Origin of the sequence: Janthinobacterium sp. 64 (genome assembly GCF_002813325.1) — a bacterium.
GTDB lineage: Bacteria > Pseudomonadota > Gammaproteobacteria > Burkholderiales > Burkholderiaceae_D > Janthinobacterium.
Map to the genome: position 1 here is coordinate 2,049,518 of NZ_PHUG01000001.1, position 115,343 is coordinate 2,164,860.

95 protein-coding genes, 1 tRNA gene and 1 pseudogene (1 of these 97 cut by a window edge) are annotated in these 115,343 nt (G+C 62.8%); 47 read left to right on the plus strand and 50 right to left on the minus strand.

Translation table 11 applies throughout. The features are described 5' to 3' along the window. Nucleotides 1-233 precede the first annotated feature (233 nt). From CLU91_RS09060 to CLU91_RS09105, 10 genes are all read right to left on the minus strand, one after another. Nucleotides 234-1,208, minus strand: a complete 975-nt coding sequence (locus tag CLU91_RS09060; RefSeq protein ID WP_100873887.1) for a LysR family transcriptional regulator — start codon at nt 1,206-1,208, stop codon at nt 234-236. A gap of 216 nt (nt 1,209-1,424) precedes the next feature. Beyond that, nucleotides 1,425-1,967: an NAD(P)H-dependent oxidoreductase gene (locus tag CLU91_RS09065; protein ID WP_100873888.1), complete on the minus strand. Its 543-nt coding sequence runs from the start codon at nt 1,965-1,967 to the stop codon at nt 1,425-1,427. Nucleotides 1,968-2,191: 224 nt separating this feature from the next. Further along, the gene (locus CLU91_RS09070; protein ID WP_100873889.1) at nt 2,192-2,533 is read right to left on the minus strand and encodes a winged helix-turn-helix transcriptional regulator; all 342 of its coding nucleotides are present in this window, start codon (nt 2,531-2,533) and stop codon (nt 2,192-2,194) included. A gap of 98 nt (nt 2,534-2,631) precedes the next feature. Next, nucleotides 2,632-3,933: a citrate synthase gene (gene gltA, locus CLU91_RS09075; RefSeq protein WP_035820759.1), complete on the minus strand. Its 1,302-nt coding sequence runs from the start codon at nt 3,931-3,933 to the stop codon at nt 2,632-2,634. Between the two features lie 121 nt (nt 3,934-4,054). Beyond that, nucleotides 4,055-4,336 carry an FAD assembly factor SdhE gene (locus tag CLU91_RS09080; RefSeq protein ID WP_034752073.1) on the minus strand — a complete coding sequence of 94 codons (282 nt, stop codon included), beginning with the start codon at nt 4,334-4,336 and terminating at the stop codon, nt 4,055-4,057. Between the two features lie 117 nt (nt 4,337-4,453). Further along, nucleotides 4,454-5,164: a succinate dehydrogenase iron-sulfur subunit gene (locus CLU91_RS09085; RefSeq protein ID WP_034752075.1), complete on the minus strand. Its 711-nt coding sequence runs from the start codon at nt 5,162-5,164 to the stop codon at nt 4,454-4,456. Nucleotides 5,165-5,173: 9 nt separating this feature from the next. Next, a complete protein-coding gene (gene sdhA, locus CLU91_RS09090; protein ID WP_100873890.1) occupies nt 5,174-6,955 on the minus strand; it encodes a succinate dehydrogenase flavoprotein subunit in 1,782 nt (593 codons plus the stop codon). 2 nt (nt 6,956-6,957) lie between these two features. After that, nucleotides 6,958-7,323, minus strand: coding sequence for a succinate dehydrogenase, hydrophobic membrane anchor protein (gene sdhD / locus CLU91_RS09095; RefSeq protein WP_034752078.1), 366 nt, complete (start codon nt 7,321-7,323; stop codon nt 6,958-6,960). Further along, nucleotides 7,323-7,745: a succinate dehydrogenase, cytochrome b556 subunit gene (gene sdhC / locus CLU91_RS09100; RefSeq protein ID WP_100873891.1), complete on the minus strand. Its 423-nt coding sequence runs from the start codon at nt 7,743-7,745 to the stop codon at nt 7,323-7,325. The genes sdhD and sdhC overlap by 1 nt, the downstream gene beginning before the upstream one ends. 305 nt (nt 7,746-8,050) lie before the next feature. Continuing rightward, entirely contained in the window at nt 8,051-8,932 is an 882-nt protein-coding gene (locus CLU91_RS09105; RefSeq protein WP_100873892.1) for a GntR family transcriptional regulator, read from the minus strand. Between the two features lie 304 nt (nt 8,933-9,236). Between CLU91_RS09105 and CLU91_RS09110 the strand changes: the two genes are divergently transcribed. The 5 genes from CLU91_RS09110 (at nt 9,237) to CLU91_RS09130 (ending at nt 16,187) form a co-directional block, all read left to right on the plus strand. Continuing rightward, complete coding sequence (locus tag CLU91_RS09110) at nt 9,237-10,226, plus strand: malate dehydrogenase (RefSeq protein ID WP_034789110.1); 990 nt, start codon at nt 9,237-9,239, stop codon at nt 10,224-10,226. 127 nt (nt 10,227-10,353) lie between these two features. After that, nucleotides 10,354-11,352, plus strand: a complete 999-nt coding sequence (locus CLU91_RS09115; RefSeq protein ID WP_100873893.1) for an HpcH/HpaI aldolase/citrate lyase family protein — start codon at nt 10,354-10,356, stop codon at nt 11,350-11,352. Between the two features lie 13 nt (nt 11,353-11,365). Beyond that, nucleotides 11,366-11,911 (plus strand): hypothetical protein, encoded by a 546-nt coding sequence (locus CLU91_RS09120; RefSeq protein ID WP_100873894.1) that lies wholly within the window; start codon nt 11,366-11,368, stop codon nt 11,909-11,911. An 88-nt stretch (nt 11,912-11,999) separates the two neighbouring features. Continuing rightward, nucleotides 12,000-14,720: an aconitate hydratase AcnA gene (gene acnA / locus CLU91_RS09125; RefSeq protein WP_100873895.1), complete on the plus strand. Its 2,721-nt coding sequence runs from the start codon at nt 12,000-12,002 to the stop codon at nt 14,718-14,720. A gap of 213 nt (nt 14,721-14,933) precedes the next feature. Continuing rightward, nucleotides 14,934-16,187, plus strand: a complete 1,254-nt coding sequence (locus CLU91_RS09130) for a DUF2863 family protein (RefSeq protein WP_100873896.1) — start codon at nt 14,934-14,936, stop codon at nt 16,185-16,187. A 165-nt stretch (nt 16,188-16,352) separates the two neighbouring features. On the opposite strand, the gene CLU91_RS09135 is transcribed toward CLU91_RS09130, so the two are convergent. Continuing rightward, nucleotides 16,353-16,817 (minus strand): CYTH domain-containing protein, encoded by a 465-nt coding sequence (locus CLU91_RS09135; protein ID WP_100876650.1) that lies wholly within the window; start codon nt 16,815-16,817, stop codon nt 16,353-16,355. A 12-nt stretch (nt 16,818-16,829) separates the two neighbouring features. Further along, nucleotides 16,830-17,951: a M14 family metallopeptidase gene (locus tag CLU91_RS09140; RefSeq protein ID WP_100873897.1), complete on the minus strand. Its 1,122-nt coding sequence runs from the start codon at nt 17,949-17,951 to the stop codon at nt 16,830-16,832. Nucleotides 17,952-18,252: 301 nt separating this feature from the next. Here CLU91_RS09140 and CLU91_RS09145 point away from each other — a divergent pair, with 301 nt between their 5' ends. Further along, nucleotides 18,253-18,915 (plus strand): TetR/AcrR family transcriptional regulator, encoded by a 663-nt coding sequence (locus CLU91_RS09145; RefSeq protein WP_100873898.1) that lies wholly within the window; start codon nt 18,253-18,255, stop codon nt 18,913-18,915. 98 nt (nt 18,916-19,013) lie between these two features. Then, a complete protein-coding gene (locus tag CLU91_RS09150; RefSeq protein WP_100873899.1) occupies nt 19,014-19,385 on the plus strand; it encodes a hypothetical protein in 372 nt (123 codons plus the stop codon). Between the two features lie 76 nt (nt 19,386-19,461). On the opposite strand, the gene CLU91_RS09155 is transcribed toward CLU91_RS09150, so the two are convergent. Further along, entirely contained in the window at nt 19,462-20,955 is a 1,494-nt protein-coding gene (locus CLU91_RS09155) for an acetyl-CoA hydrolase/transferase family protein (RefSeq protein WP_100876651.1), read from the minus strand. Between the two features lie 159 nt (nt 20,956-21,114). On the opposite strand from CLU91_RS09155, the gene CLU91_RS09160 reads away from it, so the two are divergent. Beyond that, a complete protein-coding gene (locus CLU91_RS09160) occupies nt 21,115-22,008 on the plus strand; it encodes a LysR substrate-binding domain-containing protein (RefSeq protein ID WP_100873900.1) in 894 nt (297 codons plus the stop codon). Nucleotides 22,009-22,059: 51 nt separating this feature from the next. Here CLU91_RS09160 and fucP read toward each other — a convergent pair whose 3' ends face one another. After that, the gene (gene fucP / locus CLU91_RS09165) at nt 22,060-23,361 is read right to left on the minus strand and encodes an L-fucose:H+ symporter permease (RefSeq protein ID WP_100873901.1); all 1,302 of its coding nucleotides are present in this window, start codon (nt 23,359-23,361) and stop codon (nt 22,060-22,062) included. A gap of 303 nt (nt 23,362-23,664) precedes the next feature. Here fucP and CLU91_RS09170 point away from each other — a divergent pair, with 303 nt between their 5' ends. After that, nucleotides 23,665-23,898 (plus strand): DUF3563 family protein, encoded by a 234-nt coding sequence (locus CLU91_RS09170; RefSeq protein ID WP_100873902.1) that lies wholly within the window; start codon nt 23,665-23,667, stop codon nt 23,896-23,898. Nucleotides 23,899-23,996: 98 nt separating this feature from the next. Then, the gene (locus tag CLU91_RS09175) at nt 23,997-24,524 is read left to right on the plus strand and encodes an NADPH-dependent FMN reductase (RefSeq protein ID WP_100876652.1); all 528 of its coding nucleotides are present in this window, start codon (nt 23,997-23,999) and stop codon (nt 24,522-24,524) included. Nucleotides 24,525-24,582: 58 nt separating this feature from the next. Here CLU91_RS09175 and CLU91_RS09180 read toward each other — a convergent pair whose 3' ends face one another. The 4 genes from CLU91_RS09180 to CLU91_RS09195 form a co-directional block, all read right to left on the minus strand. Further along, entirely contained in the window at nt 24,583-26,289 is a 1,707-nt protein-coding gene (locus tag CLU91_RS09180; RefSeq protein ID WP_100873903.1) for a lactate permease LctP family transporter, read from the minus strand. A gap of 93 nt (nt 26,290-26,382) precedes the next feature. After that, complete coding sequence (locus tag CLU91_RS09185) at nt 26,383-27,828, minus strand: LutB/LldF family L-lactate oxidation iron-sulfur protein (protein WP_100873904.1); 1,446 nt, start codon at nt 27,826-27,828, stop codon at nt 26,383-26,385. Next, the gene (locus CLU91_RS09190) at nt 27,825-28,541 is read right to left on the minus strand and encodes a LutC/YkgG family protein (RefSeq protein ID WP_100873905.1); all 717 of its coding nucleotides are present in this window, start codon (nt 28,539-28,541) and stop codon (nt 27,825-27,827) included. The genes CLU91_RS09185 and CLU91_RS09190 overlap by 4 nt, the downstream gene beginning before the upstream one ends. Continuing rightward, nucleotides 28,538-29,329 carry a (Fe-S)-binding protein gene (locus CLU91_RS09195; RefSeq protein ID WP_100873906.1) on the minus strand — a complete coding sequence of 264 codons (792 nt, stop codon included), beginning with the start codon at nt 29,327-29,329 and terminating at the stop codon, nt 28,538-28,540. The genes CLU91_RS09190 and CLU91_RS09195 overlap by 4 nt, the downstream gene beginning before the upstream one ends. Nucleotides 29,330-29,484: 155 nt before the next feature. Between CLU91_RS09195 and CLU91_RS09200 the strand changes: the two genes are divergently transcribed. The 6 genes from CLU91_RS09200 to CLU91_RS09225 all read left to right on the plus strand — a co-directional run bounded on the left by CLU91_RS09200 (nt 29,485) and on the right by CLU91_RS09225 (nt 35,749). Beyond that, on the plus strand, nt 29,485-30,183 hold the full coding sequence (locus CLU91_RS09200; RefSeq protein ID WP_232730685.1) for a FadR/GntR family transcriptional regulator: 699 nt from the start codon (nt 29,485-29,487) through the stop codon (nt 30,181-30,183). A gap of 112 nt (nt 30,184-30,295) precedes the next feature. Then, nucleotides 30,296-31,315: a GGDEF domain-containing protein gene (locus CLU91_RS09205; protein WP_157814657.1), complete on the plus strand. Its 1,020-nt coding sequence runs from the start codon at nt 30,296-30,298 to the stop codon at nt 31,313-31,315. A 125-nt stretch (nt 31,316-31,440) separates the two neighbouring features. After that, a complete protein-coding gene (locus CLU91_RS09210) occupies nt 31,441-31,863 on the plus strand; it encodes a hypothetical protein (protein WP_157814658.1) in 423 nt (140 codons plus the stop codon). A 237-nt stretch (nt 31,864-32,100) separates the two neighbouring features. Next, nucleotides 32,101-32,886, plus strand: coding sequence for a TorF family putative porin (locus CLU91_RS09215; protein WP_198521288.1), 786 nt, complete (start codon nt 32,101-32,103; stop codon nt 32,884-32,886). Between the two features lie 57 nt (nt 32,887-32,943). Continuing rightward, nucleotides 32,944-35,016, plus strand: a complete 2,073-nt coding sequence (locus tag CLU91_RS09220; RefSeq protein ID WP_100873910.1) for a methyl-accepting chemotaxis protein — start codon at nt 32,944-32,946, stop codon at nt 35,014-35,016. A gap of 160 nt (nt 35,017-35,176) precedes the next feature. Beyond that, entirely contained in the window at nt 35,177-35,749 is a 573-nt protein-coding gene (locus CLU91_RS09225; RefSeq protein ID WP_157814659.1) for a hypothetical protein, read from the plus strand. Here CLU91_RS09225 and CLU91_RS09230 read toward each other — a convergent pair. Further along, on the minus strand, nt 35,742-41,609 hold the full coding sequence (locus CLU91_RS09230; RefSeq protein ID WP_232730686.1) for a putative Ig domain-containing protein: 5,868 nt from the start codon (nt 41,607-41,609) through the stop codon (nt 35,742-35,744). The genes CLU91_RS09225 and CLU91_RS09230 overlap by 8 nt on opposite strands. Nucleotides 41,610-42,037: 428 nt before the next feature. Here CLU91_RS09230 and CLU91_RS28455 point away from each other — a divergent pair, with 428 nt between their 5' ends. Next, on the plus strand, nt 42,038-42,451 hold the full coding sequence (locus CLU91_RS28455; protein ID WP_232730687.1) for a tail fiber protein: 414 nt from the start codon (nt 42,038-42,040) through the stop codon (nt 42,449-42,451). A 198-nt stretch (nt 42,452-42,649) separates the two neighbouring features. Further along, a complete protein-coding gene (locus CLU91_RS28240; protein ID WP_198521289.1) occupies nt 42,650-42,952 on the plus strand; it encodes a hypothetical protein in 303 nt (100 codons plus the stop codon). 63 nt (nt 42,953-43,015) lie between these two features. Here the strand turns inward: CLU91_RS28240 and CLU91_RS09240 are convergent, their stop codons facing one another. From CLU91_RS09240 to uxaC, 9 genes are all read right to left on the minus strand, one after another. Next, the gene (locus tag CLU91_RS09240; protein ID WP_100873913.1) at nt 43,016-44,545 is read right to left on the minus strand and encodes a methyl-accepting chemotaxis protein; all 1,530 of its coding nucleotides are present in this window, start codon (nt 44,543-44,545) and stop codon (nt 43,016-43,018) included. A 103-nt stretch (nt 44,546-44,648) separates the two neighbouring features. Next, nucleotides 44,649-45,371 carry a GntR family transcriptional regulator gene (locus tag CLU91_RS09245; RefSeq protein ID WP_100873914.1) on the minus strand — a complete coding sequence of 241 codons (723 nt, stop codon included), beginning with the start codon at nt 45,369-45,371 and terminating at the stop codon, nt 44,649-44,651. Nucleotides 45,372-45,426: 55 nt separating this feature from the next. After that, the gene (locus CLU91_RS09250) at nt 45,427-46,362 is read right to left on the minus strand and encodes a sugar kinase (RefSeq protein ID WP_100873915.1); all 936 of its coding nucleotides are present in this window, start codon (nt 46,360-46,362) and stop codon (nt 45,427-45,429) included. Between the two features lie 102 nt (nt 46,363-46,464). Then, complete coding sequence (locus CLU91_RS09255; RefSeq protein WP_232730911.1) at nt 46,465-48,531, minus strand: glycoside hydrolase family 28 protein; 2,067 nt, start codon at nt 48,529-48,531, stop codon at nt 46,465-46,467. Between the two features lie 147 nt (nt 48,532-48,678). Further along, nucleotides 48,679-49,950, minus strand: coding sequence for a porin (locus tag CLU91_RS09260; protein ID WP_100873917.1), 1,272 nt, complete (start codon nt 49,948-49,950; stop codon nt 48,679-48,681). 116 nt (nt 49,951-50,066) lie between these two features. Beyond that, nucleotides 50,067-51,359: an MFS transporter gene (locus tag CLU91_RS09265; protein WP_100873918.1), complete on the minus strand. Its 1,293-nt coding sequence runs from the start codon at nt 51,357-51,359 to the stop codon at nt 50,067-50,069. A gap of 145 nt (nt 51,360-51,504) precedes the next feature. Continuing rightward, nucleotides 51,505-52,935, minus strand: a complete 1,431-nt coding sequence (locus tag CLU91_RS09270) for a tagaturonate reductase (RefSeq protein WP_100873919.1) — start codon at nt 52,933-52,935, stop codon at nt 51,505-51,507. Nucleotides 52,936-52,946: 11 nt separating this feature from the next. Further along, on the minus strand, nt 52,947-54,545 hold the full coding sequence (locus CLU91_RS09275; protein WP_100873920.1) for a UxaA family hydrolase: 1,599 nt from the start codon (nt 54,543-54,545) through the stop codon (nt 52,947-52,949). Nucleotides 54,546-54,572: 27 nt separating this feature from the next. Next, complete coding sequence (gene uxaC / locus CLU91_RS09280) at nt 54,573-55,967, minus strand: glucuronate isomerase (protein ID WP_100873921.1); 1,395 nt, start codon at nt 55,965-55,967, stop codon at nt 54,573-54,575. A gap of 546 nt (nt 55,968-56,513) precedes the next feature. On the opposite strand from uxaC, the gene CLU91_RS09285 reads away from it, so the two are divergent. Further along, complete coding sequence (locus tag CLU91_RS09285) at nt 56,514-57,218, plus strand: response regulator (protein ID WP_100873922.1); 705 nt, start codon at nt 56,514-56,516, stop codon at nt 57,216-57,218. 68 nt (nt 57,219-57,286) lie between these two features. Continuing rightward, nucleotides 57,287-58,405: a sensor histidine kinase gene (locus CLU91_RS09290; RefSeq protein ID WP_198521290.1), complete on the plus strand. Its 1,119-nt coding sequence runs from the start codon at nt 57,287-57,289 to the stop codon at nt 58,403-58,405. On the opposite strand, the gene CLU91_RS09295 is transcribed toward CLU91_RS09290, so the two are convergent. The 4 genes from CLU91_RS09295 to CLU91_RS09310 are packed head-to-tail and all read right to left on the minus strand — an operon-like array spanning nt 58,389 to nt 64,889. After that, the gene (locus tag CLU91_RS09295) at nt 58,389-61,433 is read right to left on the minus strand and encodes an efflux RND transporter permease subunit (protein ID WP_100873924.1); all 3,045 of its coding nucleotides are present in this window, start codon (nt 61,431-61,433) and stop codon (nt 58,389-58,391) included. The genes CLU91_RS09290 and CLU91_RS09295 overlap by 17 nt on opposite strands. After that, nucleotides 61,430-62,560 carry an efflux RND transporter periplasmic adaptor subunit gene (locus CLU91_RS09300; protein WP_157814661.1) on the minus strand — a complete coding sequence of 377 codons (1,131 nt, stop codon included), beginning with the start codon at nt 62,558-62,560 and terminating at the stop codon, nt 61,430-61,432. The genes CLU91_RS09295 and CLU91_RS09300 overlap by 4 nt, the downstream gene beginning before the upstream one ends. 21 nt (nt 62,561-62,581) lie before the next feature. After that, on the minus strand, nt 62,582-63,400 hold the full coding sequence (locus tag CLU91_RS09305; protein WP_157814662.1) for a MipA/OmpV family protein: 819 nt from the start codon (nt 63,398-63,400) through the stop codon (nt 62,582-62,584). A gap of 7 nt (nt 63,401-63,407) precedes the next feature. Then, nucleotides 63,408-64,889, minus strand: coding sequence for an efflux transporter outer membrane subunit (locus CLU91_RS09310; protein WP_100873927.1), 1,482 nt, complete (start codon nt 64,887-64,889; stop codon nt 63,408-63,410). Between the two features lie 427 nt (nt 64,890-65,316). Here CLU91_RS09310 and CLU91_RS28700 point away from each other — a divergent pair, with 427 nt between their 5' ends. Both CLU91_RS28700 and CLU91_RS09320 read left to right on the plus strand, forming a co-directional pair. Next, a complete protein-coding gene (locus CLU91_RS28700) occupies nt 65,317-66,927 on the plus strand; it encodes a methyl-accepting chemotaxis protein (protein WP_100873928.1) in 1,611 nt (536 codons plus the stop codon). Between the two features lie 44 nt (nt 66,928-66,971). Continuing rightward, on the plus strand, nt 66,972-67,733 hold the full coding sequence (locus tag CLU91_RS09320; protein ID WP_157814663.1) for a substrate-binding periplasmic protein: 762 nt from the start codon (nt 66,972-66,974) through the stop codon (nt 67,731-67,733). Nucleotides 67,734-67,752: 19 nt separating this feature from the next. Here CLU91_RS09320 and CLU91_RS09325 read toward each other — a convergent pair whose 3' ends face one another. Together CLU91_RS09325 and CLU91_RS28470 are read right to left on the minus strand one after the other, a co-directional pair. Continuing rightward, entirely contained in the window at nt 67,753-68,571 is an 819-nt protein-coding gene (locus tag CLU91_RS09325; RefSeq protein ID WP_100873930.1) for an AraC family transcriptional regulator, read from the minus strand. A gap of 492 nt (nt 68,572-69,063) precedes the next feature. Beyond that, a pseudogene (locus CLU91_RS28470) lies at nt 69,064-69,275 on the minus strand (IS3 family transposase); the annotation flags it as partial. Between the two features lie 36 nt (nt 69,276-69,311). Here CLU91_RS28470 and CLU91_RS09330 point away from each other — a divergent pair. After that, the gene (locus tag CLU91_RS09330; RefSeq protein ID WP_100873931.1) at nt 69,312-69,554 is read left to right on the plus strand and encodes a hypothetical protein; all 243 of its coding nucleotides are present in this window, start codon (nt 69,312-69,314) and stop codon (nt 69,552-69,554) included. Between the two features lie 5 nt (nt 69,555-69,559). Next, complete coding sequence (locus CLU91_RS09335) at nt 69,560-69,790, plus strand: AlpA family phage regulatory protein (RefSeq protein WP_157814664.1); 231 nt, start codon at nt 69,560-69,562, stop codon at nt 69,788-69,790. 89 nt (nt 69,791-69,879) lie between these two features. Here the strand turns inward: CLU91_RS09335 and CLU91_RS09340 are convergent. The 5 genes from CLU91_RS09340 to CLU91_RS09360 all read right to left on the minus strand — a co-directional run bounded on the left by CLU91_RS09340 (nt 69,880) and on the right by CLU91_RS09360 (nt 76,607). Beyond that, nucleotides 69,880-69,956: transfer RNA gene (locus CLU91_RS09340), tRNA-Pro, on the minus strand. 102 nt (nt 69,957-70,058) lie between these two features. After that, entirely contained in the window at nt 70,059-70,673 is a 615-nt protein-coding gene (locus CLU91_RS09345) for a TetR/AcrR family transcriptional regulator (RefSeq protein WP_034752166.1), read from the minus strand. Nucleotides 70,674-70,741: 68 nt separating this feature from the next. Next, a complete protein-coding gene (gene adeC / locus CLU91_RS09350; RefSeq protein ID WP_100873933.1) occupies nt 70,742-72,190 on the minus strand; it encodes an AdeC/AdeK/OprM family multidrug efflux complex outer membrane factor in 1,449 nt (482 codons plus the stop codon). A 1-nt stretch (nt 72,191) separates the two neighbouring features. After that, nucleotides 72,192-75,356, minus strand: a complete 3,165-nt coding sequence (locus CLU91_RS09355; protein ID WP_100873934.1) for an efflux RND transporter permease subunit — start codon at nt 75,354-75,356, stop codon at nt 72,192-72,194. Nucleotides 75,357-75,371: 15 nt separating this feature from the next. Beyond that, entirely contained in the window at nt 75,372-76,607 is a 1,236-nt protein-coding gene (locus CLU91_RS09360) for an efflux RND transporter periplasmic adaptor subunit (RefSeq protein ID WP_100873935.1), read from the minus strand. A gap of 423 nt (nt 76,608-77,030) precedes the next feature. Here CLU91_RS09360 and CLU91_RS09365 point away from each other — a divergent pair, with 423 nt between their 5' ends. Both CLU91_RS09365 and CLU91_RS09370 read left to right on the plus strand, forming a co-directional pair. Continuing rightward, entirely contained in the window at nt 77,031-78,536 is a 1,506-nt protein-coding gene (locus CLU91_RS09365) for an ATPase domain-containing protein (protein ID WP_100876654.1), read from the plus strand. Nucleotides 78,537-78,544: 8 nt separating this feature from the next. Further along, on the plus strand, nt 78,545-80,083 hold the full coding sequence (locus CLU91_RS09370) for a hybrid sensor histidine kinase/response regulator (RefSeq protein ID WP_100873936.1): 1,539 nt from the start codon (nt 78,545-78,547) through the stop codon (nt 80,081-80,083). Between the two features lie 3 nt (nt 80,084-80,086). On the opposite strand, the gene CLU91_RS09375 is transcribed toward CLU91_RS09370, so the two are convergent. Continuing rightward, a complete protein-coding gene (locus tag CLU91_RS09375) occupies nt 80,087-81,973 on the minus strand; it encodes an MFS transporter (protein WP_100873937.1) in 1,887 nt (628 codons plus the stop codon). Nucleotides 81,974-82,218: 245 nt separating this feature from the next. Between CLU91_RS09375 and CLU91_RS09380 the strand changes: the two genes are divergently transcribed. Together CLU91_RS09380 and CLU91_RS09385 are read left to right on the plus strand one after the other, a co-directional pair. Continuing rightward, entirely contained in the window at nt 82,219-85,413 is a 3,195-nt protein-coding gene (locus CLU91_RS09380; protein ID WP_100873938.1) for a DUF2339 domain-containing protein, read from the plus strand. Beyond that, entirely contained in the window at nt 85,410-86,876 is a 1,467-nt protein-coding gene (locus tag CLU91_RS09385; RefSeq protein WP_100873939.1) for a DUF3999 family protein, read from the plus strand. Before CLU91_RS09380 ends, CLU91_RS09385 begins: the two co-directional genes overlap by 4 nt. A gap of 37 nt (nt 86,877-86,913) precedes the next feature. Here the strand turns inward: CLU91_RS09385 and CLU91_RS09390 are convergent, their stop codons facing one another. Then, on the minus strand, nt 86,914-87,657 hold the full coding sequence (locus CLU91_RS09390; protein WP_198521291.1) for a helix-turn-helix domain-containing protein: 744 nt from the start codon (nt 87,655-87,657) through the stop codon (nt 86,914-86,916). Nucleotides 87,658-87,807: 150 nt separating this feature from the next. Between CLU91_RS09390 and CLU91_RS09395 the strand changes: the two genes are divergently transcribed. Genes CLU91_RS09395 through CLU91_RS09405 form a run of 3 tightly spaced genes read left to right on the plus strand, consistent with a single transcriptional unit; the run spans nt 87,808 to nt 89,451 of the window. Next, nucleotides 87,808-88,224 (plus strand): hypothetical protein, encoded by a 417-nt coding sequence (locus CLU91_RS09395; RefSeq protein WP_100873941.1) that lies wholly within the window; start codon nt 87,808-87,810, stop codon nt 88,222-88,224. Between the two features lie 26 nt (nt 88,225-88,250). Then, the gene (locus tag CLU91_RS09400; RefSeq protein WP_157814665.1) at nt 88,251-88,661 is read left to right on the plus strand and encodes a hypothetical protein; all 411 of its coding nucleotides are present in this window, start codon (nt 88,251-88,253) and stop codon (nt 88,659-88,661) included. A gap of 4 nt (nt 88,662-88,665) precedes the next feature. Further along, nucleotides 88,666-89,451: a DUF2145 domain-containing protein gene (locus CLU91_RS09405; protein WP_100873943.1), complete on the plus strand. Its 786-nt coding sequence runs from the start codon at nt 88,666-88,668 to the stop codon at nt 89,449-89,451. A gap of 48 nt (nt 89,452-89,499) precedes the next feature. Here the strand turns inward: CLU91_RS09405 and CLU91_RS09410 are convergent, their stop codons facing one another. From CLU91_RS09410 to CLU91_RS09430, 5 genes are all read right to left on the minus strand, one after another. Continuing rightward, a complete protein-coding gene (locus CLU91_RS09410; protein WP_100873944.1) occupies nt 89,500-90,573 on the minus strand; it encodes an ABC transporter ATP-binding protein in 1,074 nt (357 codons plus the stop codon). 20 nt (nt 90,574-90,593) lie between these two features. Further along, nucleotides 90,594-92,384, minus strand: coding sequence for an ABC transporter permease (locus CLU91_RS09415; protein ID WP_100873945.1), 1,791 nt, complete (start codon nt 92,382-92,384; stop codon nt 90,594-90,596). Nucleotides 92,385-92,462: 78 nt separating this feature from the next. Then, nucleotides 92,463-93,560, minus strand: a complete 1,098-nt coding sequence (locus CLU91_RS09420) for an ABC transporter substrate-binding protein (protein WP_100873946.1) — start codon at nt 93,558-93,560, stop codon at nt 92,463-92,465. 46 nt (nt 93,561-93,606) lie between these two features. Continuing rightward, entirely contained in the window at nt 93,607-94,593 is a 987-nt protein-coding gene (locus CLU91_RS09425) for a Bug family tripartite tricarboxylate transporter substrate binding protein (RefSeq protein ID WP_442906428.1), read from the minus strand. A gap of 3 nt (nt 94,594-94,596) precedes the next feature. Next, nucleotides 94,597-95,661 (minus strand): porin, encoded by a 1,065-nt coding sequence (locus CLU91_RS09430; RefSeq protein WP_100873947.1) that lies wholly within the window; start codon nt 95,659-95,661, stop codon nt 94,597-94,599. 201 nt (nt 95,662-95,862) lie between these two features. On the opposite strand from CLU91_RS09430, the gene CLU91_RS09435 reads away from it, so the two are divergent. From CLU91_RS09435 to CLU91_RS09445, 3 genes are read left to right on the plus strand one after another with little or no spacing between them, the layout of a single operon-like run. Next, nucleotides 95,863-96,585, plus strand: a complete 723-nt coding sequence (locus tag CLU91_RS09435; RefSeq protein WP_100876656.1) for a response regulator — start codon at nt 95,863-95,865, stop codon at nt 96,583-96,585. Beyond that, nucleotides 96,582-98,084, plus strand: coding sequence for a sensor histidine kinase (locus CLU91_RS09440; RefSeq protein ID WP_232730688.1), 1,503 nt, complete (start codon nt 96,582-96,584; stop codon nt 98,082-98,084). The genes CLU91_RS09435 and CLU91_RS09440 overlap by 4 nt, the downstream gene beginning before the upstream one ends. A gap of 36 nt (nt 98,085-98,120) precedes the next feature. Further along, a complete protein-coding gene (locus CLU91_RS09445) occupies nt 98,121-98,474 on the plus strand; it encodes a ribonuclease E inhibitor RraB (protein ID WP_100873948.1) in 354 nt (117 codons plus the stop codon). A gap of 164 nt (nt 98,475-98,638) precedes the next feature. On the opposite strand, the gene CLU91_RS09450 is transcribed toward CLU91_RS09445, so the two are convergent. Both CLU91_RS09450 and CLU91_RS09455 read right to left on the minus strand, forming a co-directional pair. After that, a complete protein-coding gene (locus CLU91_RS09450) occupies nt 98,639-99,961 on the minus strand; it encodes a homoserine dehydrogenase (RefSeq protein ID WP_100873949.1) in 1,323 nt (440 codons plus the stop codon). A gap of 73 nt (nt 99,962-100,034) precedes the next feature. Beyond that, a complete protein-coding gene (locus tag CLU91_RS09455) occupies nt 100,035-101,264 on the minus strand; it encodes a pyridoxal phosphate-dependent aminotransferase (RefSeq protein WP_100873950.1) in 1,230 nt (409 codons plus the stop codon). A 420-nt stretch (nt 101,265-101,684) separates the two neighbouring features. Between CLU91_RS09455 and CLU91_RS09460 the strand changes: the two genes are divergently transcribed. From CLU91_RS09460 to CLU91_RS09520, 13 genes are all read left to right on the plus strand, one after another. Beyond that, entirely contained in the window at nt 101,685-102,077 is a 393-nt protein-coding gene (locus CLU91_RS09460) for an Mth938-like domain-containing protein (protein WP_100873951.1), read from the plus strand. Beyond that, nucleotides 102,074-103,747 carry a glycosyltransferase family 39 protein gene (locus CLU91_RS09465; RefSeq protein WP_100873952.1) on the plus strand — a complete coding sequence of 558 codons (1,674 nt, stop codon included), beginning with the start codon at nt 102,074-102,076 and terminating at the stop codon, nt 103,745-103,747. The genes CLU91_RS09460 and CLU91_RS09465 overlap by 4 nt, the downstream gene beginning before the upstream one ends. A gap of 191 nt (nt 103,748-103,938) precedes the next feature. Further along, entirely contained in the window at nt 103,939-105,075 is a 1,137-nt protein-coding gene (locus tag CLU91_RS09470) for a DegT/DnrJ/EryC1/StrS family aminotransferase (RefSeq protein ID WP_100873953.1), read from the plus strand. Nucleotides 105,076-105,086: 11 nt separating this feature from the next. Then, nucleotides 105,087-106,082 (plus strand): glycosyltransferase, encoded by a 996-nt coding sequence (locus CLU91_RS09475; protein ID WP_100876658.1) that lies wholly within the window; start codon nt 105,087-105,089, stop codon nt 106,080-106,082. Further along, on the plus strand, nt 106,082-106,999 hold the full coding sequence (locus CLU91_RS09480) for a formyltransferase (protein WP_100873954.1): 918 nt from the start codon (nt 106,082-106,084) through the stop codon (nt 106,997-106,999). The genes CLU91_RS09475 and CLU91_RS09480 overlap by 1 nt, the downstream gene beginning before the upstream one ends. Nucleotides 107,000-107,020: 21 nt before the next feature. After that, the gene (locus tag CLU91_RS09485) at nt 107,021-108,073 is read left to right on the plus strand and encodes a bifunctional UDP-4-keto-pentose/UDP-xylose synthase (RefSeq protein WP_100873955.1); all 1,053 of its coding nucleotides are present in this window, start codon (nt 107,021-107,023) and stop codon (nt 108,071-108,073) included. Next, complete coding sequence (locus CLU91_RS09490; protein WP_100873956.1) at nt 108,073-109,032, plus strand: polysaccharide deacetylase family protein; 960 nt, start codon at nt 108,073-108,075, stop codon at nt 109,030-109,032. Before CLU91_RS09485 ends, CLU91_RS09490 begins: the two co-directional genes overlap by 1 nt. Nucleotides 109,033-109,108: 76 nt before the next feature. Further along, nucleotides 109,109-109,579, plus strand: coding sequence for a peroxiredoxin (locus CLU91_RS09495; RefSeq protein WP_198521292.1), 471 nt, complete (start codon nt 109,109-109,111; stop codon nt 109,577-109,579). 289 nt (nt 109,580-109,868) lie between these two features. After that, nucleotides 109,869-111,686 carry a PhoH family protein gene (locus tag CLU91_RS09500; protein WP_100873957.1) on the plus strand — a complete coding sequence of 606 codons (1,818 nt, stop codon included), beginning with the start codon at nt 109,869-109,871 and terminating at the stop codon, nt 111,684-111,686. 142 nt (nt 111,687-111,828) lie between these two features. After that, entirely contained in the window at nt 111,829-112,527 is a 699-nt protein-coding gene (locus CLU91_RS09505; RefSeq protein ID WP_100873958.1) for a site-2 protease family protein, read from the plus strand. A gap of 27 nt (nt 112,528-112,554) precedes the next feature. Further along, a complete protein-coding gene (gene yidD / locus CLU91_RS09510; protein ID WP_232730689.1) occupies nt 112,555-113,061 on the plus strand; it encodes a membrane protein insertion efficiency factor YidD in 507 nt (168 codons plus the stop codon). A gap of 226 nt (nt 113,062-113,287) precedes the next feature. Continuing rightward, on the plus strand, nt 113,288-114,229 hold the full coding sequence (locus CLU91_RS09515) for a bestrophin family protein (RefSeq protein ID WP_100873959.1): 942 nt from the start codon (nt 113,288-113,290) through the stop codon (nt 114,227-114,229). A gap of 81 nt (nt 114,230-114,310) precedes the next feature. Continuing rightward, on the plus strand, nt 114,311-114,511 hold the full coding sequence (locus CLU91_RS09520) for a heavy-metal-associated domain-containing protein (protein WP_100873960.1): 201 nt from the start codon (nt 114,311-114,313) through the stop codon (nt 114,509-114,511). Nucleotides 114,512-114,639: 128 nt separating this feature from the next. Here the strand turns inward: CLU91_RS09520 and cueR are convergent, their stop codons facing one another. Further along, the gene (gene cueR / locus CLU91_RS09525; protein WP_100873961.1) at nt 114,640-115,059 is read right to left on the minus strand and encodes a Cu(I)-responsive transcriptional regulator; all 420 of its coding nucleotides are present in this window, start codon (nt 115,057-115,059) and stop codon (nt 114,640-114,642) included. A gap of 2 nt (nt 115,060-115,061) precedes the next feature. Then, nucleotides 115,062-115,343, minus strand: partial view of a heavy metal translocating P-type ATPase gene (locus CLU91_RS09530; protein WP_100873962.1) — the end only. 2,124 nt of this gene lie beyond the right edge of the window; only the last 282 of its 2,406 coding nucleotides appear in the window; its start codon lies off the right edge, out of view; it ends in the stop codon at nt 115,062-115,064.

A 115,343-nucleotide genomic window follows, 5' to 3' on the forward strand; every position in this document is an offset into this window, starting at 1 on the left:
TTCGCGAGGAATTAGCGGGTTAATCTAACCTTCCGCGACACGGCCTGACCGGTTAGCGGATTGCACATCAAGTTGTGGGGAAGGGCTTTTTTATTGCGCCAGCATTCTGCATACCGTCATTTAGAATAGCACGCGGTATTGTAACGCAACAACGACTAGTTGAATTTATTTGGCAAGCAAATGTAAGCCGGGTGGCTGATTTTCCCGGGCTTGCCAGCCTGTTACTGTTGCGCTTACGGCACTTTCACACCCGCGCCGGCGTGCCGCTTGCGCCCGACTGGTCTGCCAGGTGACGGCGGCGCCGCGATGGCCGCCAGCCAAGCAGGATCGCCGGCAAACCAGTCCACCAGGAAGTCGAGCATGGTGCGCAGCAGCGGCGACATGTGCTGGCGCGAGGTATAGACGCCATAGATGCCCATGTCCTGCGGCTGGTACGCGGGCAGCAACTCCACCAGCTGCCCGCTGGCGATCAGCGGCGCGGCCGAAAAGCGCGGCTGCATGGCGATGCCCGCCCCCGCCACCGTCGCCACCAGCAGCACCAGCGATTCATTCGCCGACAGGCGGCCGCTGACGGGAACAGTGAGTGCTTCCCCGTCGTGCGTGAACTGCCACAGGCTCTTGCCGAAATACGTATAGGTCAGGCAGTTGTGCAGGGCCAGGTCTTGCGCCCGGCGCGGCGTACCGTGCGCCGCCAGATACGATGGTGCAGCGCACACCACCGAGACGCAACTGGCCAGCTGGCGCGCGATCAGGTTCGGCTCCAGCGCGTTCGTGATGCGGATCGCCAGGTCGATGCGCTGCTCCACCAGGTTGACGGCGCGGTTCTCCATCTGCAGGTCAACGGCGGCGCGCGGGTAGCGCCGCAGGTAAGCGGTCACTGCGCCAGCGAGCGCCGTCTGCGCCAGCGACTGCGAGCAGGTGATGCGCAGCAAGCCGTGCGGCGTATCGGCGCCTTCCGGCGCGGCGACGGCCATGGCGCCGGCCACTTCCAGCATCTGCCGGCAGCGCGCCAGGGTGGCGTCACCCGCATCCGTCAGGCTCAGCCGGCGCGTGGTGCGATGCAACAGGCGCGCCCCCGCCCACTCTTCCATCTCGGCCAGGTAGCGCGTCACCATGGCACGCGACATATCGAGCGCCTCGCTGGCAGCCACCATGCTGCCGCGCTCGGCGATGGCGACGAATACTTGTGCGGCGGTGATGCGGTCCATGCGCTACTCCCTTGATTCATCCGATTCATGCAACTAAATATGCAATCTACCCTATTTGCCGCGCCGGGTCGAAAGGATCCATGCAACGACAAATAATATGTTTGCATGCGCTACCCGGCCCTCCCGCACCCGGGCAACCGTTCCGATGCGGCGCAGTTAGCGCACACCATCGCCACGACCGGCCAGCGGCATTGAACTGCAGCTGGCCGCACTGCCCTACAGCGCGGCCAGAAAGCGCTCATACGCTTGCGCGCTGCGCGCCAGTCGCTCCGCATAGCCTGCTTCCTTCGGCCCGTCTTCCGTGCCATAGAAGGCAAAGAAGCGGCGGTTGTCGGCGCCGATGTACGCCAGCGTCACATCGAACGGCGCCAGCAACTGCGCCAGGGTGACTTTCCACTTGCCTGCCGGCGTGAAATCGTCCTCGCGGATGCCGGCCGTGACGGCCAGCGCCACTTTTCTCCCTTTGAAGGCATCGCCGCCCGTGCCATAGGCCCAGCCATACGCCAGCACGTCATCGAGCCACTGCTTCATCAAGGGCGGGCAGTTGAACCAGTACATGGGAAATTGCAGGACCACATTGGCGTGCGCCTCCACCAGCGCCTGTTCGCGCGCCACGTCGATGACGCCCTCAGGGTAAGCCTGATGCACGTCGTGGATGGTGTAGCGGTCAGGATACTGCGCCAGCTCCTGCAGCCAGCGCTTGTTGGCCACCGACGTGGCGATCGAGGGATGGAAGACGATAACGAGGGTTTTCAACATGCTGCTTTCCTGAAAATGGATGGATGCACCGGCCCCGCGCCCACAAAAAAGCAGGCAAGCCGGTACCCTGCCCCGTGGCGCGCAGCATGTGGCGGCGCGCCTGCAGAGGCAAAAGCAGCATAGTGATTGTGAGTAGTTTTTACAAGTACGCACATTGACTGCCCATACAGGAAGAAAAGTAAGTCACTTGGCCGTGCAAACCCCTTCGGGCAGGCGCATCCGGGTCAGGCTGGCTGGTGCCGTTCGCCCCACGCGCACAAGGTATGCAGCACGGGGATCAGCGAGGCGCCCTTGCCTGAGAGCGAATACTCCACCTTGGGCGGCACTTGCGGGTATTCCTTGCGGACGATCAGCGCATCGGCCTCCAGCTCCTTCAGCACGACGCTGAGGGTCTTGAAGGCGATCCCGCCGAGATGGCGCTTGAGCTCGTTATGCCGCAGCACGGTGTTTTCCGCCAGCGCATACAGGATCAGCATCTTGTATTTGCCGCCGATCAGCGACAAGGTGTAGCCAAATGCCGTATCGGCCAGGGCCACGCCGCCGGGGGCGCAGGTGTCTTCATTCATCGCGTTGTACTTCCTGTTGAACCAGGGTCCGAGCATAACAGCCCGGCATAAAAAAACGGGCCGAAGCCCGTTTTTTGTTTGCTCGATACCGCTCTGGATTAACGCTTGTCCAGTGGCAGTACTTCGCGCGTGGTCGAACCGACGAACAGCTGGCGCGGACGGCCGATTTTTTGCTCTGGGTCGGCGATCATTTCGTTCCACTGGGCGATCCAGCCGATCGTACGGGCCATAGCGAAGATACCGGTGAACAGCGACACAGGGATGCCCAGCGCCGATTGCACGATGCCCGAGTAGAAGTCGACGTTCGGGTACAGTTTGCGCGACACGAAGTACTCGTCGTTCAGTGCAATCTTTTCCAGTTCCATCGCCAGCTTGAACAGCGGGTCGTCTTGCAGACCCAGTTCTTGCAGCACTTCGTAGCAGGTTTCACGCATCAGCTTGGCGCGTGGATCGAAGTTCTTGTACACGCGGTGGCCAAAGCCCATCAGCTTGACGCCGGAGTTCTTGTCCTTGACTTGCTCGATAAAGGCAGGGATGTTCTCGACGGTGCCGATTTCTTTCAGCATGTTCAATGCCGCTTCGTTGGCGCCGCCGTGGGCAGGGCCCCACAGGCAGGCGATACCGGCAGCGATACAGGCGAACGGATTGGCGCCCGACGAACCGGCCAGACGGACGGTCGATGTCGATGCGTTTTGCTCGTGGTCCGCGTGCAGGATCAGGATGCGGTCCAGGGCGCGCACCAGCACGTCGTTGACCTTGTACTCTTCGCACGGGTTGGCGAACATCATGTGCATGAAGTTGGCGCTGTACGACAGGTCGTTGCGTGGGTACACGAACGGCTGGCCGACCGAGTACTTGTAGGTCATGGCGACCAGGGTTGGCATCTTGGCGATCAGGCGGATGGCCGACACTTCGCGGTGACGCGGGTCGTTGATGTCGAGCGAGTCATGGTAGAACGATGCCAGCGCGCCAACGGTGCCCACCAGGACGGACATCGGATGCGCGTCGCGGCGGAAGCCACGGAAGAAGAATTGCATCTGTTCGTGCACCATCGTGTGCTTGGTGACTGTGTCGACGAACTTGGCTTTCTGCGCCGCGTTCGGCAGTTCGCCGTTCAGCAGCAGGTAGCACGATTCCATGAAGTCGGCGTTGACGGCCAACTGTTCGATCGGGTAACCGCGGTACAGCAGCTCGCCCTTGTCGCCGTCGATGTAGGTAATCGACGAGTTGCAGGCGGCCGTCGACATAAAGCCTGGGTCGTAGGTGAACTTGCCGCTACCGGCGTACAGTTTGCGGATGTCGATGACGTCCGGGCCAACCGTGCCTTTGTAGATTGGAAATTCAAGCGATGGGCTGCCATCGGAGAACGACAGGGTAGCTTTTGTGTCAGAGATATTCATGGGCTCTTCCTTCTCGGGAGTGAGTCGAAATTAAAATCAAAAATTCTGGCTGCAATTCGCACCGCATTCGGCAGTGCTACAGCGCGCCACTCGCACCGTTTGCAATATATCGCCCAGGCGTCTAGGCAATGCGCAGTCGTTGCAGCAGTGCGCGCACATGCGGCAGATCGACTTCGCCTTCCGGCTCTTTACGGGCCAGTACCAGATCCATTAACGCATTGTCCGATAAATCCAGCAAACGCGTCAGCGCGTCAACTTCTTCATCGGTCAATTCGGTTTCATACGCATCGAGAAAACGGGTCAGGATAATGTCGTTTTCCAGCAGGCCACGGCGTGAACGCCAGCGCAGGCGGGCGCGGTTGGCCGGGTCGGCCTGATGCGAGGACAAAATTGATTCTGTCATTTGGTTTACCACTTTACGTGTGCCTTGCGGCACGGTGCTGCTTTGCAGGCGCCGCCTGCAGGCAAGAGAGGATACCCTCTTCCCGCAAACGGCGCCCGGCGGATGCGATCAGACGAATCAGATCGCGCGGCGGACCATCAATTCCTTGATCTTGCCGATCGCCTTGTTCGGGTTCAAGCCTTTCGGGCAGACGTCGACGCAGTTCATGATCGAATGGCAGCGGAACAGGCGGTACGGGTCTTCCAGGTTGTCCAGACGCGCGCCGGTGGCTTCGTCGCGCGAATCGGCGATGAAGCGGTAGGCTTGCAGCAGGCCGGCCGGGCCGACGAATTTGTCCGGATTCCACCAGAACGACGGGCACGACGTGGAGCAGCATGCGCACAGGATGCACTCGTACAGGCCATCGAGTTCTTCGCGCTGTTCCGGCGACTGCAGGCGTTCTTTTTCAGGCGGGATCGAATCGTTGATCAGGAACGGCTTGATCGAATCGTACTGCTTGAAAAATTGCGTCATGTCGACGATCAGGTCGCGGATGACCGGCAAACCTGGCAACGGACGCAGCACGATAGGCTCCGACAGTTCGTTCAGGTTGGTCGTGCATGCCAGGCCGTTCTTGCCGTTGATGTTCATCGCGTCCGAACCGCACACGCCTTCGCGGCACGAGCGGCGCAGGGCCAGCGAGTCATCGACGTCCGCCTTGATGCGCTGCAGTGCATCGAGCAGCATCTTGTCGGTGTCTTTCAGTTCGACCGTCAGGTCTTGCATGTACGGCTTGGCATCCTGGTCAGGATCGTAGCGGTAGATTTTGAATTTAAGAGTGCGTGCCATGGTATAGCCTTAGAAAGTACGTGGTTTCGGTTTGAAGGTATCAACCGTCAAAGGCTTGGTCACGACTGGCTTGTATTCCAGTCGGTTGCCTTCCGAATACCACAGCGTGTGCTTCATCCAGTTGTCGTCGTCGCGGGTCGGGTGGTCGTCCTGGGCATGGGCGCCGCGCGATTCCTTGCGCGCTGCTGCCGAGACGATGGTCGCTTTCGCCGTTTCGATCAGATTGTCCAGCTCCAGCGCTTCCACGCGGGCCGTGTTGAAGACCATCGATTTATCCTTGAAGGAGACGTGCTTGCGGCGCTCGTCGAGCTTCATGATTTCTTCGACGCCCTTGTTCAGCATCTCGTCGGTACGGAACACGCCGCAGTACTTCTGCATCGTTGCGCGGATGTCGTTCGCCACGCCCTGCACGGTTTCCGTGCCCGTCGAGTTTTCCAGGCGCGCCAGGCGGCCCATGGCAAATTCGGCGGCATCGGCTGGCAAAGGCTTGTTTTCCTTGGCTTTCAGGCCGCTGTTGACGATATGGTTACCAGCCGCGCGGCCGAAGACCACCAGGTCGAGCAGCGAGTTCGTGCCCAGGCGGTTGGCGCCGTGCACGGACACGCAGGCGCATTCGCCGATCGCGTACAGGCCGTTGACGACTTTCGCCGAATTATCCGGACCGGTCGGGGTGACGACCTGGCCGTGGATGTTCGTCGGGATGCCGCCCATCTGGTAGTGAATCGTCGGCACGACAGGAATCGGTTCCTTGGTCGCGTCGACGTTGGCGAATTTGTGGCCGATTTCCAGGATCGACGGCAGGCGCTTGGCGATGGTGTCGGCACCGATATGGCGCAGGTCCAGCATCACGTGGTCCTTGTTCGGACCGCAGCCGCGGCCTTCCTTGATTTCCTGGTCCATCGAACGCGAGACGAAGTCGCGCGGCGCCAGATCCTTCAGGGTCGGCGCATAGCGCTCCATGAAGCGTTCGCCTTCGCTATTGATCAGGATGCCGCCTTCGCCGCGCACGCCTTCGGTGATCAAGACGCCCGCGCCGGCCACGCCGGTCGGGTGGAACTGCCAGAATTCCATGTCTTGCAGCGGCAAGCCGGCGCGGGCCGCCATGCCCATGCCGTCGCCGGTGTTGATGAAGGCATTCGTCGATGCGGCGAAGATGCGGCCTGCGCCGCCCGTTGCCATGACCGTCGTTTTTGCTTCCAGGATCATGCATTCGCCGGTTTCCATTTCCAGCGCCACGACACCGATCACGTCGCCTTCGGCGTCACGGATCAGGTCAAGTGCCATCCACTCGACGAAGAAGTGCGTACGGGCGCGGACGTTGCGCTGGTACAGCGTGTGCAACAGGGCGTGGCCGGTACGGTCGGCTGCGGCGCAAGCGCGCTGCACCGGCTTTTCGCCGAAGTGGGCCGTGTGGCCGCCGAACGGACGCTGATAGATCGTACCGTCAGGGTTGCGGTCGAATGGCATGCCGAAGTGTTCCAGTTCGTACACGACTTTCGGTGCTTCGCGGCACATGAATTCGATGGCATCCTGGTCGCCCAGATAGTCGCCACCCTTGACGGTGTCGAACATGTGCCAGAACCAGTTGTCTTCGGCCATGTTGCCGAGCGACGCGCCGATACCGCCCTGCGCTGCCACGGTGTGCGAGCGGGTCGGGAAAACTTTCGACAAAACAGCGACGTTCAGACCGGCTTCAGCCAGTTGCAACGACGCGCGCATGCCGGAACCGCCGGCGCCAACGATGACCGCATCAAAGCGGCGGGTAGGGATTGCAGATTTATATGCTGCCACGATTACACACTCCAGAGTATCTGTACCGTCCAGCCGGCACAAGCGATCAACCACAGCATGGTGGCAATTTGCAGGGTCAGACGGAGGCCAGCGCTTTTCACGTAGTCCATCCAGATGTCGCGTACGCCGACCCATGCGTGGTAGAACAGGGCGACGAAAGTCACCAAGCTGAACAATTTAAACCACTGCTGTGCGAACAGACCAGCCCAGCCTTCATAGCTGAAGTTGCTGCCAGTCAAGAAAGAAATCAGCAGGATGGCCACATAAGCCACCATGACGATGGCGGTGACGCGTTGCGCCAGCCAGTCGCGCAAGCCGTAATGGGCACCGACGACGAGGCGTTTCGGTCCGATGTTATTGTCTGCCATTAAAATACTCCAAACAGTTTCAAAGCGACCAATGCCGTCAACACCACGCTCACGACCAGTACGGACGTCGCGGTCTTGCGTGCCGAATCTTTTTCGATGGCAACGTGCACATCCATGAACAAGTGGCGGATACCAGCGCAGAAGTGGTGCAGGAAGGCCCAGACCAGACCCAGGGTGATCAGCTTGACGAACCAGTGCGAGGCGATGCCCTGGAAGTAAGCGTAGGACATTTCGGAACGCAAGCTCAGTTCCAGCATGTACAGGATGCAGGGCAGCAGGGCGAACATGATGAAACCGCTGATGCGATGCAGGATCGAGACGATGGCGCCGACGGCCATGCGGTAGTTCGACAATTCGGTAACATGAATGTTACGGAATTCCGGCCGTTCTTTTTTTGGTACTTCTCTTACGGCTTCAGACATAACAAAACCTCCCCTTGATAACTAAATATTGAAGCGAAGCCGCGATTTTCGCCGATTTTCGCAACCCACACCAATATCTATTGTTGCATATAACCAAAATGGTTTTTTACTACAAAATATCGCGCTACTTTCCGTAGTTCACGTAATTTAATTACAGAATCGCCGGCAAAGCACGGCCCGCCGGAGCGGGCCATGCTTTAGCTGCGCTTTCTGCTGTCTCCGCTGCCCGCCTTGCGGCAGGCATCTTGCAAGCGATGCACTTCAGCCTTGCTGCTTTTCCGGGCACCCGCAGGCGCCCCGCCGCTTCAGCTGAGTTCATTCTGATAATGATGACGACTGGTCAGATACAGGCCGCGGCGCAGTTCGACCGGCTTGTCGCCGTAGGTAAACGACACGCGCTCGGAACTGAGCAAGGGCGTGCCGAGCTCGATATTTAACAATTGCGCGGCGCCCGCATCGGCGCACACGGCGCGGATCTGCTCGGACGCGCGTATCATGCGCGTGCCAAATTCCGTTTCGAACAGGCCGTACATGGGGCCCTTGTATTCCACCAGGCGCTCGGCCGTCAGCCCCTTGAAGATCAGGCCGGGCAGCCACAGCTCCTCGACGATGGTCGGCACGCCGTCGAAATACTGCACGCGCTTGATGAAGATGACGGCGTCGCCGGACTTCAGGTCCATCAGGCGCGCCACGTCGGCCGGTGCGCGCACGCGTTTGACTTCGATAAATTTACTTTCGGGATAATGCGGCACGCCCTCGTCCGGCACCAGGCGCAGGAAGCGGAAATGCGCGCGCGCCTCATGGTGCGTGGAAACGAAGGTGCCCTTGCCCTGGCGGCGCATGACGAGGTTCTCGGCGGCCAGCTCATCAATGGCCTTGCGCACCGTGCCCTGGCTGACCTTGAAGCGCCCTGCCAGCTCGACTTCGCTGGGAATCAGTTCGCCCGGCTTCCACTCGCCCGATTGCAGGCTCTGCGTAATGAGCGCCTTGATCTGCTGGTACAGGGGACTGAAGGTCGGCGAAGCGCTGGCGACGGGCATGGCCGGCGTAGTGGTATTGGCGCTGGCCACCACGGTGACGGGCGTGCTGGCCGCGGCGGCGGGCGTGGCCGGGGCGCCCGCGGTCGGACTGACCGCCCCGCTTGCAGCAGTGGCATTGTTGGTCAGATTGGACGAGGCGGAATTCATAGTCCGACATTTCAACACAAATCACTGCCCGCGTCCAGTAAAACACTCGCAGTTATCTGTCTTATATAAGACATAAGATATGATTGACAGATACAGATCAGAGGCCTAAACTGCCTTCGATAAAACTTGTGAGCCAGCGTTTTATGTTGTCGGCCAGCCACTCTGGCCTCGTGCAGCACAAGCGTGACGGCGGCGTACACCAGCAATTCGGTGGCGCGTGCCGGTTTTGGTATCATTATAGTTTTTCCGGATAAGCGTAAGCCCAGCTTCAAGCCCGTTTTCTTTCCCACTTTGGAGATTCATCATGGCTAAAACCCCAATGCGTGTTGCAGTGACCGGCGCCGCCGGCCAGATCGGCTACGCCCTGTTGTTCCGCATCGCCAATGGCGACATGCTCGGCAAAGACCAGCCTGTCATCTTGCAACTGCTTGAAATCCCGGACGAAAAAGCCCAGAAGGCGCTCAAGGGCGTGATGATGGAAATCGACGACTGCGCCTTCCCGCTGCTGACGGAAATGACCGCCCACTCCGATCCGCTGACCGCCTTCAAGGATGTCGACGTGGCCGTACTGGTTGGCGCGCGTCCACGCGGCCCAGGCATGGAACGCAAGGACCTGCTGGAAGCGAACGCGCAGATCTTCACGGTGCAAGGCAAGGCGCTCGACGCCGTCGCTTCGCGCAATGTCAAAGTGCTGGTGGTCGGCAACCCTGCCAACACCAACGCCTACATCGCCATGAAATCGGCACCATCGCTGCCGGCGAAAAACTTCACCGCCATGCTGCGCCTGGACCACAACCGCGCGCTGTCGCAAGTCGCTGCCAAGACCGGCACCGCCGTCAAGGATATCGAGAAGCTGACCGTCTGGGGCAACCACTCGCCAACGATGTACGCCGACTACCGTTTCGCCACCGTCAACGGCAAGGCTGTGAAAGACCTGATCAACGACCAGGAATGGAACGCCAACACTTTCCTGCCAACCGTCGGCAAGCGCGGCGCGGCCATCATCGAAGCGCGCGGCCTGTCGTCGGCAGCGTCGGCAGCGAACGCCGCCATCGATCACATCCATGACTGGATGCTGGGCACGGCTGGCAAGTGGACCACCATGGGCGTACCTTCCGATGGCTCGTATGGCATCCCTGAAGGCACCGTGTTCGGCTTCCCTGTCACCACCGACAACGGCGAGTACACCATCGTTCAAGGTCTGGAAATCGATGCATTCTCGCAAGAGCGCATCAACCTGACCCTGAAAGAACTGACCGAAGAGCGCGAAGGCGTGAAACACCTGCTGGCCTAAGTCCAGTTCTGGCGGCGCGGCGCAAACGTGCCGCCCGCCAAAGAAGGCCGCCCCGCGAGATTCGCGGCGCGGCCTGCGCGGCCCGACTGTTTATCAAGTAGTTTTTACCTGCAGAAATGCCTTAAGCATGCACCCTTCCGAGGTTTTATTCCAAGGCAAACGCCAGCCGCTGTTGCTCGCCGCTTGCGACCACTACGCCGGCTCTGAAAAGCTGATGCGTAAATCGATTGCTTTGCAACAAGAGCTTGGGCCCCTGTTCGACATCACGTTCGATTGCGAAGACGGCGCCAGCGCCGGCAATGAAGAGTCCCACGCCCACATGATTGCCGGCCTGCTGGCCAGCGACGAGAACCAGTTCAACCGCATCGGCGTGCGCGTGCACGACGTCGACAGCCCATTTTTCGCGCGCGACGTGGAAATCATCTGCGTCGCCGCAGCCCGCCTGGCCTACATCGCCGTGCCCAAGGTGGCAGGCGTGCAAGATGCCATGCTGGCCATCGACCTGATCAACCTGCACGCGCGCCGCGCCGGCCGCGACAACCTGCCCGTGCACATCCTGATCGAGACGCATGGCGCGCTGCGCGACGCCTACGCCATCGCCGCCCTGCCCCAGGTCGAATGCCTGTCCTTCGGCATCATGGATTTCGTTTCGGCCCATTACGGCGCCATTCCCGCCGCCGCCATGCGCACGCCGGGCCAGTTTACGCACCCGCTGGTGGTGCGCGCCAAGCTGGAAGTGGCGGCCGCCTGCCACGCGCACGGCAAGGTGCCGTCGCATAACGTGACGACGGACGTGCGCGATTCGGCCGTGGTGGCGAATGACGCCCAGCGCGCAACGGCCGAGTTCGGCTACACGCGCATGTGGAGCATCCACCCGGACCAGATCAAGCCCATCATCAAGGCCTTTACGCCGCGCCTGTCCGAAGTCAACGAAGCGAGCAACATCCTCAATGAGGCGCTGCGCGCCAACTGGGGACCGATTGCGCAAAATGGCCGCTTGCATGACCGCGCCAGCTACCGATATTATTGGACCGTTTTACAACGCGCCAAACTGGCGGGCCTCGGCCTGCCCGAGGCGGCCGCTGCATTACTCAACGCCCCCTCTTCCAGCACCACTGAAAACTGACAGGAATTACACGATGTCCCTCTCCAAATTAGCCATTGCCTGCAGCGTCGCGCTGGGCGCCATGACCCTCACGCTGGCGCCAGCCAGCTTCGCCGCCACGGCAGAGGCAAATCCGAAGGCAGTCAAAGCCAAGCCCAAGGCCAAGACCACCAAGGCCAAGGCAGCCGCCAAGGAAGCCCATCCGCTCGCCATGTCGGTCGCCGACAAGGAAGAAGCCGATGAACCGAACACCACAGGCGCGGCCTCCACCGATTTCAATTGTGAACTTGGTAATAAAATTACCATTTACACCAATGCGACTGACGACAAACACATCGCCCTGCGCTGGAAAAAGCGCCTGCACCGCCTGAGCCGCGTTGGCACCACCACCGGCGCCAACCGCTTCGAGAACCGCTTGTACGGCCTGGTCTGGATCGGCATCCCGGCCAAAGGCATGCTGCTCGATTCCAAGCAGGGCCGCCAGCTGGCCAATGAATGCAAGGATGCGGAGCAAGCCAAGCCGGCGGCAGTGGTGGAAGCGGCGCCATCGCTGGGCGTGCTGCCGGCCACCGGCGGCTGATGTGAGCAGCAAGGGCCTCTTCGGGGGCTCAGTCATGTTTTGTAATTTGAATCATCAATAAATAGACGATACCCAACAAGGAGAGGTCATGTCCCGCAACACTCTGAACACGCTCAAGGACTTTAATATTTCGGATAGCAAGAAGGGCAAGCTGTATTCCCTGCCTGCACTCGAAAAAAGCCTGGGCATCAATGTCTCCCGCCTGCCAGTGTCGATTCGCATCGTGCTCGAATCGGTATTGCGCAACTGCGACGGCAAAAAAGTCACCGAAGAACACGTCAAGCAATTGGCGAGCTGGGGCCCGACCGCCGAGCGCACCGACGAGATCCCGTTCGTAGTGGCGCGCGTCGTGCTGCAAGACTTCACCGGCGTGCCATTGCTGGCCGACCTGGCCGCCATGCGCAACGTGGCCGCCAAGATGGGCATCAACGCCAAGAAGATCGAGCCTTTGGTGCCGGTCGACCTGGTGGTCGACCACTCGGTGACCATCGATCACTACCGCGAAAAGAAAGCGCTGGACCTGAACATGAAACTGGAATTCTCGCGTAACAACGAGCGTTACCAGTTCATGAAATGGGGTATGCAGGCATTCGACACCTTCGGCGTCGTGCCACCAGGCTTCGGCATCGTCCACCAGGTCAACCTGGAATACCTGGCGCGCGGCGTGCACCACTCCGGCAAGAAAGCCGGCGACGTGTACTACCCTGACACCCTGGTCGGCACCGACTCGCACACCACCATGATCAACGGCATCGGCGTAGTCGGCTGGGGCGTGGGCGGCATCGAGGCGGAAGCGGGCATGCTGGGCCAACCAGTCTACTTCCTGACGCCTGACGTCATCGGCGTGAACCTGACCGGCGCGCTGCGCGAAGGCTGCACCGCCACCGATCTGGTGCTGACCATCACCGAATTGCTGCGCAAAGAGAAAGTCGTCGGCAAGTTCGTCGAATTCTTCGGCGAAGGCACCGAGTCCCTGACCCTGACGGACCGCGCGACGATCGCCAACATGGCACCGGAATACGGCGCGACCATGGGCTTCTTCCCGGTCGACGAAGCGACCATCGACTACTTCAAGGGCACCGGCCGCAGCAAGGCTGAAATCGCCGCGTTCGAAGGCTACTTCAAGGCGCAAAACCTGTTCGGCGTGCCAAAAGCGGGCGAGATCGACTACACCCGCGTGGTGGAGCTGGACCTGGCATCGGTCGCACCGTCGCTGGCCGGCCCGAAACGCCCGCAAGACCGTATCGAAATCGGCAATGTGAAAGCGAACTTCGCCGAACTGTTCGCCAAGCCAACGTCGGAAAACGGCTTCAACAAGAACCCGGCCGATCTGAACGCCGTGTACGAGACCACCAACAACGTGAAAGTGTCGAACGGCGACGTGCTGATCGCCGCGATCACTTCGTGCACCAACACCTCGAACCCGAGCGTGATGCTCGCTGCCGGCCTGCTGGCCAAGAAAGCCGTCGAAGCGGGCCTGAAAGTCGCGCCGCACATCAAGACTTCGCTGGCCCCTGGCTCGCGCGTCGTGACCGAGTACCTGACCGCTGCCGGCCTGCTGCCCTACCTGGAAAAACTGGGCTTCGGCGTGACCGCCTACGGCTGCACCACCTGTATCGGCAATGCGGGCGACCTGACGCCTGAGCTGAACGCCGCCATTGCCACGCACGACATCGTCGCGTCGGCCGTGCTGTCGGGTAACCGTAACTTCGAAGCGCGCATTCACCCGAACATCCGCTCGAACTTCCTCGCTTCGCCACCGCTGGTCGTCGCTTACGCGATCGCCGGCAACATGACGCGCGACCTGATGACGGAACCAGTCGGCAAGGGCAAGGGCGGCAAAGACGTCTACCTGGGCGACATCTGGCCGACCTCGGCTGAAGTGTCGGCCATGATGAAGTTCGCCATGAACGCCAAGGTGTTCAAGGACAACTACGCGGACGTCAAGGGCGCGCCAGGCAAGCTGTGGGAAAAAGTCACGACCGTGTCCGGTCAAGTCTACAACTGGCCGAAATCGACCTACATCGCGGAACCACCGTTCTTCGACAACTTCTCGATGACGCCAGCGGCAGTGGCCACCGGCATCGAAGGCGCGCGCGCACTGGGCGTGTTCGGCGATTCCATCACCACCGACCACATCTCGCCAGCCGGCTCGATCCAGGAAAACGGTCCTGCAGGCAAATGGCTGAAGGAAAACGGCGTCCTGAAAGCGGACTTCAACTCCTACGGCTCGCGTCGCGGCAACCATGAAATCATGATGCGCGGCACGTTCGCCAACGTGCGCATCAAGAACCGCATGATCCCTGCCAAGGCAGACGGTTCGGCGGTCGAAGGCGGCATCACGATCCACCAGCCTTCCGGCGAAGAAATGTCGATCTACGACGCAGCGATGAAATATGTTGCTGAAGGCACGCCAACCATGGTCTTCGGCGGCGAAGAGTACGGCACGGGCTCGTCGCGCGACTGGGCGGCAAAAGGTACGCAACTGCTGGGCGTGAAAGCCGTGATCACCCGTTCGTTCGAGCGCATCCACCGCTCGAACCTGGTGGGCATGGGCGTGCTGCCGCTGCAATTCATCGGCGACGACAGCGTGCAAACCCTGGGCATCACCGGCAATGAAACCTTCGACCTGAAAGGCCTCGAAGGCGAAATCAAGCCACAGCAACTGGCCACCCTGGTGATCCACCGCGCCGACGGCAGCAGCGTCGACGTGAAAGTGCTGCTGCGCATCGATACGCCGATCGAAGTCGATTACTACAAGCATGGCGGCATCCTGCCATTCGTGTTGCGTCAACTGCTGGCCGAGTAATCAGCCCAGCTGTGAGGTAAGATAAAGCGCCGGTTCCGACCGGCGCTTTTTTTTCATCCTGCTGCCCCGTTTTTACTTGAATTTTCGACTATTGGCATGATCTAAGAACAGCTTACGTATTGCGTGCGGCCGAATCCTCTACAATACGGTTATAAGGGTTTATCATTGTTTGACTGATCCATTTTTTTCACTTTCCGAGACTCTTATCCCGCTATGCGTCGTCCTTCCAAAGATTCATCCCATAAACTGACTGCCGACAGCCAGCGCCTGGTCACCTTTGCCCAGGCGATCGTACAGGCAGCCAGCCGTCTCGAAGAGCGGTCCTGGGAACACAGCCTGGATACGCAGCTCCAGAAATTACTCAAAACCGGCCACCAGGACACCATCGACAACACCCTGGGCAGCCTGTTCAAGGAAGACTTGAACGCCTACGACGTGCTGATGGACTGCGTTGAAGCCGTCAGCGAATCGACCGTCATCACGCATGAAGACGTGCGCTACGACGCCCTGCTCGTCGCCGTGCCCATCCTCGCGTGGACGCGCTTTTCCATCGCTTCCGGCCCGATGGCCGGCGATGCGCACGGCGTATTGTCCGCGCATTTCGCCGCCCACCTGCTGGCCGAAGGCACGAAGATGGCCATGGCGCCAACGCTCTACTCGATCGACCAGCTGCCGCGCAGCCACGTCGAGACGTACGTCAAGACGCAAAAGCTGGCACTGGCCGCACTGAAAGGCACGGCCGTCAAGCCGTCAGGCAAAGAGGCGGAAACGGCGCCCTTCCTGGCCGACACGCGCTACCTGCTGGTGGCCGTGGTAGCCCCAAGCGGCGCGCCGCTGTTCCGCTGGCAGACGCCGGCCAGCCAGCTCGACTTCATCGCCGAGCGCAGCGCCGCCCTGGACCAATGGCGCACGCAGGCGACGCCAACGTTCGCCCGCCTGCTGCCCGGCTGCGGCCTGGAACTGCTGCTGCCGGAAGCATACTACGTGGCCTGCCGCGAAGCGGACAAGCTGATACGCCCCGTCTCCGTGCGCGCCGCCGTACACTACCTGACGCACACCTTGGCCGTCGAGCCGTCGGAACTGCGCGCCGTCATCGCCGGCTTCGGCGAGGAAGCGGCCGATGGCCAGGTGGACGAGTACCGCATCGCCTTCACCCTGCGCCAGGCGCCGGACGTCATCTACGGCATCGTCTGGCCTTTGTACGGCCAGGAAGACGAGGATGGCACGCCGATCGAAGGCCTGATCCAGGTCGGCATCGCCGCGCTGGACAAGCAAAAGACGCCCGTCGATGAAATCATCGAGCACCTGAACGCGGCCGGCGTGACGCAGATCAAGCGCCACGCGGAACGCTTTGTCGGAGAGTATTGCGACGACTGCGGCGCACCCCTGTTTGCCGACCCGGTCGGCGAGCTGGCGCATGCGGAAATGCCGGAAGATACGCCGCAAGGTACGGAACACTTCCATTAATGCAGGCTTGTCGGATTACGCGCTGCGCGCTAATCCGACCTACGCTGCTGTCATAAGCCGTAGGTCGGATTAGCCGGCACGGCGTAATCCGACAACAGCGTTGGCGCATAAAAAAGGCGGAACCGAGGTTCCGCCTTTTTCATTGCAACGTCATTTACAACACCATCACCACTGTGAAAACGGGTGGCGGATCAAATTCGCGTTGTAGTAGCGCGCATCGCCCGACACTTCCGCGCCTATCCACTCGGGCTTCTCGAAGGCCTGGTCTTCCGAGGCCAGTTCGATCTCGGCCACCACCAGGCCCGCATTGGCGCCGAGGAACTCGTCGACTTCCCACACCATGCCCGCGTGTTCGATGCGGTGGCGAACCTTTTCGATCAGCGGCTGCTCGCACAGGCCGTCGAGCAATTCGACGGCGTCGGCCAGCGGAATCGGATACTCCCACTCGCCGCGCGTCGCGCCCACGTTCGCGCCCTTGATGGTCAGCATCGCCTGTTCGCCCTCGATGCGCACGCGCACCACGCGCTCGCGCGCGGACGACAGATAGCCCTGACGCAGCAGCACCGCCTGGCCCAGGCCGCGCCAGGCATCGCCGGCCAGCAGGAATTTACGCTCGATCTCGACGCCCATGATCAACGCCGTTCAATCGAGCGACAGCAGGATGGGCTGCAGCATGGCCGCGCCCAGAGCCGCGCTGCGCGCGCCATTCCAGCCCACGCTTGGGTCCGGCAAGTCGGCGTTTTCCTTGAACGGCATTTCCAGCGTCAGCGCCAGGCAGCCGAAGTGATGGCCGATGTATTTCGACGCCAGGGTCAGCATGTCCGACTTGTACTTGCTGGCCGCATAGCCGAACTTGTCCTGGAAGTCGGGGCTGGCCTGCTTGTAGCGCTCGATGAAGGCTTTCTGGTGCGCCGCTTGCGCCGGCGTGAAGTTTTCCAGCATTTCATTGCCGGCCACGAAGTTGTACGGCAACGCTTCATCGCCGTGGATGTCGAAGAACATGTCGACGCCCGTTTCGTGGATCTTGTTTTTCACGCACAGCACTTCCGGACTCGATTCCAGCGATGGCGTCATCCATTCGCGGTTCAGGTTGGCGCCAGCCGCATTCGTGCGCAGGTTGCCGCGGATGGAACCGTCCGGATTCATGTTCGGCACGATGTGGAACACGGCACGCTGCAACAGTTTGCGCGCGATCGGGTTGGCGTCGTCGAGCAGCGAGTCGATCAAGCCTTCGACAAACCATTCGGCCATCGATTCGCCCGGATGCTGGCGCGCGATGACCCAGATTTTCTTTTCCGCTTGCGGGTTGCCGATGGTGACCATGTTCATGTCGCGGCCATCGACCGTGCTGCCCAGGTCGGACACGCGCGCCAGCGGATGCTCGGCCACTTCGCCCAGCAGGCGCAGATGGCGCTCCCACGAATACGGCTCGAAGTAGGCGTAGTACACGCTGTCGAGTTCAGGCGTATGCGAGATCGTCATGACCTGGCCATCGAATGCGGTCGGCACGCGGAACCAGTTTTCGCTGTCGTAGCTGGCCACGGCCTGGTAGTCTTCATAGCCGGCCGGATAGGTGGCCTGGCCTGCGTTCAGGATGCGCAGCGTGCATGCCTGGTCCCGCGCGCCCTGCAGGCGGAAGTGGAACCACTGGTGGATGTCGGCGTGGCTATCCTTGCGCAAGTTCAGGTCGATGGCGCCGGCACTGGCGGCGTTTACCACCTCGATGGCGCCCGAGTCGAAATTCTGGCTGATTTTAATGGTCATGTAATGATCCCGTCCAATTGTAAGAGTTCCGGCGTCGCCTCGTGGGCCGGCGCCGTCGCGCTAAAAACGCAGTGTAAGCTATCCCGCTATTTTCCGCCCTTTGGCCCCGTTCGCAAAGCCTGGGCGGGCGATTTATGCACCAATCCGGGGCATCGATGGCAAAGCGCCGGGCAAAAGGGTGAAAAATCGGTCCACTGTCGCATCGACCGGACAAAAAACTGAATTGTAACAATGCCAGACACATTGGCAGCCCATCGCCATCCTATAATTCTTGCTTTCATTGAGTCGCCAGGAAAGAGTCGTGGACAAGAAGTTGACCAATATTCAGGAAAGAAAGCTGCGCGAGGCCCAGGCGCGGCGCGAGCACATCATCGACGTCGTCAAAGATCTCATCAAGAAGGGCGGCGCGCGCGCCGTCTCCATCCGCAAAGTGGCCGAGGCGGCCGGCTTTTCCACTACCGTCGTGTACGCCCTGTTTCGCGACAAGGCCACCCTGATCGCCCAGGCCATGGACAAGGATCTGCTGGAACTGGTGCGCGCCATGCGCACGGCCTGCGCCACCAGCACTGCCCCATGGGAACGCATCAGCCTGGTCGGCCGCGCCTACATCGAGTACGGTTTCCAGCATCCCGATGAGTATTCGCTGATCTTCATGGAGCTGCGGCCGCACGCGCAAGTCGACGCCGTCGACGTGGAACATGGCAATATCGAGCAAGACCCGTATGCTTATGCCTTGCACCTGTTCGGCGAACTGGCACAGGCGGGCCATGTGCGCCAGGACGAAGCGGCGCTGCACACGATGACGCAAATCTTCTGGCAAGCACTGCACGGCCTCGTGTCGCTGCGCATCGTCATGGATGCGGGCGATCCATGGACGCCGCACCCGGAAATGAACACGCACATCGACGACTTGCTCGCCGTCGTCACGACAGGCATCGGCCTGCGCTTTGCGCCGCCCTCCTGACGTTTGATCCAGCGCAAACTGCACCCGTCAAAAAAGCGGACAGTGGGGTGAAGCCACCTGCGCTGATGCAGCGCGGCTGGCACGCAAAGGAGTGCGACATGAACGAAGCCTATGCCACGGACCGGCTTGACAAACAGCAAAGCGCGAACAATGCTGTACGCATGGAAGCGCGCCTGACAAAACTGGAAACGGACCGGGAACATGACCGGCAATGGTTCAAGACGCTGGAACAGCGTCTAGGCGACGGCCTCGATAAAGTACGCACGGAATTACACAACGAATCGCAGCTGCTGCGTGCCGACCTGACGCAATTTCGCGGCGACTTGCGCGGCGACTGCCATGCCCTGCGCACGGAACTGGGCGACATCCGCAAGCACATGCACACCCATTTCCTGTGGTTCATGGGCATACAGGCCACCACCACGTTTGCCTTGCTGGGCCTGGGCGCCAAGGCGCTGCATATGTATTGAATAGTGGTATTGAATAGTGAAAAAGGCAGGCGCGGTATTGCACCGCCCTGCCCTGTCTTGCTGTTGGCGCAGCTTGCTACGCTGCCAGCATGCTCTGCGTCTCCTGGTAGCGTGTATGCCACGACAGCGCCTGTTCCAGGATGTGCGGCGTATGGCCGCCGCGCTGGCATGCCGCGTCGTAATATGCGCGCAATTGATCGCGGTAATCGGGGTGCGTGCAGCGCTCGATGATCAGCGGCGCCCGTTCGCGCGGCGCCAGGCCGCGCAAGTCTGCATAGCCCCACTCCGTCACCAGCACGTCGACGTCATGTTCCGTATGGTCCACATGCGACACCATCGGCACGACGCTGGAAATGCGCCCGCCCTTGGCCGCCGATTTCGACACGAACATCGACACTTGCCCATTGCGCGCGAAGTCGCCCGAGCCGCCGATGCCGTTCATCATGTGCGTGCCGCACACATGCGTGGAATTGACGTTGCCGTAGATATCGAATTCCAGCGCCGTGTTCAGGGCGATGATGCCCAGGCGGCGTACGATTTCCGGGTGGTTGCTGATCTCTTGCGGGCGCAGCACGATCTTCGAGCGGTAATGGTCGATATTGTCCATCAGCTTTTGATGCACGGCGGCCGACAGGGTGATCGACGAGGCCGAGGCAAACGCCAGCTGGCCCGAGTCGAGCAGCTCGATGGCGCTGTCCTGCAGCACTTCCGAATACATCGTCATGTTGCTAAAAGGCGAACCGATCAGGCCATGCAGCACGGCGTTGGCGATGGTGCCAATGCCCGCCTGCAGGGGCAGCAATTCCGGGCCCATGCGCCCGGCCGCCACTTCGCCTTCGAGGAAGGCGATCACGTGGCCGGCAATCGCCTGCGTTTCCGCGTCGGGCGGCAAGGCGTTCGACGGGCTGTCGGGACTGTCCGTGATGACGATGGCGGCGATGCGGGCCGGATCGATGGCAATGGCCGTGCTGCCCAGGCGCTGGTCGACGCGCGTGAGGGGTATCGGTTCGCGGCCCGGCAAGGCCTGGGGCACGTAGATGTCGTGCAAGCCTTCCAGCGCCAGCGGCGTGGACAGGTTGATCTCGATGATGACTTGCGTGGCTTGCTGGGCAAAGGCAGCGGAATTACCCACCGACATGGTCGGGATGATGGCGCCCGCCGCCGTGATGGCCGTCGCTTCGATGACGGCGATGTCGACGGCGGCCAGGTTACCCGAACGCAACTGCTCGGCCGTTTCCGACAGATGCTGGTCGATAAACATGACTTCGCCCTTGTTGATCTTGCCGCGCAAGACCGGGTCGACCTGGAACGGCATGCGGCGCGCCAGTACGCCCGCCTCGGCCATCAGGCCGTCGCTGCCATTGCCCAGCGAAGCGCCCGTGATCAGGGTCAGGCTCAAGGGATCTTGCAGGGCACGCTCGGCCAGCGCGCGCGGCAAGGCCTTGGCGTCGCCGGCACGGGTAAAACCGCTCATGCCGACACGCATGCCGTTGTGGAACAATTTGGCTGCCTCATCGGCGCTCATGATTTTGCCGAGCAAGCCTGGGTGGCGGATACGGTCCTCGTACATCGTGATGCTCCTGATATTCTTCATATTCTCAAACTGGATGGCTGTCATACACCAACCCCATAAGTGGATTCAGTATAAAATCCCGCTTACATGCATGGCATGAATTAATTTCGCCACATCCAGTCGATATTTTCATGCCTCGCCGAGGCGAGCCCCCTCTTGGATATCCGTTCCCTGCGCTATTTTGTCGAAACCGTGCGCCTGTCGAGCTTTACGCAGGCGGCAGAATCGCTGCACCTGACCCAGTCGACCATCAGCAAGATGGTGCGCCAGCTGGAAGAGGAAGTGGGCGCCCAGCTGCTGGTGCGCGACGGGCGCAAGCTGACGCTCACCGACACGGGCCGCATCGTCTACCAGCACGGCCAGGAAATGCTGGCGAACATGCGCCAGCTGACCCTGGAAGTGCGCGACACCCAGGCCTTGCAGCGCGGCAGCCTGACGGTCGGCATCCCGCCCATGATCAATGTGCTGTTTACGCCCGTATTGAAAGCCTTCCGCGCGCGCCACCCGCACATCAGCCTGACCCTGCAGGAAGACACGGGCCAGCAGATCGAGCGCAAGGTGGCGGCCGGCGAGCTGGAAATCGGCATGACGGTGCTGCCCGCCGACCCGGAACTCGACCTCGTCGCCGTGGAAGTGGCCAGCTACCCGATCTGGGCCCTGGCCGAACCGGGTACGTTCCAGAAAAACCGCACGACCTTGCCCTTCAAGGCGCTGGCAGAACTGCCACTGGTACTGTTAAAGGATGATTTCGCCCTCACGCGCAGCCTGCGCCAGCATTTCGCGCAGGCGGGCTTTGCGCCGACCATCGCCGCGCAGAGCGGGCAGTGGGACTGGCTGGTGGCGATGGCCTCGGCCGGCCTGGGCGTGGCCCTGCTGCCCGAGCCGTTCATCCACCGCCTGGCCGGCGAACCGCTGGAGGCAGTGCGCCTCGTCGAGCCGGAAGTGGCGTGGCAGGTGGCGCACGTCTGGAGCGGGCGCTATCTGTCGCACGCGGCGCGCGCCTGGCTCGAGGTCTGCCAGGACGTGCTGGGCACGCCGTTCGCCCATTGACGTAAAAAAGGGTGGCCGAGGCCACCCTTTTGCTTGATCACGCCACCTTGCTTACTTGGCGCTGTCGTTGTACATGCTGGCGTACTTCCAGCCGAAGTACAGAATGAAGGTGTAGCACACGGCCGGCACGAGGAAGGACAGTTGCAGGCTGATGTGGTCGGCCAGGAAGCCCTGGATGAACGGCACGATGGCGCCACCGACGATGGCCATGCACAGGATGCCCGAACCTTGTCCCGTTTGCGCGCCCAGCTTGTTCAGGGCCATGCTGAAGATGGTCGGGAACATGATGGAGTTGAACAGGCCGACGGCGATCAGGGCCCACATGGCCGTGTGACCGCTGGAGAACACGGCAACGAGGATCAGCGCGATGACGACGGCGGCGTTGAAGGCCAGGGTCTTGCCCGGGCTGACGTAGCGCATCACGGCAAAGCCGACGAAGCGGCCCAGCATGGCGCCACCCCAGTAATAGCTGACGAAATAGGCGGCGTCGGCGTGGCTGAGGCCCGCGATATGGCTCTCGCCCAGGAAGTTGATCAGGAAGCTGCCGATGCTGACTTCACCGCCCACATACAGGAAGATGGCCAGCGCGCCCAGCACCAGGTGGCGGTGCGACCAGATCGAGACCTTGTGGCCATCGTGCGCCAGGGCGGCCGCATCGTCGGCATGCGAAATCTTCGGCAATTTTGCCAGCGCGAACAGCACGGCCAGGATCACCAGGGTGGCGGCCAGCACCAGGTACGGGCCTTGTACGGAAGCGGCTTCCTTGGCGCGGTAAGCCAGTTGCTCGGCGGCCGGCAGCAAGTCGAACTGCTGCACCGTCAGCACGGTGCCCGACAAAATCAGCATGCCGCCCAAGGCTGGCGCCACGGTGGTGCCCAGCGCGTTGAACGCTTGCGTCAGGGTCAAGCGGCTCGACGCCGTCTGCGGGTCGCCCAGTTCCGTCACGTACGGGTTGGCTGCCACTTGCAGCACGGTGATGCCGGCCGCCAGGATGAAGAAGGACAAGAGGAACAGCGCATAGCTGCCGGTCGATGCCGGGTAGAACATGGCGCAGCCGGCGGCCGCGATCAGCAAGCCGGCGACGACGCCGCGCTGGTAGCCGATTTTCTTGATCAGCATGCCGGCCGGCAGCGAAACGATGGCGTAAGCGCCAAAGAAGCAGAACTGCACCAGCATCGCCTGCACATACGTCAGGGTGTAGATCGAGCGCAGATGGGGAATCAGCACATCATTGAGCGATGTCAGCAATCCCCACATGAAAAACAGCACCGTGACAATGATCAGGGCGCCTGTATTGTTTTGCGTGCCGGCCTGCGCGCGCGATGCGCCCAGCCCCTGCTTTACGTGTTCCATACTTTCTCCATTGTTCTATCCAAGATTGTCATGCCCTGCCCTGGCCCATCGTTTGCATGGATGCCGCCAGGCAACGGCAGCGCTCGTGTTTGAAAGCAACATCTTTGCAAGGCCGAGCGCGTAGTAAAACTACCTTGCTGCGGCCGCATTATGCCCGAAAGGCCCCGGATTGCGCAGGTTTCACATCAATTATTCGATAATTGAATAGCTGACATTCGAAATCAAAAGTAGCCTTATAACTTGGAATCGCTATACTTATATTGCAGTGCAGCACAACGCGGCACGCCACACTAGGAGTCTGCCATGTCTACCGCATTTACTTACCACACCACGCAAAACAGCAATATCGTCGCCACCCTGGTGCACGCCGCCAAACGCATCGGCGCCTGGCTGAACCAAAGCAGCGACCGCCGCGAACGCGCTTACGAAGAAGCGTATCTGGCCGAATCGACCGACCGCTACGATCTGGAATACCGCATGCGCGAACTGGCCCGTGCCAACCCGCAACCTAGCTGGATGAGCGGCCTGAGCCGTTAATATTGCCGCAGTCCCCAGTCGCTCATCGGCTGTTGCAACATCGATAGCGCCATCCTGCTCGCCTTGCGCTTGAGCACAGGATGGGCTATACAGGCGGGATGCACACGCCCATCACCATTCTCGCCATCGCCGGCAGCCTGCGCGCCGCCTCGCTGAACACCGCCCTGCTGCGCGCCATCGCCGGGCTTGCTCCACCGCCATTCGACATTCGCATCTACCAGGGACTCGGTGAGTTACCGCTGTTCAATCCCGACCTCGACGCCGACAGCCTGCCGGCCGTGACGGGCCTGCGCGACGCCATCATCGCGGCCGACGTGCTGATGTTGGCCAGCCCCGAATACGCGCACGGCGTGAGCGGCCCCATGAAAAACGCGCTGGACTGGATGGTGGGAAATGAATCGTTCATCGACAAGCCGCTGGTGCTGCTGAACGCCTCGCCGCGCGCCACGCATGCGCAGGCGGCCCTGCGCGAAACGGTGCGCACCATGTCGGCGCGCCTGATCGACGAGGCCTGCATCAGCCTGCCCCTGCTGGGGTCGGGTCTCGATGCGGAAGGCATCGCCGCGGACCCGGCATTGCGCCGGGCCATCCTCAATATGCTGCAGTGCATCAGGTCATTTTCATGACCCTCTGCACGTTTTACTATTCATTCATCTAGTTTTACTACGTACTTCTACGGACCGTTCAATGCGGGATCATGCCCGTGAAGACGTAGGCCTGCAGCATGGTGATGATGCCGATGATGACGGCAAACAACAGGCTGTGCTTCAAGGTAAAGCGGAACAGGTCCGATTCCTTGCCCACCAGGCCCGTTGCGGCGCAGGCGACGGCGATCGACTGGGGCGAGATCATCTTCGCCGTCACGCCGCCCGTCGTATTGGCCGCCACCATCAGGGTGTCGGACACGCCGATCTGGTGCGCCGTGGTGTTTTGCAGGGAGCAGAACAAGGCATTCGACGAGGTGTCGGAACCCGTCAGGAAGACGCCCAGCCAGCCCAGGAACGGCGAGAAGAACGGGAAGGCGGCGCCACTGCCGGCCAGCAGCAGGGCCAGGGTGGACGACATGCCCGAGTAATTGGCAACGAAGGCAAACGCCAGCACCAGGCCGATCGACAGCACGGGACGGCGCAATTCCACCACGGTTTCCACGAAGGCCTTGATGCCATCGCGCGGCTTCATGCGCAGCATCAGCATCGACAGCACGGCCGTCAGCAAGATCGCCGTGCCCACGGCCGACAGCAAATCGAGCTTGAAGACGGCGTCGTACGCCTTCGGCTCGGCCACGATGGGCATGGTCTTGATCACCAGTTTATCGAGGTAGGGCACGTGGATCTTGATGACCAGGCTGGACAACGCTCCGCCAGCGGCAAACAGGGCCTTGAAGCCGGGCAGGCTCCACACGGTGACGATGGCCGTCAACAGGCCGAACGGCGCCCAGGCGCGCATGGTCTGTGCCATCGTGTAGGGCGAGGCGGCGCGGTTGCCTGCACCGCGCACGGCCGCAGCGCCGCCCGTACCGCCAAAACCGGACAGCGCAGCCGTGCCGCCGCCGACGGCTTGCGCCACTTTCGCATTCTTCGGCTGCCACACTTTCAGGAACAGGGTCAGCGACACCAGGCTGACGAGGGCCGAGGTGATGTCCGGCAGTTCAGGGCCGATATGGTTGGACGTGAAATACTGGGTGACGGCAAAGCTCAAGCCCGTCACCAGCGCGGCCGGCCATACTTCGCGCACGCCGCGAAAGCCATCCATCATGAAGACCAGCCAGAATGGCACCAGCAGCGACAGCAGCGGCAACTGGCGGCCCGCCATGGCGCCGATCAGGAACGGGTCGATGCCCGTCACCTGGCCCGCCACGATGATGGGGATGCCCATGGCGCCAAAGGCCACGGGGGCCGTGTTGGCGATCAGGCACAGGCCCGCCGCGTACAGCGGGTTGAAGCCCAGGCCCACCAGCAGCGCCGAGGTGATGGCGACGGGCGCGCCGAAACCGGCCGCCCCTTCCAGGAAGGCGCCGAAGGCAAAGCCGATCAAAAGCACCTGCAGGCGCTGGTCGTCGGTCACCGACAGCACGGAGGCGCGGATGATGTCGATCTGCCCCGTCTTGACGACGATTTTATACAGGAAGACGGCCGTGACGATGATCCAGGCGATGGGCCACAAGCCGTAGGCGAAGCCATAGCCGGCTGCCGCCAGCGCCTGCGGCACGGGCATGCCGTAGGCGAAAATGGCCACGGCCAGCGCCAGCGCCAGGGTGACGGCGGCCGCCACGTGGCCCTTGATGCGCAGCGCCGCCAGGGCGATGAAGAAGAAGATGATGGGAATGGCTGCCGCCAGTGACGACAGCCACAAGCTGCCGAGCGGTGTATAAAGTTGGGTCCAGGTTTGCATGTCGGGTCTCCTCCGGTGGATGCGGGTTAAGTGAAAAAACGGCTTTTGATGTAATTGTGTGTAGCGTGTTTTTTGCGGTATGGCGGAGCGGCGCTATTCTTCCTGCCCGCGCGCATTGAGCAGGTCGGCCAGGCTGCGCGGCGCCGGTTTTAAAGGCTTGCGGTGCTGCGTCCAGCCCAGTTGCGCGCGCGGCGTCAGCAGCCGCAGCCGCGTGGCGGCCCAGCGGAACAAACGGTAGCTGGCAGGGCGCGCAAAGGCGCCGCTCCAGAAGCGCCAGATCAGGCTTTCGCCGCGACTGAACCTGGCGCCCTGGCCGCGCAACGGATGCGTCACTTCCTCATGCGGATTGCGGTTGGCCTCCGTGCGCAGGCGCACCAGCAGTTGCGGAATCGGGATGCGCACGGGGCATACCTCGCCGCAGGCGCCGCACAGGCTCGACGCCGTGGCCAGGTCGGCCGTCGCGTCCAGCCCCAGCAAGTGGGGCGAGATGATCTTGCCGATCGGCCCCGGATACGTGGTGCCGTACGCGTGGCCGCCGATGCGCGTGTAGACGGGACAGTGGTTCATGCAGGCGCCGCAGCGTATGCATTGCAGGGTGGCGCGCAACTGCTCGTCCGCATAGGCCTGGCTGCGGCCGTTATCGAGCAAGACCAGGTGCACTTCGCGCGGCCCATCTTTTTCACCTGCGCGGCGCGGGCCGGAAATCAGGTTGAAATACGTGGTGATGGCTTGCCCCGTCGCCGAGCGCGTCAAGAGACTCGCCAGCGGCACGATGTGTTCGAGCTTGGCCACCACCTTTTCCATGCCCATGATGGCGATGTGCACCTCCGGCACGGACGTGGTCAGGCGGCCATTGCCCTCGTTTTCCACCAGCCACAGGGTGCCCGTGTCGGCCGCCGCGAAGTTCACCCCCGACAGGCCGATGTCGGCGTCGACGAAGGCCTGGCGCAGGGCGCGCCGGCCCGTCTGGATCAGGCTATCGACATCTTCCGTGTAGGGCGCGTCGGGAATGTGCTCGGCGAACAGGCCGGCGATGTCGGCCTTGGTCTTGTGTATGGCCGGCATGACGATGTGCGACGGCTTTTCGCCGGCCAGCTGCACGATGTACTCGCCCATGTCCGACTCCAGGCAGGTCATGCCGCGCGCTTCCAGGTAGTGATTGAGCTCGATTTCCTCGCTGGCCATCGACTTGCCCTTGATGAAGCGCGTCGCCTGGTTGCGCTGCGCAATGGCGTGGATGATGGCGTTGGCCTGCTCGCCATCCTCGGCCCAGTGCACCTGCACACCGGCCGCCGTCAGCTTGTCTTCCAGCTGCACCAGCAGGTCGGGCAGGCGCGCCAGCGCGTGCCGGCGCACGGCTTCGCCGATGTCGCGCAGGCGTTCCAGCTCGTCGCCGTCGGGGAACTGGGCGCTGCGCTTATCCTGTAAAAAATCCATGGCGCCGCGAAAGCTCTGGCGCAGCTTCGGGTCGTCCAGCGCGGCGCGGGCACGCGCATGGAAGTCGGCCGGTTTGACGAATTGCAGGGGCTTGGCGTTCATGGCTGGCCTCCTTCATGGGAAGATAAATCATCGATGATCAGCACCCACAGCCAGCGCGGGCCGTGCGCGCCATAGGCCAGCGTTTGCTGAATATCGGAGGTTTTCGAGGGGCCCGACACCAGCACCAGGTTCGCTGGCATGCCGTCCATCCAGCGCTCGGCGCGCGCCGCCGCATGCAAGTCCGCGTGCAAGGTGCTGGTATAGACAAGGCAAATGTGCAGCGGTGGCGCCAGGGACACCGTGCGCGGCGTGGCCGCGTCGGGTGCGATGACCAGGGTGCCCGTGGCGGCGATGCCGGATCGCGCGACGGTGAACCCCGCGTCGACGGTGTCGAACAACTCACCCTTCCACTGCGCCAGCGGACGCTCAAAGGACAGCGTTTCCACGCCAGCCGGCAAGGCGGCGCGCAAGGCCTGCCCTTCGGCGCTGCCGGCATCGAGCAGCAAACGGCGCACGCCGTGTTCACCGAGGCGCTGCGCCAGCAGGGCTGGCCAGGCGTCCACGCCGACGCAATCGACCTGCGCATGCGAGGCGCGCAGGGCTACCTGCATGGCGTCGAGCTGCTGGCGCGGCGACTGCGGCGCGGCGGCGCGGCGGGCCTGGTAATGGCTGTCGATGGCCGTATCGATGGCCTCCACCGCTTCGGGCGCGGAAGGCGCGGCGGCGCGCAGCCGTCCCAGCATGCGTTCGCGCGCAGTCAATGCCGCACTCATGCCGCGCCTCCCGTGCGGCGCCACAAAAAGCTGGCCATGTGCTCGACGGGCAGCGGCGCACCCTGGTGCTGCGCGGCGTGGCCGATATTGAGCAGGCAGCCGCAGTCGGCCGAAACGAGGCGATCGCATCCCGTGGCACAGGCCGAGGCGATCTTGTCGCTGACCATGGCGCCGGAAATATCCGGGTGTTTCAGTGAAAACGTGCCGCCGAAGCCGCAGCATTCCGATTCGCGCTGGTGCTCGATGCGCGTCACGCCGGGCAAGGCGTCGACCAGGGCCACGCCGTGCAGGCGGGTACCCATTTCGCGGCGCGCGCCGCACGAGGTATGCAGCACCACGCTTTCATCGGCCTGCGCGGCGGCGCCCATGCCGGCCAGATCGAGCTGCAGCACGCAGACGAGAAATTCGCTCAGTTCATACACGCGTTCGGCCAGTTCCAGCGCCTTGGGACCGGCGACGGGGTCGTCCTGGAACAGCTGCGGCCAGTGGTGGCGCATCATGCCGGCACAGGAGCCGGACGGCACGATCACGGGCCACGGTTGCGCAAACAGGTCGAGCTGGGCGCGCGCCACGGCACGCGCCTGCTCCGGGTTGCCGCTGCTGTAGGCAGGCTGGCCGCAGCAGCTCTGGCCGCGCGGATAATGCACCAGCAAGCCTTCGCGCTCCAGCAGACGCACCGCGTCGAGCCCAGCCTGCGGCACGAACAGGTCGACCAGGCAGGTGGCGAACAGGTACACCTGGAGCGGTGCGGGTGGATAGCGGCGCGGCTGGCGCGGGTCTGGCTGCATGAGTGTGTCTCCCCCGGCGCTCTGTGTGTTGCTGCGGCGCCGCTGTGTGTTGTTAAGAATGACTGCTTCACGCATAATTCCAGCTTCTTCGAGCCACTTCAAATTGCTCGGACCACTTGAAAACAACAAACGAGACAACAGCGATGGCGACAGGCATGCAAACGCGGGGCAGGGTCGAAACGGTGATGCGCAGGCTGGAGACGGCCTTGCTGGACGGCAGCTTGCCGGCGGGCGCACAGCTGCCGGCCGAACGCCTGCTGGCGCTGCAATATGGGGTCTCGCGCAATACCGTGCGCGAAGCGGTGCAGCGGCTGGCGGCGCGCGGGCTGGTGCGCAGCCGGCGCGGCGCCGGCGTGTTCGTGACGGATCAATTGCGCACCGGCATGGCGTCGCCGTGGAGCCAGCTGGTGGCCGACCACCCCGCCCTGCGCGACGACATCCTGGAATTTCGCCGCGTGCTGGAAGGGGCGACGGCCTATTTTGCGGCGCAGCGGGCCAGCGCGGACGAGCGCGCGCAAATCATGCAGTTGCTGGTGGAACTGGAGCGCACGCGCGCGGACGACGACAAGCACGGCGAAGCGCAGGCCGATGCACGGCTGCATGAAGTCATCGCGCAAGCGTCGCACAACACCATGTTTTTACACTTGCACACCAGCATCATCGGCATGCTGCGCGAACATATCACCCTCAATGGCACGGGCTTGCGCCAGCAGGACGACGCCACCTCGCTGCAACTGCTGTCGCAGCACCGCACCTTGTGCGAGGCCATCTGCGCCAGCCAGCCCGAGGAAGCGCGCACGGCCATGCAAAGCCACATCGATTTCGTGCGCACGCGCGTCACCAGCGACGAATAGGGCTACTGGTAGGACCAATCTGGACAGCAGCACATCGGCAGTGGCTACGCGTCATGCCTTGTCGCAGGGCCGGGCCAAAATGAGCTCCCGATACGCCATCCGACAGGTTTCCATGCCTTTGCACCATGCCACTGACGCTATCCGCAGGCCGGCGCCGCCTTCCTTGCTGGCCCTGCATGCTGGCGCCAGCGCCGTCTTTGCCGCCGCGCTGTTGCCACCGGCCGGCTGGCCGCTGGCCCTGGCCGGCAGTCTGCTCATCCTGGCCATGCTGGCGCGGACCCTGCGCGCACCGGCCACACAGCCGGGCCGCAGCGCCTCCGTCAGCGCGCTGCTGGCGCTGGACCTGGTCGTCTTCCTGCTCTGCTATGCGCTGCGCGAAAGCGATGCCGACTGGCATGCGACTGCCTTTTGCACCCTGCTCACCGCGCCGTATGCCGGCATCACGCGGCGCATGCCGGGCGGCGCCGGCCTGGCCATCGTGGCCAGCCTGGCCTGGCTGGGCTTGCAGGATGAGATCCAGGCCAGCAAGGCGGCGACCTTGCTGGTTTTCAATCTGGCCGGCATCTGTGCCTGCCACAGCCAGCAGCGCCTGCACCGCGAGCACGTGCTGCAGCATGCCGTCCTCAGCGAGCAGGCCGTGCGCGACCACCTGACCGGCTGCTACAACCGCCGTTACCTCGATGAGCACTTGCTGGGCGCCGAACTGGCCCGCGCAAAACGCCATGACCTGTGCCTGACGGCCATCCTGTGCGACCTCGACCATTTCAAGCGCATCAACGACGCCCACGGCCATGCCGCTGGCGATGACGTGCTGCGCAACTTTGCCGCCCGGCTCGGCAACGCCACGCGCCATGGCATCGACAGCGTGGTGCGCCACGGCGGCGAGGAGTTCCTGCTGATCCTGCCGGAAACGGACCTGGCTGGCGGCGTGCGCCTGGCCGAACGCTTGCGCGCCGGCATGGCGCGGCACATCGGGACGACGGCCAGTTTCGGCGTGGCCTGCATCGCGTTTGCGCCGGGCAGCCAGGCGTGCGGCCCGGCTGCCCTGGTCGCCGCTGCCGACGGCCTGCTGTACCAGGCCAAGCACGCGGGGCGCAATTGCGTCAGGGCGGCCATGCTGGAGACCCCGTGATTGTGATAACAAACTGTGCAACAACCCCGCGCGACAACCACGTCAGCCATGGCGCCGCCTGACGACAGCCCCCAGCGGCGGCAAAAACTGCTACCATCGCGCGCCGCCACTGACTTCACTCTCGCATGACCGTCCTCGCCCATACTCATCCACTGGTACTTCAGCTGGAAAACGACTTGCTGCCCCTGTTCCGCGCCGCCCTGCCGCCGCTCGCGGCCGCCGCGCCGCAGGTGCTCGCCTCCGTATTCGCCTTTTCCAGCGGTACGGCCAGCGCTTTCGAGGATTATCATTTCGGCATATCCTGCCTGCTCGCAGACGTGTCCGAAGTGCCCGAGGATGCTCCGGAAGAAGTCGCCCTGCTGGTCAGCGTCACGGGTCTCGACGCCAGCGCCCGGCTGAGCGCACAGGTCGTCTGGGGCCAGCCATCGGGCCGCGTGGAAGCGCACGCCGAGCTGGATGCTGGCGACCTGCCTGCCCTGCATGCGGCCCTGCCCGGCCTGCTGGCCAGCTTGCAACAGGCAGCCAGCCGCGGCGCACCCGCCATATGACAGGCATTAAAAAGTGACAGGAAACAACAACTTACGCTTTCCTCAGCGCAACTTTGTTGACTTCCACTAGCGCTAAGCCCTATCCTTTCAGTTACGTTTGGTGAGAATGTGTGCATGTTGCTGTGAGCATGCAGACGGCGTCGCCTTGCTTGCGCAAAGTCCCCCGCATTTATTTATCGCAACCATCAGGGCAACGCGCCTGGACGGCCGCTGCCTGCAAATACGGAGCCGACTGCCATGCCATCGAACCGCAACTTTCCCGGACAAACCTTGCTGGGCTGCGTCTTCCTGCTCGCCGCCCTGCCACTGCAGGCACAGACCACGGACAGCACCGCCGTCACCGCCAATGCCAGCCTCACCTCGCAATACATTTCGCGCGGCTTTCGCCAGACCTGGGGTAAGCCGGCCCTGCAAGCGGGGGCTGACTACGCGCACCCGAGCGGCTGGTCGCTGGGGACGTGGGTGTCCACCGTCAGCGACCGCTATATCCAGGACGCGACCGTCGAATGGGACCTGTATGGCGGCTACGGCGGCACGGTGGGCGAGCTGGGCTACAGCGTACTGGCGTATTACTACAAGTATCCGGGCGCCGTCTATCGCGCCACAGGCGTCAAGTACGACTATGGCGAACTGTCGCTGGGCCTGAGCTACCGCATGCTGTACGCCAAGTACAACCATACCGTCACGCGGGACTTCTTTGGCATCACGCATGCGCGCGGCACGGGCTACCTGGACGTGGGCGCAAATGTCGACCTGGGCAATGCCTGGACCTTGAATCTGCACGCCGGCAATGGCCGGGTAGCGGGCACGGGCAACGCCATCTGGAACTGGCGCGACGCCAAGGTGGGCGTCACCAGGGTCTTCGATGGAGGCTGGAGCACCAGCGCCGCACTCACGCGCGCCTGGGGCGCCAGCGACGCCTACGATCACTATACGCTGGGCATCCCGAATGCGGCAGGCCAGTTCGACACCTCGAACCCTGCCGCGACGACCTTCGTGCTGGCCATCAGCAAGACGTTCTAGGCGCGCTACCCGCGACGCCCGGGACACCGATACCTCTCCCCATCTAGGAACAGCCTCATGCAACTCTCACTGAACAGCAAAATCTGCGTCGCCGCCACCGCGCTCGCCATCCTCAGCCTGGGCGTCACGGCGGCCGTGATCGGCTACAAGAGCAGCGCCAGCGCCGAGGCAGCCGCACTGGAACTGGCGCGCACGTCGGCACGCGAAGTGGCGGGCGCCCTGCAGGCACGCATCGCCAGCAACCTGGCCAGCGTGTCCAGCCTGGCCGGCGCCATGCGCGGCACGAAAAGCGCGAACCTGCCCCTGCAGCGCGAGCAGATCAATGAACTGACCAAGTCCACCCTGAGCAGTTCGGAAGACTTGCTGGGCGCGGCCGTGACGTGGGAACCGAACGCGCTCGACGGCAAGGATGCGGAATTTGCCAACCAGAAACCGAACTACGACGCCAGCGGCCGCTTCATGCCCTACTGGACGCGCGGCGCCGGCGGCAAGCTGCAAGTCGAACCCATCGTCTTCGATCCGAAGCCGGGCGCCAACGACTGGTATGACGTCCCCAAGCGCACCGGCAAAACCTACTTTACGGAACCGTATATCTACCCCGTCGACGGCAAGGATGTGCTGATGGCCTCGTTGGTGGCCCCCATCATGATCGATGGCGGATTCAAGGGCACGGCCAGCGCCGACTTCATGCTCACGCGCCTGGCGAAGATCCTGGCCGGCCTGAAAGTGATCGAGGGCGGCAAGCTGGCCCTGATCTCGAACGGCGGCCTGTACGCCAGCCATCCCGCGCCTGAGCGGCTGGGCAAGAAGGCCGACGACGTGCCGGCTGCCGGCCTGGACAAGATACGCCAGGGCCAGCCGTATGAATACGAGGATGGCCAGGGCTACATCCATTTGCTGCAGCCGCTGCAGATCCACCCCGATATCGCGCCGTGGAGCGTGGAACTGAACTTCCCGAAAAGCGTCGCCATCGCCTCGGCGCGCGACCTGATGACCTACACCCTGATCGTCGCCCTGCTGTGCGCGGCCGCCACGGCCGGCATTTTGATCCTCGTCGTCAACCAGCTGACGCGCCCCCTGCGCACCCTGGGCCGCACCATGACGGACCTGTCCAGTGGCGACGCCGACCTGCGCGTGAAGCTGGAAGTCAAGGGCACCGATGAACTGGCCGTCATCGGCAAGGGCTTCAACGCCTTCGTGGAAAAGATCCACGCCGTGCTGCTGCAAGTGCAAGCCAGCGCCGACAATGTGGCCCGTGCCAGCGCGGAAATTGCGCAAGGCAATAACGACCTGTCGGCCCGCACGGAACAGCAAGCCAGTTCGCTGGAAGAAACGGCCGCCTCGGTGGAAGAGCTGACGGGCACGGTGAAGGAAAACGCCGACCATGCGCGCCAGGCAAATCAACTGGCCGCTTCCGCATCGAGCGTGGCACAGAAGAGCGGCGAAGTGGTCGGCAAGGTCATCGCAACCATGACGTCGATTAACGACTCGTCGAACAAGATCGTCGACATCATCAGCGTCATCGATGGCATCGCCTTCCAGACGAATATCCTGGCCCTGAACGCGGCCGTGGAAGCGGCGCGCGCGGGAGAACAGGGGCGCGGCTTCGCCGTCGTCGCCACGGAAGTGCGCAGCCTGGCGCAACGCTCGGCAGCGGCCGCCAAGGAAATCAAGCTGCTGATCGACGATTCCGTAGGCAAGGTGGCCGCCGGCAGCAAACTCGTCGATGAAGCGGGCGCCACCATGGAGCAAGTGGTTGACAGCGTGCGCAAGGTCACCGCCATCATGGCCGACATCAGCGTTGCCACCACCGAGCAAAGCGACGGCATCGCCCAGGTCAACCAGGCGCTGGCGCAGATGGATGGCGTGACGCAGCAAAACGCGGCCCTGGTCGAGGAAGCGGCGGCCGCCGCCGAAAGCCTGCAAGACCAGGCCAGCCATCTGGCCCAGGTAGTGAGCGTATTCAAGCTGGGCGAGCAGGTGCGCCAGACGGCGCCGGCAGCAGCAACGCCGCGCGCCGTGACGCCAACAACACCGGCGCCCGCCAAGCGCCTGAGCGTCGCCAAGCCGCAGGCAACGCCGCGCTCACCGGCCAAGGCAGCGGCCGGCGATGACTGGGAAGAATTTTAAGCGCCATGCACTGAAGGCCGCACTGGGGGCAATGCAAGCAGAATTAAAAACCGCCGCGATAGATTCGGTGAGAATTTCCCCTTGTCAATACTCCTATAATCGGGCCGCGATTACGGCACGCAGCGCTGCCGGATGAAAAGAACTCTGAATAAAACGACTATTGACAGTATTGGCCGGCTCGGCCGCTACACTCCTGGCCGGCTGCGGTGGCGGCGGCGGTACCACACAGCAACTTGCCGGCGATTCCGGCAGCGGTTCGCTGGAACTGACGCCGACCGGCGAGACTTACTTCAAGGCCGATTGCTCCGGCCCCGTGATCGCGACAGACAGCATGAGCGCGAAGGTTAGCGGCAAGCCGGACGGTACTGCCGACATGCTGATCAAGCTGGCGGAAAATGCGGCGGCAACGAGCTTGCGCGTCGACAAGATCACCTCGTCGCTGCCGGCCTATGCCTTCCAGCGGACCGGTACCACCGTGAAATATTTACGGCGAGATAACCAGCCACAGTGGTGCGTCGACGTGGACAATGGCGAATCGTGCCTGTGGGACGAAGGCACGCAGCCGGCGCTCAGCGTTCCCGGCGGCCTGTCCTTGCGCGGCAGCGATCTGTACACGGTGATACTGGACAAGGGTGCATATGTGCTGGACATGCACTATGTAAAAAAATATGCGCATGAGCCGGACCGGATGGACTCCGGACCGGCGATCAGGGCTGGCCGACTGATTACCTGAGCGGCATGGCGATACCGAACATCACCGACTGGGTCCGCCCGCTATCGATGTTCAGATTGCTGTTGTAATCGACGGTGATGGTCATGCCGTTCGACAGCAGCAGCTTGACGCCCAGCCCCGCCGTCCAGTTGCCCGTCTGTTGCGGCACCGTGCGGATCACGTACACGGGACCGTCGGCCACCAGGTCGGCATACGCCAGGCGCGCATCGTCGGCGCCCTGGAACTGGTGCCGGTACTCAAGCCGCGCGCGCGGGAACCATGTGCCCAGACCGCCCACATAGATGCCCTCGGCCCTAACGCCCAGCGCGCCGATGCGCGAACGCACGGTCTGCCTGAAGTAGCTCAGGGCGTTGATGCCCGCCGCCTTCTCCGTGTACGGATCGAGTTTGGCCGACATCAGTTCCACGCGGCCATACGGCGACCACATCCAGGTTTCCTGGCGCATCTCGATACCGCCTACCAGCGCGCCGAACACCTGCTTGCCATCGCGTTCGCCCGTGGCGAAACCGCTGCCATCGGACAGGTAGCGCGAGGCGTCATACTGCAAGGTGCCGTAGCCGAGCACGCCGTCGAGGAAGACGCCCTTGCTTGGACGCAGGCTGCCGTACACGGCCGCCACGGCGCTGTCGGCCGTGCTGCGGCTGCCGTGCTGGCCCACGTCGCTGCGGTCATGGCTGAAGCCCGCGCCCACGCCCAGGGTGGCCAGGTCGCTGAGGCGGTAATCGCCGCCCACGCTCACGCCGTTCGTGCGGAAACGGAAACCCGTCTCGCGGCCATTCACATCATGCTGGCCAAAGTCCACCGCGCCACCGAGCCACAAAGCTAACGCCTGCTTCTGCGTGTCGGGCTTTTGCGGCATGTCGGGCAAGCCGCTGGTGGCGCCGCTGACGTCCACCTGCTGCCGCTCGCTGCTGAAACCAGTGTCAACCTGGCGCAAGGCCGCCTTGCGCATGAACGGTTTGACGGCCGTGCCGAACACGCGATCGGCTTCGTCCGCCTGCCAGCGCGCCAGCGCGGCCGTCGGATTGCCGCTGTCGTTCGGCGGCGTCAGGCTCAGGCCGAAGCTGGAACGGCCCCAGCCGTCGCCATGCAGGCTTTCCAGGCGCTGCGTGAAGTTCGACAGCTGGGCGCTGGCGAAGCGCCGCGCCGCATCGGCTTGCGCCGCCTGCAGGCCGATCACTTCCGGATCGACGGACGGGTCGCGCCGCGCCGTCACCGTCACGTTGACCACGCCCGGCTTCGACGTCGCATACGCATTGCTCAGGGTGTAGCTGACGACGGCCGCGCCGGCGAACTTGCCCGAGGCTGCAAAGCTCAGCTGATACGACGGCTTGCCGGCCGTGCCGACATCGCGCACCACCACCTTGCCTGCCTCGGCCGGCGCCACGCTCAGGATGTTCGCCGCCGTGAACGGGCCGCCCGTGGCGCCCGCCGTCAGGTCGACAGTGACCGTCAGGCCGGCCACCACCGTGACGCTCTGGCTGAGCACTTGCGGCATTGGATTGACGCTGATCGTCGACGTCACCGGCGCCGAGGTGCCGAACGCGTTCGACACGGTGTAGCCGATGCGGATGTCGCCGCTGGTGTTGATGCCTGGCGTGTAGACGATGTCCAGGCCATTGACCACCGCCGTGCCGCTGGCCGGCTGCGTGGTGATGGCTACTGCCGTAAACGGCCCGCCGGTGGCGCCTTGCGTCACGTTCAGCGTCACCGGCGTGCCGGCCAGGGCCGTCGCCGTCTTCGCCACCGGCACGGGCACAGGGTGCGGCGCCACCATCAGGCTGAATGTCGCCGGTGCCGATACGCCGCCGGGGCCAGTCAACGTATAGCTGAAGCTGTCCGGGCCGAAGTAATCCTTGTCCGGCGTATAGGTGACGATGAAACGGCTAACAGCGGGCGCTGCGGCCGCAACGCCGCCTGCCATGCGGGCGGAGGAAACGATGTCGACCCGTCCATGGCTGGGCGGCGTGACGATGGTGACTGCCGTGATCGGACTGCCGTCGGCAGCATCGATGGTCAGGCTCACCTCCTGGTTGGCTGACGTCGTCGCCGTTTCATTGGCCACGGGCGGCGGCGCCTGGTTCACCTGCAGCGTCAACGCTTGCTGCACGCTGAACTGGTGCGCATCCTTCGCCTGGACGGTGAAACTGAAACTGCCAAACACCGCCGGCGTGCCGCTCAGCACGCCACTGGCCGCATCAAGCACCAGGCCGGCAGGCAAGGCGCCGCTGCTCACCGAATACGCGTACGGCGCGACGCCGCCGCCGGCCGTGAATGGCTGGCTGTACGCGTCGCCGGCACGAATCGCCGCCAGGCTGGCGGGCGTCAGGGTCAGGCTTGGCGCGGCGACTGCCAGGGTATAGCTATTGGTGGCGCTGAACGGCGCCCCCGCGCCCGTGCTGCTGTCCGTGACCTTGAGGCTGAGCGCGAAACTGCCCGCCACGTTGGTCGTGCCGGACACCACGCCCGTGGCCGTATTCAGACTCAGGCCGGCAGGCAGGCTGCCGCTGGCCACGCTGTACGTGTACGGTGCCGTGCCGCCCGCGGCCGCCAGGCTTGCCGTGTAGGCCGCTTCCGCCGTTGGATTCGGCAGGGTCGCCGGCGTCAGGCTGACCGTGGCCGAGGACACGACCAGGGTATAGCTTTGCGTGCCGGTAAACAGATGCGCATCGGCCGCCTGCACGCTCAAGGTGAAGCTGCCGGCAGCGGTCGGCGTGCCGCTCAGCAAACCACTGCTGTTCAGGGTGAGACCGGCAGGCAGGCTGCCGGCGGACACCGTATAGGCATACGGCCCGACGCCGCCGCTGGCCGCCAGTTGCTGGCTGTAGGCCGTAGCCACTTTGGGCGCAGGCAAGCTAGCAGGCGTCACCGCGATGACCGGCGCGGCCACGTTCAGGGTATAGCTGTTGGTGGCACTGAACGGCGCCCCAACGCCCGTGCTGCTGTCGCTGGCGCGCAGGCTGAAGGTAACGCTGCCCGCCGCATTCGTCGTCCCGGACACCACGCCCGTGGCCGCATTCAGGCTCAGGCCGGGAGGCAGGCTGCCGCTGGCCACGCTATACGTGTACGGCGCCATGCCGCCCGCCGCCGTCAGGCTTGCCGTGTAGGCCGCTTCCGCCGTTGGATTCGGCAGGGTCGCCGGTGTCAGACTGACACCAGGAACACCCACCGTCACGCTCATGCTGGCCGGGGCCGACGTGCCGCTGGCGTTGGTGGCGGTATACATAAAACTGTCGGGACCAGCATAACCTGCCGTTGGCGTATAGCTGATGCTGGTGCCGCTGGCCGTCGCCGTGCCATGCGCGGCAGCTGAGGCCACTGCCACCGAGGCTGCCGCCCCGCCGCTCAGATTCAGGGTGATCGGGTTGGCACTGCTGCCATAGGCCACCGTCGCACTGCCGGTACCGGCAACGGGTAGCATGAGGACCACACTGCCTGAGTAGGCGCGCGAGCCTGTGTAAGGGGCGCTTGTGCCCGTGCTGCTGTCGGTGGCCGTGACGGTAAAGTTATATGCTCCCGCCAGCGTCGGCGTGCCGGACAAGGTGCCGTCCGGCGCCAGGCTCAGACCCGCGGGCACGCTGCCAGCCGTGACGGTGTAGCTATACGTAGCCGTGCCGCCGGTGGCAGTGATGCCCTGGCTGTAGGCCACGCCGGCCGTCATCACTGGCATGACCGTCGGCGTGATACTGATCGTTGGCGTAGCCACCGTCAGCGTGTAGGCCTGCGCGCCCACGTACGGGCCATTGCCCGCCGAACTGTCCGTGGCACGCACGGTGAAATTGAAGGTGCCGCCGGCCGTCGGCGTGCCCGACAGCACGCCAGTGGCGGCATCCAGAGTCAAGCCGGCGGGCAAGGCGCCGCTACTCACCGCATACGCATACGGCGCCATGCCGTTCGCGGCAGCCACGGTCCTGCCATAGGCCGTGCCCACCGTCGCTGCGGGCAAGGTGCCTGGCGTCACCGTGATGGCCGGCGGGCTGACCGTGATCGTCACGGTGGCCGGCGCCGAGGTGCCGAGGCCATTCGTAGCCGTGTAGGTAAAACTGTCGGGACCGCCGTAACCGGCCGTCGGCGTGTAGCTGATGCTGGTACCGCTGGCCGTCGCCGTGCCGTGCAAGGCGCCGGATGCCACGGCCACGGAAGTTGCCGCCCCGCCGCTCAGGTTCATGGTGATCGGATTGGCGCTGCTGCCGTAGGCCACCGTGGCGCTGACATTGCCGGCAACGGGCGCACCCGCCGCCACGGTGACGGAATACGCACGCGACCCCGTGTAGGGTCCGTTGCCGGTGCTGCTGTCGGTCGCGGTAACGGTGAAGTTGTACGGCCCCGCCGCCGCTGGCGTGCCGGACAAGGTGCCGTCCGGCGCCAGGCTCAGGCCCGTGGGCACGCTGCCAGCCGTGACGGTGTAGCTATACGTAGCCGTGCCGCCGGTGGCAGTGATGCCCTGGCTGTAGGCCACGCCGGCCGTCATCGCTGGCATGACCGTCGGCGTGATACTGATCGTTGGCGTAGCCACCGTCAGCGTGTAGGCCTGTGCGCCCACGTACGGGCCATTGCCCGCCGAACTGTCCGTGGCGCGCACGGTGAAATTGAAGGTGCCGCCCGCCGTCGGCGTGCCCGACAGCACGCCGGTGGCGGTATCCAGGCTCAGGCCGGTGGGCAAGGCGCCGCTACTCACCGCATACGCATACGGCGCCATGCCGTTCGCGGCGGCCACGGTCCGGCTATAGGCCGTGCCCACCGTCGCTGCGGGCAAGGTACCTGGCGTCACCGTGATGGCCGGCGGGCTGACCGTGATCGTCACGCTGGCCGGCGCCGAGGTGCCGAGGCCATTCGTCGCCGTGTAGGTAAAACTGTCGGGCCCGCCGTAACCGGCCGTCGGCGTATAGCTGATGCTGGTACCGCTGGCCGTCACCGTGCCGTGGCTGGCACCGGAAGCCACGGCCACGGAAGTTGCCGCCCCGCCGCTCAGATTCACGGTGATCGGATTGGCGCTGCTGCCGTAGGCCACCGTGGCGCTGACATTGCCGGCAACGGGCGCACCCGCCGCCACGGTGACGGAATACGCACGCGACCCCGTGTAGGGTCCGTTGCCGGTGCTGCTGTCGGTCGCGGTAACGGTGAAGTTGTACGCCCCCGCCGCCGCTGGCGTGCCGGACAAGGTGCCGTCCGGCGCCAGGCTCAGGCCCGTGGGCACGCTGCCAGCCGTGACGGTGTAGCTATACGTAGCCGTGCCGCCGGCGGCAGTGATGCCCTGGCTGTAGGCCACGCCGGCCGTCATCGCTGGCATGACCGTCGGCGTGATACTGATCGTTGGCGTAGCCACCGTCAGCGTGTAGGCCTGTGCGCCCACATACGGGCCATTGCCCGCCGAACTGTCCGTGGCGCGCACGGTGAAATTGAAGGTGCCGCCCGCCGTCGGCGTGCCCGACAGCACGCCAGTGGCGGCATCCAGAGTCAAGCCGGCGGGCAAGGCGCCGGCACTCACCGCATACGCATACGGCGCCATGCCGTTCGCGGCAGCCACGGTCCGGTTATAGGCCGTGCCCACTGTGGCTGCAGGCAAGGTGCCTGGCGTCACCGTGATGGCCGGCGGGCTGACCGTGATCGTCACGGTGGCCGGCGCCGAGGTGCCGAGGCCATTCGTAGCCGTGTAGGTAAAACTGTCGGGGCCGCCGTAACCGGCCGTCGGCGTGTAACTGATGCTGGTACCGCTGGCCGTCGCCGTGCCATGCGCGGCAGCCGATGCCACCGCCACGGAGGTTGCCGTGGCGCCAGTCAGGTTCAATGTGATCGGATTGGCGCTGCTGCCGTAGGCCACCGTGGCGCTGACGGCGCCGGCAACCGGGGTACTGGGCACTATCGTGACATTGAAAACAAGGGGTTTCAGACTTCCGTCCTGCAATACAAAGGTATCCGTGGTGGCGCTGAGATTTGTATTCTTGTAACGCACGACATTCGTGGTCCCAAAGTTACCTTGCAACTCGCCGGATGTCGGCTGCGTCAAGACCACCCCCGTCAAGCCGAAGGCCTCGCAAACCGAATTAAAAAAATCCTCACTGTCGACGAAACCTCCTGCCGAGACCGTGAGGCTGACCGGCGAACAGGGACTCGCAGGAACAGCAGCAGCAGAATATGAAAGCAACGACAGCAGCATGAATAACAGGCTCGCCGCCATGTGCCTCAACCACAACGGCAGGAGCATGGCAGACTGCACGCTGCGCACACCGGCGCTTGGAAATGCAGGGTGGCTGGCGGGTGTGGATGCCCATCCGAATGTGCTGAAATGTGGAAACATCATCATCCTTCGAAACAATTGTCTGGAGAGAGAATCTGGATCTGGTCCGCCACTTTAATGAGCATCGTTCATACCGATGCCCGTCGCTGCTGCGCTTATTTACGCATGCTTTGCATCAACATATGCCACTGCGAGCGGAAACTAAGGCAACCAACCATATTGCCAAAAAGAGATATTTTAATGTAAACCAATTTCAGCTGATAAAAGTATTAACCCATGTCCCATTTCACAACAGTTATGGGCAGAGAAATATCATGCCTGAAGTCTATGCGGGCCTGATCACGATGGTTGCTCGTGGCCTTGCACCAGGAGGATTTATCGCGTGTAACGGGCAATTGCTGCCAGTTCAGCAGATTGCGGCCCTGTTTTCCCTGCTGGCCACCCAGTTCGGCGGCAACGGATAAACGACCTTTGGCTTGCCCGTTTTGCGGGGACGCACGCCTTTCAGTTCAGGAGCCTCTGCCGACGGCAGCTGGCAGCTGGCACCATTGGTGCAAGGCAAGCCGGCAGGTTCCGAGGCTGTCATCTTGCTAGCAACCCGGCTACCCGCGCACGACCATGCGGGTCGCGCTGGCGCAGCAGACGCTGGGCGGCAGTGCGTTTTGAGCGCGAAGCGCAGCCTGTTTGTACAGGTGTTCCAAAAGGCCCGCCTTTTTAACGGAGTACAACCAGGCCTGTCGCCTTTGGCGGCGCTGGCGCTGACGACGCTGGAAATACCAGCGCACCAATCGAGGGATGGAATGGCGAAAACGGGGACTGGCTGGCGGACGAATGAGGCATGGCGCCTGCCTGAAGAGCAAGGGGGAGAACACGACATGAGCACGTTGCTGCTGGCGGAGCGCCTCACGTTGTTGAGCGAAAAAGCGCGCACCTCAGCTACAGGCGGTGCGCGGCCAATCACATGAACGCAAGGCGCACGGAAGTGCACTTACGCGAGTGCACGGCAACATCGTGACGACACAAAAAGATTATCGTGACAGTTTGAACATGCCAACCAGCTCCTGCAGTTGCTGTGCCTGGTCCCGCATGGCCTGCGCGGCGGCTGCCGCCTGCTCCACCAGCGCCGCATTCTGCTGCGTCACATCATCCATGCTGATGATGGCCTGGTTAACCTGCGCAATGCCCTGGCTTTGTTCCTGCGTGGCGGTACTGATTTCCAGCATCAGTGTGGTCACCCTGCCGATGCTGTCAACCACGTGGCGCATCGCCTCGCCCGCGTCTCCTGCCAGTTCGCTGCCATGCCGCACCTGGGTGCCCGAGGCGCCGATCAGCTCCTTGATTTCCCTGGCTGCGCTGGCCGAGCGCTGTGCCAGGCTGCGCACCTCACCGGCCACCACGGCAAAGCCGCGCCCCTGTTCGCCCGCACGCGCCGCTTCGACGGCTGCATTCAGGGCCAGGATATTCGTCTGGAAGGCGATCGCATCGATGACGCCGATGATCTCTGCGATCTTCGACGACGACAGGCGAATGGCATCCATGGTGTCGACCATGCGCGCGACCACCGTGCCGCCCTGCCGGGCCAGTTCGCAGGCTTCTTCCGCCACCGTGCTGGCCAGCTGCGCATTCCCGGCATTCTGGCTGACGGTACCCGTCAATTCCTCCATCGAAGCGGCCGTCTGCTCCAGTGAACTTGCCTGCGCTTCCGTGCGCGCCGACAGGTCCAGGTTGCCCCTGGCGATTTCCTGCGATGCCGTGGCGATTGCCGACGCATTGCCGTGGAGCTGGTGCACCGTGCCGGCGAGATCCTGCTGCATGCGCGCGATGCTATGCAGCAAGCTGCTGCTGTCGCCATCGCGCAGCGCCACCGGCGTGGACAGGTCGCGCCCTGCGATGCGCCGCGTGACGTCACCCGCATAGGCCGGTTCGCCACCGAGGGCGCCAAGCACGCTGCGGATCACCTGCCAGCCCAGCGCCGACATCACCGCCAGCGCGGCCAGGAAAAACCACAGCGACTGCAGCGCCGCTTGCCAGAATGCGTTGTCGATATCGTCGTTAAAAAAGCCCGTGCCTATCCACCATCCCCACGGTTTGAACGCGATGATGCCGTTGAGCTTAGCCACCAGCTGGCCCTCGCGCTTGCTTTTCACCGACACCAGGCCCACCTCGTCCCGCGCGAGCGCCTCTACATAGGCTTGCGAATCCGGGCGGCCATCCATCGTCTCGCCCTCGGCGATCACGCCGATATTCTTGGGATTCGGATGCACCAGGTTCAAGCCATTGGGCAACCTTGCCCAGTAGTAGCTCTTGCCGTCGTTATTGAGCTGGGTCAGCGCTTCTTTAGCCGCTGCCTGCGCCTGCTCGCGCGTCAGGCGGCCGGCCAGTTCCTGCGCATGGAAATGCGCGACCAGGTGTTCGCCCATCTTGAGCATATTGATGATCTGCGCTTCACGGTCATGCAGCATGGCATTGTGCAGCGTACGCAAACTGGACCCGCCGAGCATGGCCATGGCCAGCAGAGCGGCACCAACGAGCAACAGCAGGCGTTGAGAAACTTTCATGGGACGTTCCTTATTGTGCGCAAACGCGCGCAATCGCCCACGACAGGCGTGCCTGTCCCTGCCCGCCGCCGTGAGGGCGGGCGCTGGGCGGTGCGGCGGCGTTCTAGCGCTTGGGTTTGACTGCGAGATGCGGAATGAAATACTCAGGCCGCAGTTTGCGGGTGATTTCCAGCACCGGCAGCACATGATCGAGATGGCTGCGCATGGCGGCGACGGCATGCTGCGGATTGCCCGAGGCCACCGCCTCGACCACGTCGCGGTGTTCGGCCATCACGTCGCTCATGCGCCCTTCCAATGGCAAGGTCAGCTGGCGATAGCGGTCCATCTGCGTTTTCGCCTGCAGGATCATGGGCCACACTCCCGGATAGCCGGACAACTCGGCCAGGGCCGCGTGGAAATTCTCATCGGTACGGTGAAATCCCCGTATGTCATCGCGTTCGATGCACTCGGCCTGGGCCGCCAGGATGGCGCGCAGGCTGGCGATACCCTCGGGCGTCGCCCTTTCTGTGGCCTTTTCGATGATGGCCGTTTCCAGGGCACAGCGCACCAGCATGGCCTCCTCCAGCGAGTCGAGCGGGATGCGCGCGACGAACGTGCCCACGCGCGGCAGCACCTCGATCAAGCCTTCTTCGGCCAGGCGCTGTACTGCTTCGTGCACGGGCGTGCGGCTGGTGCCCAGCTCATCGGCCAGGTCCTTCTCCACAATGCGGGTACCCGGCAGCATGCTCATGTCGACGATACGCTGGCGCAGCAGTCCGTAAATGCGGCGGGCGGCGCTGACACCGGTTTCGCCATCGGCGAGCGTAAAAGGAGACGTCGAATTCATAGACTAAGTAATGGTACGGCAAAGTTTGACAGGAATGATGATACCGCGTCCGCGTTCATCCGGCAGGCATTTCCGTGCGTGCGATGATGGCGCCACGCTGGCCGATCACGCGGGCGGCGAGCCGGTGCCCGGCGCGCGCCGCCGCTGCCGGCGGCTGGCCCGCCAGACGCGCCGCCACGTAGGCCGCGCCGAACGAGTCGCCTGCCGCCGTGGTGTCGACCACCTGCGCCACGGGCTCGGCGGCCACTTCCTGCAGCGTGTCCTGGTAGCTGACGATGCACGGCTGGGCTCCCCGCTTGAGCACGATCTCGGACACACCCAGCGCGCGGGTGCGGGCCAGGACCTGTGCCACGTCGGCAGGCCCGTACAGGGCATCTTCATCGTCCAGCGTCAGCAGGGCCAGTGACGACAGGCTCAGCACGCGATGGTAGACCGAGGCGGCGACATCGGCGCTTTCCCACAGGCGCGGGCGATAGTTGTTGTCGAAGATGATCTGGCCGCCTTGTGCATGACACTGCGCCAGCGTGTCCAGCAACAGTTCGCGGTCCGCCGGCGCCAGGATGGCCAGGCTGATGCCGGACAGATAAACGTGGCGCGCACTGGCCAGCTGCTGCAGGATGGCAGGCGCCTGCGGCCCGCGCATCCAATGGCGTGCGGCCGAATCGCTGCGCCAGTAATGAAACTTCCGTTCGCCGTGCGCATCCGTCTCGATCAGATACATGCCGGGCAGCTTGTCGTCCAGACGTTGCACGCAGTGCGTATCGATGCCCTCCTCCTGCCAGCTGGCGTGCATGTCGTCCGACAGGCCGTCGACGCCCAGCGCCGTCACGTACGCCACCGCATGCCGGTGCGGATCGGCCAGGCGCGCCAGATACAGCGCCGCATTGAGCGTATCGCCGCCAAAACGGTAAGCCATGGCCTGCGTCCCGGCGCTGCGCTGCAGTTCGATCATGCATTCGCCGATGACGAAGACGGTTTGTGGTGCTTGCATTGCGATTCTCTCCCAATTTTCCATCGATTCAGAGCGGCGCCGCGCCGGCCATCGTTCGGGATGCCGGCGCGGCGCGGTGCTACTCAGCCCGGCGCTGCGGGCTTACTTCTTGTCCCAGGTCGAGCCAAACAGGTTCGACTGGCCGATGGCCGGGAAATCAACGAAGGCCTTGCTGCAGTCGACCACCTTGTCGACATCCACCGCCTGCGTGGCCGTGCCGTTGACCTTCACGCGTTCAGCGGCATTGGCGAAAATAGGCAAATTGGTGCCCTTGATCGTCAGGTTCGCATCCGACGACGTCATCGTCGTGCCGTTCGGCGCATCCGTCACCACGTTACTCAACGACATCACCAGAGGATACTGCGGATTGTCGAAACCGCCCGTATTGGCCTTGAAGCCCTGCAGCTTGATGGCCGTATTGCCCAGGATGCGCACGTTATCGAGCGTAATGTCGTGGAAGTTCGGGTATTGCGGACCTGCCGTCGGCAGCGCCTTGGTGCTGTAGTAGGTGGTAAACAGCAGCGCGTTCAAGGCGTCGCGGATGCAGATATTGCGGTAGTGGACGTTGCTCACTTCGCCACCGCGCGCATAATCCGACTTGATGCGCAAGCCTTCTTCCGAATGCGTGAACGAATTGTCGTACACCTCGACGTTGCTCACGCCCGCATTCGTTTCACTGCCGACCGAAATGCCATGGCCCCAATAAATGTGGTTATGCGCGATCACGATACCGTGCTTGCGGTCCGAACGCACATCGCGCTTGCCGTCGATGGCGAACAGGCCCGAGCCGGGCGGCGAGGGATTGGCGCTACCTTTCAGGGCCACGTCATCGTCTCCCGTGCTGACGAAGTTATACGCAAAGACGAAGTTCTTCAGGTAGCCGTCAAACGACATGGCGCCCGTCGACGTGGTCTTGCTGCCGGTGGCCAGCTTGCCCGAGATGGCCTTGCCGGCCGCACCCGGATCGAACGCATCGGTGTTCTTGACGTTGTCCGCGTTATAGGTATCGCCGTTGTACAGCGGGTTGCCGTTGCCGGCCGGATTGGCGAAGGCCGCCAGGGTCGGCGTCTGCACTTTCACGCCCCACACGGTCAAGCCATCGACGCCGCTCGGAACGACGTGGAAGTTGGCGCTGTTGTTGAGCGAGATGCGGTACAGGGTCAGGTTTTTCGCATAGTTGAACACCATCATGCGGAAATTCGACTGCGAGCCCGTGCCCGTCACGCCGTTCTGCACCATGTTGCCCAGGAAGGCCAGGTCCCACCAGCTCATGTTGCGTGCCGACGATTTCGAGTCGACGACGGTGCCGCCGTTATCGCACGACACGCCGTCCGCCGCCTGCTTGCCCGTGGCGTACATGGCATAGGTGTTCGAGCAGGTCATGTCGACCTTCATCAGCGGGTACAGCTTGTTGGTGGTGACGATTTCCGCATACGCGCGGCTGTCGATCGAACCATCGCCCATGACGGCCGAGTTGACCAGGTTGTTACCGTTGATCAGCGCCGAACAGTTGCCCGAGCTGCCGGCCTTGGTCGAGCTGACAGCCGTGTTGCCGCAGTACGGTCCGGCCGGATTCGGTGAATACGTGGTCACGTCGCGCGAGGCGTACAGGGTCACGCCCTTGTCGATCCACAAGGTCACGCCCGATGGCAGGGTCAAGGGACCGCTGATGAAGCCATCGCCCACGCCCGAGCCGTTGACCACCAGGCGCACGGCAAACTTGCTACCGCGGTATTCCGGCTTGGCCAGTTCCTCGCCCGTAACGCCGGCGATATTCACGTTCTTGACGTTGGCAGTCTTTTGCGCGGCCGTGGCGGCCGCGTCAGCGGCGGCGATCTTTGCGCCCACTTCGGCATCGACGGCGGCGCCGCAGGCGTCGAGCGCTGCCTGGATGCGGGCCTGGTCAGGATTGGCCGTGGCCGTGGTGACGACGACGCCGACGCCCGGCTTCGACGGGTCGGCTTCCGGCGGCAGCGAGCCGTCCGGACGGCGCACCAGGTTCGGCGATGCTTCAAGCGTGGCGCACACTTGCGTGTCTTTCGGCAGGGTCGGTTCGGCCGGCAGGTCCGGATCGAACGAGGTCGTGCCTACCTGGTAGACGCTGCCCGGGGTATAGCTGGTGGCGGTTTCGCCCTTGGTATCGCCACCGCCGCCGCAAGCGGCCAGCATGACGGCCAGCGGCAGGGCGACGCATGCCTGCGTCCAGCCAGTATTAAGTTGTTTGATACCTGACTTCATGTATGTATCTCCTGATGGGAGCACGCTCTGAGGCGCGCTGTATGCCGGCTTGCGCCGGCTTCTTTTTGAAAACAAGGTTTAGAAGCGGGCGATCAGGCCGATGCCGAAGGCGCGTGGCGAATTACCTGGCGCCAGGAAGGCGTCGTCCGTGCCGGCCTTGTTGCTGTGCAGCGGCGACTGGCCCAGGTTGACGTTTTGCTGCGACTTGTTGTTGATGCGCGTGAAGTACACATAGGGCATGAACTGTTCGTCGATCTTGTAGGTCGCGCCCACCGATACTTGCGTGGCGCCGAAGTCGTCGGGGCGGCCAAAGGTGGTGTTGTCGAGCTTGCCCAGCTTGCCGGCGGCCAGCATCACCGTGGTGTCGTAGCCGACTTCCTGCGTGAGCGACGCCATTACCGAGCGCTGCTTCATGCTGCCCGTTTTCAGGGCCGTGTAGATATTGCCCGGCGTCGGCAGCGACTGCAGCGCGTAGCCGTAGCTGCCCGACTCAAAGCCCAGGCCGACCGAGGTTTTGGTCGGGAATTTGTAGGTCGCCAGAACCTTGTAGAACGAAGTGTTCACGCCGCTCACCGAAGTGTTGCGCATGCCAAAACCCTTCGACAGGTTTTCCACGTCCACGCCCGTGTTTTGCTGGCGGTCGTAGCCGGCGCCGATCGAGAACGCGCCGATGCTGTATTTGGCGGCCAGCGAATAGCGCGCGCGGTCGTCGCCGGTATCGCGCACTTCATCGAAGCCGTAGGAAGCACCGGCCTGGAAGCCGTTCCATTGCGGCGACAGGTAGTGCGCCGAATTCTTGTAGCGCGCTTCGCCGCGGCCGAACAGGCTGTCGGCATTGCCGCTCAATTGCGCCGAGGTGTTGTTCCACACGTCCAGACCCTGCACCGTCAGACCCAGGTTGCCGCCCAGGGCGCCGCCCGAGCCGACCAGGCTGCGGTAGACGGAATCGTTGTTACCGATGATGAAGCGGCCGAAGCGCTTGCTCTCGATACCGACGAAGGTATTGCGCGATTCGATGGTCGACGATTTACCCTGGCCATTGATGCCGCCTTCGTCAAAGTTGTTCAGACTGCCTTCGATCTGCCACAGGCCGCGCACGTCGCCCTTGATGCCGATCGAACCGGCAAAGCCGATGCGCGAATTGCCGTCCGAGACGCGGCCACGGCTGCCGTAGGGAGTGGGGCCGCCTTCGGCTTTCACCGATTCGATCTCGCCGTTCAGGAAACCGTAGATGCGCGTTTCGACATGGCGGTTTTCCAGGATACCCTCAGCCAGCGCGCTGCCGGACAAGGCCGCCAGGATCGCTGCCGCCAGGACACGGCGGGTACAACGGTTGTTCAGTGGTGTCATGTGCTTCTCCTCTTCTCGCGCCTTGATAGGCGCATATGTATAAACATCAAAAAAACAGCTCCCCGCCGCACCGCGTGGTGCAGGAAACAGCGGGGGGAAACAGGGAGGGTTGGCCGTCAGGTGAAGGCCGGCTTACCCAGCGGCACGGCTGGCGTCATCTTTTCGCGTATCAGCATGCACACCACGACGGCGGCCGCCAGGTCGAATACGGCCAGCAGCATGAACAGCGGGCTGTAGCCGACCAGGGTCACCAGCACGCCGAACACCAGCGTGAAGATCGTCGCGCCCAGGTAGCCGGACATGCCGGCCAGCCCCGTGGCGGTGGCCACTTCGTTCTTGCCGAATACATCGGAGGTGATCGAGTACAGCGCGCCCGATAAAGTCTGGTGAGCGAAGCCCCCCACGCACAGCAGGGCGATGGCCGCGTACGGGCTGGCCACCAGGCCGATGCAAGCCGGGCCGATCATGCAGACGGCACCGACGATGACCACCAGCTTGCGCGAGGTGAACAGCGATACCTTCCAGTATTTGTGGAACCACGGGCTCAGGTAGCCGCCCAGCACGCAGCCGATATCGGCAGCCAGGAACGGCAGCCAGGCGAACATGGCGATTTCCTTGATGTTCATATGGCGTTCGGTGGCCATGTACAAAGGAATCCACGCATTGAAGGTTTGCCATGCCGGTTCCGACAGGAAGCGGGGAATGGCGATGGCCCAGAAATTACGGCTGCGCACGATCTGGTGCCAGCGCGCCTTCGGCGCCACGCCGTTGCCGGACGCGTCGCTTTGCTCCTGGCCTTCCAGGATGAAGTCGCGCTCCTTGTCGGTCAACAGCTTCTGGTCGCGCGGGTGCTTGTAGAAGGTCAGCCACAGTCCCGTCCAGACGATGCCGATGGCACCGACGATGACGAAGGACATTTGCCAGCTGCCGTGCAGGATGGTCCACACCACCAGCGGCGGCGCGCACAGGGCGCCGATCGAGGAGCCGATGTTGAACCAGCCGATGGCGATCGAGCGCTCCTTGGCAGGAAACCACTCGGTGGTAGCCTTCACGCCGGCGGGAATGCCGGCCGCCTCGGTCAGGCCCAGCATGCCGCGGAACAGCGCCATGCTTTGCCAGCCCGTTGCCATGGCCGCGCAGGCGCAGGCCACGGACCAGGCCAGTGCGAAGATGGCAAAGCCGAGCTTGGTGCCGATGGCGTCGATGACGTAGCCGGCGATGGGCTGCATCAGCGCGTAGCACACCTGCCACGCCACCACGATGTACGAATACTCCTGCGTGGTGATATTGAGCTCGCTCATCATCGTTGGCGCCGCCACCGACAAGGTATTGCGCGCCAGGTAATTGACGATCAGTCCGGCCGTAACCAGGCCGACCATCCACCAGCGCATGCCGCGTATTTTAGTCATGTTATCTCCCTCTATCCATCCAAGGCGGCGCAGCTGCGCCGCCACTTTTTGGGCCGTTCAGCCTTCCTGGGGAAGTGCCTTCGGCCTCGGTTTTTATGGGTGCTGCTGTGTTGCGGTATTTCTGTTGCGGTCCAGCTTTTCTGTTTTACAGTGCCTGCAAGGCGCCGCGCATGCCCTGCGAAGCGATGTTCTGCAGGGCCGTGGCCACGGCTTGCGCCAGGCCTGGCACCGCGTTCATGTCGCGGCCCCACACGTTTTCCTGCGCCAGCCAGCCCTGCGCCAGCTGTTGCAAGCTCAGCCGGCCGGCATCGACATCGGCCCAGTTCTGCCTGAACCACGCCAGGGTGGCCGCATCGTCGGACAAGGCAATGACGTCGCCGCGGTACAGGCGCATGGTGGCAGCCAGCGCCAGCACCAGGCGCTGCGGCAAATGTCCATGCAACGCCACGTAGCGCAGCAGCTGCGGCGCGATGCGGGCGGCGAACTTGCTCCAGCTGTTGAGGGCGATGGACGCCAGGCGGTGCTGGATATACGGGTTGCGGAAGCGCAGCAGCACGTCGCGCGCAAACTGCTGCAGTTCGTCTTGCGGCAGCGGCAGCGCGGGGATGATTTCCTGGGCCAGGGTATCGGACAGGTAGCCGCCCACTTGCGCGTCATTGACGGCCTCGCCCACGGTTTCCAGGCCAGCCAGCAGGGCCACGGGCACCAGCGCCGTATGGCCGCCGTTGAGGATGCCCACCTTGCGCTTTTTATAGGGCGCGATGTCGTCGACCAGCAGGATATTCAGGTTCGCGCCCGCCAGCTTCAGTTCATCGGCCAGCGATGCGGGGCCTTCGATGACGAACAGATAATAATATTCGGCCGCCACCAGGAACTGGTCGCGATAGCCGAGCTGCGCCTCGATGGCGGTGGCGTCTTCTTGCGGATAGCCGGTGACGATGCGGTCGACCAGCGTCGAGCAAAAGACGCAGGCGTTGTCGAGCCAGTCGGCAAAGCCCGCGTCGAGCTGCCACAGGCGGGCGAAGTGCAGCACGGCCGCCTTCAAAGCCGGGCCATTCTGTTCGATCAGTTCGCACGGCAGCAGTACCACGCCTTTTGTGCGGTCGCCCTCAAAATACGCGTAGCGGTCGGACAGCAGGCGTGCCAGCTTGGCGGGGAAGCTCGATGGCGGCGCGGCGTCGAAGGCATCGCTGTCGTTGGTGACGATGCCCGCCTCGGTAGTGTTCGAGACGATGAAGCGCAGTTCGGGCAGGCTGGCCAGCGCCAGGTAGTCGCCATACATGCTGGCCGGATCGATTTCGCGCTGCACGCAAGAGATGGTGCGGCAGGTGCTGACGGGCTGGCCCGCCTCATCGAGGCCGCGCACGACGGTGGTAAACAAGCCATCCTGCACGTCGAGCAGGGGCGAGCCGCTGCCGCCACGCGGGCGCACCACGACCACGCCCGCATTCAGGCCGCTGCGTTCGTTGAGCAGGTCGACCTGCCAGTCAAAAAAGCCGCGCATGAAATTGCCCTGGCCGAATTGCAGGATCTTAATCGGCAGGTCGAACGGTGTACTGCGGCGCAATGCTTGCATGGGAATATCGTTCACAGTGAAATGTCGCGTTTCCAGAAAATGAAGTCGTACTGCTGCAGGCGGTCAGCCTTGGCCGTGTACTGGCCGCCGGCGGTCGCCACCACCATGTCGAACAGGCCGTTGGCCACTTCCGGCAAGGGCGCGCCTTCGATCACGGGGCCGCAGTCGTAGTCGATCAGGTCCGACAGTTTTTTGGCGACGCGGGTGTTGCTGGAAATTTTCAGCACCGGCACGATGGGGTTGCCCGTCGGCGTGCCCAGGCCCGTGGAAAACAGCACCACATTGGCGCCCGAGGCGACGATGCCCGTCACCGATTCGACATCACCGCCCGGCGTGCACAGCAGCGACAGACCCGGCTTCGGACTTTGCTCGCCGTAATCGAGTACCGAGACGATGGGCGAGGTACCGCCCTTTTTTGCCGCACCGGCCGATTTCATCGCGTCGGTAATCAGACCATCGCGGATATTGCCGGGGCTGGGGTTGTCGGCGAAATGCGTACCCACCGCTTCGGCGCGCGCTTCGAAGTCGCGCATCAGGCCCAGAAAACGGCGCTTGTCGTCGTCGTTCTCGCAGCGTTCGATCAGGTTTGCCTCGACGCCGCACAGTTCAGGGAATTCGGCCAGGATGGAGGCACCGCCCACGGCCACCACCATGTCCGACACCAGGCCCATGGCAGGGTTGGCGGAAATGCCGGAAAAGCCGTCCGAGCCGCCGCACTTGACGCCGATCTTCAGGTGCGACAGCGGCACCGGCTGGCGCACCACCTTGTTCGCTTCCTTCAGCTGCGCCAGGGTGTCCGTCAGCACGGCCTTCATCATGGCGTCTTCGCTATCCCATTTCTGCTGCTCGTAGATCAGGCAGGGCTTGTCGAAATGCGGGTTCTGTTTCGCCAGCGCTTCCTGGAACATGGCGATCTGCGCATTCTGGCAACCAAGGCTGAACACCGTGATGCCCGCCACGTTCGGATGGTCGGCGTAAGCCGATAAAATCTTGCACAGCGAGCGCGCATCGGCGCGCGTGCCGCCGCAGCCGCCGTTGTGCGTGATGATGCGCACGCCGTCGAGGTTCGGGAAAGGGCGCACGACGGGTTTCGGCGCTTCCATGTCTTCACCCAGCAGTGACAAGGTGAACGAAGCGAGGTCGTTGCGCGTGTAGCCGAGCGGCGCTTCAAGCGCATTGCGCAAGTGCTCGACGTTGCGGTTCTCGCAGAAGACGAGAGGGAAGATCAGCCAGTAATTGGCCGTACCCACCCTGCCGTCGGCGCGCACCACGCCGGGGAAGGTGGCGCCGTCAAACCGCGCCACGTCAGGCGGCGTCCAGGTGTAGGGCGCTTGTGCTTCCAGCTCCACTTCGGCCGCGTAATGGTGCAGGTTGTCCGTGGTGACGGCTTCGCCGCGGCGGATGGCCACCGTGGCCTTGCCGACGGGGACGCCGTACAGGCGCAGGATATCGCCGGCCGCGAAAGCGCGGCGGGACAGCTTGTGCTTGGTTTTGACGGCGCTGCTGATGAGGATGGACTCACCTTCCCAGTTCACCACTTCCCCAGCGGCCAGGTCGGACAAGGCGACCAGCATGTCGTCGTCTGGATGGATACACAATACTTTTTGCATGACTAATTCCTGGCGGCGGCTGAGGGATTACAGCTGAAAATACTTTTGCGCGTTTTCGTAGCAGATGCCGCGCACGATGGTGGCCAGCGCCTCGAAATCGTTCGGGTACTCCCCCCCCTGCACCCATTCGCCGATCTGGCGGCACACCAGGCGGCGGAAGTAGTCGTGACGCGGGTAGGAAGCGAAGCTGCGCGAATCGGTCACCATGCCGACGAACACGCCCAGCACGCTGTGATTGCCGAAGCCGACCAGCTGCTGCAGGTTGCCTTCCTTGTGGTCGTTGAACCACCAGGCCGGGCCGAACTGCAGCTTGCCCGCCACCGTGCCATCCTGGAAGTTGCCCACCATCGTAGACAGCACTTCATTCATGTTCGGGTTCAGGCAGAACAGCATGGTTTTCGGCAGGCGGTCGTCCAGGTCCAGGGCGTTGAGCAGGGAGGCCAGGCCGGCACTGCAGCCCATGTCCGAGATCGAGTCATAGCCCGTGTCCGGGCCCAGCAAGCCGCGCATGCGGTCGTTGTTGTTGCGCTGCGCGCCGATGTGCAGGCACATGGTCCAGCCATAGTTCGCATACACGCGGCCGATCGCTTCCAGCAGGCCGCGCAAGTACAAGCCATTTTCCGCGTCGCTGAGCAAGGTGCCTTGCAGGCGCTTGGCGAACAGCGCTTCGAGTTCCTCGGCGCTGGCCGCCTGCACGGGCAGGGTCACGTCGACGGCGTGGTCCGAGATGCGCGCACCGCGAGAATGGAAGAATTCCACGCGCACGGCCAGCGCGGCGATCAGCGAGGCAAACGAGGTGACGGGAACATCGGCCACGGCGCTCAGGCGCTGCAGATACTCGGGGAAACGCGGCTGGTTGATGCGCATGGCCTTGTCCGGACGGTAGGCGGGCAGCACGCGCGTCTTCAGGCCGGAGGCGGCGATTTGCGCATGCTGCAGCAGGTCGTCGGCCGGATCGTCGGTGGTGCAGGCGATTTCCACGCCAGCCTGTTCCAGCAACGACCAGGTATCCATCGTTGCCAGCATGGCGTTGGCCTGCTCCCAGATGGCGTCCGCATTCGCTTCATTGATCAGCAAGTCGATATTGAAGATGCGGCGCAGCTCCAGATGGCTCCAGTGGTGGATCGGATTGCCGATGGCCAATGGCAGCACCTTGCAGAAGGCGCGGAATTTTTCCTGGTCCGAACGCGCGCCCGTGATGAACTCCTCGGCCACGCCGGCCGTGCGCATCAGGCGCCATTTGTAATGGTCGCCCGCCAGCCACAACTCGGCGATGTTGCGGAAGGTCTTGCGGCTGGCGATCTCGCCCTGCTGCAAATGCGAGTGGTAATCGATGATCGGCAGGTCGGCCGCCACTTCGTGGTACAGCTTGCGGGCCGTCTCGGTGGTGAGAAGAAAATCCTGATTCATGAACTCGGTCATCGTAGCTATCTCCTTGCTGCGCGCGACGGGCATCGCGCTATGTTTTGTCGTGGCACCAAACTGGCGCACTCTGATATATCAGAATAGTAAATGTAATATATCAGTAAAAGCAAGAAGAAATATCAAGAGAGAAAAAGTGAGGGGGAGGAAACAACAGCTTGAAAAATTCCGAGGATCGCTGGGCAGCTCGGCAAATACCGCCAAAATGGCACCCTGCCCTGTGTCCGTTTGGCCGCAGGCTGCGGCTACGTCAGCATCTTCATTGTGCCGACCGTCACTTGCGATGATCCATGACGCAAGCGGAATCGACGTAATGGTGTTTTTGAGCGATCGAACAGCATTGAACGTGCGAGGCTCTTTTCTTCCATGTATCGGAGGATCGATGATCAAACGATTTCGGTGAATCGTCGAAATCTGATGTTGGTGCCATGGCTGCTTGAGTACCCCCGAAGCACAGGGGGACATCGACACTCGGCTGGGACGGATAATCACCTATAATTCCGAGGGTAGCGCCCTCCACTGCCGATCAGCTCCCCCATACCAAAGATGAATACCAACCACCCATCCAGCAAGCGCATCCTGATCGTGGAAGACGACGCTGACAGCGCCAGTATTCTTGAGGCCTATCTGCGGCGTGACGACTTCGAAGTGGAAATCGCCAGGGACGGCGTACAGGCAGTCGATCTGTATACGAGTTGGCAGCCGGATCTGGTGTTGCTCGACCTGATGCTGCCACGCCTGTCCGGCACCGACGTACTGTCGCATATCCGCCGCTGCGGCGACACGCCAGTGATCATGGTGTCCGCCATCGGCGACGAACCGGAAAAACTGGGCGCGCTGCGCTATGGCGCCGACGATTACGTGGTCAAGCCCTACAGCCCGAAAGAAGTGGTGGCGCGGACCCACGCGGTATTGCGTCGCTGGCAGCCGCGTGTGGGCGCCGGCAGCGTGATGCGGCATGGTCTGCTCACCGTCGATACGGCATCGTTCAAGGCAGTGATCGTGGATCGCGCCGCGCAGGAACATGAGCTCGACCTCACTCCCACCGAATTTCATCTGCTGACCATCATGCTGCGCGCGCCGTTCAAGGCGTTTACCCGCAGCGAATTGCTGGCAGCCTGCCTGCCCGACAGCGACGCCCTTGAGCGCGTGGTCGATACGCACATCTCCAACCTGCGCAGGAAACTTGGCGTTCATGGCCTCGTCAACGTGCTGCTGACCGTGCGCTCAGTCGGCTACAGGTTCCAGTAAACATGCGAGGCCTCATTCGGAAATGGCGGCGCCAGGGCGTACCGCTGTGGGTGTGGATGGGTCTACGCATGAGCACGCTGGCGATCATTGCGGTGGTGGTGATCGCGCTGGCGATGTGGGTGTACCTCAAGGGAAAAGAGAACAGCTACATCCAGAAGATTCCGCTGGATGTGCGCGCACAGATGGAAATGCTGCTCCAGGCACCACAGGAAAATGCCGACCTGATCTGGAGCTTGTTACGCGAGCATTACAACATCGCACTGTTCCTGCCAGGCCTGCCCGGCGAGGAATGGTGGATGGTGGCGGCAATGGTGGCCATCGTCACACCTTTCATCATCATCAGCGCGTTGCTGGTGTCACGCTCAATCTCGCGCCAGTTCACCGTGCTGAGCGCGGCCGTGCGCAAGGTGCGCGATGGGGATTTTTCGATCCACCTGGCGTCAGCGCCACGAGCGCCGCAAGAACTGGCGGAGCTGACCGACAATTTCAATGACATGGGGCGCCGCCTTGCCCAGTACGAGCGCGAACTTGAAGAGTCAAGTGTCATGCTGGCGCACGAGCTGCGCACACCGCTCAACGCAGCCATGGGGCGCCTTCAGGCAATCCTCGACGACGTGTTCCCGCTGGAACCCGATCAATTGCGCAAAGTACACGCCCAGCTGGAACAGATCAACCGGCTGGTCGGCGACCTGCACCTGATGTCGTTGGCTCGGGCAGGACAGTTAGGGCTGGAAATCGATCACTTCAGCGTGCGCGAGCTGTTGCTCGAAAGGCTGGAGTGGGCCACGCTGCGTATTGCCGCGACGGGACTGGTCGTGCACACGCGCTGCGACCCCGCACTGACGCTGCGGGCGGACCGCGACCGCGTCGGCCAGACGGTCTCGATCCTGATTGAAAACGTGCTGCGCTACGCCAGCGATGGCGGCGTACTGGACATAACGGCGTACGCGGAAGGCGACATGGCGTGCATCGTCGTGGCCGACCGCGGCCCCGGCATGGACGAAAACCATCTGTCGCGCGCGGTTGACCGCTTCTGGCGCGCCGAGGATTCGCGTTCGCGGCACCTGGGCGGCAGCGGCCTGGGACTGGCGATCGCTGCCGCAATTTGCGAGAGCCACAGCGGTGCGCTGGCGTGTCGCAACCGCAGTGGTGGCGGGTTGGAGATCGTGCTTACGCTGCCGGCTTAGTGCGCAGCGAAAACAGCAAGTCGTAGGCCACCGGTATCAACCCCAGCGTCACCAGCGTGCCCAATGCCAGCCCGCCGATCATGGTGATCGCCATACCGGTCCACAGCGGCCCGGCGAACAGCATCAGCGGCACCAGGCCCACGATGCAGGTCAGCTTGGTCATCAGGATCGGACGGAAGCGCTTGATGGCCGCGGCCACCACTGCTTCGCGCCGGGTACAGCCGGTGTCGAGTTCCGCATCGATCCGCTCGAGCAGCAGCACCGCGTTGTTGACGATGATGCCGGCCAGCGCAAGCAGGCCAAAGGTTGCCATGAAACCGAACGGATAGCCGGTGAGCAGCAGCGCGGTGGCCGCGCCGATCAGCACGAACGGCACGCTGGACGCCACGATCACCACCTTGCGCAGCGAATTGAACTGCCACACGAACAACAGCATGATCGCGCATAGCGCATGCGGCATGAAACCGAGCAGCGCCTGGTTGACTTCAGCAGAGTCTTCCAATTCTCCGCCCAGCTTGATCTTGTAACCTGGCTCCAGCTTGATGGTGGCAATGTCGCCGGCCAGCGTGTCGGCGATTTCGCTTGCCGTCATGCCGGGATGGCGGCCGGTGACCGTGACCGCCGGCGCCAGGTCGCGGCGGATGATCACCGACGGCTCGCTGCCGGTGGTCACCCGTGCCACCGAGCCTAGCGGCACTGGCGTGCCCTCGGCCGGGAAGACCATGGTTTCCTCCGGGGCGCCACGCTCGCTGGCATCGCCGCGCAGCACTACCGGCACCGTCACGCCGTCATCATGGATGCCGGTGACGGTAGCGCCACCGTAGCGCAATTGCAGTGCTTTGGCGATGTCGGCGCTGGACACACCGGCGCGGCGGGCATTGACCTGGTCCACCTCGATCACATAGCGCGGCACGCGCGCCTCCCAGTCATCGTGCACGTCCATGCTACCCGGCAACTCGCGCAGGCGCTCGGCGATGCGTTGCGCAATCCGCTGCAACACTTCCTGATCCGGTCCCGTCACGCGGTAGGCCACCACGCCCGACTCGGTCGATCCCAGCGAGAATCGCTTCGGTTCGGCACGCACGTTGGGCATGGTCGCCAGAGTGTGGCGGCGCACACGGTCGATCACGGCGTCGACGTCAGTGCCTGGTTTCACGCTGACCGTGAAGTAGGCGATATTGGGTGCCGGCAGGGTGGGCGCCAGTCCGAGCACGATGCGCGGACCGCCATCGGCCACGTAGCCGATGCTGTCGACCACCTCGGGATTGGCTTTGCGGTCGCCCAGCCACGTACTCAGGGTGCGCACCGTTTGCAGCGTCACGCGCGAGTCCACGCCCGGCTGCAAGGTCACCGGGATCTGGAACTGCAGCCGGTCGGAGCGCGGCAGGAAATCGTATGGTATCGACGCCAGCACCGTCACCGCGCCGGCCAGTGCCAGGGTCATGGTGCCGATGAACAGCAGCTTATGGTCCAGGAGCGTGGTGATCACGGTGCGGTAGCCGCGATAGAAGCGGGTATCGTAGTGTTCCGCACCGGCGTGCAGCGGCTCCACCGTCGCAAAGTGGAAACACAGCAGCGGCGTGACCGTGATGCTGAGCAGCCAGGAGCCAAGCAGGGTCACGGCCAGCACGATAGCCAGTGACTGGAGGTATTCGTTGGTGGAGGTCTGGCCGAAGAAGAACGGCGAGAATGCCAGGATAATGGCCAGCGACGACGTAAGCAGGGGAATGGCCAGCGTTCGGCCCGCTTCCTCGCAGGCGTGCGCGCGGTCTTCGCCGGCCACCAGGCGCCGTTCGATGTCTTCGGCGATCACGATGCCGTTATCCACCAGCAGGCCGAGCGCCAGGATGATGGCGGCGATCGACACCGTCTGCAACTCCACATTCAGGGCGCGCATCGCGATCAGCGCTGCCAGAATGGTGAGCGGCACGATGGCGCCCACGATCAGGCCCGTACGCCAGCCCAGGAACAGCATCACCACGGCCATCACGATCACGACCGTCTCGCCCATCACATGGTGCATCTTGCTCATTTCGCGCGCCACCACGTCGGGCTGGAACGTCACGATGTGCAGCTGGAAGCCCACCGGCAGCTGCGCCCTGGCGCGGTCCAGGCCCACGCGCAAGGACTTGCCGAAGTCCTCCATACTGCGTCCGGCCGCCATCGACACCGCCATCACCACGGCCGGCTTGCCCTGGTAGATGGCGGCACTGTCGGGTGGGTCGGCTGGCATCACCCGCACGTCCGCCAGGTCGGCCAGGCGCACAGTGCGCGCGCCGGACGCGCCCTTGACGCGGATCGGCACCTGGCGCAGCGACTCCACGCTGGTGAGCATGCCGGTCGTGCCCAGCGACATGGACAGGCCGGCCACCGCCGTCAAGCCGCCCGGCTCGACGATGTTTTGCGTTTGCAGTTGCTGGATCACCGCTTCCGGCGCCAGGCCCGCCTCGGCCAGGCGCGCACGGTTGAAGGAAATGTATACGCGGTCTTCCTGCAAGCCATGCATGCTCACGCGCTCCACGCCATCGACGGTATAGAGTTGCGCGCGCATGGCGCGCAGTGGCCCGCGCATGTCGCTCATGCCGAATCCCGGCGCGGTGACCGCAATCGACGCGGCGGCCACGCGGCCGAAATCGTCGTCGACGAAGGGGCCGACGGTACCCTGCGGCATGGCGCCGCTGGCGTCGGCCGCCTTGGCGCGCACGCGCAGCCACAGCGCCGGCAGGTCGCGCACGTTGTCGTAGGCGGTCAGCTGGATGATGGCGTTGCCAGTGCGCGCACTGGAGACGATGCGCTTGATACCGGCGATCTCGCGCAACTGCTCTTCGAGCGGCTTGACCAGCAGGTCGGCCACCTGCGTGGCCGGCATGCCGGGAAATGATACGGCGACGGTGGCTTCGCGCACCGTGACCGAAGGTTCTTCCTGAGACGGGAAATCGAGAAACGTGAACACGCCAACGACGAGCAGCAGCACGGCCACCACGATCGTCAGTCGGCTCGAAGAGAGCGCGGCGCGGGTGATGTTCATGGCTGCTCCCCGGTGGCCAGCGTGGACGCGGAGTGGTAAGGCACCACGCGCTGGCGGTCGATCAGGAACGCGGTGCCGGCGCCGGCGACTTCCTCGCCAGGCCGCAGGCCCTGCGTCACGTCGATGCTGTCACCGCGCTGGCGGCCCAGCACGACGGCGCGGCGTTCGAGCACGTTGCCGGTCCGGTGATACACGAACACGTGGCCGGTGCCTGCCTTCGTGCTCTGCGCTACGGCCGTCAACGGCAGAGTGGCGATCTGTGGCGCGCCGGAAGCGATCGCGATCGACAGCGCTTCGCCGCTGCGCCGTGGCGTCTGTCCAGGTTGCAGGTCGAAGATCGCTTGCACGGTACCGCCGGCGTCGATATGGTCGGCCAGGCTGCGTAGCGTGAGCTTGATGGCGTCGGCCGCATCGGAGCCAGCGGTCGCCTGGTCCGCCCCGCGTGCGACGACCACGGCGCCGGGCTTGAGCGATGCAGGCAACAGCGCGGCAGGCAGATCGGCCACCACCTGCAGGTGGCTGTCGCCTTCGATTTGCAGCACGGCCTGGCCGCTGGCGGCCAGTGCGCCAGGTTCGGCCAGGCGCGCCTTGATACGCCCGGCGTACGGGGCGCGCAGCACGCCCTGGCGCTGCGCGCGCGACGCCAGCTGCAGCGCGGCATTGGCCGAGCTGTGCGCCGCGTCGGCCATCGTCACGGCCAGTTGCGCCGCGTCGAGGGTGAGTTTCGAGGTGGCGCCGTCCGCGTGCATGGCCTGCTGCTGGCGCAACTGATCGCGCCGTTCCTGCAACTGGCCGGCTGTGGAGCGCACCTGGGCCTCGGCTTGCAGTACTTGCAGGTGCGCCGGCTCCGGGTCGAGCGTCGCCAGCACCTGGCCGCGGCGGACGGTGTCGCCGACATCGACCATCACGCCGGCCAGCTTGCCGCCGTTCTCGAACGACAGGTCGGCGCGCCGGGCCTGCCGCACCAGCGCCACGAAGCGGTAGTCTGCGGCGGCGGTGGTGGACGTGGTGATCAGCTTGACCATGCGCAGCGGCGCCTCGGCGCGGGCGGGCTGGCGGTCGCAGGCCGCAAGCTGGGTGGCCAGTGCGGCCGCGCCCAGCAGCATGGGAAGGGAGCGAAATGTCATCAAGTTCTCCTGGTCCATCGGTCAGTAAACGTACCGGACGGTCATCATCGCTTCGACCGGCGTCTTGCGCGCCATGAGCGGGCTGTTCTTGGCGTGCTCGACGAACGGCATGGCGGTCAGTTGCACGGAGCTGTACCAGTGCTCGGCCAGCTTGTGTTCCCACTGGGCGCTGACGGAATATGCGTACAGGCCGCCATGCGCGTTGTACGCCGCAAAGCGGGTGTTGGCCGCTTGCGTCGAAGTCACGCCAAAATACGCTTGGTTGTAGCGGGCGTTACCCCAGTGGGCGTTGGCGCCCAGCGCCACTCGCTCGTCGCCCGCGTCGATCACGTTCCACTCCGCCCCCACGCGCAAGTTCTGCCGGTCCACGCCGGACTTGAGCGTGACATCGGCCTCGGCGCTGATCGACAGCCCGGGCGTGACCTGCTGGGCCATCAGCGTGTGCCAGGTGGCCGACCCCGGCACCTCGCCCATGCCGGCCAGGTCGCGCCCGCCAGGGCGGAACAGGTCGGACTTCACGCCGCGCCCTTGGTCGTAGTGGATCGACTGCGACACGTAAAAGCCGGAGTCGGTAAGCAGTTGCAGGCCTGCGCCACGGCTGGTGTCGATGAAGAAGATGCCGCGCTGGGCGTACATCACGGGGACAAACGTGGTGGTGGTGTCGCGCGAACCCATGTAGCGGGGGGCGACGCGCACGCCGGCACCGATAGCCGCCTCGAACTTGTCGCCCAGCAGGTAGTTGACGGTCAGTTCGGCGCCGTGTGCGCTGGGCGCCAGCAAGCCCAGCGCGAGGGTCGGGGCGGACAAGGCCAGGAGGAAGGAGCGGAACGTATACATCATGGTGTGGTCAATCCTGGTTAAGTGAGAAGGAAGTGCCATAGAAGGCGTGCAGCAAACGAATCCGGTTGAGGGCGAGATCGCGCGCGGCGTCGATGTGGGCGAGCGATGCCGCCTCCATACGCAGGTGCTCGTCCAGCAGTTCTGTGGTGTCCTGGAGGCCTTGCAGTACGCGCCGTGTCAGCGCTCTGGTGCGCCGTTCCAGCGATTCCTCGCGCTGACGCATCGCCGCTTCGCCGGCCTCCAGCGCGCGTTGCTGGTCGAGCGCACCCGCCACTTCCTGGAACGCCGCTTCAATGGTCTGGGCGTAGGCGGCAACGCCGGCATCCTTGCGCAGTTCCGCCACGTCGAGCTGCGCCTGGTTGCGGCCGCCGTCGAAAATCGGCAGGCTGACGGATGGATTGAAGGTCCAGGCGCGGCTACCCGGTTTGAACAGGCCGTCAAGGCTTTCGCTGACCGATCCCACGCCAGTGCTCAGGTGTATCGATGGAAAAAATGCCGCGCGCGCCGCGCCGATGTCGGCATGGCGTGCCTTCAGCTCGGCCTCCGCCTGGCGGATGTCAGGACGGTCGAGCAAAATGCGGGCATCGAGGTCGCGCAGCGCGGCGATCGGCAACGGCATCGCTGCCAGCACATCCACGCTGCCGGCCGTGTCCAGCGTTGCGGAGGGCACAAAGCCGGTCAGGATATTCAGGGCGCGTTGCGCGACAGCGAATTGAGCCTCGGCATTGACGGTGGCCGCGTGGTGTGCGGCGGCGGCATTGCGTTCCGCGTCCAACTTGTCGCGCGAGATCAGGCCGAGCTCGAACTGGCGCCGCGCATAGGCTTCGAGTTGACGTTGATAACCGTCATTGCTGCGCAGGACGCGCCAGGTATCGGCGGTGGCGACCGCGATCGAGTGGGTACGCAACACTTCCGCGATGAGTGCGGCGCGGGTTGCCGCAAGGCCGTATCCGGACCCGACATAACGTTCCTGAGCTGCCTGTGACAGCGACCGTAGCCTGCCAAAAAAATCCAGATCGAAATCCATGCCCAAGCCGGCTGCGCTGTAATGTTCGCGCTCGGTCTCATTCAGGTCGGCATTGTCGAAGCGAGTACGCTTGCTCTCCGCCTGGAACGCCACGGAGGGCAAGCGAGCCGCGCCTTCCATGCGCATCAACGCACGTGCCTCGTCAACGCGACGCATGGCCAGCTTGTATTGTGCGTTGTGTGCCAGCGCCTGCTCGACTAGCGTCGTCAGGGTAGCCAGCTGGTCGGCGCTACGCTGCGGTGCGAAGTCGTTCACCAACCGGGACTCCTGGATATTCAGTGCAGTAAAGGCTGCCGTACGGGTCGAGCGCGACGCAGTCGCCACGACATCTACATCGGACCGTATGGTGCCTGAGCCCAACGTGGACGGCAAAGCCGGCATCGCCGGACGCTGATAAGAAGGAGCGAGAGAACAGCCGCCGAGCAGCAGCGTGCAGAGAAAAAGTGGAATTCGAGCGGGCATGGTAGCGGCGACGTTGTCAGGATGCCGGCAGCTTCTCACTCAATGATGCAGATATTTTGTGGAAAGCATCAAGGAATGATGAAGATGCGTTGCATTTTGCCTCTGTCCGATCGGCTAAGGACCAACCGATAGATACATCGCCACAAGTCTTGTTCGAAACAGCGGTTAACGTGATTGGCCGTTTCACATAACTTCTTGGCGGATCAACACAACATTATTTCCATCAAGCAAATATGATTGCAAAAAAAAATTCCGGACGATTCTGGCTGTCTTTATGGACACGCCATCGTGCTTGCTGACGCTAGCGCTAGACGTATCCGGGACATACATCGGCGACGGGACCGCCAGAAAAACGACTGCGCCAGCCGATATCCGCTATACGGCATCGATAGCACGTCATTCTCTCTCACGACACCGGAGTCATTGCATGAAAAATTTGAAAATTGGCGTACGCCTGGGCTTGGGGTTTGCCACGGTTTTACTGCTGTTAGTCATTCTGGCGTCGGTTGCCATAATCAAAATGGAAATAGCGGGTGGGGCGACCAGCCACCTGATCAATGTCAGCTACAAGAATGTCAGCATGGTCGCCGAATGGTCCAAGATCATTGAGCTCAATGTGTTGCGCTCGGCCGCCATGTGGAAAAGCACCGATGCGACTGAGAGCCAACTGCTGTTGGACGAGATCAATACCGATGCTACACGCTCTTTGGCACTGCAGCACGAAATCGAAGGGTCACTACGCAACCCTGTTGTCATCGCTGAGTTCAACAAAGTCAAACAGCAACGCAGCCGCTACGTCGAGGCACGCAGCCAGATGCTGAAAGCGAAAGCCGATAACGATAGCACAGCCGGTAACGCCATCTTTCATGAACAAGTCCTTCCCGCATCAGCCACTTACCTCGCCAGTATCCGGCAACTTGCCATTACCCAGTCAGATGCGGCAAAACTCGTGGCATCGAATGTGTTGAGTTCTTACGCAAATACTCGCATTTTTCTTATCGTGATGGGCACGCTGGCCCTCTTGGCTGGAATAACATCCGCCTATTTCGCCACCCGCTCCATCACCATCCCGATTGCATCGGCCGTGCAGCTTGCACAAGCTGTCGCGGACGGCGACCTCAGAAGCCTGGTACAAGTAGATCGCAAGGATGAAATGGGATCATTGATGCAGGCGCTGCAAAGCATGAACAGCAATCTATTGAGTATTGTGTCGAAGGTGCTCAAAGGAACTGAAAATATTGCCGCCGCTTCCGCACAAATTGCCGCGGGCAACCTGGATCTGTCAGCCCGCACGGAACAGCAGGCGAGCTCGCTTGAGGAAACCGCTTCTTCAATGGAAGAACTGACAGCCACGGTCAAACAAAACGTCGAACACGCACGCCATGCCAGTACACTGGCGAAAGAGGCATCGGCTATTGCAGAGAAAGGCGGTACTATGGTCAGCGACGTGATCGACACCATGGCCGGCATCAATGCATCGTCGAGGAGAATCGTCGACATCATCTCCGTGATTGATGGCATCGCCTTTCAGACCAATATCCTGGCGCTCAATGCCGCAGTGGAAGCGGCGCGTGCTGGCGAGCAGGGACGTGGTTTTGCCGTGGTTGCGTCTGAAGTACGCAACCTGGCGCAGCGCTCGGCCAGTGCGGCCAAAGAGGTCAAGCTGTTGATTGATGATTCTGTGCACAAGGTAGATACGGGATCGGCGCTGGTGCAGCAGACTGGCGGCACGATGGAAGAGATCATCAAAAGTGTCGCAGGCGTAACCGAGACCATCCGCCAAATCTCCGAGGCCAGCACTGAGCAAAGTGCTGGCATTGAGCAAATCAACCAGGCGGTGACGGAAATGGACCAGGTCACACAACAAAATGCGGCCCTGGTAGAGGAAGCGGCGGCAGCTTCAGCGGCAATGCAGGAGCAGGCAACCGAGCTGGCTCAACTGATGAGCGTGTTCAAGACGCATCACGAGGCCAGGAATGCGACAGCCCGAACACCCGTAGTGACGCAGCATAAGGCAGCACTGCAACTTAAGAATTGACAATGAAAGATACCTGCCGAACATCGCTTAGCCGGAGAAACCCCATGCGAGCAAGATTATCGTATCTTTTCCTGTTGTTCGCGACCATGACATGCCAACCCACGAAGGCGGTCAGGCAACTGGAATTAAAGATCGCGACATTGAACTATCCGCCTTACGTTGACGAGCATGCAAGCCCGCAACCAACGGGACTGGCCGTAGAATTGATCGAGCATGCATTTGGCCGGATGGATCAGCCGATCGCCATCGAATTTCTGCCGTTCAAGCGCTCTCTGTCCAATCTGGAGAGTGGCAGAATCGATGCGTTATTCCCGATGAGAAAAACACCTGAACGCGAAAGTCGATATGACTTTGCGCTGCTCCCACTGCTCAAGCAGGATATCCAGATTTTTGTGCGTGCAAATTCCACAATACAATTTTCCGGCAACCCGGGACAACTGGCTGGCTATTCGATCGGGGTACTGCACGGCGCCTCGTACGGTATCGATTTGAAAAAGTTTTCCATTGATGGCGGGAACAAGAAGCTGGAGCCGTCAAGTTCGCACGAGATGAATTTCAGGAAATTACTTGCCGGCAGGATGGATGCGGTACTTTGCAGCCGTCTGGTCGGCTTGGCCATATTAAAAGGACTCAACGCATCAGCTGACGTCAAAATGATCGGCCCGCCGGTTGGCAGCTACGACAGCTACATCATGTTCAATAAAAACAAAGTGCCATATGACGTGATTGCGAAGTTCAGGCAGACAATGACGGACATGAACAATGATGGAACCCTGAACCGACTGCGAAAAAAATACAAACAATAGCATCGGTGAGCTGACCAGCTCAGGGATGTTTCCTGTTGCGTGTGATGGTGACGAATCGATTCGGCGGATTGTGCATGATGTGCTTGAACATATTGATGAAGCTGCTAGCATTCTCATAGCCCAGATCATGCGCAACTTTTTGTATCGTTTCCCCGCTTCGGATGCGCGGAATGGCGATCGTAATATGCAATTGATGGCGCCAGCGACCCAGTGTCATGCCAAGCTGCTGCATGATGATGCGGCTAAAATTTCTTTCGCTGAGCGCCAATCGTGCAGCCCACTCACAATGACTGGTCTTGTCCGCAGGATTGGAGATCAATTGTTCAACCAACAACTGCAAGCGCGGATCGGTTGGCATGGGAACGATCAGGTTCAGCCGTTGGGCATTGCCAATTTCATCGAACAGCACACTGAAAAAACGGCACTCCGCGCTATTTTTCTCATACGACTGGTTTAATGAAACCGACTTGAGTATAAGCTCCCTTAATAGCACCGTCGGTTCGATCACGAACGCCTCATGCGGCAAACTGGCAGCTTGCTTGATATCGACAAATATTGCGCAGTACTCGACGAAGCCGCTCCCGAAGTTCCGATGGGCTATGCCAGACGGAATCCAGACGGCGCAGTTTTCAGGTACCACCCAAAGACACTTTCCCACTTGAACGTTAATGAGTCCTTTTGCACAATACAATAGTTCAGCTCGATCATGACTGTGCGGTCTAACATCATGGTAGGGCAGCAGTTTGTCTTGCGAATGAAACGCGTTTATTTTTGTTTTATGGAGATAAAAATCATCTGAGAAATCATCGTAAAGAAATGATGTGTTTTTCGCAAACATCCGCGTCAGGTCAATTTAAAATGAGTTTATTGGGAAGAAAATCCTTCTGATATATCAGTGTATACTGGCGCGGCAGTTCTGTCTGGATCATTTACATACGCGAATGGAACGCATAACGTGAGACCCCATCGGTACAGGCAAAGGCAATGTCCAATCCCGCTCCCGCAGCTCACCAGACCGGGTGCGTCCCTTGCATAAGCCTTCCGGGTAGTATCGAATGGAGCGTCCACCACGGCCAGCAGTCGAAATTCCTCTGGAGCACCACCTGGATCTTGGCAGCACGATCAGCCAAGAACTTCGCCTGAGAGACGGAAACACCGCCGACCAGCTCCATCGTCGCAAAATCGCGTCGCCGCCGCTAAGTAATCCTCAGGAAATTATTGTGAATATATGAAGAACAGAACCGGATGCTATGCAAGGCGCCCGCTGCGACGCAGAGCGCCGGATAACCGGACACATCCTAAAGTTAATTAACGCCCTCTCCTGAGCCCGGCGCGCCAGCGCATGCGTTTCATGGGCTCGATAGGCGCCGCCGTTATCGCTCAAAAATTCCAGCTTCGCCGATCCAACGCTGGCCGGCCCAAATCTGGCTTCCACCGCTTCCACCAACATGTCACGTAGCGGTTCGCCAGGCCCCCACGCTCAGCCCACGCGCGCCACGCGATGATTTCACGCTCACAGCAGTCCTTCATGAACATGCCGGTCTGGCCAGGCATTACACGGGTGTCGTCGCGTCGGACTTGACCGATCCTATCGGCACGGTCACCGCATGCGACCACCACAGCCTGGTGACGGCATTCCTGACCGAGCACGCCAACGCGAGCGTGTGCTCGAGCGCCGCGGAGCTGGCCGTGGCCAACGACCAGCCGGGCTGCGATGACCGCTCGCCGGGTGGCATGACCCAGATCTGCGTGCTGGACAAGAGCGATCCCCGCCAGCTCGGCCTTATCAAGACCCTGCAAGCAACAGAAAGCAGATTATGAGCACCATGAACGAAGTCCAAAAATTTCTTAGACTGGCAGCCGTAATCGAGGTCACAGGCAGGTCGCGCAACACCATTCTTCGCGGCGCGAAAGATGGCAGTTTCCCATCGCCCGTTCATGTCAGCCCACGGGCAATTGCATGGATTCCCGCCGAAGTCGCCAAGTGGCAGAAAAATGCATCGACGCGAGTAAAGGAAGAAGTAAGGTGTCAGGCGATGCCGCGAGGGGTAATGTGAGTCCGTAGAACTGTTGGGGTAATTGTAGGGGTAAAACGCTAGAAAAGAAAAAGGCCAATCCGAAGATTGGCCTAAGTCTTTGATTCTTATGGTCGGGACGGGAAGATTCGAACTTCCGACCCCATGCACCCCATGCATGTACGCTACCAGGCTGCGCTACGCCCCGACGAGGTGGGAATTATAGCAGACGCTTTTAGGTTTTTGCCATGCTTTGCGCATGATTCATATCGAACTGCGCAAACTTTTTTGCATGCCCCGTCCAGGCGCCCTATTCGCTCAGCAGCAGCGCCGTCAGGACGATGCGGAAACCGGCGATCAGCGGTTCGACCTTGACGTCGGGATTGTGCACCACGCGCACGGGCAAGCCCTGGTACATGGCGATCATGGCATTCAAGCGCCCTTCGAGCATCTCTTCGTCGGCCGGCAGGCCGCGCTTGATGCGCGCGTCGCGGATGATCGTCAGGAACAAGGCGCGCGAACGCCGGTCGGCACAATGCAGCATTTCGGCAATGGCGGGATTGCGCGAGGCCTCGGCAAAAATTTCCAGCGGCATCACCCACGTTTTCGGATCCAGGCTTTCCAGCACATGCTCGCCCGCATTGTCGATCACCGACTGCAGCGGGTCTTCGCGCTGCGCCAGATCCTGCATCAGGTTCGACACCCGCTCGGTGTTCTTCATGACGAAGGCGGCGATGATCGCATCCTTGCTGTCAAAATAATTATAGATGTGGCCCGCGCTCATGCCGGCCGCTTTCGATATCTCGGCCATGCTGGCGCCGTGAAAGCCGCGGCGGCTGAAACAGCTTTCGGCCGCATCGAGGACCTGCTTGCGCCGCGTGTTGGCGCGCTCGGGATCCGGATGCTTCTTTTCAACTTGGTTCATGATTTTCCAGTAGCGCGCCGGCCCTGCCCCTGCGGACATGGGCAAGGCCGGCGTCGGCGTCCCCGTGGTTATTGGGCGCCGCCAGCCGCCGCGACGGCTGTCTGCTCAGGTTGCCAACCGCCGCCCAGCACCTTGTACAAGGTCACCAGGTTGGTCGATTTGGCCAGGCGCGCCGTGATCAGGCTTTGCTGCGCCGTGTACAGCGCGCGCTGGGCCACCAGGGCGTTCAGGTAGGACTCGGCGCCCTGCTTGTAGCGCGCATCGTGGATGGTGTAGCTCTTCGTCGACGCTTCGACCAGCGAGACCTGCGACTGCAGGCGCTCGTCGATGGTGCCGCGCTGGGCCAGCGCATCGGACACTTCACGGAAGGCGATCTGGATCGCCTTTTCGTATTGCGCCACGGAGATTTCACGCTGCACTTTGGCGATATCGAGGTTGGCGCGGTTCACGCCGCCATCGAAGATCGGCAAGCTGATCTGCGGCAAGAAACTCCACGTGCCGCTGCCGCCCTTGAACAGGCCGGACAGGTTGTCGCTGACAGAACCCGCCGTCGCCGTCAGCGAAATGCGCGGGAAGAAGGCCGCGCGCGCCGCGCCGATGTTGGCGTTGGCAGCGCGCAAGGTGCGCTCGGCCGCCAGCACGTCGGGACGGCGTTGCAGCACGTCCGACGGCACGCCGGACGGAATGTCCGCCAGCGCCGTCACGGCGCCGAACTCGGCTGGCGGCAGCAGGTCGGCCGGCACGGGGCCGCCCACCAGCAGCACCAGCGCGTTTTGATCCAGCGCCACCTGGCTCGTGTAGACGGCCACGTCGGAACGGGCCGATTCCACGCTGGTCTGGGCATCGTATTTGTCCAGGCCGGAAGTCGCACCGGCACTGAAGCGGCGCACGGCCAGGTCATACGACGACTGCTGGCTCTTCAAGGTATCTTGCGCCACGCGCAGGCGCTGCTGGTCGGCCACCAGGTTCAGATAGGTGCTGGCCACTTCGGCCACCAGGCTGATCTGCTGTGCACGGCGTGCTTCTTCCGTGCCCAGGTATTGTTCCAGCGCGCTGTCGGACAGGCTGCGCACGCGGCCGAAGAAGTCCAGCTCGTAGGCCGAGACGCCCAGGTTCGCCGTGTACTGGCGATTGATGGACGCTTCGCCCGTCGGGCTGGCGTTTTTCGAAATACGCGTGGCCGATTGGCCGCCCGAGGCCGACAAGGTCGGGATCAGGGCGGCGCGTTCGATGCCGTAGGTGGCACGCGCCTTCTCGATGTTCAGGATCGAGACGCGCAGGTCGCGGTTGTTGGCCAGCGCCAGTTCCAGTACCTGGCGCAAACGCGCATCGGCAAAGAACTCGCGCCAGGCGACGTCCGCCACCGGCTTGGCATCGGCGGCGGCCGTGTCGGCCTTGTAGGAAGGACCGGTCGGCCACGCCGTGGGCGCCGGCGCTGCCGGACGCTCGTACGTGGGAGCCAGGCTGCAACCGGCCAGCAAAGCCAGTGCCGCCATGGAAAGTAGCGTTTTTTTCATATTAATGCGCATCCTTAGAAAGCGTGACGGCTGGCGAGCCAGGCGTCGCCGGCGTGGCGGGCGCGTCCGGCTTCGAGAAGAAGCCGCGCACCAGCACGAAGAACACCGGCACGAAGAAGATACCGAGGAAGGTGGCCGTCAACATACCGCCCAGCACGCCGATACCGATGGCGTTCTGGCTGCCGGAACCGGCGCCGCTGGAAATGGCCAGTGGCAACACGCCCAGGCCGAAGGCAATCGAGGTCATCAGAATCGGACGCAGACGCAGACGCACGGCATGCAAGGTCGCGTCCAGCAGCGACATGCCCGATTCCTGCATTTCCTTGGCAAACTCGACGATCAGAATCGCATTCTTCGCCGACAGCCCCACCACCGTGAGCAAGCCCACCTGGAAGTACACGTCGTTCGACAGGCCGAAGAACCAGGTGCCCAGCACGGCGCCGATCACGCCCAGCGGTACCACCAGCAGCACGGAGAACGGAATCGACCAGCTTTCATACAGCGCAGCCAGGCACAGGAACACGATCAGCAGCGACAGCGCATACAGCTGCGGCGTCTGCGAACCGGATTCGCGCTCTTCCAGCGATACGCCGGTCCAGCTGAAGCCTATGCCAGGCGGCAACTGCGCCACCATCGCTTCCATCGCGTTCATGGCGGCGCCCGTGCTCTGGCCCGGCGCCGGCGTACCGAGGATCTCTACCGACGGCAAGCCGTTGTAGCGCTCCAGGCGTGGCGACGCGTAAATCCACTTGCCGGTGGCGAAGGCCGAGAACGGCACCATCTGGCCAGCGGTATTGCGCACGAACCACTTGTTCAAGTCTTCCGGCAGCATGCGCGAACTGGCGTCGCCCTGGATGAACACTTTCTTCACACGGCCACGGTCGAGGAAGTCGTTCACATACGAACTACCCCAGCCGACGCTCAGCACGCGGTTGATTTCCGAGATCTGCAAGCCCAGCGCCGTAGCTTTTTGCTGGTCGATGTCGATCTTGTACTGCGGCGTATCTTCCTGGCCGTTCGGGCGCACGCCGACCATGGCCGGATTCTGCGACGCCATGCCCAGCAACTGGTTACGCGCCGCCATCAGGGCGTCATGGCCGACACCGCCGATATCCTGCAGCTGCATGTCGAAACCGGTGGCGTTACCCAGTTCCAGCACGGCAGGCGGAGCAAACGTAAACACCATCGCATCCTTGATCTGCAACAACTTGCCCATGGCGCGACCGGCAACTGCCGGCGCTTTTTGCGCCACATCCTTGCGCAGCGACCAGTCTTTCAGGCGCACGAAGGCGATACCCGTATTCTGGCCGTTACCGCCGAAGCTGAAACCGGCGACGGCAAACACGGAAGCGACGTTGTCTTTCTCGCTGTTCATGAAGTGGTCTTCGACCTGTTCGATCACTTTCAGGGTGCGCTCTTGCGTGGCGCCCGTCGGCAATTGAATCTGCGTAAACAGGATGCCCTGGTCTTCTTCCGGCAGGAAGGAGGTCGGCAGGCGCATGAAGACGAACACCAGGCCGGCCAGCAACAGCACGTACAGCAGCATCGAACGGGCGCGGTGGCGGATCATGCTGCCGACCATACCCTGGTATTTGTTGCTGCTGCTGTCGAAGCTGCGGTTGAACCAGCCGAAGAAACCCTTGTTCGTCGCGTGATGGCCTTTTTCGACCGGTTTGAGCAAGGTGGCGCACAAGGCAGGCGTAAACACCAGCGCGACGATGACCGACAGCACCATCGACGAGACGATGGTGATCGAGAACTGGCGGTAAATCACGCCCGTCGAACCGCCGAAGAAGGCCATCGGCACGAACACGGCCGACAGCACCATGGCGATACCGACCAGCGCGCCCGTGATCTGCGTCATGGACTTGCGCGTCGCTTCCAGCGGCGACAAGCCCTCTTCGCTCATCACGCGCTCGACGTTTTCCACCACCACGATGGCATCATCGACCAGCAGACCGATGGCCAGCACCATGGCGAACATGGTGAGCGTGTTGATCGAATAGCCGAACGCATTCAGGATGCCGAAGGTACCGAGCAGCACGACCGGCACGGCCATGGTCGGGATCAGGGTGGCGCGGAAGTTCTGCAGGAACAGATACATCACCAGGAAGACCAGGATGACCGCTTCGACCAGGGTTTTCACCACTTCTTCGATCGACAGTTTCACGAACGGGGTGGTGTCGAACGCCACCTGGTAGCTCATGCCTTCAGGGAATTGCTTGCTCAGCGTGCCCAGCATGGCTTTCGCCGCATTGGCCGTATCGAGCGCGTTGGCGCCCGTCGCCAGCTTGATCGCCACGCCGGTGGCCGCATGGCCGTTGTAGCGGGCCACGGTGTTGTAGTTCTCACGGCCCAGTTCCATGCTGGCCACGTCCTTCAGGTACACCATGGCACCGTTGGTCGTGGTTTTCAGCAAGATGGCACCGAACTGCTCCACCGTCTGCAAGCGGCTTTGCGCCGAGACGGTCGCGTTCAGCTGCTGGCCCTTGACGGACGGCGTGCCGCCCAGTTCACCGGCCGACACTTCCGCATTTTGCGCCTGCACGGCCGTGATCACGTCCGCCGGGGTCAGGTTGAAGCTTTGCAGCTTGGCCGGATTGAGCCAGATGCGCATGGCGTACTGCGAACCGAACAGGGTCACATCGCCCACGCCCGGCACGCGGCTGAGCGGATCGACGACGTTGGCGGCGACATAGTCGCTCAAGTCGGTCTGGTCCATCTTGCCGTTTTCGGAAATGAAGCCGAATACCATCAGGAAGTTCTTCGTCGCTTTCGACACGACGAGACCCTGCTGCGTGACAGCCGTCGGCAGCAGTGGCGTGGCCAGCTGCAGCTTGTTCTGTACCTGCACCTGAGCAATGTCGGGATTGGTGCCGCTGGTAAATGTCAGCGTAATGCTGATGCCGCCAGTGGCATCGCTCGACGAAGACATGTAGCGCAAGCCGTCGATACCCTTCATCTTTTGTTCGATGACCTGGGTGACGGCATCTTCCACGGTCTTGGCGGAAGCGCCAGGGTAGGAGCCGCTGATCGAAATCGACGGCGGAGCGATGCTCGGGTACTGCGCGATCGGCAGGCTGAGGATCGAAATCACGCCGGCAAGCATGATGACGATCGCGACCACCCAGGCAAAAATCGGGCGGTCAATGAAAAAACGGGCCATTAATATTCTCCTGAATTAGTGGGCGCTGGCAGCCGATGCGGCGGCAGAAGCGGCAGAAGCGGCAGCGGCAGCGGCAGGAGCAGGAGCAGGAGCAGCTTCAGCCTTGGCCGGCACGGCAACGGCTGGCGCGCCTGGCTTGACTTTTTGCAAGCCTTCCACGATCACGCGGTCGCCTGCGGCCAGGCCGGACGTCACCAGCCAGTTGGTGCCGACGGTGCCACTGGTGGTCAGCACGCGCTGCTCGACCTTGTTTTCCTTATTCAGGATCATGGCGGTTGCCTGGCCCTTCTGGTTGCGCGTCACGCCCACTTGCGGCACGGTGATGGCTTTTTCATCGACGCCCGTTTCCAGCTGCGCACGCACGTACATGCCTGGCAGCAATTCGCCTTTCGGGTTCGGGAACAGCGCGCGCAAGATCACGTTACCGGTGGTCGGATCGACCGTCACGCCGGCGAACTGCAGCTTGCCCGATTCGCCGTACTTGCTGCCGTCCGGCAAGATCAGGTCGACCTTGGCCTGGCCTTCGCCCACTTTCTTCAGCGAGCCGTCGGCCATCTGGCGCTTCAGGCGCAGCAGGTCGGTGCTCGACTGGGTCACGTCGACGTAGATCGGATCGAGTTGCTGCACGGTGGTCAGGGCTTCGGCCTGGCCTGCCGTGACCAGCGCGCCGGCCGTCACGGACGAGCGGCTGGTGCGGCCACTGATCGGTGCCGTCACGGTGCTGTAGCGCAGGTTGATGTTGGCCGATTCCAGCGCCGCGGTGGCGGACTCGACGTCTGCCTTGGCTTGCTCGAACGCGGCGATGGCATCATCGTATTCCTGGCGGCTCACGCCTTCGATGGCAACCAGCTCCTTGTAGCGCGACGCTTTCGGACCGGCCGTCAGCAAGTTGGCCTTGGCTTTCGACAAGGCGGCCTTGGCCGAATTGGCGGCCGCCTGGTAGGTGGCGGAATCGATCTGGTACAGGGCCGTGCCCGCTTTCACATCGCTACCCTCGACAAACAGGCGCTTCTGGATCAAGCCGCCGACTTGCGGGCGCACATCGGCGACCTGGTAGGCATTCGTACGGCCGGGCAATTCGGCGCTCATCGGCAACGCGGCCGGATTAACAGTAAACACGACCACCTGTGGCGCTTGCTGCGCGTGAGGTGCTTCCTGTTTTTTACTGCAGCCGGCCATGATTACAGTGGCGCACAGAACGGCAATAGCGCCGCTCGTACGCGGCGACGTCAGGGAAAAGGTTGGTTGCATCTTGGACTTTCTGAAAAAGAAGCTGGCTAGTGTCGTTAGAAATGACTAAATTTATTAACGCAGATCAAAGAATGAACGATCATTCTAAAATCGTCAAGCATCGTTACAATTGAAACATAGCAACTATCAAACAAATTGAATTATCAATGAGGCAACAAAATGAAGGCAGCAACAACGGCGGCACGCCAGCAAAGTCGAGCAGGAACCTGGCGGGCGGCGGCCCAAACGGCACGTCGGAAAAGGTGGATTGAATGAATACTGTAGCAGGGTCAAGATTTCTTTGCTGAACTGACCGACAAGGACGCAACACCGGCCCCACGCGGCAGGCGTGGCAAAATAATTATTTACCAATGGTATCGAAAAGACAGGTGGAAGCAGACGCGCTACTATATTGGCCACGGCGTGGCGAAGCGGGGTGCGATGATGACGGCACAAGCTCATGGATTGGCGCAGCACGATGGCGCGGACGGCCCGGACGCGCTGCTGTCGACGGGCGTGCCCGGTCTCGACACCGTACTCACGGGCGGCTTGCTGGCCGAACGCCTGTACCTGGTCGAAGGCGTGCCCGGCACAGGCAAGACCACCCTGGCGCTGCAATTTCTGGCCGAAGGGGCGCGCAATGGCGTACCCGTACTGTATATCGCCCTGGCCGAATCCGAAATCGAGCTACGCGGCGCGGCCCTGTCGCACGGCTGGGACCTGGCCGGCATCGCCATCGAAGAAGTGGCGCCCAGCGACGACATCCTCGACCCCGAGCGCCAGTACACCATCTTCCACCCGTCCGAGATCGAGCTGGCCTCGACCAACCAGCGCATCCTGGCCGCCATCGAAAAACACCGGCCCGCCAGGCTGGTACTCGACTCATTATCCGAATTACAACTACTGGCGGAAAACCCCCTGCGCTACCGGCGCCAGGTGGTGGCGCTGAAGCGCTACCTGGCCAGCCGGCACTGCACTACCTTGCTGATCGATGACCGTTCCGCGCTCGATGACGGCTTGCAAGTACGTAGCGTGGCCCATTGCGTGATCTCGCTGGAGCTGCAAAACCAGGCGTATGGCAATGACCGGCGCCGCGTGCGCGTGGTGAAATACAGGGGCGTGCCGTTTCGCAGCGGCACGCACGACTACAAGATCGCCCATGAGGGCCTGGTCGTCTATCCGCGCCTGGTGGCGGCCGAGACGCGCCGCGACGGCGCCCACCGGCGCCTGTCGAGCGGCGTGCCCGAGCTTGACGCCATGACGGGCGGCGGCCTGGAAGAAGGCATGAGCACGCTCATTTCCGGCCCGGCCGGCAGCGGCAAGTCCACGCTGGCGGCGCAATTCGTGCACGCGGCCACGGCCCGCGGCGAACCGTGCGCCATGTTCCTGTTCGAGGAAGCGCGCAGCAAGCTGCTGAACCGGGCCGACAGCGTGGGCATGCGCCTGCAGGCGGCGCTCGACACAGGCTTGCTGAGCGCACAGCAGATCGATCCGGCCGAGCTGACACCGGGAGAATTCGCCCAGGCCGTCGTCGACGCGGCGCAGCAGGGCGCCAGGGTCATCGTCATCGATAGCCTGAACGGCTACATGCATGCGGTGCCCGACGAACGCTTCCAGAGCACCTATCTGCATGAACTGCTCAATTACCTGGGCCAGCACGGCGTGGCCACCCTGCTCGTCGGGGTGCAGCAAAACATGCTGGGCACCGTGATGACCACCTCGGCCGACGCCAGCTACCTGGCTGACGGCGTCATCATGCTGCGCTATTACGAAACGGAAGGCGAGGTGCGGCAAGCCATTTCCGTCTTCAAGAAACGCGGCAGTGCGCACGAACGCAGCATCCGCCGCTTCGACATCAGCGCACAGGGCATCCGCATCGGCCCGGCCCTGGCCGGCTTTCACGGCATCCTGTCGGGCTTGCCCACCATCGGCGGCACGCCTTTCCCCTAGGAATCGCCATGGAGCAGCGCATCCTGATCTGCGCGCCTGGCGGCCAGGACGCCACCCTGGCCGCCAGGGTACTCGCCAGCGAGGCCATCGCCAGCCATGCCTGCCGCTCCGCGGAAGAACTGGCCGGGCAGCTGGCGCTGGGCGCCGGCGGGGTGCTGACGGTGGACGAGGCGCTGCATGCGGGCGTCTACGCCGTGCTCGACGCCTATGCCCGGCAGCAGCCGGACTGGTCCGACTTGCCCATCATTCTGCTGACGCACGCGGGGCTCGATTCCCTGCCCTTGCGGCAAGCCATTGCCACCCTGGGCAATCTGACCCTGCTGGAACGCCCCGTGCACATCCTGACCCTGATCACGTCGGCGCACGCCATGCTGCGCGCGCGCCAGCGCCAGTACCAGGTGCGCGAAACGCAGCGGCGCAAGGATGAATTCCTTGCCAGCCTCGGGCATGAACTGCGCAACCCGCTGGCGCCCATCAAGTCCTCCGTGGCCGTGCTCAAGCACCTGTTCCCCGCATCGGAACAGGTCGGCAAGGTAAGCGACGTGATCGAACGCCAGGTGACGCACCTGACGCGGCTGGTGGATGACTTGCTCGACGTGGCGCGCATCACCAGCGGCAAGGTAGTGCTGCAGCGCAATGATTTTGAGCTACAGCAAGTGCTCGACCATGTGAGCGAACTGTGCCAGCCAGCGGCCAGCAGCCGGCACATCCGCATCACCCGCGACCTGCCGCCGCATGCCGTGACCTTGCACGCCGACTACGCCAGGGTGGTGCAAATCTTTGCCAACATCGTCTCGAATGCCGTGAAGTTCACGCCGGATGGCGGCCACATCCACATTACGGCACGCCAGGCACAGGGCCAGGTGCAGGTGGTCATCGAAGACAATGGCATCGGCATCGAGCCGGACGCCATCGCGCGCATCTTTTCCATGTTCGAACAGGGACGCACGGTGGCGGGCGAAATGACCAGCGGCCTGGGCATTGGCCTCAGCCTGGCGCGCCAATTTGCCGAAATGCATGGCGGCAGCATCGAGGCTTGCAGCGACGGCCCCGGGCGGGGCAGCCGCTTCATCGTCACCTTGCCGGCCAGCGCCAGCGGCGCCCCTGCCGCCATGCCGGCCTCCAGGAACGACGCGCCCGTGAGCGCGGGCCAGCCCTTACAAGTGCTGGTGGTGGACGACAACCGCGACGCGGCCGATTCACTGCAAAGCCTGTTTCAGCTCGAGGGCTATGCGGCCAAGGTCGCGTATGGCGGCGCGCAGGCGCTGGCGGCCATTGATATTGCCTTGCCACAACTAATCGTGATGGACCTGGGCATGCCGGACATGGATGGCTACGAAGCGGCGCGCCAGATCCGCCAGCGCGCGCACGGGCGCGACGTGCTGCTGATCGCCCTGACGGGCTGGGGCCAGGGCGAAGCGCGCGCACGCACGGAGCAAGCCGGTTTCGACCACCACCTGACGAAGCCGGTGGATGTCGACGCCATCGCCGCCCTGCTGCGCGCGCACCTGGCACAGCGTGCCGGCGCAGTTACGCAAGCGCAATGAGGTTTATTTCCACTTGCCGCGCAATTCCTGCACCTTTTGCTGCAGCAATTCCGGCGTGGCGGCCTCGGGCGCCACGGGCATGCCCACGGCCAGCGACAGACGCGAGCGCAAGCCCGCCTTGAAGGCGCGCTCGAACAAATGGCCGTTGCGGTGGCTCAACAAATGGCCCCACAAGCCGCGCAGCGCCAGCGGAATCACGGGCACCTTGCTGCGCTCGACGATCTTCGCGATGCCACCCTTGAATTCGCTGATCTGTCCTGTGCGCGTCAGCTTGCCTTCGGGGAAGATGCACACGAGTTCGCCTTCGTGCAGCGCCTGCGCAATGTCAATGAACGCTTTTTCCATCAGGAAAGGATCCTCCTTGGCCGGCGCGATCGGTATCGCCTTGGCCGTGCGGAAGATCCAGCCCATCAGCGGCATCTTGAAGATGCGGTGGTCCATGACGAAGCGGATGGGGCGCGGGCTGGCCGCCATGATGACGATGGCGTCCACATAGCTGACGTGGTTGCACACCAGCACGGCCGCGCCCTCCGTCGGAATGCGCTCGCCATCGACGACTTTCACGCGATGCACGGTCTGGATGAGTATCCATGCGAGAAAGCGCATGAGGAATTCCGGTACCAGCGAGAAGATGTAGGCCGCCACCAGCGCATTCAAAATAGCCGTGACGAGGAACAGTTGCGGAATCGTAAATCCTTGTCCCAGCAGCACGATGGCCACGCCTGCCGCCGCCACCATGAACAGGGCGTTGAGGATATTCATGCCGGCGATGGTCCGCGAAATGTGTTTCGGGTCGCAGCGCGTCTGGATCAGGGCGAACAGGGGCACGATGAAAAAGCCGCCGAACACGCCGATCATGACGATGTCGATCAGAATGCGCGGCACGCCCGCCTGGCCCACAAAAGCCAGCGCGTCGACCACTTGCGTATTCGCATACGCATTGCTGGCGAAATACAGGTCGATGCCGAACAGCGACAGGCCGATGGAGCCGAACGGCACCAGGCCGATCTCGATCTTGTGGCCGGACAGGCGTTCACACAGCAAAGAACCCGTGCCAATGCCGATGGAAAACACGGTCAGCAGCAGCACGAACACACTGTGGTCGCCATGCAGGAAATCCTTCGAATACACGGGGAACTGGGCCAGGATCAGGGCGCCGTAAAACCAGAACCAGGAGTTGCCCAGCATGGCCAGGAAGACGGGACGGTTCTTGCGCGAAAAATTCAGGTTGCGGAACGACTCGGCGACAAAGTTCAGGCTCACCTTCAAGTCCGGCTCCGGTGCCGGCGTGCGCGGCACGCGGTAACTGGCGATCAAGCCGAACACGGCCACGGCGATGGTCGCGCCGGCCACCAGTTCCACGCCCAGCGGCTTGTGCACGATCAAGACGGCGCCCAGGATTTCGCCCAACAAAATGCCGACAAACGTCCCCATCTCGATCAGGCCATTGCCGCCGACCAATTCCTCGGGTTTCAGCTGCTGCGGCAGGTAGGCATACTTGACGGGACCGAACAGGGTCGAATGCACGCCCATGCCCACCACCGCGGCCACCAGCAGCCACAGGGTATGCGTCATCCAGCCGGCGGCGGCCACGGCCATGATGGCCAGCTCCATCCATTTCACGAAGCGGGCCAGGCCCGCCTTTTCAAACTTGTCGGCCAGCTGGCCCGCCGTGGCCGAAAACACGACGTAGGGCAGGATGAACAGGCCCGGGATCAGGTTGGTGATGGTGGACGGGTCGAGCGTGGTCCAGCTCAGCGCGTCATAGGCGAGGATCACCATCAATGCCGTCTTGAACAGATTGTCGTTGAAGGCGCCAAAGAACTGGGTCCAGAAGAAGGGCCCGAAACGGCGCTGCGACAATAAGGAAAACTGGCTGCTTTGACTCATGGCATGGGGAACGGGCAATTAAGGAATTGCTAAAATACAGCACTATCTTGCGCACGACAATCTGAATGTCGTCATCTTGCTTCGCATCAATACGGAAAACGGCCTGCCGCGTCATGCTCGCCTTGCCGCTGCACGCACTGCCTGGCTCTTACTCTGACGCAACAGAAATCGCTTGTTTCTTAATAATAAGGTAATGTGCGCATACCGCTGGCGCCCCTGCCTGCCCTTCCCGGAAAGCTGCCTCCATGTTTGGATTGATATCGCTGATCATATTTGGCTTGCTGATCACCGCCTTCGTGCAGGTGCTGCAGTACCGCAGGAAAGTGGCCGATCTGGAATTGCTGACGGCGCGCCTGCGCAAGGAAGTCGACGGCATCGGGCAGCGCCTGCGAGCGCTGGAAGGCCAGGCCGAAGCACCAGCTGCAGCACCCGCCGTGAAGAGTGCTGCGCCGGTGCCGGTGCCTGCTTCCGTGCCGGTGCCGGCGCCGGTGCAGGTGCAGGTGCCGGTGTCGAAGGCGGCCCGGATCGAACCGGTCGAGCTGGCAAAGGCCGCGCCTGCCGTTCCCGTGCCACCGAAGCCATCGCCCCCCACTGCGCCAGCTCCCGCCAAACCTGCCCCTACCGTCCCCAATACGCCCACCTGGATCGCCCACCCGGATGGCCTCGTTGCCAAGGCGAAGAACTGGCTGTTTACCGGCAACCTGGTTGCCAAACTGGGCTTGCTGATCCTCTTCCTCGGCGTCAGCTTCCTGCTCAAGTACGTGTCGGCGCAGGTCACCGTGCCCATCGAACTGCGCCTGACAGGCATCGCGCTGGCCGACATCGCGCTGCTGGCCTGGGCCTGGCGCATCCGCACCAGCCGCCCCGGCATCAGCTTGCCGCTGCAGGGCACGGCGCTGGCGATATTGATGCTGGTGACGTTCGGCGCCTTCCGCCTGTATGAACTGATCCCGGCCGGCATGGCGTTTGCCGTGCTGTTCGTGCTGACGGCGTTCACGTGCTTGCTGGCCGTGCTGCAAAACGCCGTCTGGCTGGCCGTCTTCGGCATCGTCGGCGGTTTTGCCGTGCCCCTGCTCGTGTCGACGGGCAGCGGCAACCATATCGGCCTGTTCAGCTACTACGCGCTGCTCAATGCGGGCGTCTTCGCCATCGCCCTGAAACGCGCCTGGCGCGTGCTCAATGTGCTGAGCTTTGGCTTCACCTTCGTCGTCGCCACCACCTGGGGCCTGCTGCGCTACTCGCCCGAGCACTACCTGTCGACGCAGCTGTTTTTGATCCTGTTCGTGCTGTTCTATATCGGCATCGCGATTGCCTACTGCGCGCGCCAGGCGCCGCGCTTGAAACACTATGTGGATGGCACCCTCGTGTTCGGCACGCCGCTGGCGGCCATGGGCCTGCAATACAGCCTGGTCTGGCGCTTTGACTTCGGCCTGGCATTTTCCGCGCTGCTTGCCGGCTTGACCTACACGGGACTGGCCGTGGCGCTGTGGCGCAGGAACGGTTTCAAACTGCTGGCCGAAGCCTTCCTCGCGCTGGGCATCGTCTTCGGCACCCTGGCCATCCCGTTTGCATTAGATGGCCGCTGGACGTCCGCCGCCTGGGCGCTGGAAGGCGCGGGCATCGTCTGGGTCGGCTTGCGCCAGCGCCAGACGCTGGCCTGGGCCTTTGGCCTGCTGGTGCAGGGGGCCGCCTGGATTGCCTTCCTCATCGCCATGCAGGAACTCAATACGGCAGCGGCCCTGCAGGCCAACATCTGGCTCGGCTGCGCGCTGCTGGCCGCCGCAGCGCTGGTGATGGCCTACAATTTCCGCCGCCATGGCAGCCACTTGCATCCGGAATTCATGCGCAGCCTGTCCGTGCTGTTCCTGACGGCCGCCACGGCCTGGCTGCTGGGCGGCATCTGGACCGAAATCCTGCTGCGCACGGCTGCCGCCACGCAATTGAACCTGCTGACCGTCAGTGCGCTGGCTGTGGCCGCCTTGCTGGCGGCGCTGGCGCGGCGCGAACAATGGCATGCGCCGCGCGCCCTGCTGCTGGCCGTGCAGGTGCTGGCCGGCATGGTCATGCTCAGCCGCGCCAGCTGGGCCTGGGACCAGCACCCGGCCAGCCTGTTCGACGGTTCCTTCCTCAGCGCCCTGCTGCTGGGCGCCGCCGCCTTTGCCAGCGCCCGTTTCCTGGCGCTGCGCGCGCGCGGCGGCGACGAACTGCTGGCCCTGGTAGCGCGCCCCCTGCTGGTCTGGAGCGGCTTGCTGTGGTTTGCCGCCATCCTCGTGCCCTTCACCAGTTGGCTGCTGCGCCTGATCGACGGCGACCTGACGATGCAAGCGCACGCGGGCGAGCACTGGCTGGCGCTGTATCTGATCACCGTGTGCGTCACGACGCCCGCGTTCGCCCTCCTGGCGCGGCGCCTGGAGTGGCCGCAGCTGCGCTGGTTCAGCGTGGCTGCCTGGCTCGGCCTGGGCCTGTGGAGCACCAACCTGCTGCTGACACTGTACCTGCACGATTACCTGCCGACGGGCTTGAGCTGGCTGGCTCTGGCCTGTGCCCTGGCGGCCGGCGAGTACCTGCTGCGGGCCTGGCCGCAAGCGGGCTGGCAACTCGACGTGCGGGCACTGCGTTTCTTGCATACGCTGCGCACGGCCGCGCCCTGGCTGATGCTGTGGCCCGTGGGCGCCATGCATGTCAGCGCCTGGCTGGCACAGCATGAAGACAATGTCAGCCCCGCCTGGGCCCGCTACTTGCCGGCCTGGACCATGATGCTGGCGCTGGCCTGGCTGATCCGCCGCTGCCGCGCGGGCGCCTGGCCGGTGGCGCCGATTGCCGCGTGGTACCAGCGTACCCTGATACCGCTGGGCGCGCTGTGGTCGCTGCTGCTGATTGCCGCGTGGAATATTGTCGACGATGGCGCCATGGCGCCGCTGCCCTATTTGCCGCTGCTCAATCCGCTGGACCTGAGCACGGGCTTTGCCATCCTGCTGGCCATTGCCAGCTATCGTTTATTCCCGGCCGGCCAGATCCCGCTGCCCGCCGTGTGGCAAGCGCGCCTGCCCGTTGTGGCCGCGTGCTTGCTGTATGGCTGGTTCAACCTGATGCTGCTGCGCACCGTATCGCACTACGTCGGCGTGCCGTACACCTTTGACGCCATGCTGGCCTCGCAGTTCGTGCAAGCGATGCTGTCGCTCGTGTGGAGCGTCACGGCCCTGCTGCTGATGCGCCACGCGGCGCGCCAGCAGCGGCGCCAGCAATGGAGCATGGGTGCCGTGCTGCTGGGGCTGGTAGTCGTGAAACTGTTCCTGATCGACCTGTCGAACGTGGGCGGCATCGAACGCATCATCTCCTTTGTCGGTGTCGGCTTGCTGATGGTCTTGATCGGCTACCTGGCGCCCTTCCCCAAGGCTGCCGCGCCAGCGCCAGCCGAACCGCAACAAGGAGCCGCATGAAAGCCTCATTGATCTGCTGCAGCCTGCTGGTGGCAGGCGCCGCGCTGGCAGCGCCTGGCCAGGACCGGCCGCAGGACTATGCCTGGAGCATGCCCATCTTGTCGCCGTCCGGCGCCGGCATCGTGCAGCTAACATTGCCCAGGGATGTTTACCTGCACGCCAGCTCGGCCAGCCTGGCCGACCTGCGCCTGTTCGACGCCGATGGCAAGCGCCTGGCCTACGCCATCGGCGCGCCGCCCGCGCAATCGGCCACGCAGCGCACGAACATTCCCGCCCGCATTTTCCCCGTGACGGGCGCGCCGGCAACTGGCGATGGCTTGCAAGGCATCGACATCCGCACGGCGGACGATGGCCGCTTGCTGTCGGTCAGCACTCGCGCCGGCACGGCTGCGGCCACGGCGGCGCTGCAAGCGCTGATCCTCGACCTGGGCAAACAAACGCAAGACAAGCGCATCGCCGCCTTGCGTTTCACGCCACCGGCCCGCACGGACAATTACAGTGCGCAAGTGCTGCTGGAAGTGAGCGATGACCTGAAGCAATGGGACGCCATCGGCACCACCACCCTGAATTGGCTCAGCAACAACGACACGCAGACCCTGGCCAACGACAGCATCGCCTTTGCGCCGCGCGCTTTTCGCTACGCGCGCCTGAGCTGGCAAGCGGGGGAACCGCTGGCCTTTGCGGCCATTACGGCGCAAGCCGTCAGCGAAACGGACATCGCCGCGCCGCGCGCCAGCGTCGTGCTGCAAGGCACGCCCGGCAAGCAGGCAAATGAATGGCGCTATGCCACTCCTCTCGCCATTCCCGCCGACAGCATCGCCCTGCAATTGGCACAGACCAATACGGTACTGCCCGTAACCCTGGGCGTGTATCGCCAGAACAGCGATGTTCCCCGGCACCGGCTGCACCTGCGCCACCAGGCGCGTCCCGCGCAAGGCGCGTATTTCGATCCCCTGCTGAGCACCACGTTTTACCGCATCGGCCTCGATGGCAAAGAGAGGATCTCGGGCGACCTGGCCATGCCCGTGACGCAAACAAACGCATGGGTGCTGCAGACCGCCACGGAACACCCTGTCACCGCAGCCAATGCGCCCTTCTTGCGTTTGGGCTGGACACCGGCCACCGTCGTTTTCCTGGCCAGCGGCAAGCCGCCCTATCAGCTGGCATTCGGCAACAGCAACGCCGCCGCCGTTGCGCAGCCGCTGGCACAGGTGGCGCCCGGCTTCAGGGCGGACGAGCTGCTGGCGCTCAAGACTGCCAACGCCGGCCCGCTCAAACCCAACGGGGGCGTGGCGGCACCAGCCCCCGTCACAAAGGACGGGGCACCGTGGCGCCTGGCCGCGCTGTGGGCCGCACTGCTGCTGGGCGTGGCCGTGCTGGGCTTTTTTGCCTGGCGTTTGCTGTCGCAGATGAAAGCGGAACATGGCAGTGCCGACAAGCAGGAGCAGGAGCAGGAACATTAACCTTAACCTTAACCGTCTGAGCGCGGCACGTGCCGTCTCACTGCCGCAGCAGTGCCTTGAACGTCCGCGGCATCCACGGCCGCGCCGCCAGCATGAAGCTGATGGCCAGGCGCTCATCGCCAGGCAGGCGCGCGTCTTCCTGGTGCTGCTGCGAGAATTCCACGGCCACTTGCTTCAGGCGTTCGAGCAAGGCCGCCGTGGATTTTTTCGACAGCATCACGTTCACCAGACGCAGCAACTCCGTCTCACCATCGAACTGCGAGTTCAAATAGTCGCCATAGGCTTCCTTTTTGAAATACGTGTGGATAGGACCGTTCGGTATCCACGCAAACGTGCGCGCCACCAGCAGTTTGACCCGGTTATTCGGCAGCAGTTCCAGAAAACCGATCTTGTCGAGACGCAGCAGGTATTTCACGGCTTGCGCCTCGCTGATGTCGTAGATGGCAATGATCTGTTCCAGCGGCAGCAGGTTCAAGGCGGAGACGGCCACCACGAAGAGCCTGGGATCATCGATGATTTCCTTCTCTTGCGCATACGTCAGCCCCGTGATCAGCGTCGGTGTGGCCTGCGCCGCGTGTACGGCCTGCGCCAGTTGCTGGAAATCGCTGCCGATGGCGACCAGTATCTGGTCCAGCCGCTGCAGCGTGAATTGCTTTTGCGAAAACATGCGCTTGACGCTGGCTTCGGATATGCAGATGCGCTGCGCCAGTTCGGCATACGTGACGGAGCGCGCTTTCAATAGTCGCTTCAAGGCTTCAATCAAGGCGTGGGTCTGGGGCATGGCGATCCTTTAATTACTGCAAGCCAGTATGGTATCAAAAAGTAATACCATGAGTATGACTGACCACTACGAGTAGCGTTTTGATTGACCGAAATGCTGCCGTCGACAATCATGCCTCTGCCAATCAGGCATATCAAGAAGGAGACATCCATGAAACGCTTGCTACCCATCTGCTTGTCCTTGTCGCTGCTGGCCGCTTCCATGGCGGGTTCAGCCCATGCGGCCGTCTCGGAAAACCTGTCGAAAGGCTCGCAAAACCTGAGCCAGGGTTCCGCCATCGTGGTAGCCGGTTCCATGTCGATGCTGGTCGCTTCCGGACAGATCGTCGTTGCCAGCGTGGAGACGGTAGGCGAAGGCATCGTCATCGTGCTCAAGGGCGCATCCGAAGCGGGCGGCGCTTCCATCCAGATGAGCACGCAAGCGGCCAAAGGCCTGTCACTGGCCGCCGGCACGGTGGTTAGCGTGGTGGCGATGTCCACCGGCCACATGCTGGTGCTGTCCGGCAAGGCCATCGCCTTCATCCCGAATGAACTGGGCAAGGCACTGCTGCATCACTCCCAAGTGTAAGCCCCATCAAGAAGAACAGGACATCCATGAAACACCTACTCGCCATGACCTTGCTGTGCGCCGTCAGCCTGACATCGCAGGCCGCCAATTCCGATGCCAGCAGGGCCTCCGACAACGCCAGCATGGCGTCGGCCATCGTGCTGCTCGGCTCCATGTACGTGCTGGCCGCCGCCGGTGAAATTGTCATCGACACGGTGGAAGACGTGGCCGACGGCAGCGTCGTCGTGCTCAAAAGCACAGCCAGGGGCGCCTCGAAGGCGGCCACGGCATCGGTCAAGCTGGGCAAGCAAGCCACGCAGGGCCTGTCGCTGGCGGCCGGCACGGTGATCCAGGTGGTGGCCGTCTCGACGGGCCACATGCTGGTGCTGTCGGGCAAGGTCATCGCCTATGTGCCGAATGCGGCCGGCAATGCCATCCTCCACCATTCGAAAGCGTGAACCCATGAAACACCTGACTGCCATTCTCATCAGCCTGGCCTTGGCCGGCACCGCCCATGCGGGACGCTCGTGCGAGGAAAAACCCACCGATGCTACTACGCTCGTCAAGTCGATGGACCTGGCGCAAAAAACCTTGCAGGCACTCGATGGCTCGGGTGCGCAAGTGGCCCTGGTGGCGCGCGTCGGCCAGGACTTGTCGAAGTACAATTTGCGCTATTCGCACGTGGCCCTGGCCTGGCGCGACCACCCGAAAGGGCGCTGGCTGGTGGTGCATGAACTCAACGAATGCGGCACGGCGCAATCGTCGCTGTTCAACGAAGGCTTGGGCAATTTCTTCATGGATGATGTGTTCATGTATGAATCCCTGATCCTGATTCCCGGCCAGGATACGCAGCAGCAACTGGCGCGCCTGCTGACGTCGGGCACGCCCAAGCGTATGCATGAGCCGCACTACAATATGCTGGCCTACCCGTTTTCCACCAAATACCAGAACTCGAACCAGTGGGTGCTGGAAATCCTGGCCGCTGCCGGCAACGAGCCTGGCAAGATCGAAACGCGCGCCGAAGCGCAAGCCTGGCTGCGCAGCGCCAGCTACGCGCCGCAAACGCTGAGCATACCCGCCGCCACGCGCCTCGGTGCGCGCATGTTCCGCGCGAATATCGCTTTTGACGATCACCCGTTCGAGCGCCGCATGACGCGCCAGATCGACGTCGTCAGCGTCGACTCCATCGTGCGCTTCATGCGCCAGCGCGAACCGAAAGTGCAGGAAATCGTCGTGCGGGGGAATTAAGGATACGGCAACACGGACGAGGTGGCCAGCATGGCCACCTCGCCAACGTTAAAACACCCAGAGCTTATCGGCCGGCATGTGCAGCCAGTACTTGCCCGCGTCGAGCTTGTGGCGCGAATACGCGCGCAGGCTGATGTTTTCGGCGCCGCCGCGCTCGAACAGGCATTCCCAGCGGTCGCCCAGGTACATGCAGGTCAGCAGCGGCAGTTCGATGGCGTTGTCGACCTGCGTGGCGCTGATCTTCACCTCCTCGACGCGGATCATGGTGGTCACGTCCGTACCCACGTTGGCGCCGCGCGCCACGCCCTGCATGGAGGCGCCGTCGACCAGCAAGCGCACCTGGTTGCCATCGCGCTGCACCACCTTGCCGGGCAGGCGGTTGTTACTGCCCATGAATTCGGCCGTAAACAGGGTGTCCGGCGTTTCATACATGCTTTGCGGCGTGCCCTGCTGCTCGATCTTGCCGTTATTGAGCAGCAAAATACGATCGGAAATGGCCATCGCCTCGCCCTGGTCGTGCGTCACCATCAGTGCCGACAGGCCCAGGCGCACGATCAGTTCGCGCAGGAAGGCGCGCGCTTCCTCGCGCAGCTTGGCATCGAGGTTCGACAGCGGTTCGTCGAGCAGGATCACGGGCGGGTTGTACACCAGTGCGCGGGCGATCGCCACGCGCTGCTGCTGGCCGCCGGACAGCTGATGCGGATAGCGCTCGCCCAGGTGCCCCAGGCCCAGCTGCGTCAGCACTTCCTTGATGCGCGCGGCGATCTCCGTGCTGCCCATCTTGCGCAATTTGAGGCCGTAGGCGACGTTGTCGAACACGGTCTTGTGCGGCCACAGCGCGTACGACTGGAACACCAGGCCCAGGTTGCGGTGCTCGGCCGGCATTTCGAAATGCTTCGCGCCATCGAAAACGTTGCGCTCGCCGATCTGGATCGTGCCCGCCTTCGGGCTTTCCAGCCCGGCGACGGCGCGCAGCAAGGTGGTCTTGCCGCTGCCCGAAGGCCCCAGCAAGGCGACCACTTCGCCTTTTTTCAGGTGCATCGAAACACCCTTCAGTATCTGGTTGGCGGCAGCGCCGGTGCCGTAGTCCAGGTGCAATTCATTGACGGTCAGTTCATTCATGATGTGGTCTCAGTCTTCTATTAATTATGGAGTTTCACGCCAAAACGCAAGGCGATGCCCAGGCCGATGGCCACCAGGGTGATATTGATGAAGGACAGCGCCGCCACCAGGTCGGTCGAGCCGCCGGCCCACAGCGATACCAGCATGGCGCCGATCACTTCCGTGCCCGGCGAGAGCAGGTACACGCCCGTCGAATACTCGCGCTCGAAGATCAGGAACACCATCAGCCAGGCGCCCAGCAAGCCGTATTTGATCAGCGGCAGCGTGACGTCGCGCGTCACCTGGCCGCGGTTGGCGCCGACGGCGCGCGCCGCCTCTTCCAGTTCCGGCCCCACCTGCAGCAGCGCGGTGGAAATGAGGCGCATGCCGTAGGCCATCCACACCACCGAATACGCCAGCCACAGGGCGAAGATGGTCGAACGCACTTCACGCAGCACGGGGATCACATGGCCGCTCAGCCACAGGGCCACGCCGTTGTCCATGCCTTTCAACATGCCGTCCAGCCAGGCCGGAACGAACAGGAACACCCACAGGAAGGACAGGCCGGCCAGCAAGCCCGGCACGGCGCGTGGCACCAGCACGCTGTAATCGAGCAGGCGCGTGATGCCGTCCTGCTTGCGGTGCATGGCCAGCGCGATGAAGCTGTAGCAGCCCACGGCCAGCGCGCCGCCGACGACGCCGATCAGGATGGTGTTGACGATGCCGCGCACCAGCGACGGCTGCTCGAAGATGTCGCGGAAATGCTGCAGGGTCAGCACGTCGGCCAGGTGCACGCCTTCGCCCCAGTACTGCACGAAGGAGCGCAGCACGATGCCCGTCAACGGCAGGATGATGGTGAAGATCAGCCAGCCCGCCAGCAAGGCAAAGGCCAGCCACTTCCAGCGGCCCAGCGGCATGGCCTTGCTGCGCGCGCCCTTGCCCTTGATCGACACATACTTGTTGGCGGACTTGAGCAGCCAGCGCTGTATCATCACCAGCGGCATGGTCACCATCACCAGGCAGACGGCGACGGCGGCCATCAGGTGGTACGACGGCGTGCCGAGCTTGTTCGTCAGCTTGTACAGATAGGTCGGCAGCACCAGATGGCCTTCCGGATCGCCGAGCACCAGCACCAGGCCGAATACTTCGAAGCCGAGGAAGAACACCAGCACGCCCGCATACGCCAGCGCCGGCATGATCATCGGCAGCGATACGTTGAGCATCACCTGGATCGGCGAGGCGCCGGCCACGCGGGCCGCTTCCTCGACATCGGAACCGAGGCTTTTCAGGGCCGACGAGGCATACAGGTAGACGTGCGGCACGTGCGTCAGGCCGGCGATGATGACGATGCTGGTGAACGAGTAAATATTCCAGGGCACGAAGCCGAGCAGCTCCTTGGCCCAGACCGAGTAAAAGCCCACGGGGCCCATCGAGACGACATAGCCAAAGCCCATCACCATCGGCGACACAAAAATGGGCACCAGCAGCATCGGCGCCACCCAGCCGCGGCCGGGCAAGTCGGTGCGCACCATCAGGAAGGCCAGCATGCCGCCCAGCGGCACGGCGATGACGGTCAGGCCGAAGGCCAGCATCAGGCCATTCTTGAAGGCCATGGCGAAATCGGGATCATCGAAGATGAAACGGTAAGAGTCAAAGCCGAATTCGCGCACCGGCATGAAAAACGGCGCGTTCAAAAAGCTCTGGTAAAAAATCAGGAACAGCGGCAGGAAAATGGCGATCAGCGTGATCGTCACGACCACGCCGCGCGACCAGTTCAGGCGCGACAAGGGAGAGCGCGACCGTGCAGGCAGCGGCAAGATGGCAGTTTGCATGATGAATCCAATGAATGAAGGGTGCTGCGTGTGCCCGCAAGCCAGGCTCGCGGGCGGCCAAGACGGCGTTGGCTATTCCTACTTCTTGCCGGCTGTTTCTTTCCACTGTTTCAGGAAGGCCATGCGCTTGGCCGGTCCCAGAAATTGCAGGATGATCGGATGCACCGGCACCGGCTTGACGTTGGCCGCGCCGATTTGCTTGATCAGGTCAGCCGACGTGGTTTCGCCCGTGACGTCGGCGCGGATGGCGAACAGCTTGGCGCCGTTGGCGATGATGGTTTGGCCGCGGTGCGACAGGATGTAATCGAGCCACAGCTTGCTGGCGTTGACGTTCTTCGCGTTCTTGTTGATGAACTGCACGCGCGACAAAATCAGGGTGTAATCCTTGGGCAGCACCACGCCGATCGACGGATCGGTCTTGGCGCGCACCAGGGCGTAGGATCCCAGCACGTTGTAGCCGATCAGGTTTTCACCCGACGAAATGCGCTCCATCATGGTGCCCGTCGACGACTGCACGCGCACCTTGGCCGTGCCAAACGCGTTTTGCAGCGCCAGGAATTGCGGGTATTCCTTGGCATCCTGCGCCATGAACATGAAGCCCACGCCCGATTTCTCGATGTCGTAGGTGGTGACCTTGTCCTTGAATTTCGGCGTGGCGATCAGCTTGACGAAGTCATCGTGATTCTTCGGCACTTCATTAGCATCGAGCAGGCGCTTGTTGTAAACGATGGCGGCCGGCTCGAACGTGGTGCCGTAGGCCTGGTCGTCCCACATGGCCCAGCCGGGAATCTTCGCCGCTTCGACGGACTTGTACTTGAGCGCATAGCCATCGGAGGCCAGGCGCATCTGCAGGTCCATCGCGGACGACCACATCACGTCGGCAGTGTTGCCGCCGGCTGCCACTTCGGAAATGAAGCGGTTGTACACCTCGGTCGAATTCATGTCGTTGTATTCGACCGAAATGCCCGGATACAGGGCGCTGAAGTCCTTGATCAGCGGCGCGGCGGCCTTGCTGTCGGTGGCGCTGTAGATCACCACCTTGCCTTCCTTCTTGGCCGCGTCGACGATCTTCTGGTAGTCGGCCGGATAGCCGGGCGGCACTTGCGCAACAGCGGCGCCGGCCAGGCTGGCAAACGCGGCGGCAATGGCGGCTTGAAGCAGGGTCTTGGTTTGCATGGGGTTGTCTCCGTCTGTGAAATAGTTGTTTTAAATGGGATGCCGTTCAGCGCATCAGGCCAAGCTCATTCGCCTGCCTCGCATACTCGTCGACCGCCTTCCTGACATACGCGGTCAGTTTCGGTCCCGTCAGGGCGAACGGGTACAGGCCTGCCTGCGCGCGCCATTGGGCGAACTGCGGCGTGGCCATGGCACGCTCGAAGGTGGCCACCCAGCGCTGGTAGTCCGCCTCGGGCACCTGCGGCCCCATCCACACGCCGCGGATGATGGGCCAGACCACGTCGACGCCCTGCTCGCGCGCCGTCGGCACACCGGCCAGCACGCCGGGCAGGCGTTTTTCCGACAGCACCGCCAGCACGCGCGCATGGTTGGCGCTGGCGTTCAGGGTGGCTTCGGACGTGTCGCCCGAAACCACCTGCACATAATCGGCCTGCATCGCCGTAAACACTTCACCGCCGCCTTCGAGGGCGACGAAGCGCAGCACTTTCGGGTCGATGCCGGCCTGGCGCGCCACCAGCGCCATCTTCAGCCAGTCCTGGCTGCCGATGGTGCCGGAGACGCCGATCAGCACCGTGTCAGGATGCTGGCGCAATGCCGCGATCAGGTCGCCCAGCGTCTTGTAGGGTGAATCGCTGCGCACGGCGATCATGCCGTAGTCGGCACCCAGCGCCGCCACCCAGCGCACGTCGCCCGCCTTGGCATTGCCGAACTTGCCCTGCGCCAGATTGAGCAGCGAACCGCCCGAAAAGGCCACCAGGGTGTTCGCTTCCGCGCGGCGGCGCTGCGAGCCCATCGAATGCCAGGCCACTGCACCGATGCCGCCGGGCAGGTAGCTGATGCGCACTGGACCTGCCGCGGCTGCCACGCCCTCCTGCGCCAGGCCTTTTTTCGCCAGCTTGCAGGTCAGATCCATGGCGCCGCCCGGCTTGGACGGCACCACGCATTCAACCGGCGCTGGCGTCGCCACCTGTGCCCCGGCAAAAGCGGGCAGCAGGCATGGCAGCAACAGGAACAGGGAGCGCAGCATGGCCATGGCTTAGAAGCGGTGCTGGATGCCGGCGATCACGCCGCGTTGCGTGTTGCCAAAACCGGCATCGTCGCGCGACAGGCTGACCAGCTGGTTGTTCTTGGCCTTGGCATAGGCGCCAGCGACGTACAGGTCGGTGCGCTTGGACAGCGCATAGCGCACGCGCGCCACGTACATGATCGGATCGGCATCCGTATTGGCGGCCACGTTCTTCACATCCTGGTAGTAGATGGCGCCCGTCAGCGTGACTTGCGGCGTGGTCAGGTAGCTGACGCCGCCCCAGTACAGGGTAGCGCGCAGGTCAGGCTTGCCCGAGGCGGCCGGATCGAGCTTGTAGTCGCGCGCCACGGCCTGCACCTTCCATGGGCCTTCGCTGTACATCGCGCCCAGGTGATAGGAGGTGGTCTTGTCGCGCGCACCGCCCACGATGCTGTCGGCGTTGATGCGTTCATAGGTGGCCAGCAGGCTGACCGGACCGGCCGTATAGGTCACGCCCGAGGAAAACTTGGCGCTGTCCTGGGAACCCGTGGCTTTTTCGCCGAAACCGTAAGAGGCGCCGAACTTGAAGTCGCCGGCCTTGCCCGAGTACTTGACCAGGTTGTCGAAAGCGGTCGTCATGCCGTACTGACCTTGCACAGCCTTGCCGCCCGCTGTCGCCCACGAATAGAAAGGCGCGTAGCCCATCGGATCGAAGGGCAACACGAAGTCGTACACGGTGGTGAACGAGCGGCCCAGCACGAGTCGGCCGTAGCTGCCTTCCAGGCCCACATAGGCCTGGCGCTTGAACAGCGCGCCATCGGCCGCGCCCGTATCCATCAGGATGCCGCCTTCCAGGTTGAAAACGGCTTTCAGGCCGCCGCCCAGGTCTTCATTGCCGCGGATGCCCCAGCGCGAGGTATTCATGCCGCCGGAACTGACGCGGCTGAGCGAGCCTTTCGATGCCGAAGCGTTGCTGGTGTTATCGACGCCGACGTCGAGCAAGCCATACACGGTGACGTTCGACTGCGCCTGGGCAGCGCCGGCTGCGGCGGCGAGCACCGCCATGGCGGCCAGCGAGAATGCGGTTTTTTTCATAGTGAGTCTCCCTTAGATATAGTTATTGGTGATATGCCTGATCAATTTCATGAATCAGGATCACACTATATGAGCGCCATCCTTTCAATTGGCTTTCAGCATGACAGGTGTCGCCGGCCAGCCACAATGGACATCAACATATTCCTCGCCGCCCCTGCCGCCAGGCTTACACTGCATCATTTGAACCGAATGGCGGAGACCATGCGCATATTATTAGTGGAAGACCATCTGGAACTGTCGCACTGGCTGGCAAAGGCCCTGCGCGACGCGCACCTGACGGTGGAGACCGCCCACAACGGCGCCGATGCCGACGCCCTGCTGCACACGCAGGAATACTCGCTGGTGCTGCTCGACCTGACCCTGCCGAAGATGGACGGCCTGGACGTGCTGCGCCGCCTGCGCGCGCGCGGCGGCACGCGCGGCAAGACTCCCGTCATGATACTCACGGCGCGCGGCGGCCTCGACGACAAGGTACAGGGCCTGAACCTGGGCGCCGACGACTACATGGCCAAGCCGTTCGAGCTGGCCGAACTGGAAGCGCGCGTAAAAGCCCTGCTGCGCCGCAGCCAGGGCAACGAGGCGCTGGTGCACAGCTGCGGCGCGCTCAGTTTCGACACCGTCACGCGCATGTTCAGCTATGCTGGCGCGGCGCTGGCGCTGACGCCGCGCGAACATGCCGTGCTCGAGGCGCTGATCACGCGCTCGGGGCGCGCCGTATCGAAAGAAAAGCTGTTCGATGAAGTCTTCGCGCTGGCCGACGACGTCAACCTGGACGCCATCGAACTGTACATCCACAGGGTACGTAAAAAACTTGAAAACGGCGTGGAAGCCGGTTCGCCCGACGGCGCCGCCATCACCACCCTGCGCGGCATCGGCTACCTGCTGCAGCCGCGCAGCGCGATGGCGCCAGCTACGCCAAAATGAAGGCGCATGCCCCACGCCCGCCCCTGCTGGAACGCCTGCGCCAGCGCTGGGCGCAGGGCCGGCCGTTGGGCAGCCTGCGCAGCCAGCTGCTGCGCTGGCTGCTCATCCCGCTGGTGATGCTGGTGCTGCTCGACGCTTTTTTTGTTTACCGCAATGCACTCGACGCGGCCGACATGGCCTACGACCGCTCCTTGCTGGCGTCGACGCGGGCGCTGGCCGAGCGCGTCTCCATCGTCAACGGCAAGGTGGTGGCCGAAGTGCCCTACGTGGCGCTCGACAGCTTCGAGACCGACACCCTGGGCCGCATCTACTACAAGGTCACGGGCATCAACGGCGAACTGGTCTCGGGCTACGGCGACTTGCCGCCCGTGCCGAAAAACGTGCCCCGCTCGCAGAACTACCCGGCCCTGGTACGCTTCTACCACGCCGAGTATCACGGCAAGCCGATCCGCATCGCCGCCCTGCTGCAACCCGTGTATGACGACTCGATGCGCGGCATCGCCCTGATCCAGGTGGCTGAAACGCTCGATGCGCGGCGCGGCCTGTCGAACCAGATCCTGTTCGATACCCTGAGCTGGCAGGCGGCGATGATACTGGTGATGGGCGCCCTCGTATGGTTTGCCGTGCGCCTGGTGCTGCGCCCGCTGATGCGCCTGAAAACGGAAGTCGAGACGCGCACCCTGTCCGACCTGTCCGACGTCGATCCCGCGCTGGTGCACAAGGAAATGCGCCCGCTGGTGAGCGCCATGAACGGTTCCATGTCGCGCCTGCAGCAGCTGATCGCCAGCCAGCGCCGTTTCATCGCCGACGCCTCGCACCAGCTGCGCACGCCGTTGACGGTGCTGAAAACCCAGGCCGAACTGGCCATGCGCGAATGCGACCGCCACGCCGGCACGCCGTCCGACATGGCCGCCCTGCGCGACATCGTGCGCTCGATCGCTGCCACCACCGATTCGACCGTGCTGCTGGCCAACCGTCTGCTGACCCTGGCGCGCATCGAGCATGGCGGCGATAGCCTGGCCATGGATACCGTCGCGCTGCGCGACGTGGCGCAGCAGGTCGGACTGGAAATGGCCATGGCTGCCGTCGGCAAGAATATCGATCTGTCACTGGAAGCACCCGACGACGCGCCCGTGCATGGCCAGGCCTTGCTGCTGCACGAACTGCTGGCCAACCTGGTCGACAATGCCCTGCGCTACACGCCGCAGGGCGGCAGCGTGATCCTGCGCGTGCGTGCCGCACAGACGGGGCACGGCGCGGTACTGGAAGTGGAAGACAGTGGCGCCGGCATCGCGCCCGCGGAACGCGAACGGGTATTTACGCCGTTCTACCGGGTCGGCGCGGCGCTCGAGAGCAACCCTGGCGGCGCGGGACTGGGCCTGGCCATCGTGCGCGACATCGCTGCCCTGCATGGAGCACGGCTGGAACTGGCCACGGCGGCGAATGGACATGGATTGAAGGTCGGCGTGTATTTCGCGCCCGGCGCCAGTCGATGCTAAGATCGCGCCCTGAGATTTTAATGAAGGCCCACCGCCATGATGACCAAAGACGACGTAACCGAACTGTTTGCCAATATCGCCGAGAACGCGCCGTGGGACCTGTCCCAGCCGCTGCTGTGGGGCTATTACTTCACCAACCCCACGTCCGAACCGCTGGAGCAGGCCGCCACCTTGCTGGCGCTGCAGGGCTACCGCCCGGTGGAACTGTACCAGCCTGAACTGGACGACCCGGCCGCCGCGCCCGTGTGGGTGCTGCACGTGGAAAAGGCCGAAGTGCATGGCGTCGACAGCCTGCACGCGCGCAATGGCGAACTGATGGCGTTTGCCCAGGAAAACCAGCTGGCCAGCTATGACGGCATGGATGTGGGTCCCGTCGGTACCGCAGCGTAGGTCGGATTAGGTCCGAAGGACCGTAATCCGACAGCACCATCGGCCACGCCAACAATGTTGTCGGATTACGTGCGGCCTTGCCGCACTAATCCGACCTACATCACTGTCATCGGATGAAAAAACGGCGCCCGCGGGCGCCGTTTTGCATGGCTCGCTGCAAACGCTCAGCTGAGGTTTTCCAGGCGGATCTTGGTGACCGTGCCTACCACGCTATTCAATGCTTCCATCTTTTCGATGGCGGCCGTGACGTTCTTTTCCTGCGTCTGGTGCGTCAGCATGATGATGTCCGTATGCGTCTCGCCTTCGGCTGGCTCTTTTTGCAGCATGGCGTCGATCGAGATGCCGCGCTCGGCCAGGATGCGCGTCAGGTCGGCCAGCACGCCCGGCTGGTCGGCCACGTGCATGCGCAGGTAGTAGCTGGTGGTGATTTCCGACATCGGCAGAATCGCGATATCGGTCATCGCGTTCGGCTGGAACGCCAGGTGCGGCACGCGGTGTTCCGGGTCGGCCGTGGCCAGGCGCGTGATGTCGACCAGGTCGGCGATCACCGACGAGGCGGTTGGCTCGGCGCCCGCGCCGCGGCCCGAGTACAAGCTGGCGCCGACGGCGTCGCCGTGCACCAGCACCGCATTCATGGCGCCTTCCACGTTGGCGATCAGGCGCTTGGCCGGGATCAGGGTCGGATGCACGCGCAGCTCGATGCCTTCCACGCCATTGACGGTGGCGCGCTTGGTGATGCCCAGCAGCTTGATGCGATAGCCCAGTTGCTCGGCGTAGCGGATGTCGACGGCATTGAGGTTGCTGATGCCTTCCACGTAGGCCTTGTCGAACTGCACCGGGATGCCGAAGGCGATGGCCGACATGATGGTGGCCTTGTGCGCGGCGTCGACGCCTTCGATGTCGAAGGTGGGGTCGGCTTCCGCATAGCCCAGTTCCTGCGCCTGTTTCAGCACCGTGGCAAAGTCCAGCCCCTTGTCGCGCATTTCAGACAGGATGAAATTGGTGGTGCCGTTGATGATGCCGGCGATCCATTCGATGCGGTTGGCCGTCAAGCCTTCGCGCAGCGCCTTGATGATGGGGATGCCGCCTGCGACGGCCGCTTCGAAGGCCACCATCACGCCCTTGTCCTGGGCGGCGGCAAAGATTTCGTTGCCGTGCACGGCCAGCAGGGCCTTGTTGGCCGTGACCACGTGCTTGCCGTTGGCAATCGCCTGCAGCACCAGGGTTTTCGACAGGTCGTAGCCGCCGATCAGTTCGACGACGATGTCGATCTCGGGATCGTTGACGATCAAATAGGGGTCATTGACGACCTTGCAGCCGCCGGCGACGAGCGCTTCGGCGCGCGCCACGTCGCGCACGGCGACGGCGACGACTTCAATGCCGCGACCCGCGCGGCGCTTGATTTCTTCCTGGTTGCGTTTCAGGACGCTGAACGTGCCGTAACCGACGTTGCCCAGGCCCAGCAGGCCGATCTTGATGGATTTCATAGTTGTGCTTGACTGCTCATAAGTGGCGCCCCCTTGGGCGGCGCCAGGTTGATCGAGATTGCTGCTGGCCGATTCAGCCCCGGCCGTGACGCTTGCGGTAACCTTCGAGGAAGCGCGCGATGCGCCCCATGGCCTCGGTCAGGTCATCGGAGTTGGGCAGGAAGACGACGCGGAAATGGTCGGGCGCGATCCAGTTGAAGCCCGTGCCCTGCACGATCAGGACCTTCGCTTCGGCCAGTAATTCATAGGCAAACTGCTGGTCGTCGGCGATCGGGTAGATCTCCGGGTCCAGGCGCGGGAACATGTACAGCGCGGCCTTCGGCTTGACACAGGTGACGCCCGGAATATCGGTCAGCAGCTTGTGCGCCAGGTCGCGCTGTTTCAACAGGCGCCCGCCGGGCCCCACCAGGTCTTGTATGCTCTGGTAGCCGCCAAGCGCCGTCTGGATGGCAAACTGCCCCGGCGCATTGGCGCATAGCCGCATCGAGGCCAGCATGTTGAGGCCCTCGATGTAATCTTTTGCGTGGCGCTTTTCGCCCGAGACCACCATCCAGCCGGAACGGTAGCCGCAGGAGCGGTAATTCTTCGACAGGCCGTTCATGGTAATGAACAGCACGTCGTCGGCCAGCGAGGCGATCGACACGTGCTCGGCTTCGTCGTACAGCACCTTGTCGTAGATTTCGTCGGCGAAAATGATCAACTGGTGCTGGCGCGCCAGCTCGACAATCTGCTGCAGCACGGAAACCGGGTACAGCGCGCCCGTGGGATTGTTCGGGTTGATGACGACGATGGCCTTGGTCTGCGGCGTGATCTTGCGGCGCATGTCCTCGATGTCGGGATACCACTCGTTCTGCTCGTCGCACACATAATGCACGGGATTGCCGCCCGACAGGCTGACGGCGGCCGTCCACAGCGGGTAGTCGGGCGCCGGCACCAGCACTTCGTCACCACTGTTGAGCAGGGCGTTCATCGACATGACGATCAGTTCGGACGCGCCATTGCCCAGGTAAATGTCATCGATGGTCACGCCGGCGATATTCTTGCCCTGCGTGTAGTGCATGACGGCCTTGCGCGGCGCGAACATGCCTTTCGAATCCGTATAGCCGGCCGCGTTCTGCAGATTGAGCATCATGTCGCGCACGATCTCGTCGGGCGGATCGAAGCCGAATACGGCCAGATTGCCGATATTGAGCTTGGTGATCTTGTGGCCTTCTTCTTCCATTTGCCTGGATTTTTCCAGGACCGGGCCGCGGATGTCGTAGCAGACGTCCGCCAATTTATTCGATTTCTGAATCGGTCGCAAAATAAATCCCTGTCGTGATGCGGCGCGGCCGGCCTACGCTTGCAGCATGAAAGCCGCGCCAGAACTGTGAACCCGTGAGACTGCAATGCGAAAACAACCATTCTCGCCGAAAGCAGGCCATTTTATCAAATTAAACATGGCAAATTGCAGCATTTCTCGCCGTTTATGCCACGCTGTCCGGCACGTGCGTGCTTTTCCCAGCGGGCGCTCTTCATCTTCTCTTAATCTTCGCCTACTACTATGGCGAGCACTGCCTGCCACCGTCGCGCCAAAAAATTGCCCATAGATTGCAAATTGGAAAGGATGTTGCTTTTCAGTCGCTCTTTTCTGTCATTTATGGCATGCTTACGCCCTTGGCCGCAGCGCGCATCCGCACAGCGCGCGCACCGATCAACCGACACGAACAGCCCCGACATCGCCATGAAACTGCATGCCAGCAGCACCCAACAATACCAAACCGTCACAGGCTACGATGAAAATGGCGTGGAGATCAATGCCCAGCCGTACAACTACAGCCTGATCGTCATGCCGGAAACGCCGCCACGCGCGTGGGAGGTGGACAGTTTCGAACAGCTGAGCGAGGCGCATTTCGCGCAAATCCTGGCCGACGCACCCGACGTGGTCATCCTCGGCACGGGCCAGCGCCAGCGTTTCGTGCATCCGAAACTGACGGCCGCGCTGACCATGCGCCGCATCGGCGTCGAGTGCATGGATAACCAGGCCGCCTGCCGCACCTACAACATCCTGATGGGCGAAGGCCGCAAAGTCACCCTGGCCCTGATCCTGGCTGCCGGCGCAGGCAGCGCCACATGAAAATCAACGTCAACGAACTGCACAGCTCGCGGCTGCTGATGTGGTCCTTGCTGGGCATCTTCATCGTCGTCACCCTGTATGCGCTGGGTATCCGTACCCTGGTGCCGCCCGACGAGGGCCGCTACGCGGAGATGGCGCGCGAGATGTTCGTCACGGGCGACTGGGTCACCACGCGCCTGAACGGCATCAAGTATTTTGAAAAGCCGCCCCTGCAAACGTGGATGAATGCACTGAGCTTCGCCGCCTTCGGCCTCGGTGAATGGCAGGCGCGCCTGTGGACGGGCCTGTGCGGCATCATCGGCGTGTGCATGACGGCCTATGCCGGCAAGAAAGTCTTTGGGCCGCGCGTGGGCTTGTATGCCGGCCTGGTGCTGGCGTCGAGCCTGTTCTGGCTCGCTTCCGGCCAGATCAATTCGCTGGACATGGGCCTGTCGGGCATGATGACCATCGTGCTGATGAGCCTGCTGGTGGCCCAGCGCGACGAGGCCGCCCCCGCCGAGCGGCGCAACTGGATGCTGCTGTGCTGGGCAGGCATGGCGCTGGCCGTGCTGGCCAAGGGACTGATCGGCATCGTGCTGCCGGGCGCCGTGCTGGTGCTGTATTCGCTGTGTGCGCGCGACTGGCGCATCTGGACGCGTCTGCACCTAGTTAAGGGCTTGCTGGTGTTTTTCGCCATCGCCACGCCATGGTTCGTGCTGGTGGCCCTGCGCAATCCTGAGCAACCGCATTTCTTCTTCATCCACGAGCATTTCCAGCGTTTCCTGATGAAGGGTCACAAGCGCGAAGGCGCCTGGTACTACTTCCTGGTCCTGCTCATTCCCGGCATCCTGCCATGGATAGGCGTGCTGCCGCAAAGCCTGGCTGCCGCCTTCAAGCGCCAGGAAGGCACCTTCCAGCCCCGTTTGATGCTGCTGATCTGGGCCCTGTTCATCACTTTCTTCTTCAGCTACTCGACCTCGAAGCTGCCCGGCTACATCGTGCCCATCTTCCCCGCTCTGGCGCTGCTGATTGCGCTGTTCCTGGAGTCGGCGTCGCGGCGCCAGCGCATGCTGGCAGCCGGCCTGCTGTGTCTGCTGGGCGCGGCCATCCTGATCGGTGGACCGATCGCCTTCAGCAAGGCCAGCGCGCGCGATGCGGAAGCCCTGATCGCGCTCAAGGGTTACCAGCCATGGCTGATGGCGGCCGGCTTCTTCGCCCTGGCCGGCGGCGCGCTGGCCTTGCTGCATGCGGGCCAGTTGCGCCGCGACATGACCGTGCTGACGATTGCCGGTGCCGGCTTCCTGGCCACGCACTGCATCCTGGCCGGCTCCGAACTGTATGGCCAGAACCGCGCGGGCACCGACATGCTGGCGCAGATCCAGGCCGAACTGAAGCCCGACACCAAGCTCTATTCGGTCGGCATCTACGAACAGTCGCTCACGTATTACCTGCAGCGCCCCGTGATCCTCGTCGACTACTGGGACGAGTTCACGTTTGGCCTGAAGCAGCAGCCCGAACTGTCGATACCGACCATCGAGCCGTTCATCGAGCAATGGACGAACGATGCCAACGCAGGCGTGCGCGACGTGGCCATCATCAGCCTGTACCGTTACAAGGAATTGCAACAACGTGGCGTGCCCATGCGTGTCATTGCCGAAGATGCGCGCCGCGTGGTCATTGCCAATCATTAAAGAATCATGTGCAGGACAGGGCGCGCGCCGGAACGGGCCGCGCCCACACTGGAAGCTGGACACCCCCAAAAAACGGCTGCGCCACTCCCGCAATATAGATTTAGAATAGCCATGCTGGCCCGCGGACCCGGTCGCGCAGGCGGCCTCTGCAACAAACCCATACAGCATAGTCAACCCAAGAACAGCGCCCCATGACCTCTACCCTGCCCTTTTTGCCTTTTTCCAAACCCACCATCGATGAAGCGACCATCGCCGCCGTCGGCGAGGTGCTGCGCTCGGGCTGGATCACCAGCGGACCGAAAGTGCAAGCCTTCGAAGCCCAACTGTCCGAATACTTCGGCGGGCGTCCCGTGCGCACCTTCAATTCGGGCACGTGCACCATGGAAATCGCGCTGCGCATCGCCGGCATAGGCCCCGGCGACGAAGTCATCACCACGCCCGTGTCGTGGGTAGCGACGGCCAACGTCATCATCGAAGTGGGCGCCACGCCCGTGTTTGCCGACATCGACCCCGTCACCCGGAACATCGACCTCGACAAGCTGGAAGCGGCCATCACGCCACGTACCAAAGCCATCATCCCCGTCTATCTGTCCGGCTTGCCCGTCGACATGGACCGCCTGTACGCAATTGCTGAAAAGTACAAGCTGCGCGTCGTGGAAGATGCGGCGCAGGCGTTCGGCTCCACCTGGAAGGGCAAGCGCATCGGCGCGTTTGGCGACTTCGTCTCGTTCAGCTTCCAGGCCAACAAGAACATCACCACGGGCGAAGGCGGCGCGCTGGTGCTGAACAACCTGGAAGAAGCGAAGCTGGCCGAAAAATACCGGCTGCAGGGCGTCACGCGCAGCGGCGTCGACGGCATCGATGTCGACGTGCTGGGCGGCAAATACAATATGAGCGACATCATGGCTGCCATCGGCCTGGGCCAGTTCGCCAATATCGACGCCATCACGGCCCACCGCCGCGCGCTGGCACGCCACTATTTCGAGCAATTCGGCAGCGACTTCGAAGCGCAGAGCGGCGCCCAGCTGCCCGTGCAAGATTTTGAAAACAGCAACTGGCATTTGTTCCAGATCATCCTGCCCGACAATGGCCCCGGCACGCGCGCCGCCTTCATGCAGGCCATGGCGCAGCAAAACGTGGGAACGGGCTATCATTACGCACCGATCCACTTGTTTACCATGTACCGCGAGCGCGGCTTTACCGAGGGCATGTTCCCCGTCTCGGAAAAGATCGGCCGCCTGACCGTGACCTTGCCGATGTTCTACGCCATGACGACACAGGACGTGGAACGCGCCGTCGCCACCGTCAAATCCATACTCATCAAATGAGCAGCGCGCCGATGAAACCTGAACTGTCCATTATCATTCCGATCTACAACGAGCAGGATGGCCTGGCCGCCCTGTTCGCGCGCCTGTATCCGGCCCTCGACGCCTTGCAGACGAGCTACGAGATCATCTTCATCAACGATGGCAGCCGCGACAATTCGGTGGCGATCCTGGCGGAACAATTCCGCCAGCGCCCCGACGTCACGCGCGTCGTCCTGTTCAACGGCAATTACGGCCAGCACATGGCCATCCTGGCCGGTTTTGAAGCCTCGCGCGGGCAAATCATGATCACGCTCGACGCCGACCTGCAGAACCCGCCCGAGGAAATCGGCAACCTGGTGGCAAAGATGCGCGAAGGCTACGATTACGTGGGCTCGATCCGGCGCAAGCGGCAAGATTCCGCCTGGCGCACCCTCGCGTCGAAAATGATGAACCGCCTGCGTGAAAAGATCACGAATATCAAAATTACCGACCAGGGCAACATGCTGCGCGCGTATGGCCGCAATGTGATCGACCTGGTCAATCAGTGCGCCGAAGTCAACACCTTCGTGCCCGCCCTGGCCTATACGTTTGCCCGCAAGCCCACGGAAATTACCGTCGAGCACGAGGAACGCGCGGCCGGCGAGTCGAAATACTCGCTGTACAGCCTGATCCGCCTCAACTTCGACCTGATCACGGGCTTTTCGCTGATTCCCCTGCAAATCTTTTCCATGCTGGGCATGCTGCTGTCCTTCAGTTCGGCCGTGCTGGTGATCTATCTGCTGGCGCGCCGCTTCCTGTTCGGCGCCGAGGCGCAGGGTGTGTTCACCCTGTTCGCCATCGCCTTCTTCCTGATGGGCGTGATCCTGTTCGGCATCGGCCTGGTGGGCGAATACGTGGGACGCATCTTCCAGCAGGTACGTGCCCGTCCCCGCTACGTGGTGCAAACCATCTTGCAGGACGGCATGGTCCAGGCGGAAGCCGAGGCGCCATCGTACGTGCGCCTGGAAAAGCGCCAGGTGGGCCGCTGATGGGCGCCCCACGCGCCGTCGTCTTCGGCTACCACAATGTGGGCGTGCGCTGCATCAAGGTGCTGCTCGCCGGCGGCGTCGATATCGCCCTCGTCGTCACGCACGAAGACAGCCCCACGGAAAACCTGTGGTTCGAATCCGTCGCCAGCCTGTGCCAGGCCGAAGGCATCCCGTACATCACGCCTTCGGACGCGCGCGCGCCCGAGCTGCTGGCGCAGGTGCAGGCAGCCAAGCCGGACATGCTGTTCAGCTTTTACTACCGCCACATGCTGCCGGCTAGCATCTTGGAAGTCGCACCCGCCTACAATATGCATGGCTCGCTGCTGCCGCAGTTCCGCGGCCGCGCGCCCGTCAACTGGGCCGTGCTGCACGGCGCCACGCAGACGGGCGCCACCCTGCATGAAATGACGGTCAAGCCCGACGCCGGCGCCATCGTGGCGCAAACGGCCGTGCCCATCCTGCCCGACGACACGGCCTTCGAAGTGTTCGGCAAGGTCACGGTGGCGGCGGAACAAACCTTGTGGGGTGTGCTGCCGGCCTTGCTGGACGGTACGGCGCCGCGCCAGCTCAACGATTTGCGCCAGGGCGGCTATTTTGGCGGGCGCACGCCGGAAGACGGCCGCATCGACTGGAAGTTACCTGCGCAACAGGTATACAACCTGCACCGGGCCGTCGCGCCACCCTATCCCGGCGCGTTCACCGAAGTCAATAATATCGTTTACATCATCGAAACCGCCCGTTTGAGCAAGCATTCCGCAGGAAGTTTGCCAGCGGGCTTGGCGGTAGTGGATAATTGCATCTTTGGCGTCTGCGGAGACGGCCGCATGCTGGCCATTTCCGCGCTGAGGGCTGCCGGGGAGCCGATTTCGGCTCAGCAATTGCAAGCAAGTCTGACCGCCCGCGTCAGCACACACTGATATCACTCAAGAGAATCTCACATGAAAAAAGTCCTCATCTTAGGCGTCAACGGCTTCATCGGCCACCACCTGTCCAAGCGCATCCTGGAAACCACCGACTGGCATGTCTATGGCATGGACATGAACACGGACCGCATCACGGAACTGCTGGAAGATGACAACTACAAGTCGCGCATGCACTTCTTCGAAGGCGACATCACGATCAACAAGGAATGGGTCGAGTACCACGTCAAGAAATGCGACGTGATCCTGCCGCTGGTGGCCATCGCCACGCCGTCGACCTACGTCAAGCAGCCGCTGCGCGTGTTCGAGCTGGACTTCGAAGCCAACCTGCCCATCGTCCGTTCGGCCGCCAAGTACGGCAAGCATCTGGTGTTCCCGTCGACTTCGGAAGTGTATGGCATGTGCCACGACGAAGAATTCGACCCGGAAAACTCGGAACTGATCTGCGGCCCGATCAACAAGCCGCGCTGGATCTATTCGAACGCCAAGCAGCTGATGGACCGCGTGATCTGGGGCTACGGCATGGAAGGCTTGAACTTCACCCTGTTCCGTCCATTCAACTGGATCGGCGCGGGCCTGGACTCGATCCACACGCCGAAAGAAGGTTCGTCGCGCGTGGTGACGCAATTCTTCGGCCATATCGTGCGCGGCGAAAACATCTCGCTGGTCGACGGCGGCGCGCAGAAACGCGCGTTCACCTACATCGATGACGGCATCGATGCGCTGATGCGCATCATCGCCAACAAAAATGGCATCGCCAGCGGCAAGATCTACAACATTGGCAATCCGGTCAACAATTACTCGATTCGCGACCTGGCCGGCATGATGCTGACCCTGGCTGCCGAGTATCCGGAATACGCCGAAGGCGCAAAACACGTGAACATCGTGGAAACGACGTCGGGCGCCTACTACGGTGCCGGCTACCAGGACGTGCAGAACCGCGTGCCGAAAATTACAAATACCTGCGAAGAGCTGGGCTGGACGCCAAGCACCACCATGGCCGATTCCCTGCGCAATATCTTCGACGCCTACCGCAGCCAGGTAGCCCAAGCCAAAGCCTTGATGGATTAATGTTGAGCAAGCCGTTCCTGACCCTGAAAATCGACGTCGATACCTATCGCGGCACCCGTGAAGGCATGGGCAATCTGGTGCGCATGCTGGCCGCGCACCAGGCCAAGGCCACCTTTCTGTTCTCGCTGGGCCCCGACCACACGGGCTGGGCTCTGCGGCGCGCCTTGCGGCCCGGCTTTTTCAGCAAGGTGTCGCGCACCTCGGTGGTCGAACACTACGGCTTGAAAACATTGATGTACGGCACCTTGCTGCCGGGCCCCGATATCGGCAAGCAATGCGCGGCGCAATTGCGCGCCGTGCGCGATGCCGGTTTCGAGTGCGGCATCCACACCTGGGATCACACCCTGTGGCAAGACAACGTGGCCAAGCGCAACGCCGCCTGGACCATCAACATGATGCGCAAGGCCGCCAACCGCTACGAACAGGTGTTTGGCGCCAAGCCGCATACGCACGGCGCGGCCGGCTGGCAAATGAATGTCAGTGCGTTTGTCGAACACGACACGGCCGGCTACCGCTACGCCTCCGACGGCCGCGCCATGCTCGACGCGCGCGGCGCCATGGCGCAGCCGTCGCAAGGCCCGCATCGCGTGCGCAACGGCAACACCATCCTGCAATGCGTGCAATTGCCCACCACCCTGCCCACCCTGGATGAATTGCTGGGCTGCGAAATCGACGGCAAGCTGATCACGACCGGCAATGTTGCCGCGCATATATTGTCGCTGACGGCGGACAATCCCCGCGATCACGTGTATACCTTGCACGCGGAACTTGAAGGACAGAAACTCGCCCCCATTTTCGAACAACTGCTGGCTGGCTGGAAAGCACAGGGCTACCAGTTTGCAGCGATGGGCGATTATTATGAAAAGATAAAAAATGCGGACTTGCCCGTTTGCCCAATCACCTGGGATGAGTTGCCCGGGCGTTCGGGACGCCTGATTGTGCAGGGCAAAGCGGCCTGAATGCTGTATTGTTGCACCTGGATGCGTTGCCAGATTAAAAAAACAGCGCTGATGATCACCGTTCAGGAGAGAACCTGTGGCTGATAGCCAATCCCTCGTTAGCATACCCGACTTTAGCGCCGCCATGACCAGCGGCAAGACCTTTCAGTTGCTGGGCCGTCCGGCCAAGGCCACCGTGCTGTTTTTCTATCCAAAGGACAACACCCCCGGCTGCACCACGGAAAACATCGCCTTCCGCGATGCGTATGCGCAATTCGTCGCCGCCGACGTGGAAATCTACGGCATCAGCCGCGATTCCCTGCGCTCGCACGAAAGCTTCAAAGCCAAGCTGGAACTGCCATTCGAGCTCATTTCCGACCCGGACGAAGCCGTTTGCCTGCTGTTTAACGTCATGAAGATGAAACAGATGTATGGCAAGACGGTCCGAGGCGTCGAGCGCAGCACGTTTGTGATTGACGCCCAGGGCCGATTGGTGAAAGAATGGAGAGGCGTGAAGGTCGCAACTCACGTGGAAGAAGTGCTGGAATTCGTGGCGCGTCTGAATTGATCATCTGTTCTGATCGCATGCGCGTTGTCGGCTTCCAGCGAGCCTGGTTCAACCGCAGTTCAGTTCACGGTACCTATCGCCATTTTGAGTCAACGAAGCGCCTCCACCCACTCCGCCAGGCGGGCTTGCAGCCCGACTATGGCGTCCATGACCGGCCATGCTGCCGGCCTTCCGGCAGTTATTCGTCCTGTAGCATTGTTGTTCCCCCGCATCCACCCCATGAGAAGTGCCGCCAGAAGCTGGCTGCCCATGGGCGATTCATTCCAGAAATTTTTTGATTGAGATCCTGATGCCACTGCCAAAATTACCGAGCAAGCCAGCCACCATCCTGGCCACCCAAGATTACCCAACCGCAGGCGCAGCGCGCCCGGCCACCAAAACCCCGGCAGCCAAGAAAGTGGCTGCACCGATCATTGAAGCGGCGATCGCCGAAGTTGCCAAGCCGGTCCGCAATGCGGCCACGAAGATCAAGCAAGTGGCGGCCCTGATGGTCGCCAAGCCAGCACCTGCGCCAGCCGCCGCCGCGCCTGCGGCCGCACCTGCCGCCGTTGCCGCGCCTGCGGCGAAAGCCAAGCCTGCGGCAAAAGGCAAGGTCACGCCGATCAAGCCCGTCCAGCAAGCCGAGCAGCCACATCCGGCCAAGCACAAGCCTGTGGAAGTCCAGCTCAAGTCGTCCGCCAGCCGCGCCGCCGACCAGCGCGGCATCAGCAAGCTGTTCGTGCTCGACACGAACGTGCTGATGCACGATCCATCGTCGCTGTTCCGCTTCGAGGAACACGATGTGTACCTGCCGATGATGACCCTGGAAGAGCTGGACAACCACAAGAAGGGCATGACGGAAGTGGCGCGCAATGCACGCCAGGTTTCGCGCACCCTGGACGCCCTGATCAGCAACACGGACGACGACGCCATCGAACACGGCATCTTGCTGTCCAAGCTGGGCAACAAGGACGCCAAGGGCCGTCTGTTCTTCCAGACGCGTCTGCAAAGCGCCGACCTGCCGGCTGGTTTGCCAGTCGGCAAAGCCGACAACCAGATCCTCGCCGTCGTGCGTTCGCTGGAGTCGGAACAGGAAGGCCGCCCCGTCGTGCTGGTGTCGAAAGACATCAACATGCGCATCAAGGCGCGCGCCCTGGGCTTGCCGGCCGAAGATTACTTCAACGACCATGTGCTGGAAGACACGGACTTGCTGTACTCGGGCATCGTGCAATTGCCGGACGACTTCTGGAACAAGCACGGCAAGGACATGGAATCGTGGCAGGAAAGCAAGAACGGCTACAGCTCGACGTTCTACCGCGTCACGGGCCCGTTCATTCCATCCTTGCTGGTCAACCAGTTCATCTATCTGGAACCGAAAAACGGCGAAACGCCGTTCTATGGCCAGGTGAAACAGATCAACGGCAAGACGGCCGTGCTGCAAACCCTGCGCGACTTCAGCCACACCAAGAACAATGTGTGGGGCGTGACGGCGCGCAACCGCGAGCAGAATTTCGCGCTGAACTTGCTGATGAATCCGGAATGCGACTTCGTCACCCTGCTGGGCCAGGCCGGTACCGGCAAGACCCTGCTGGCCCTGGCCGCCGGCCTGGCGCAAGTGCTGGAAACCAAGCTCTACAATGAAATCATCGTCACCCGCGTGACGGTGCCCGTCGGCGAAGACATCGGTTTCCTGCCAGGCACGGAAGAAGAAAAGATGTCGCCATGGATGGGCGCCTTCGACGACAACCTGGAAGTGCTGAACAAGTCCGACTCCGATGGCGGCGAATGGGGCCGTGCGGCAACGCAAGACCTGATCCGCTCGCGCATCAAGATCAAATCGCTCAACTTCATGCGCGGCCGCACGTTTGTGAACAAGTTCCTCATCATCGATGAAGCACAGAACTTGACGCCAAAACAGGTCAAGACCCTGGTCACGCGCGCCGGTCCCGGCACGAAGATCCTGTGCCTGGGCAACATCGCGCAGATCGACACGCCGTACCTGACGGAAGGTTCGAGCGGCCTGACCTACGTGGTCGACCGCTTCAAGGGCTGGACCCACAGCGGCCACGTCACCCTGGCCCGCGGCGAGCGTTCGCGCCTGGCTGACCACGCCAGCGAAGTGCTGTAAGTTATTATCAGCGCGGCTTCAACGCCGCGTTCACGATCGAAAGCCCCGTCTGCAGCGATGCAGGCGGGGCTTTTTCATGTGCGCGACTTTTCCCTGCGGCATGGTCTAATACCGCTCTCTTTCCTCCAGGACACCGTATCCGATGCCTCCCGCCTTCCAGTTGCTGCTCTGCCTTATCCTTTTCATGCTGCTCCACATTTCCGTCATGGCCGCGTGCGCCCGCGCTGTGGGTATCACCGTGCGCAGCGTCAGCTACGGCGTGGGGCCCAGCTTGCTGAGCTGGGGCAAAGTGCGCGTCAAACTGCTGCCCGTGGCCGGCAATGTGGTACTGAAAGATACGCGTGAAGAAACCTTGCATGACGACGACTCCTGCCTGGACGCGTACAACTTCCAGCCGCTGTGGAAGCAGGTGCTGCTGCCATTGAGCGGCGTGGGGGTGCTGCTGGCCTTGTCGCTGGGCATCCTGGGAGCGCCAGGCTGGGACAGCTTCGTCGCCGCCTTCGGCCAAATCGTCCATGGCGCGCTGGCGCCGCTGTCGACGGCGCAGGAATTGCTGGGTGAAGGGGAAACGTTTGCCCGCACACACGGCTTTGCGCTGGTGTTCGCCCTGTTCTCATTGACACTGTGCGCCTTCAACCTGCTGCCGTTCGCCGGCTTGAACGGCGGACAGGCGCTGCTGGCCATCGCACGCGGCGGACGCGCTTTTGTGGCGTGGGAAGAAACGCTGACGAAATGGATGCTGTTGCCGGGGCTGGCGATCTTGCTGGCGTGGCTGGCGGCGTTCGGCTGGTATGGCTGGAAAACCATGGCAGCCCAGGCCGCTGGCGCTATTATTTTTTAGATACTTGTCGTATGCTCCCCCATCGTCTTGACGCCCCCCGGCAAAGGAGCTGGCATTTTCTCATTCGACACTTGCGGCAAACGCCTGGCCCTGTGGGCCATTCGCGCCTACCAGCGCTACCTGTCGCCATGGAAGGGGTTTTCCTGCGCTTACGGCGTGCTGACGGGGCGCGACAGCTGCTCCGCCTATGGCTACCGGGTGATTGAACGTCATGGCTTGCGCACGGGCCTGCCTTTGTTGCAACGCCGCTTGCGTGCCTGCGGCGAACGGCACCGCCAGCACCTCGCGCTACATCCGCAGGCACGGCGCAGTGCGCGCCGCCAGGCACAGGCGGGGTATTGCGATTGCGACGTGCCCATGGTCGACTGTGCCTGCGACTGCGCCGACGTGGCCAGTCTGGCTGATTGCTCCCGGCCGGGCCGGGGCAAGAACCCGACGTGGTTACGCAGCGACTATGCAGCCAGTGCCGCACTGAAACGGCAGCAGGAAGAACACCGCAAGAAGATACGGCAGGGACAGCCCCCGGAAAGGTGACATTTATGTCCATAAATGAAATATTCATTCATGAAATGAATAACGTCCATTATCACTGTGAATTGGCTGGAAACCAGTCGACGGCCTATACTCAAGCTGTCTCCCCTACATTGTTTCCCATGCACACCCTGCTCAGCCCGCACACACAGCGGGCTTTTTGTTCCCGGCAATTGCCATTCTGTCTTTCCCCCTTTACCGATCACCAGCCCCACACCGGGAGCACAGCATGATCGTGCGCGAGCGTCCTTCGGCGCTACGGCTGTTCCTCGTGGTGCGCGGCTCCGTCCTGCCGCGCATCCGCACCACGCTCATCGTCAACACCCTGATCGCCACCCTGGTCACCTGGTGCCACGGCACCCTGTTCGATCACAAGGTCATCCTCACGACCATCCCGTTTACCCTGATCGGCTTGCCGCTGGCCATCTTCCTGGGCTTTCGCAACACGGCCGCCTACGACCGCTACTGGGAAGCGCGCAAGCTGTGGGGCGAACTGGTGTTGCGCAGCCGTAATTTCTCGCGCCAGTGCCAGACCATGATCCGCAGCGATACGCCCGCCCACGCCCGGCTGGGGCTGGACGATGTGCGCGTGCGCATGATTTACCGCGCCATCGCCTTTTGCCACGCGCTGCGCCACCAGCTGCGCGACACGCGCGGACCGGACGACTTGCAGCCGCTGCTGCGCCCGGCCGAATGGGAAGCGGCTTGCCAGGCATCGAACCCGTCCGACTATCTGATGCTGCAGATGGGCCACGACCTGGCCGACTGCGTCCGGCAGGGGCGTATCGACAGCATCCTCACCGCACAGATCGATAACACGGTCTCGGCCATGGTAGCGGCGGGCGCCTCGTGCGAACGCATCCGCAGCACGCCGATTCCCTTTTCGTATTCGCTGCTGCTGCACCGCACGGCTTATCTGTACTGTTTCCTGCTGCCTTTCGGCCTCGTCGATTCGCTCGGTTTCATGACGCCGTTCGTCGTCGCCATCGTCGCCTACACCTTCTTTGGCCTCGATGCGCTGGGCGACGAGATCGAGGAACCGTTCGGCGAAGACGCCAACGATCTGCCGCTGTCCGCCATGTGCCGCGCCATCGAAATCAGCCTGCGCGAATCCGTGCAGGACGAGAATGTGCCGCCGCCCATGCAAGCTGACGATTTTCTGCTGAATTGATCCGTGCGCAGCTTTCCCCTTGACCTTACCATCGGGGGAAGGCTTACAGTGGGAACACTTAATCATTCAAGGAGTGCTTGCATGTATCAGTTACAAGTTGAAAACATGAGCTGCGGCCATTGCGTCGGCTCGGTCACGAAAGCGGTGCAAGGCGTCGATCCTGCCGCACAGGTGCAGATCGACCTGGCCAGCAAGCGCGTCACGGTGGAATCGCCCGCCGAACTGGGCGCCATCAGCGCCGCCATCATCGAGGCCGGTTACCCCGTCACCAGCGCGCAGTAACAGCAGTGCCATCAACGAGACAGCCGGCCTTCGCGCCGGCTGTTTCCGTTTACCCGTCCAGCTCAGGGTAGTGCCGGAAGATGCCTTCTTGATTGAAGGCAATCCATCCCGACTCCTGTTGATTCAACTCAGTGGCAACATGCTGTCGCTTCCGTGTCACCGGCCAGCCCCAGGCTTTGCAGGATGGGGCAATCGGGCTTGTCATCGCCATGGCACGATTGCGCCAGGTGGGCCAGGGTGTCGCGCATTTCCGTCAGTTCGGCGATCCGCTTGTTGAGCTCGGCGACGTGGGCCAGCGCGATGCCTTTTACGTCCGCGCTGGCGCGCTGGTCGTTTTGCCACAGCGACAGCAGTTCGCGGATCTGTTCCAGCGAAAAGCCCAGGCCCCGCCCGCGCTTGATAAAGCGCAGGGCGTGCAAATCGTTCGGCGTGTAGATGCGGTAACCGGCGTCGCTGCGCGCGCTAGGTTTGAGTAAGGTAATGCTTTCGTAGTAGCGTATCATTTTTGCCGATACGCCCGTTTCACTGGCTGCCTGGCCGATATTCATTTTTATTGCTCCTTGGTATGCGCGCTACCTGCATGACTGCGGGCTTTCCAGCGGCGCAGCAACAGGGCATTGCTGATCACGCTGACGGAACTGAAAGCCATCGCCGCGCCCGCCACCATGGGGTTGAGCAGGCCGAAGGCGGCCAGCGGAATGCCGATCATATTGTAGATAAATGCCCAGAACAGATTCTGCCGTATCTTGCTGTAGGTGCGGCGCGAGATATCGATGGCGTCCGCCACCAGGGCCGGATCGCCACGCATCAGCGTGATGCCGGCCGCATGCAT

What these genes read in the sequence shown, in the direction of transcription:
- CLU91_RS09470 (WP_100873953.1), top strand. Translation starts at nt 103,939, where the DNA reads ATGACCTCTACCCTGCCCTTTTTGCCTTTTTCCAAACCCACCATCGAT.
- CLU91_RS09085 (WP_034752075.1), bottom strand. Translation starts at nt 5,164, where the DNA reads ATGGCACGCACTCTTAAATTCAAAATCTACCGCTACGATCCTGACCAG.
- CLU91_RS09500 (WP_100873957.1), top strand. Translation starts at nt 109,869, where the DNA reads ATGCCACTGCCAAAATTACCGAGCAAGCCAGCCACCATCCTGGCCACC.
- CLU91_RS09370 (WP_100873936.1), top strand. Translation starts at nt 78,545, where the DNA reads ATGGAGCAGCGCATCCTGATCTGCGCGCCTGGCGGCCAGGACGCCACC.
- CLU91_RS09065 (WP_100873888.1), bottom strand. Translation starts at nt 1,967, where the DNA reads ATGTTGAAAACCCTCGTTATCGTCTTCCATCCCTCGATCGCCACGTCG.
- CLU91_RS09395 (WP_100873941.1), top strand. Translation starts at nt 87,808, where the DNA reads ATGAAACGCTTGCTACCCATCTGCTTGTCCTTGTCGCTGCTGGCCGCT.
- CLU91_RS09420 (WP_100873946.1), bottom strand. Translation starts at nt 93,560, where the DNA reads ATGCAAACCAAGACCCTGCTTCAAGCCGCCATTGCCGCCGCGTTTGCC.
- CLU91_RS09115 (WP_100873893.1), top strand. Translation starts at nt 10,354, where the DNA reads ATGCACCCTTCCGAGGTTTTATTCCAAGGCAAACGCCAGCCGCTGTTG.
- gltA (WP_035820759.1), bottom strand. Translation starts at nt 3,933, where the DNA reads ATGAATATCTCTGACACAAAAGCTACCCTGTCGTTCTCCGATGGCAGC.
- CLU91_RS09360 (WP_100873935.1), bottom strand. Translation starts at nt 76,607, where the DNA reads ATGCAACCAACCTTTTCCCTGACGTCGCCGCGTACGAGCGGCGCTATT.
- uxaC (WP_100873921.1), bottom strand. Translation starts at nt 55,967, where the DNA reads ATGACCGAGTTCATGAATCAGGATTTTCTTCTCACCACCGAGACGGCC.
- CLU91_RS09520 (WP_100873960.1), top strand. Translation starts at nt 114,311, where the DNA reads ATGTATCAGTTACAAGTTGAAAACATGAGCTGCGGCCATTGCGTCGGC.
- CLU91_RS09250 (WP_100873915.1), bottom strand. Translation starts at nt 46,362, where the DNA reads ATGCAAGCACCACAAACCGTCTTCGTCATCGGCGAATGCATGATCGAA.
- CLU91_RS09120 (WP_100873894.1), top strand. Translation starts at nt 11,366, where the DNA reads ATGTCCCTCTCCAAATTAGCCATTGCCTGCAGCGTCGCGCTGGGCGCC.
- CLU91_RS09505 (WP_100873958.1), top strand. Translation starts at nt 111,829, where the DNA reads ATGCCTCCCGCCTTCCAGTTGCTGCTCTGCCTTATCCTTTTCATGCTG.
- CLU91_RS09300 (WP_157814661.1), bottom strand. Translation starts at nt 62,560, where the DNA reads ATGACATTTCGCTCCCTTCCCATGCTGCTGGGCGCGGCCGCACTGGCC.
- CLU91_RS09180 (WP_100873903.1), bottom strand. Translation starts at nt 26,289, where the DNA reads ATGCAAACCTGGACCCAACTTTATACACCGCTCGGCAGCTTGTGGCTG.
- fucP (WP_100873901.1), bottom strand. Translation starts at nt 23,361, where the DNA reads ATGGAACACGTAAAGCAGGGGCTGGGCGCATCGCGCGCGCAGGCCGGC.
- CLU91_RS09325 (WP_100873930.1), bottom strand. Translation starts at nt 68,571, where the DNA reads ATGTTTGCGAAAAACACATCATTTCTTTACGATGATTTCTCAGATGAT.
- CLU91_RS09140 (WP_100873897.1), bottom strand. Translation starts at nt 17,951, where the DNA reads ATGACCATTAAAATCAGCCAGAATTTCGACTCGGGCGCCATCGAGGTG.
- CLU91_RS09410 (WP_100873944.1), bottom strand. Translation starts at nt 90,573, where the DNA reads ATGAATGAACTGACCGTCAATGAATTGCACCTGGACTACGGCACCGGC.
- CLU91_RS09430 (WP_100873947.1), bottom strand. Translation starts at nt 95,661, where the DNA reads ATGAAAAAAACCGCATTCTCGCTGGCCGCCATGGCGGTGCTCGCCGCC.
- CLU91_RS09255 (WP_232730911.1), bottom strand. Translation starts at nt 48,531, where the DNA reads ATGCTGGCCGCTTGCGGCGGCGGTGGCGATACCAAGGGCGAAACCGCC.
- sdhC (WP_100873891.1), bottom strand. Translation starts at nt 7,745, where the DNA reads ATGTCTGAAGCCGTAAGAGAAGTACCAAAAAAAGAACGGCCGGAATTC.
- CLU91_RS09365 (WP_100876654.1), top strand. Translation starts at nt 77,031, where the DNA reads ATGACGGCACAAGCTCATGGATTGGCGCAGCACGATGGCGCGGACGGC.
- CLU91_RS09355 (WP_100873934.1), bottom strand. Translation starts at nt 75,356, where the DNA reads ATGGCCCGTTTTTTCATTGACCGCCCGATTTTTGCCTGGGTGGTCGCG.
- CLU91_RS09400 (WP_157814665.1), top strand. Translation starts at nt 88,251, where the DNA reads ATGAAACACCTACTCGCCATGACCTTGCTGTGCGCCGTCAGCCTGACA.
- CLU91_RS09290 (WP_198521290.1), top strand. Translation starts at nt 57,287, where the DNA reads ATGAGCACGCTGGCGATCATTGCGGTGGTGGTGATCGCGCTGGCGATG.
- CLU91_RS09130 (WP_100873896.1), top strand. Translation starts at nt 14,934, where the DNA reads ATGCGTCGTCCTTCCAAAGATTCATCCCATAAACTGACTGCCGACAGC.
- CLU91_RS09260 (WP_100873917.1), bottom strand. Translation starts at nt 49,950, where the DNA reads ATGACACCACTGAACAACCGTTGTACCCGCCGTGTCCTGGCGGCAGCG.
- CLU91_RS09220 (WP_100873910.1), top strand. Translation starts at nt 32,944, where the DNA reads ATGCAACTCTCACTGAACAGCAAAATCTGCGTCGCCGCCACCGCGCTC.
- CLU91_RS09460 (WP_100873951.1), top strand. Translation starts at nt 101,685, where the DNA reads ATGAAACTGCATGCCAGCAGCACCCAACAATACCAAACCGTCACAGGC.
- CLU91_RS09435 (WP_100876656.1), top strand. Translation starts at nt 95,863, where the DNA reads ATGCGCATATTATTAGTGGAAGACCATCTGGAACTGTCGCACTGGCTG.
- cueR (WP_100873961.1), bottom strand. Translation starts at nt 115,059, where the DNA reads ATGAATATCGGCCAGGCAGCCAGTGAAACGGGCGTATCGGCAAAAATG.
- CLU91_RS09485 (WP_100873955.1), top strand. Translation starts at nt 107,021, where the DNA reads ATGAAAAAAGTCCTCATCTTAGGCGTCAACGGCTTCATCGGCCACCAC.
- CLU91_RS09190 (WP_100873905.1), bottom strand. Translation starts at nt 28,541, where the DNA reads ATGAGTGCGGCATTGACTGCGCGCGAACGCATGCTGGGACGGCTGCGC.
- CLU91_RS09135 (WP_100876650.1), bottom strand. Translation starts at nt 16,817, where the DNA reads ATGGGCGTCGAGATCGAGCGTAAATTCCTGCTGGCCGGCGATGCCTGG.
- CLU91_RS09200 (WP_232730685.1), top strand. Translation starts at nt 29,485, where the DNA reads ATGCAAACGCGGGGCAGGGTCGAAACGGTGATGCGCAGGCTGGAGACG.
- CLU91_RS09285 (WP_100873922.1), top strand. Translation starts at nt 56,514, where the DNA reads ATGAATACCAACCACCCATCCAGCAAGCGCATCCTGATCGTGGAAGAC.
- CLU91_RS09110 (WP_034789110.1), top strand. Translation starts at nt 9,237, where the DNA reads ATGGCTAAAACCCCAATGCGTGTTGCAGTGACCGGCGCCGCCGGCCAG.
- CLU91_RS09415 (WP_100873945.1), bottom strand. Translation starts at nt 92,384, where the DNA reads ATGCAAACTGCCATCTTGCCGCTGCCTGCACGGTCGCGCTCTCCCTTG.
- CLU91_RS09185 (WP_100873904.1), bottom strand. Translation starts at nt 27,828, where the DNA reads ATGAACGCCAAGCCCCTGCAATTCGTCAAACCGGCCGACTTCCATGCG.
- CLU91_RS09335 (WP_157814664.1), top strand. Translation starts at nt 69,560, where the DNA reads ATGAACGAAGTCCAAAAATTTCTTAGACTGGCAGCCGTAATCGAGGTC.
- CLU91_RS09475 (WP_100876658.1), top strand. Translation starts at nt 105,087, where the DNA reads ATGAAACCTGAACTGTCCATTATCATTCCGATCTACAACGAGCAGGAT.
- sdhD (WP_034752078.1), bottom strand. Translation starts at nt 7,323, where the DNA reads ATGGCAGACAATAACATCGGACCGAAACGCCTCGTCGTCGGTGCCCAT.
- CLU91_RS09405 (WP_100873943.1), top strand. Translation starts at nt 88,666, where the DNA reads ATGAAACACCTGACTGCCATTCTCATCAGCCTGGCCTTGGCCGGCACC.
- CLU91_RS09445 (WP_100873948.1), top strand. Translation starts at nt 98,121, where the DNA reads ATGATGACCAAAGACGACGTAACCGAACTGTTTGCCAATATCGCCGAG.
- CLU91_RS09515 (WP_100873959.1), top strand. Translation starts at nt 113,288, where the DNA reads ATGATCGTGCGCGAGCGTCCTTCGGCGCTACGGCTGTTCCTCGTGGTG.
- CLU91_RS09380 (WP_100873938.1), top strand. Translation starts at nt 82,219, where the DNA reads ATGTTTGGATTGATATCGCTGATCATATTTGGCTTGCTGATCACCGCC.
- adeC (WP_100873933.1), bottom strand. Translation starts at nt 72,190, where the DNA reads ATGAAAAAAACGCTACTTTCCATGGCGGCACTGGCTTTGCTGGCCGGT.
- CLU91_RS09170 (WP_100873902.1), top strand. Translation starts at nt 23,665, where the DNA reads ATGTCTACCGCATTTACTTACCACACCACGCAAAACAGCAATATCGTC.
- CLU91_RS09080 (WP_034752073.1), bottom strand. Translation starts at nt 4,336, where the DNA reads ATGACAGAATCAATTTTGTCCTCGCATCAGGCCGACCCGGCCAACCGC.
- CLU91_RS09480 (WP_100873954.1), top strand. Translation starts at nt 106,082, where the DNA reads ATGGGCGCCCCACGCGCCGTCGTCTTCGGCTACCACAATGTGGGCGTG.
- CLU91_RS09450 (WP_100873949.1), bottom strand. Translation starts at nt 99,961, where the DNA reads ATGAAATCCATCAAGATCGGCCTGCTGGGCCTGGGCAACGTCGGTTAC.
- CLU91_RS09440 (WP_232730688.1), top strand. Translation starts at nt 96,582, where the DNA reads ATGAAGGCGCATGCCCCACGCCCGCCCCTGCTGGAACGCCTGCGCCAG.
- CLU91_RS09305 (WP_157814662.1), bottom strand. Translation starts at nt 63,400, where the DNA reads ATGATGTATACGTTCCGCTCCTTCCTCCTGGCCTTGTCCGCCCCGACC.
- CLU91_RS09375 (WP_100873937.1), bottom strand. Translation starts at nt 81,973, where the DNA reads ATGAGTCAAAGCAGCCAGTTTTCCTTATTGTCGCAGCGCCGTTTCGGG.
- CLU91_RS09060 (WP_100873887.1), bottom strand. Translation starts at nt 1,208, where the DNA reads ATGGACCGCATCACCGCCGCACAAGTATTCGTCGCCATCGCCGAGCGC.
- CLU91_RS09210 (WP_157814658.1), top strand. Translation starts at nt 31,441, where the DNA reads ATGACCGTCCTCGCCCATACTCATCCACTGGTACTTCAGCTGGAAAAC.
- CLU91_RS09265 (WP_100873918.1), bottom strand. Translation starts at nt 51,359, where the DNA reads ATGACTAAAATACGCGGCATGCGCTGGTGGATGGTCGGCCTGGTTACG.
- CLU91_RS09465 (WP_100873952.1), top strand. Translation starts at nt 102,074, where the DNA reads ATGAAAATCAACGTCAACGAACTGCACAGCTCGCGGCTGCTGATGTGG.
- CLU91_RS09205 (WP_157814657.1), top strand. Translation starts at nt 30,296, where the DNA reads ATGCCTTTGCACCATGCCACTGACGCTATCCGCAGGCCGGCGCCGCCT.
- acnA (WP_100873895.1), top strand. Translation starts at nt 12,000, where the DNA reads ATGTCCCGCAACACTCTGAACACGCTCAAGGACTTTAATATTTCGGAT.
- CLU91_RS09175 (WP_100876652.1), top strand. Translation starts at nt 23,997, where the DNA reads ATGCACACGCCCATCACCATTCTCGCCATCGCCGGCAGCCTGCGCGCC.
- CLU91_RS09275 (WP_100873920.1), bottom strand. Translation starts at nt 54,545, where the DNA reads ATGCAAAAAGTATTGTGTATCCATCCAGACGACGACATGCTGGTCGCC.
- CLU91_RS28700 (WP_100873928.1), top strand. Translation starts at nt 65,317, where the DNA reads ATGAAAAATTTGAAAATTGGCGTACGCCTGGGCTTGGGGTTTGCCACG.
- CLU91_RS09215 (WP_198521288.1), top strand. Translation starts at nt 32,101, where the DNA reads ATGCCATCGAACCGCAACTTTCCCGGACAAACCTTGCTGGGCTGCGTC.
- CLU91_RS09385 (WP_100873939.1), top strand. Translation starts at nt 85,410, where the DNA reads ATGAAAGCCTCATTGATCTGCTGCAGCCTGCTGGTGGCAGGCGCCGCG.
- CLU91_RS09195 (WP_100873906.1), bottom strand. Translation starts at nt 29,329, where the DNA reads ATGCAGCCAGACCCGCGCCAGCCGCGCCGCTATCCACCCGCACCGCTC.
- CLU91_RS09150 (WP_100873899.1), top strand. Translation starts at nt 19,014, where the DNA reads ATGAACGAAGCCTATGCCACGGACCGGCTTGACAAACAGCAAAGCGCG.
- CLU91_RS09310 (WP_100873927.1), bottom strand. Translation starts at nt 64,889, where the DNA reads ATGCCCGCTCGAATTCCACTTTTTCTCTGCACGCTGCTGCTCGGCGGC.
- CLU91_RS09155 (WP_100876651.1), bottom strand. Translation starts at nt 20,955, where the DNA reads ATGTACGAGGACCGTATCCGCCACCCAGGCTTGCTCGGCAAAATCATG.
- CLU91_RS09295 (WP_100873924.1), bottom strand. Translation starts at nt 61,433, where the DNA reads ATGAACATCACCCGCGCCGCGCTCTCTTCGAGCCGACTGACGATCGTG.
- CLU91_RS09425 (WP_442906428.1), bottom strand. Translation starts at nt 94,593, where the DNA reads ATGGCCATGCTGCGCTCCCTGTTCCTGTTGCTGCCATGCCTGCTGCCC.
- CLU91_RS09270 (WP_100873919.1), bottom strand. Translation starts at nt 52,935, where the DNA reads ATGCAAGCATTGCGCCGCAGTACACCGTTCGACCTGCCGATTAAGATC.
- CLU91_RS09105 (WP_100873892.1), bottom strand. Translation starts at nt 8,932, where the DNA reads ATGAATTCCGCCTCGTCCAATCTGACCAACAATGCCACTGCTGCAAGC.
- CLU91_RS09245 (WP_100873914.1), bottom strand. Translation starts at nt 45,371, where the DNA reads ATGAATTCGACGTCTCCTTTTACGCTCGCCGATGGCGAAACCGGTGTC.
- CLU91_RS09320 (WP_157814663.1), top strand. Translation starts at nt 66,972, where the DNA reads ATGCGAGCAAGATTATCGTATCTTTTCCTGTTGTTCGCGACCATGACA.
- CLU91_RS09345 (WP_034752166.1), bottom strand. Translation starts at nt 70,673, where the DNA reads ATGAACCAAGTTGAAAAGAAGCATCCGGATCCCGAGCGCGCCAACACG.
- CLU91_RS09490 (WP_100873956.1), top strand. Translation starts at nt 108,073, where the DNA reads ATGTTGAGCAAGCCGTTCCTGACCCTGAAAATCGACGTCGATACCTAT.
- CLU91_RS09240 (WP_100873913.1), bottom strand. Translation starts at nt 44,545, where the DNA reads ATGAAAGTTTCTCAACGCCTGCTGTTGCTCGTTGGTGCCGCTCTGCTG.
- CLU91_RS09390 (WP_198521291.1), bottom strand. Translation starts at nt 87,657, where the DNA reads ATGCCCCAGACCCACGCCTTGATTGAAGCCTTGAAGCGACTATTGAAA.
- CLU91_RS09070 (WP_100873889.1), bottom strand. Translation starts at nt 2,533, where the DNA reads ATGAATGAAGACACCTGCGCCCCCGGCGGCGTGGCCCTGGCCGATACG.